Annotated in this window: 102 protein-coding genes, 5 tRNA genes and 2 pseudogenes (2 of these 109 running past the window's edge); 53 read left to right on the forward strand and 56 right to left on the reverse strand. The window is 26.3% G+C overall.

Features of this window, described 5'->3' with window-relative positions; translation table 11 throughout:
• Positions 1-256, reverse strand: the 5' end (the start) of a protein-coding gene (locus H0H62_RS01085; RefSeq protein WP_185860907.1) for an anthranilate synthase component II. The gene continues 323 nt to the left of window position 1, outside the view; 256 of the gene's 579 nt are visible here — the first part of the coding sequence; it begins with the start codon at positions 254-256; its stop codon lies off the left edge, out of view.
• Between the two features lie 6 nt (positions 257-262).
• The gene (locus tag H0H62_RS01090; protein WP_185860908.1) at positions 263-1678 is read right to left on the reverse strand and encodes an anthranilate synthase component I family protein; all 1416 of its coding nucleotides are present in this window, start codon (positions 1676-1678) and stop codon (positions 263-265) included.
• 205 nt (positions 1679-1883) lie between these two features.
• Here H0H62_RS01090 and H0H62_RS01095 point away from each other — a divergent pair, with 205 nt between their 5' ends.
• The 10 genes from H0H62_RS01095 to H0H62_RS01140 are packed head-to-tail and all read left to right on the forward strand — an operon-like array spanning position 1884 to position 13428.
• On the forward strand, positions 1884-3680 hold the full coding sequence (locus H0H62_RS01095) for a putative porin (RefSeq protein ID WP_185860909.1): 1797 nt from the start codon (positions 1884-1886) through the stop codon (positions 3678-3680).
• 54 nt (positions 3681-3734) lie between these two features.
• The gene (locus H0H62_RS01100; protein ID WP_185860910.1) at positions 3735-4451 is read left to right on the forward strand and encodes a glycoside hydrolase family 73 protein; all 717 of its coding nucleotides are present in this window, start codon (positions 3735-3737) and stop codon (positions 4449-4451) included.
• Between the two features lie 12 nt (positions 4452-4463).
• On the forward strand, positions 4464-4859 hold the full coding sequence (gene gcvH / locus H0H62_RS01105) for a glycine cleavage system protein GcvH (protein ID WP_185860911.1): 396 nt from the start codon (positions 4464-4466) through the stop codon (positions 4857-4859).
• Positions 4860-4873: 14 nt separating this feature from the next.
• Positions 4874-7120 carry a heavy metal translocating P-type ATPase gene (locus tag H0H62_RS01110; RefSeq protein ID WP_185860912.1) on the forward strand — a complete coding sequence of 749 codons (2247 nt, stop codon included), beginning with the start codon at positions 4874-4876 and terminating at the stop codon, positions 7118-7120.
• Between the two features lie 14 nt (positions 7121-7134).
• Positions 7135-7275 carry a cbb3-type cytochrome oxidase assembly protein CcoS gene (gene ccoS, locus H0H62_RS01115; RefSeq protein WP_185860913.1) on the forward strand — a complete coding sequence of 47 codons (141 nt, stop codon included), beginning with the start codon at positions 7135-7137 and terminating at the stop codon, positions 7273-7275.
• Between the two features lie 18 nt (positions 7276-7293).
• Positions 7294-9483 (forward strand): cytochrome-c oxidase, cbb3-type subunit I, encoded by a 2190-nt coding sequence (ccoN, locus tag H0H62_RS01120; RefSeq protein WP_185860914.1) that lies wholly within the window; start codon positions 7294-7296, stop codon positions 9481-9483.
• Positions 9484-9504: 21 nt separating this feature from the next.
• Positions 9505-9705 carry a cytochrome oxidase gene (locus H0H62_RS01125; protein ID WP_185860915.1) on the forward strand — a complete coding sequence of 67 codons (201 nt, stop codon included), beginning with the start codon at positions 9505-9507 and terminating at the stop codon, positions 9703-9705.
• Positions 9695-10597 (forward strand): cbb3-type cytochrome c oxidase N-terminal domain-containing protein, encoded by a 903-nt coding sequence (locus H0H62_RS01130; RefSeq protein ID WP_185860916.1) that lies wholly within the window; start codon positions 9695-9697, stop codon positions 10595-10597. Before H0H62_RS01125 ends, H0H62_RS01130 begins: the two co-directional genes overlap by 11 nt.
• Before the next feature lie 59 nt (positions 10598-10656).
• On the forward strand, positions 10657-11103 hold the full coding sequence (locus tag H0H62_RS01135; protein WP_185860917.1) for a FixH family protein: 447 nt from the start codon (positions 10657-10659) through the stop codon (positions 11101-11103).
• Positions 11104-11154: 51 nt separating this feature from the next.
• A complete protein-coding gene (locus H0H62_RS01140; RefSeq protein ID WP_185860918.1) occupies positions 11155-13428 on the forward strand; it encodes an NADP-dependent malic enzyme in 2274 nt (757 codons plus the stop codon).
• Here H0H62_RS01140 and murI read toward each other — a convergent pair.
• The 7 genes from murI to H0H62_RS01175 all read right to left on the reverse strand — a co-directional run bounded on the left by murI (position 13415) and on the right by H0H62_RS01175 (position 18605).
• Positions 13415-14233, reverse strand: a complete 819-nt coding sequence (murI, locus tag H0H62_RS01145; protein WP_185860919.1) for a glutamate racemase — start codon at positions 14231-14233, stop codon at positions 13415-13417. The genes H0H62_RS01140 and murI overlap by 14 nt on opposite strands.
• A 245-nt stretch (positions 14234-14478) precedes the next feature.
• The gene (gene rpsT, locus H0H62_RS01150) at positions 14479-14721 is read right to left on the reverse strand and encodes a 30S ribosomal protein S20 (protein WP_185860999.1); all 243 of its coding nucleotides are present in this window, start codon (positions 14719-14721) and stop codon (positions 14479-14481) included.
• A 16-nt stretch (positions 14722-14737) separates the two neighbouring features.
• Positions 14738-14809, reverse strand: a tRNA-Glu gene (locus H0H62_RS01155).
• A gap of 359 nt (positions 14810-15168) precedes the next feature.
• Positions 15169-16422 carry a 3-phosphoshikimate 1-carboxyvinyltransferase gene (locus H0H62_RS01160; protein WP_185860920.1) on the reverse strand — a complete coding sequence of 418 codons (1254 nt, stop codon included), beginning with the start codon at positions 16420-16422 and terminating at the stop codon, positions 15169-15171.
• A 3-nt stretch (positions 16423-16425) separates the two neighbouring features.
• On the reverse strand, positions 16426-16755 hold the full coding sequence (locus tag H0H62_RS01165; protein ID WP_185860921.1) for a nucleotide pyrophosphohydrolase: 330 nt from the start codon (positions 16753-16755) through the stop codon (positions 16426-16428).
• 3 nt (positions 16756-16758) lie between these two features.
• Positions 16759-17733: a transketolase family protein gene (locus tag H0H62_RS01170; protein ID WP_185860922.1), complete on the reverse strand. Its 975-nt coding sequence runs from the start codon at positions 17731-17733 to the stop codon at positions 16759-16761.
• Positions 17734-17747: 14 nt separating this feature from the next.
• Entirely contained in the window at positions 17748-18605 is an 858-nt protein-coding gene (locus tag H0H62_RS01175) for a transketolase (RefSeq protein ID WP_185860923.1), read from the reverse strand.
• Between the two features lie 85 nt (positions 18606-18690).
• On the opposite strand from H0H62_RS01175, the gene smpB reads away from it, so the two are divergent.
• A complete protein-coding gene (gene smpB / locus H0H62_RS01180; protein WP_185860924.1) occupies positions 18691-19143 on the forward strand; it encodes an SsrA-binding protein SmpB in 453 nt (150 codons plus the stop codon).
• Positions 19144-19205: 62 nt separating this feature from the next.
• Positions 19206-20390, forward strand: coding sequence for an OmpA family protein (locus H0H62_RS01185; protein ID WP_185860925.1), 1185 nt, complete (start codon positions 19206-19208; stop codon positions 20388-20390).
• Between the two features lie 45 nt (positions 20391-20435).
• On the opposite strand, the gene tatC is transcribed toward H0H62_RS01185, so the two are convergent.
• Positions 20436-21242, reverse strand: coding sequence for a twin-arginine translocase subunit TatC (tatC, locus tag H0H62_RS01190; RefSeq protein WP_185860926.1), 807 nt, complete (start codon positions 21240-21242; stop codon positions 20436-20438).
• Between the two features lie 71 nt (positions 21243-21313).
• Here tatC and H0H62_RS01195 point away from each other — a divergent pair, with 71 nt between their 5' ends.
• Positions 21314-22324, forward strand: coding sequence for a redox-regulated ATPase YchF (locus H0H62_RS01195; RefSeq protein WP_185860927.1), 1011 nt, complete (start codon positions 21314-21316; stop codon positions 22322-22324).
• Here H0H62_RS01195 and H0H62_RS01200 read toward each other — a convergent pair.
• Together H0H62_RS01200 and dapF are read right to left on the reverse strand one after the other, a co-directional pair.
• Positions 22318-23403 (reverse strand): zinc-binding metallopeptidase family protein, encoded by a 1086-nt coding sequence (locus H0H62_RS01200; RefSeq protein ID WP_185860928.1) that lies wholly within the window; start codon positions 23401-23403, stop codon positions 22318-22320. The genes H0H62_RS01195 and H0H62_RS01200 overlap by 7 nt on opposite strands.
• Before the next feature lie 43 nt (positions 23404-23446).
• The gene (gene dapF / locus H0H62_RS01205; protein WP_185861000.1) at positions 23447-24253 is read right to left on the reverse strand and encodes a diaminopimelate epimerase; all 807 of its coding nucleotides are present in this window, start codon (positions 24251-24253) and stop codon (positions 23447-23449) included.
• Positions 24254-24338: 85 nt separating this feature from the next.
• Here dapF and H0H62_RS01210 point away from each other — a divergent pair, with 85 nt between their 5' ends.
• Positions 24339-25844 (forward strand): Do family serine endopeptidase, encoded by a 1506-nt coding sequence (locus H0H62_RS01210; RefSeq protein ID WP_185860929.1) that lies wholly within the window; start codon positions 24339-24341, stop codon positions 25842-25844.
• Here the strand turns inward: H0H62_RS01210 and H0H62_RS01215 are convergent.
• Positions 25841-26929, reverse strand: coding sequence for an LptF/LptG family permease (locus H0H62_RS01215; protein WP_185860930.1), 1089 nt, complete (start codon positions 26927-26929; stop codon positions 25841-25843). The two genes, H0H62_RS01210 and H0H62_RS01215, sit on opposite strands and share 4 nt — an antisense overlap.
• A 1-nt stretch (position 26930) precedes the next feature.
• Positions 26931-28061 carry a tRNA guanosine(34) transglycosylase Tgt gene (gene tgt, locus H0H62_RS01220; RefSeq protein ID WP_185860931.1) on the reverse strand — a complete coding sequence of 377 codons (1131 nt, stop codon included), beginning with the start codon at positions 28059-28061 and terminating at the stop codon, positions 26931-26933.
• 76 nt (positions 28062-28137) lie between these two features.
• Here tgt and rsmH point away from each other — a divergent pair, with 76 nt between their 5' ends.
• From rsmH to hisS, 13 genes and pseudogenes are all read left to right on the forward strand, one after another.
• Complete coding sequence (gene rsmH, locus H0H62_RS01225; protein ID WP_185860932.1) at positions 28138-29040, forward strand: 16S rRNA (cytosine(1402)-N(4))-methyltransferase RsmH; 903 nt, start codon at positions 28138-28140, stop codon at positions 29038-29040.
• An 18-nt stretch (positions 29041-29058) separates the two neighbouring features.
• Positions 29059-29400 (forward strand): FtsL-like putative cell division protein, encoded by a 342-nt coding sequence (locus tag H0H62_RS01230; protein WP_185860933.1) that lies wholly within the window; start codon positions 29059-29061, stop codon positions 29398-29400.
• Complete coding sequence (locus H0H62_RS01235; RefSeq protein WP_185860934.1) at positions 29400-31367, forward strand: penicillin-binding protein; 1968 nt, start codon at positions 29400-29402, stop codon at positions 31365-31367. The genes H0H62_RS01230 and H0H62_RS01235 overlap by 1 nt, the downstream gene beginning before the upstream one ends.
• Complete coding sequence (locus H0H62_RS01240; RefSeq protein ID WP_185860935.1) at positions 31364-32833, forward strand: UDP-N-acetylmuramoyl-L-alanyl-D-glutamate--2,6-diaminopimelate ligase; 1470 nt, start codon at positions 31364-31366, stop codon at positions 32831-32833. The genes H0H62_RS01235 and H0H62_RS01240 overlap by 4 nt, the downstream gene beginning before the upstream one ends.
• A 1-nt stretch (position 32834) precedes the next feature.
• Entirely contained in the window at positions 32835-34037 is a 1203-nt protein-coding gene (mraY, locus tag H0H62_RS01245; RefSeq protein ID WP_185860936.1) for a phospho-N-acetylmuramoyl-pentapeptide-transferase, read from the forward strand.
• Positions 34038-34055: 18 nt separating this feature from the next.
• Positions 34056-35416 (forward strand): annotated as a pseudogene (murD, locus tag H0H62_RS01250) (UDP-N-acetylmuramoyl-L-alanine--D-glutamate ligase).
• On the forward strand, positions 35403-36608 hold the full coding sequence (locus tag H0H62_RS01255; protein WP_185860937.1) for an FtsW/RodA/SpoVE family cell cycle protein: 1206 nt from the start codon (positions 35403-35405) through the stop codon (positions 36606-36608). Before murD ends, H0H62_RS01255 begins: the two are co-directional and overlap by 14 nt.
• Positions 36598-37704: an undecaprenyldiphospho-muramoylpentapeptide beta-N-acetylglucosaminyltransferase gene (gene murG, locus H0H62_RS01260; protein ID WP_185860938.1), complete on the forward strand. Its 1107-nt coding sequence runs from the start codon at positions 36598-36600 to the stop codon at positions 37702-37704. The genes H0H62_RS01255 and murG overlap by 11 nt, the downstream gene beginning before the upstream one ends.
• Entirely contained in the window at positions 37701-39092 is a 1392-nt protein-coding gene (gene murC, locus H0H62_RS01265) for a UDP-N-acetylmuramate--L-alanine ligase (RefSeq protein WP_185860939.1), read from the forward strand. Before murG ends, murC begins: the two co-directional genes overlap by 4 nt.
• 43 nt (positions 39093-39135) lie before the next feature.
• Positions 39136-39810, forward strand: a complete 675-nt coding sequence (locus H0H62_RS01270) for a cell division protein FtsQ/DivIB (RefSeq protein ID WP_238784140.1) — start codon at positions 39136-39138, stop codon at positions 39808-39810.
• Between the two features lie 4 nt (positions 39811-39814).
• A complete protein-coding gene (gene ftsA / locus H0H62_RS01275) occupies positions 39815-41170 on the forward strand; it encodes a cell division protein FtsA (RefSeq protein WP_185860941.1) in 1356 nt (451 codons plus the stop codon).
• A gap of 11 nt (positions 41171-41181) precedes the next feature.
• Entirely contained in the window at positions 41182-42531 is a 1350-nt protein-coding gene (ftsZ, locus tag H0H62_RS01280) for a cell division protein FtsZ (RefSeq protein ID WP_185860942.1), read from the forward strand.
• An 11-nt stretch (positions 42532-42542) separates the two neighbouring features.
• Positions 42543-43952: a histidine--tRNA ligase gene (gene hisS / locus H0H62_RS01285; RefSeq protein WP_185860943.1), complete on the forward strand. Its 1410-nt coding sequence runs from the start codon at positions 42543-42545 to the stop codon at positions 43950-43952.
• Here the strand turns inward: hisS and pnuC are convergent.
• Together pnuC and H0H62_RS01295 are read right to left on the reverse strand one after the other, a co-directional pair.
• Complete coding sequence (pnuC, locus tag H0H62_RS01290; RefSeq protein WP_317168399.1) at positions 43947-44579, reverse strand: nicotinamide riboside transporter PnuC; 633 nt, start codon at positions 44577-44579, stop codon at positions 43947-43949. The genes hisS and pnuC overlap by 6 nt on opposite strands.
• Positions 44580-44585: 6 nt before the next feature.
• Entirely contained in the window at positions 44586-45224 is a 639-nt protein-coding gene (locus H0H62_RS01295) for a 4'-phosphopantetheinyl transferase family protein (RefSeq protein ID WP_185860944.1), read from the reverse strand.
• A gap of 70 nt (positions 45225-45294) precedes the next feature.
• Here H0H62_RS01295 and H0H62_RS01300 point away from each other — a divergent pair, with 70 nt between their 5' ends.
• Positions 45295-46305 carry an Mrp/NBP35 family ATP-binding protein gene (locus H0H62_RS01300; protein WP_185860945.1) on the forward strand — a complete coding sequence of 337 codons (1011 nt, stop codon included), beginning with the start codon at positions 45295-45297 and terminating at the stop codon, positions 46303-46305.
• Between the two features lie 6 nt (positions 46306-46311).
• Here the strand turns inward: H0H62_RS01300 and H0H62_RS01305 are convergent, their stop codons facing one another.
• Both H0H62_RS01305 and murB read right to left on the reverse strand, forming a co-directional pair.
• Positions 46312-47115: a purine-nucleoside phosphorylase gene (locus H0H62_RS01305; protein WP_185860946.1), complete on the reverse strand. Its 804-nt coding sequence runs from the start codon at positions 47113-47115 to the stop codon at positions 46312-46314.
• Between the two features lie 115 nt (positions 47116-47230).
• On the reverse strand, positions 47231-48247 hold the full coding sequence (gene murB, locus H0H62_RS01310) for a UDP-N-acetylmuramate dehydrogenase (RefSeq protein ID WP_185860947.1): 1017 nt from the start codon (positions 48245-48247) through the stop codon (positions 47231-47233).
• 102 nt (positions 48248-48349) lie between these two features.
• Between murB and H0H62_RS01315 the strand changes: the two genes are divergently transcribed.
• The gene (locus H0H62_RS01315) at positions 48350-48613 is read left to right on the forward strand and encodes a YtxH domain-containing protein (RefSeq protein WP_185860948.1); all 264 of its coding nucleotides are present in this window, start codon (positions 48350-48352) and stop codon (positions 48611-48613) included.
• A gap of 364 nt (positions 48614-48977) precedes the next feature.
• Entirely contained in the window at positions 48978-49739 is a 762-nt protein-coding gene (gene rlmB, locus H0H62_RS01320) for a 23S rRNA (guanosine(2251)-2'-O)-methyltransferase RlmB (protein WP_185860949.1), read from the forward strand.
• On the opposite strand, the gene pheS is transcribed toward rlmB, so the two are convergent.
• Together pheS and H0H62_RS01330 are read right to left on the reverse strand one after the other, a co-directional pair.
• Entirely contained in the window at positions 49723-50709 is a 987-nt protein-coding gene (gene pheS / locus H0H62_RS01325) for a phenylalanine--tRNA ligase subunit alpha (RefSeq protein WP_185860950.1), read from the reverse strand. The two genes, rlmB and pheS, sit on opposite strands and share 17 nt — an antisense overlap.
• Positions 50710-50715: 6 nt before the next feature.
• Complete coding sequence (locus H0H62_RS01330) at positions 50716-51078, reverse strand: hypothetical protein (RefSeq protein ID WP_185860951.1); 363 nt, start codon at positions 51076-51078, stop codon at positions 50716-50718.
• 27 nt (positions 51079-51105) lie between these two features.
• On the opposite strand from H0H62_RS01330, the gene H0H62_RS01335 reads away from it, so the two are divergent.
• Both H0H62_RS01335 and H0H62_RS01340 read left to right on the forward strand, forming a co-directional pair.
• Positions 51106-51615, forward strand: a complete 510-nt coding sequence (locus H0H62_RS01335; RefSeq protein ID WP_185860952.1) for a CvpA family protein — start codon at positions 51106-51108, stop codon at positions 51613-51615.
• Positions 51605-52597: a LuxE/PaaK family acyltransferase gene (locus tag H0H62_RS01340; protein ID WP_185860953.1), complete on the forward strand. Its 993-nt coding sequence runs from the start codon at positions 51605-51607 to the stop codon at positions 52595-52597. Before H0H62_RS01335 ends, H0H62_RS01340 begins: the two co-directional genes overlap by 11 nt.
• On the opposite strand, the gene H0H62_RS01345 is transcribed toward H0H62_RS01340, so the two are convergent.
• The 3 genes from H0H62_RS01345 to der all read right to left on the reverse strand — a co-directional run bounded on the left by H0H62_RS01345 (position 52594) and on the right by der (position 56940).
• Positions 52594-54897, reverse strand: a complete 2304-nt coding sequence (locus H0H62_RS01345) for an inorganic phosphate transporter (RefSeq protein ID WP_185861002.1) — start codon at positions 54895-54897, stop codon at positions 52594-52596. The two genes, H0H62_RS01340 and H0H62_RS01345, sit on opposite strands and share 4 nt — an antisense overlap.
• Before the next feature lie 80 nt (positions 54898-54977).
• Complete coding sequence (gene ruvA, locus H0H62_RS01350; protein ID WP_185860954.1) at positions 54978-55580, reverse strand: Holliday junction branch migration protein RuvA; 603 nt, start codon at positions 55578-55580, stop codon at positions 54978-54980.
• A 31-nt stretch (positions 55581-55611) separates the two neighbouring features.
• Positions 55612-56940, reverse strand: a complete 1329-nt coding sequence (der, locus tag H0H62_RS01355) for a ribosome biogenesis GTPase Der (protein ID WP_185860955.1) — start codon at positions 56938-56940, stop codon at positions 55612-55614.
• A 93-nt stretch (positions 56941-57033) separates the two neighbouring features.
• Here der and trmD point away from each other — a divergent pair, with 93 nt between their 5' ends.
• On the forward strand, positions 57034-57702 hold the full coding sequence (gene trmD, locus H0H62_RS01360; RefSeq protein WP_185860956.1) for a tRNA (guanosine(37)-N1)-methyltransferase TrmD: 669 nt from the start codon (positions 57034-57036) through the stop codon (positions 57700-57702).
• Here trmD and argH read toward each other — a convergent pair.
• Positions 57680-59068 (reverse strand): argininosuccinate lyase, encoded by a 1389-nt coding sequence (gene argH / locus H0H62_RS01365; RefSeq protein WP_185860957.1) that lies wholly within the window; start codon positions 59066-59068, stop codon positions 57680-57682. The two genes, trmD and argH, sit on opposite strands and share 23 nt — an antisense overlap.
• 81 nt (positions 59069-59149) lie before the next feature.
• On the opposite strand from argH, the gene gyrB reads away from it, so the two are divergent.
• Genes gyrB through truB form a run of 3 tightly spaced genes read left to right on the forward strand, consistent with a single transcriptional unit; the run spans position 59150 to position 62620 of the window.
• Complete coding sequence (gyrB, locus tag H0H62_RS01370; RefSeq protein ID WP_185860958.1) at positions 59150-61075, forward strand: DNA topoisomerase (ATP-hydrolyzing) subunit B; 1926 nt, start codon at positions 59150-59152, stop codon at positions 61073-61075.
• Positions 61076-61121: 46 nt separating this feature from the next.
• Positions 61122-61913 (forward strand): undecaprenyl-diphosphate phosphatase, encoded by a 792-nt coding sequence (locus tag H0H62_RS01375; RefSeq protein WP_185860959.1) that lies wholly within the window; start codon positions 61122-61124, stop codon positions 61911-61913.
• Positions 61914-61921: 8 nt separating this feature from the next.
• The gene (gene truB / locus H0H62_RS01380) at positions 61922-62620 is read left to right on the forward strand and encodes a tRNA pseudouridine(55) synthase TruB (protein ID WP_317168400.1); all 699 of its coding nucleotides are present in this window, start codon (positions 61922-61924) and stop codon (positions 62618-62620) included.
• Here truB and rpsP read toward each other — a convergent pair.
• Complete coding sequence (rpsP, locus tag H0H62_RS01385; protein ID WP_185860961.1) at positions 62617-62955, reverse strand: 30S ribosomal protein S16; 339 nt, start codon at positions 62953-62955, stop codon at positions 62617-62619. The genes truB and rpsP overlap by 4 nt on opposite strands.
• A gap of 125 nt (positions 62956-63080) precedes the next feature.
• Between rpsP and H0H62_RS01390 the strand changes: the two genes are divergently transcribed.
• From H0H62_RS01390 to H0H62_RS01405, 4 genes are all read left to right on the forward strand, one after another.
• Positions 63081-63151, forward strand: a tRNA-Gln gene (locus tag H0H62_RS01390).
• Between the two features lie 57 nt (positions 63152-63208).
• Positions 63209-64612 carry a dicarboxylate/amino acid:cation symporter gene (locus tag H0H62_RS01395; protein WP_185861003.1) on the forward strand — a complete coding sequence of 468 codons (1404 nt, stop codon included), beginning with the start codon at positions 63209-63211 and terminating at the stop codon, positions 64610-64612.
• A gap of 7 nt (positions 64613-64619) precedes the next feature.
• Positions 64620-65684 carry a diphosphomevalonate/mevalonate 3,5-bisphosphate decarboxylase family protein gene (locus H0H62_RS01400; protein WP_185860962.1) on the forward strand — a complete coding sequence of 355 codons (1065 nt, stop codon included), beginning with the start codon at positions 64620-64622 and terminating at the stop codon, positions 65682-65684.
• 29 nt (positions 65685-65713) lie between these two features.
• Positions 65714-65788, forward strand: a tRNA-His gene (locus tag H0H62_RS01405).
• 8 nt (positions 65789-65796) lie between these two features.
• On the opposite strand, the gene H0H62_RS01410 is transcribed toward H0H62_RS01405, so the two are convergent.
• Entirely contained in the window at positions 65797-66984 is a 1188-nt protein-coding gene (locus H0H62_RS01410) for a pyridoxal phosphate-dependent aminotransferase (protein WP_185860963.1), read from the reverse strand.
• An 85-nt stretch (positions 66985-67069) separates the two neighbouring features.
• On the opposite strand from H0H62_RS01410, the gene rsmG reads away from it, so the two are divergent.
• The gene (gene rsmG, locus H0H62_RS01415; RefSeq protein WP_185860964.1) at positions 67070-67690 is read left to right on the forward strand and encodes a 16S rRNA (guanine(527)-N(7))-methyltransferase RsmG; all 621 of its coding nucleotides are present in this window, start codon (positions 67070-67072) and stop codon (positions 67688-67690) included.
• 21 nt (positions 67691-67711) lie between these two features.
• Positions 67712-68677, forward strand: coding sequence for an amidohydrolase family protein (locus H0H62_RS01420; protein ID WP_185860965.1), 966 nt, complete (start codon positions 67712-67714; stop codon positions 68675-68677).
• Between the two features lies 1 nt (position 68678).
• On the opposite strand, the gene lysS is transcribed toward H0H62_RS01420, so the two are convergent.
• Positions 68679-70193 (reverse strand): lysine--tRNA ligase, encoded by a 1515-nt coding sequence (gene lysS / locus H0H62_RS01425; RefSeq protein WP_185860966.1) that lies wholly within the window; start codon positions 70191-70193, stop codon positions 68679-68681.
• 69 nt (positions 70194-70262) lie between these two features.
• Here lysS and lipB point away from each other — a divergent pair, with 69 nt between their 5' ends.
• Positions 70263-70982, forward strand: a complete 720-nt coding sequence (gene lipB / locus H0H62_RS01430) for a lipoyl(octanoyl) transferase LipB (protein WP_185860967.1) — start codon at positions 70263-70265, stop codon at positions 70980-70982.
• Here lipB and mtaB read toward each other — a convergent pair.
• The 10 genes from mtaB to H0H62_RS01480 all read right to left on the reverse strand — a co-directional run bounded on the left by mtaB (position 70979) and on the right by H0H62_RS01480 (position 81609).
• A complete protein-coding gene (gene mtaB / locus H0H62_RS01435; protein ID WP_185860968.1) occupies positions 70979-72298 on the reverse strand; it encodes a tRNA (N(6)-L-threonylcarbamoyladenosine(37)-C(2))-methylthiotransferase MtaB in 1320 nt (439 codons plus the stop codon). The genes lipB and mtaB overlap by 4 nt on opposite strands.
• Positions 72299-72358: 60 nt before the next feature.
• Positions 72359-72991: a peroxiredoxin gene (locus tag H0H62_RS01440; protein WP_185860969.1), complete on the reverse strand. Its 633-nt coding sequence runs from the start codon at positions 72989-72991 to the stop codon at positions 72359-72361.
• A 75-nt stretch (positions 72992-73066) separates the two neighbouring features.
• Complete coding sequence (dnaG, locus tag H0H62_RS01445; RefSeq protein ID WP_185860970.1) at positions 73067-74908, reverse strand: DNA primase; 1842 nt, start codon at positions 74906-74908, stop codon at positions 73067-73069.
• A gap of 8 nt (positions 74909-74916) precedes the next feature.
• Positions 74917-75570, reverse strand: a complete 654-nt coding sequence (rpe, locus tag H0H62_RS01450; protein ID WP_185860971.1) for a ribulose-phosphate 3-epimerase — start codon at positions 75568-75570, stop codon at positions 74917-74919.
• A 7-nt stretch (positions 75571-75577) separates the two neighbouring features.
• A complete protein-coding gene (locus H0H62_RS01455) occupies positions 75578-76378 on the reverse strand; it encodes an enoyl-ACP reductase FabI (RefSeq protein ID WP_185860972.1) in 801 nt (266 codons plus the stop codon).
• Positions 76379-76396: 18 nt separating this feature from the next.
• Positions 76397-77653 (reverse strand): methionine adenosyltransferase, encoded by a 1257-nt coding sequence (gene metK / locus H0H62_RS01460; RefSeq protein ID WP_185860973.1) that lies wholly within the window; start codon positions 77651-77653, stop codon positions 76397-76399.
• A gap of 33 nt (positions 77654-77686) precedes the next feature.
• Complete coding sequence (locus H0H62_RS01465) at positions 77687-78760, reverse strand: bifunctional 3-deoxy-7-phosphoheptulonate synthase/chorismate mutase type II (RefSeq protein WP_185860974.1); 1074 nt, start codon at positions 78758-78760, stop codon at positions 77687-77689.
• Positions 78761-78770: 10 nt separating this feature from the next.
• Positions 78771-79625, reverse strand: a complete 855-nt coding sequence (locus H0H62_RS01470) for a prephenate dehydrogenase (protein WP_185860975.1) — start codon at positions 79623-79625, stop codon at positions 78771-78773.
• Entirely contained in the window at positions 79622-80767 is a 1146-nt protein-coding gene (locus tag H0H62_RS01475; protein WP_185860976.1) for a pyridoxal phosphate-dependent aminotransferase, read from the reverse strand. Before H0H62_RS01475 ends, H0H62_RS01470 begins: the two co-directional genes overlap by 4 nt.
• A 5-nt stretch (positions 80768-80772) precedes the next feature.
• On the reverse strand, positions 80773-81609 hold the full coding sequence (locus H0H62_RS01480; protein ID WP_185861004.1) for a prephenate dehydratase: 837 nt from the start codon (positions 81607-81609) through the stop codon (positions 80773-80775).
• A gap of 176 nt (positions 81610-81785) precedes the next feature.
• Here H0H62_RS01480 and H0H62_RS01485 point away from each other — a divergent pair, with 176 nt between their 5' ends.
• Positions 81786-83126, forward strand: a complete 1341-nt coding sequence (locus H0H62_RS01485) for an Nramp family divalent metal transporter (RefSeq protein WP_185860977.1) — start codon at positions 81786-81788, stop codon at positions 83124-83126.
• Here H0H62_RS01485 and rplI read toward each other — a convergent pair.
• The 5 genes from rplI to mnmE form a co-directional block, all read right to left on the reverse strand.
• Positions 83097-83564 (reverse strand): 50S ribosomal protein L9, encoded by a 468-nt coding sequence (gene rplI, locus H0H62_RS01490; RefSeq protein WP_185860978.1) that lies wholly within the window; start codon positions 83562-83564, stop codon positions 83097-83099. The two genes, H0H62_RS01485 and rplI, sit on opposite strands and share 30 nt — an antisense overlap.
• 1 nt (position 83565) lies before the next feature.
• A complete protein-coding gene (gene rpsR / locus H0H62_RS01495) occupies positions 83566-83874 on the reverse strand; it encodes a 30S ribosomal protein S18 (RefSeq protein ID WP_185860979.1) in 309 nt (102 codons plus the stop codon).
• A complete protein-coding gene (gene rpsF, locus H0H62_RS01500; RefSeq protein WP_185860980.1) occupies positions 83871-84221 on the reverse strand; it encodes a 30S ribosomal protein S6 in 351 nt (116 codons plus the stop codon). The genes rpsR and rpsF overlap by 4 nt, the downstream gene beginning before the upstream one ends.
• 61 nt (positions 84222-84282) lie before the next feature.
• On the reverse strand, positions 84283-85797 hold the full coding sequence (gene gltX / locus H0H62_RS01505) for a glutamate--tRNA ligase (protein WP_185860981.1): 1515 nt from the start codon (positions 85795-85797) through the stop codon (positions 84283-84285).
• Between the two features lie 17 nt (positions 85798-85814).
• Complete coding sequence (gene mnmE, locus H0H62_RS01510; RefSeq protein WP_185860456.1) at positions 85815-87206, reverse strand: tRNA uridine-5-carboxymethylaminomethyl(34) synthesis GTPase MnmE; 1392 nt, start codon at positions 87204-87206, stop codon at positions 85815-85817.
• Between the two features lie 73 nt (positions 87207-87279).
• Here mnmE and H0H62_RS01515 point away from each other — a divergent pair, with 73 nt between their 5' ends.
• The 5 genes from H0H62_RS01515 to H0H62_RS01535 all read left to right on the forward strand — a co-directional run bounded on the left by H0H62_RS01515 (position 87280) and on the right by H0H62_RS01535 (position 94057).
• Positions 87280-88185: a N5-glutamine methyltransferase family protein gene (locus tag H0H62_RS01515; RefSeq protein WP_185860457.1), complete on the forward strand. Its 906-nt coding sequence runs from the start codon at positions 87280-87282 to the stop codon at positions 88183-88185.
• Positions 88186-88199: 14 nt separating this feature from the next.
• Positions 88200-90200: an NAD-dependent DNA ligase LigA gene (gene ligA / locus H0H62_RS01520; RefSeq protein ID WP_185860458.1), complete on the forward strand. Its 2001-nt coding sequence runs from the start codon at positions 88200-88202 to the stop codon at positions 90198-90200.
• Between the two features lie 121 nt (positions 90201-90321).
• Positions 90322-92724, forward strand: a complete 2403-nt coding sequence (gene lon, locus H0H62_RS01525) for an endopeptidase La (RefSeq protein WP_185860459.1) — start codon at positions 90322-90324, stop codon at positions 92722-92724.
• Between the two features lie 3 nt (positions 92725-92727).
• Positions 92728-93969 (forward strand): diaminopimelate decarboxylase, encoded by a 1242-nt coding sequence (lysA, locus tag H0H62_RS01530; RefSeq protein ID WP_185860460.1) that lies wholly within the window; start codon positions 92728-92730, stop codon positions 93967-93969.
• Positions 93970-93972: 3 nt separating this feature from the next.
• Positions 93973-94057 (forward strand) — tRNA-Ser (locus H0H62_RS01535).
• A gap of 9 nt (positions 94058-94066) precedes the next feature.
• Here the strand turns inward: H0H62_RS01535 and metG are convergent.
• Entirely contained in the window at positions 94067-95743 is a 1677-nt protein-coding gene (gene metG / locus H0H62_RS01540; protein ID WP_185860461.1) for a methionine--tRNA ligase, read from the reverse strand.
• A 25-nt stretch (positions 95744-95768) separates the two neighbouring features.
• Between metG and H0H62_RS01545 the strand changes: the two genes are divergently transcribed.
• Positions 95769-96677, forward strand: coding sequence for a 5'-3' exonuclease (locus H0H62_RS01545; RefSeq protein ID WP_185860462.1), 909 nt, complete (start codon positions 95769-95771; stop codon positions 96675-96677).
• A 2-nt stretch (positions 96678-96679) separates the two neighbouring features.
• Here H0H62_RS01545 and nadD read toward each other — a convergent pair.
• Together nadD and H0H62_RS01555 are read right to left on the reverse strand one after the other, a co-directional pair.
• A pseudogene (gene nadD / locus H0H62_RS01550) lies at positions 96680-97260 on the reverse strand (nicotinate (nicotinamide) nucleotide adenylyltransferase).
• A gap of 76 nt (positions 97261-97336) precedes the next feature.
• Positions 97337-98467, reverse strand: coding sequence for a porin (locus H0H62_RS01555; protein WP_185860463.1), 1131 nt, complete (start codon positions 98465-98467; stop codon positions 97337-97339).
• A 119-nt stretch (positions 98468-98586) separates the two neighbouring features.
• On the opposite strand from H0H62_RS01555, the gene H0H62_RS01560 reads away from it, so the two are divergent.
• Genes H0H62_RS01560 through ribB form a run of 3 tightly spaced genes read left to right on the forward strand, consistent with a single transcriptional unit; the run spans position 98587 to position 102294 of the window.
• The gene (locus H0H62_RS01560; protein ID WP_185860464.1) at positions 98587-100473 is read left to right on the forward strand and encodes a DNA translocase FtsK 4TM domain-containing protein; all 1887 of its coding nucleotides are present in this window, start codon (positions 98587-98589) and stop codon (positions 100471-100473) included.
• 19 nt (positions 100474-100492) lie between these two features.
• Complete coding sequence (locus H0H62_RS01565) at positions 100493-101653, forward strand: LptF/LptG family permease (protein ID WP_185860465.1); 1161 nt, start codon at positions 100493-100495, stop codon at positions 101651-101653.
• A gap of 20 nt (positions 101654-101673) precedes the next feature.
• Positions 101674-102294 carry a 3,4-dihydroxy-2-butanone-4-phosphate synthase gene (gene ribB, locus H0H62_RS01570; RefSeq protein WP_185860466.1) on the forward strand — a complete coding sequence of 207 codons (621 nt, stop codon included), beginning with the start codon at positions 101674-101676 and terminating at the stop codon, positions 102292-102294.
• Between the two features lie 10 nt (positions 102295-102304).
• Here ribB and H0H62_RS01575 read toward each other — a convergent pair.
• The 11 genes from H0H62_RS01575 to dnaE all read right to left on the reverse strand — a co-directional run.
• Positions 102305-102378: transfer RNA gene (locus H0H62_RS01575), tRNA-Asp, on the reverse strand.
• A gap of 5 nt (positions 102379-102383) precedes the next feature.
• Complete coding sequence (gene trxA / locus H0H62_RS01580) at positions 102384-102710, reverse strand: thioredoxin (RefSeq protein WP_185860467.1); 327 nt, start codon at positions 102708-102710, stop codon at positions 102384-102386.
• 49 nt (positions 102711-102759) lie between these two features.
• Complete coding sequence (locus H0H62_RS01585; protein WP_185860468.1) at positions 102760-103839, reverse strand: M20 family metallo-hydrolase; 1080 nt, start codon at positions 103837-103839, stop codon at positions 102760-102762.
• On the reverse strand, positions 103830-104612 hold the full coding sequence (argB, locus tag H0H62_RS01590) for an acetylglutamate kinase (protein ID WP_185860469.1): 783 nt from the start codon (positions 104610-104612) through the stop codon (positions 103830-103832). Before argB ends, H0H62_RS01585 begins: the two co-directional genes overlap by 10 nt.
• On the reverse strand, positions 104609-105565 hold the full coding sequence (locus H0H62_RS01595; RefSeq protein ID WP_185860470.1) for an N-acetylornithine carbamoyltransferase: 957 nt from the start codon (positions 105563-105565) through the stop codon (positions 104609-104611). The genes argB and H0H62_RS01595 overlap by 4 nt, the downstream gene beginning before the upstream one ends.
• Before the next feature lie 14 nt (positions 105566-105579).
• Entirely contained in the window at positions 105580-108807 is a 3228-nt protein-coding gene (carB, locus tag H0H62_RS01600; RefSeq protein WP_185860471.1) for a carbamoyl-phosphate synthase (glutamine-hydrolyzing) large subunit, read from the reverse strand.
• Positions 108808-108834: 27 nt separating this feature from the next.
• Entirely contained in the window at positions 108835-109932 is a 1098-nt protein-coding gene (gene carA / locus H0H62_RS01605; protein WP_185861005.1) for a glutamine-hydrolyzing carbamoyl-phosphate synthase small subunit, read from the reverse strand.
• A complete protein-coding gene (locus tag H0H62_RS01610; RefSeq protein ID WP_185860472.1) occupies positions 109922-111067 on the reverse strand; it encodes an aspartate aminotransferase family protein in 1146 nt (381 codons plus the stop codon). Before H0H62_RS01610 ends, carA begins: the two co-directional genes overlap by 11 nt.
• A gap of 2 nt (positions 111068-111069) precedes the next feature.
• Positions 111070-112050, reverse strand: a complete 981-nt coding sequence (gene argC / locus H0H62_RS01615) for an N-acetyl-gamma-glutamyl-phosphate reductase (protein ID WP_185860473.1) — start codon at positions 112048-112050, stop codon at positions 111070-111072.
• The gene (locus tag H0H62_RS01620) at positions 112050-113813 is read right to left on the reverse strand and encodes an argininosuccinate synthase domain-containing protein (protein ID WP_185860474.1); all 1764 of its coding nucleotides are present in this window, start codon (positions 113811-113813) and stop codon (positions 112050-112052) included. The genes argC and H0H62_RS01620 overlap by 1 nt, the downstream gene beginning before the upstream one ends.
• Before the next feature lie 178 nt (positions 113814-113991).
• On the reverse strand, positions 113992-115343 hold the 3' end of the coding sequence (dnaE, locus tag H0H62_RS01625; protein ID WP_185860475.1) for a DNA polymerase III subunit alpha. 2956 nt of this gene lie beyond the right edge of the window; the window shows 1352 of its 4308 coding nt (coding positions 2957-4308); its start codon lies beyond the right edge, outside the window; it ends in the stop codon at positions 113992-113994.

Raw genomic sequence — 115343 nt, forward strand, 5'->3', positions numbered from 1 at the left:
CTTGTAAACCTAAACAAACTCCCAAAATACTTTTAGTAGAAGCAAAAGTTTTCACTAAAGGTTTTAAAATATGCGCTTCATCAGGTATTCCAGGTCCTGGAGAAAGAATAATTTTATTATATTTTTTTACATCCGTAAGTTTAATTTCGTTATTTCTAGAGACTTGTATAGGATTTTTGGTTAATTTTTTTACAGCATGTACGAGATTATAAGTAAAAGAGTCATAATTATCCAAAATTAGTATTTTATTCATCATAATACTTCATATATTTTTAGCTAATTCTATAGCTTTAAATAAGGCCATCAACTTATTATTTACCTCTTCTAATTCTTTTTTTTCTTTAGAATCAGAAACGATACCTGCTCCAGCTTGAAAGAACAGAGTATTATTTTTACTTATAAAAGAACGAATCACTATGGCAGTATTAATACAAGAATTATTGAATCCAAAAAAACCAATAGCTCCTCCATATACCCCTCTATTTTGATTTTCAATTTTATCAATCAATTCCATAGCTTTATATTTAGGTGTTCCAGAAAGAGTTCCCGCAGGAAAAGTATCACCAAATACTTTTATAATTGATGTATTTTCTTCTACTTTTCCAGATACTTTAGAAACCATATGTAATACATGAGAAAAAATTTGAATTTCTTTAAATACTTCTACTTTTACGTTGGAAGAATTTTTACTCAGATCATTTCTAGCTAAATCTACTAACATAACATGTTCTGCATTTTCTTTTAAATTATTTGTAAGATATTTGGATAATTTTTTATCCTTCTCTTTATCTCCTGATCTTTGTATAGTCCCTGCTATTGGATTTATATAAGCTTTTTGGTTATTAATGATGAGTTGTGATTCTGGAGAAGAACCAAATAATTTATAGCTTCCATAATCGAAATAAAAAAGATATGGAGAAGGATTTATAAATCGCAAAGTACGATATACATTAAATTCATCTCCTTTAAATTTTTGTTGAAATTGACGAGATAATACAATTTGAAAAACATCTCCACGTAAACAGGCTTTTATTCCAAGAGATACCATTTTTTTATACTCTACATCTGTTACATTTGAGTAACGATTCCCAATAGATTTAAATGGAAAAGATGAAAAATTTTTCTTTTGAATCAATTCTATCAATTGATTTATGTAAGTTTTTTTTTCAATATTATAAAATTGATGTTCAATTACATATATTTCATGATGAAAATGATGGAATACAATCAAGTTTTTGTAAAAACCAAATCGGATCTTAGGAAGATTATATATTTCTTTAATTGGAGCGTGAAATTGAATATTTTCAAAATATTGAATACTATCATAAGATATATATCCATATAAACCTGAGTAATAATGAGAAATGCTTTTATTTTCATTTTTAAATTTTTGAAAAAAATCCTCTATGAAAATTTTTATATCTAATTTATCATTTATAAAAATATGTTTATGAACACAATTAGGATATGATATTCGTAATACATTTTGATCTAAAATAAGTTCAGAAACTGGATTTAGACAAAGAATGGAAGAATTATTTTTGGAAATTTTATAATCAGAAAATTCTAATAACAATGTATTAGGAAAAATATCTCTTAGTTTTAAATATAATTCTATTGGTGTAGTACTATCCGCCAAAATTTTTTTCTGAATAGTTCTAAAATTAAATTTAAACATGTATTATGGCATTTTGATATATATATATGATAAAAAAAAGGCTGTCATAAAGACAAGCCTAAAAAATATTGTTTATACAATATTTACTTTAATTGAAGAATCTCATTTTCATTCTAGATAAAGATAGAAATGACACTCAAATATAAATAAATTTTTTCTATTTGTGAAAATAAATTACAAATAGTCCAATTTATAATTCGATTATATGACAATAATCCTTTTGACTTTCTTCCTTTTTGTATCTCCTAATATGGGAGAAAAAAAAACAGAAAATGTGGAATTTTATCATCCTACTTATCAGGATTACAAATTTTGGACAGAAGAAAATAATCTAAAAAAATTTTTTTTAGAAAAATCTTTTTCCATAAAAAAATATTATTCTCATAATTTCTTTAAAAATGATAATATTGGGTATTTTTTAAATAAAAATCTGTTTATTCCTAATAAATACGAAACATATATACGAGAAAATTTTAACGAAAACATGCCTAAAAGAATATTTTTTTTTAAGGATCCTTTTTTTTATCGTGAAAAAATTCAATATTTTGATGTTAAAACTCCTATTACAGAAATTTTTTATATAAATAATTTTTTCGAAAAAGAAAAAACATTAGGTGGTTTTTTTTCTCAAAATTTTAATGAAAAAATTAATTATTCCATAGAATATAGAAACTCTAATTTAAAAAATGAACTTGACTTAAAAAAAAGTAAAGATTTAGCATTAGCGACCTTTAATTATCAAGATAAAAAAAATAATTACAATTATAAATTATGGGGACATTATATTTATCAAAAATTTTATATAAAAGAAAAAGAAGAATTTCCAAAATGGAATATTAGAAATTATGAAAACATTTTTTTTTATCATAAAAAATTAATTCATAGAAGATTTTATATAAATTTTGTTAAAAAAATTTATTCTATACAAGAAAAAAATAGATCATTATTTTTGAAAACTTATATGGAATATGAAAAATATTCTAAAGGTCATTTATATCAAAATTTACAAAAGAAAATCAATCATTATTATTTAAGAAATGGTTTATTTTTAATTTTTAATCAAAAAAAAATCAATATAGAAGTAGGATCTATTTTTGATAGAATACATTATCAATTATTAAATAACATATTTTTTAATAAAAATAAAAATATCAATAGTTTATCAATACAAACAAAAGTCCATTATCCTATTAATAATGTTTTCGAATTTTATTCAAATGGAAAATGGATTATAGAAAATAATAATATTAAAAAATCTCATATTCAGGCTAATATTGTGTTAAATACATTTTTAATTTCCAAATTTCGCTTTTTCACTCAATTTAGAATTAATGAAAATAATAATGGTATTTACAATAATTTTATTCCTATTCATGTTTTAAAAAATAATCAAGATTTTTATAAAAATGAACAAGAAAATATATTTTTTTTTAACAGAGAAAAAGTTCTAAATTTTTATTTAAGTTCTTATGAAAAAAAATATTGTATTTTTTTTTATATATCTAGATTGAATCATTCTTATCAAGATGATAAAGAAATAGAAAAATTTTTATATCGTAAATATATCCACTTATATGGATTTAAAATCGAAACGACACATGATATATGGAAGTTTCAATTAAATAATATTTTATTATATCAAAAATATAATTCTGATCCATTAATTTTTTCTATTCCAAATTTTTTATATAGAAGTACAATATTTTATAAAAATAATTACTTTCATAAAGCGTTATTTATACAAACAGGTTTTTCTTTTCATTATTTAAGTAAATTTGATCACCAAAAAATTTATTATCCTTTTAATTTTAAAACTTTTTTTAAAGAAAAAGAATGTATAAAAAATAAAATTGGAGGAATTCCTTTTGTTGATTATTTCTTTAATTTTAAAATATATAGAACTATATTTTACTTCAACATTCAAAATATAGGATTTTATGACATTTATAATCCTAATAAATTATTTATTAAAACAGGTTTTTTATGGAATCTTTTTACTTAATTATAAAAATTAATTTGTAAAAAAACGTAATTTTATTTGTAAAAAATTCATAAAATGAATAAGTTTTTTTATTTTATATTATTCTTTTTAATGTCTTTGTTTTCTTTTTCACAAGATAGGAATGGGATAAATGGGAAAGATATAGAAATTGAAAATGTAATTAAATATGTTAAAACATATGCTGTTTTTGCTATTGAAGAAATGGAAAAATTTGGAATTCCGGCTAGTATTAAATTGGGGCAAGGTATTTTAGAATCTTCTAGTGGAACTAGCTATTTATCTAAAGCTACGAATAATCATTTTGGAATTAAATGTGGAAAAAATTGGATGGGTGATGTTTATTTTTATGATGATGATAATCCGAAAGAGTGTTTTCGAAAATATAATTCTGTGCAAGAATCTTTTCATGATCATTCTAAATTTTTACAACAACCACGTTATTCGAAATTATTTCAATTAAAAAAAGATGATTATCAAGCTTGGGCTGTAGAACTAAAAAAAGCCGGTTATGCTACTTCTTTAAATTATGCCAATTTGTTAATTGATCAAATCAACAAATATTATTTATGGAAGTTTGATAAAACTCCTTCTTTTAGTATAGAAAAAAGAATTAATCAATATTTGAATGATATGAATGATATAATGAAAAAAAATAAAAATAAAGATTCTTTTTTTATAAAATTTAGTAAAAAATTACGTTTTTTTTATAAAATTTTTATTTTAATCAAACAAAAATTTAATCATGTAAAAATTAATCATTTTTTGAATTAAAATTTATTGAATATGAATCCTAATAATTTAAGGTATAGTAAAAATCATGAATGGATATGCATGCCTGATGACAAAAATAATGCTTATGTAGGTATTACTCATTTTGCTCAAAATGAGTTAGGAGATATTGTTTACTTAGATATAGAAGATTCTATAATAGGGGAAAAAATAAAAGCAGAGAATTCATTTGGAACAATAGAAGCGGTAAAAACAGTTTCAGATTTATTTATGCCTATTTCGGGTTATATTCTTGAAATTAATAATCAATTATTATCCAAACCAGAATTAATTAATAAAATTTCTTACTGCGAAGGATGGATTATAAGAATAAAAATTCTAGAATTTAAGGAATATGATAAATTAATGTCTTATACAGAATACCAAAAATATATACATAAATCTATGTAATCAGGATATAAAATATGAAAAAACAGAAAATTTTTGATTTTCTTGATGATGAAAAGATTGCAGATAAAATAATTGATTTTAAACATAAAAACATTACCACAGTTCGTTTTTTAATTCCTTCTATTCACTGTAGCTCTTGTGTTTTGATTTTGGAAAGTTTATCTAAAATACATCATAACATTTTTAATTCTACTGTTGATTTTACTAGTAAACAAGTCCGGATTACTTTTGATCATATTGCTTTAAAAATAAGTGATATAGCTGAGTTTCTTTCTCGAATGGGGTATAAACCATCTGTCAATTTTGAATCAATAGAAAACAAAAAAAATAATCCAAATTTATTTGGAAGAAAATTGATAGGAAAACTAGCTATTTCTTTTTTTTGTTTTGGAAATATTATGCTTTTGGCAATTCCAGAATATGTTGGGGCTAAACAAGATATATGGTTTTTGGAAAATCGTAATTTTTTTCGCTATCTCATGGTCATTTTATCTTTACCTGTAGTAATGTTTTCTTTTATTGATCATATAAAATATGCTGTATTAGGATTAAAAAAACATGTTTTGAATATGAATGTTCCAATTTCTATTGGAATATTAGTTCTGTTTTTATGGAGTTGTTATGAAGTTTTCTTTGATTTAGGTTCTGGGTATTTTGATAGCCTTTCTAGCTTTTCATTATTTCTCCTTATGAGCAAAATCTTTCAAATACACACACATAATAAAATTTTATCTTTTGATAAAAATTATAAATCTTTTTATCCAGTTTTAATAACAAAAATACATAATAATGAAAAGAAAGAAAAAATTTTTCTTTCTCTTTTAAAAAAAGGAGATATGATTTTAATAAGAAATGAGGAAATTGTACCTGCTGATTCTGTATTAATAAAAGGGAATGCAGTATTAGATAATAGTTTTATTACAGGAGAATCCTATTTGATTAATAAAAAAATGGGAGAAAGAATATACGCTGGTTCTAAACAAAAAGGAGAAGCTATTATTATAAAAGTGATAAAAAATGTAGATCATAGTTACTTAAGTTTATTATGGAATAAAAGTAAATCTAATCAGTCTCGTCATAAAAAATTATTTGATTTGAATTCAATATCTACTAAATTTAGTCAATATTTTACTCCTGTTATTTTGATAATTTCAATCATAACTGGAATATATTGGTCTTTTAGTAATGATGTTTCAAAAATTTTTCAGACAGTTTTTTCCGTTTTGATTATTACTTGTCCTTGTGCTTTAGTCCTTTCTACTCCATTAATTTTTGGAAATATTATACGTTTTTTTTCCAAAAAGGGTTTTTATGTAAAAGATATTTTCACAATGGAAAAAATTTCTTTAGCCAAAACTTTAATTTTTGATAAAACGGGAACTATAACTGATCTAAATAAAGAAAAAATTTTTTTTGTAGGAAATATGAAAAATGAAGAAAAAAAAATTATAGCTTCTTTATTAAAAAACTCAAGTCATCCTTTAAGTCAAAAAATATTATCAGAATTATCTGTAAAAAATTTTTATTTGATAAAAAATTTTAAAGAAATTATAGGGAAAGGATTAGAAGGGGTCATTAAAAATATACCAGTTAAAATCGGTTCTGCAAAATATTTGGAAATTAAAAATAAAATGATGAATGAAAACGATATTAATCAAACAACAGTTTTTATTTCTATTAATAATAAGTTTGTAGGTTATTTTCTATTTAGAAATTTCTATCGTGAAGGAATAGAAAAAATGTTTCAAAATTTAAAAAAATATAAAATTATTATTCTTTCTGGAGATCATAATAATTTAGAAGAAAAGTATTTGAAATCGATTTTACCAAAATCAAGTAAAGTTTATTTTAATCAAAGTCCAGAAGATAAACTAAATTATGTTAAAAAATTACAAAGAAAAGGAGAAAGAATTATAATGTTTGGAGATGGAATTAATGATTGTGCGGCTTTAAATCAAAGTGAAGTAGGAATTTCTGTATCCGAAAATACAACGAGTTTTTTTCCAAGTTGTGACGCTTTTATGCAATCCAATTGTTTGAATAAAATTTTTTTATTTTTAAAAATATCCAAAGTATCTTCAAAATTAGTCTTGATTAATTTTATGATTAGTTTGTTTTATAATAGTATAGGTATTTTTTTTGCAATAACCGGGAATTTAAAACCTTTTATAGCTGCTATTTTAATGCCTTTGAGTTCTTTTTCCGTTATTTTTTTTTCTGTTATATCTACTTGGATTATTTCACGAAAATTAATATTTTAGTTTATTTTTTAATTATGGATATATTAATTATTATGATATTATCTAGTATTTCTTTAGGAGCATTTTTTCTCATATTTTTTTTAATTTGTCTTTATTCTGGACAATTTGATGATTATGAATCTCCTAGTGTTAGAATTTTAATTGATGATTTTTGAAAAAAATTGAATGTTCTGATGACATTAAAAACATATTATTATAATAACAGTATTGTTAAAGCTTTTTTATATGCTACAATATTTTGGGCCCTTATTGGATTTTTAGCTGGATTATTTATAGCTCTATTATTATTTTTTCCTGAAGTTCCTGAACTTATTTTTGGTAATAACCTGAAGGATTCTCAAGGAATAATGGGGTTTGGAAGATGGAGAATGTTACATACAAGTACTACTGTTTTTGCTTTTGTAGGAAATGTTATTTTTACAGGTTATTATTATGCTTTACAACGTATATTAAGAACAAGAATTTTTAGTGATATTCTCAGTTGGATTCATTTTTGGGGATGGCAAATATTTATTATTTCTACTTGGATAACTTTTTTATTAGGAATTAATACAAGTAAAGAATATGCTGAACATGAATGGCCTATAGATATAGGAGTATTTTTTATTTGGATTATTTACGGAATAAATATGATTGGCAGTATTATGAAAAGAAAAATTAAACATTTATATGTTAGTGTTTGGTTTTTATTAGGAACATGGGTTGCTGTAGGGATGTTGCATGTATTTAACAATTTGGAATTACCTATATCTCTTTTATCTTTTAAAAGTTATTCTATATATGCTGGAGTACAAGATGCTTTGATGCAATGGTGGTATGGACACAATGCTGTAGCATTTATTTTAACCACCCCCATATTAGGATTAATGTATTATTTTGTTCCAAAAGCATCTAATCAACCCATTTTTTCTTATAAACTTTCTATTATACATTTTTGGTCATTAATATTTATATACATTTGGGCTGGGCCTCATCATTTAATGTATACATCTCTTCCTAATTGGGCTCAAATGTTGGGGACTATTTTTTCAATTATGCTGATTGCTCCTTCATGGGGAGGAATGTTAAACGGATTGCTCACTTTAAGAGGGGCTTGGGATCAAATGAAAACAAATCCTATTTTGAAGTTTTTTGTAGTTGGAATTACTTGTTATGGAATGGCAACTTTTGAAGGACCTATGTTAGCGACTAAAACTCTAAATTCTATAGGACATTTTACAGATTGGGTAATAGCTCATGTTCATCTGGGGACTTTGGGTTGGAATGGTTTTATGGCTTTTGGAATTATATATTGGTTGATTCAAAAAATATGGAATACAAAATTGTATTCTACATTATTAGCTAATATTCATTTTTGGTTAGGTGTTTTTGGTATTATATTATACATTTTTCCCTTGTATTTTGGATCTATTTTACAATCTATTATGTGGAAAAAATTTAATCCTGATGGAACATTAGCTTATAAAAATTTCTTAGATTCTGTTTTATCTATTCTTCCATTTTATAAAATGAGATTTATCGGTGGAATTATTTATTTTTTAGGTTTTGTTCTAATGATTTATAATATTATTAAAACAATTCAAAAAGGTAATTCATTAGATAATGAGGAATTTAAATGCGATCCATTTTATGAAAGAGTAAAAGATAAAGGAGAAACATTTCACGGTTGGTTAGAAAGAAAACCAATACAATTGACAATTCTTTCTTTTATAGTAGTAGCTATTGGAGGTTTTATTGAAATTATACCTACTTTAGTGATTAAATCTAATGTTCCTACTATTCATAATGTTAAACCTTATAAAGCCTTAGAATTAGAAGGTAGGGATTTATTTGTTAGAGAAGGATGTAATGCATGTCATAGTGCTCAAATTCGTCCATTTAGAGATGAAGTTGTCCGTTATGGAGAGTATTCTAAAGCTGGAGAATTTGTGTATGATCATCCATTTCTTTGGGGATCTAAACGAACTGGCCCAGATTTAGCTAGAGAAGGAGGAAAAAATCCTAATTCCTGGCATTTTAATCATATGTATAATCCTCGTTCTACCTCTCCTGGATCGATTATGCCAAGATATCCTTGGTTAATTTATAATAAATTGGATAGATCTAATACAGAAAAAAAAATGAAAGCAATGATAAAATTAGGAGTTCCATATACTTGGGAATATATAAAAAATATAAATAAGGATATGGATCGTCAAGCAAATAAAATTGTATACGATATTTATGAAGAATATCCAAGTTTAAAAAAAGAAATAGATCAACAAAGAAAAATCGAAAAAAAACAATTTATTCCATTAGAAAAAAGAGAAATTATAGCTCTGATTGCATACTTACAGCGATTAGGTACAGATATAAAATCTTAATGGATATAAGAAAAAAAGTTCATGATAAGTTTTTTTAAACAATATTTTACAGAAGAAAAAAATATCGGTATTTTTCAAACTGTTATGTTAATTTTATTTTTTTTAGCATTTTTTTTTATAATATTTTTTGTGTTTTCAAAATCTAAAAAGTTTTATCATAAAATAAGTTTAATTCCTTTAGAATTAGAAAAAGAAAAAAAAAGGAAAGGTTATGAGATCTAAAATTCCTTCTTTTATTATGATACCCTCCCTATTATCTGTTATAACATTCATGTTTTATGTATTTTGTGTAAGTTATAATCACATATCTTATTTAGTTCATCCTATTACTATATTTTTTTTTATTATAATTACGGCATTATTGTATGTTTTGGAATCTATTAATCATTTAATTTTTATAAAAAAATTACAATTTTTGTCAAAAGAAGAAAAAAAAAAGATTTTGGAAGAAAATGAAGGGAATTATTTTTATAGATTTTACAGATTTATATTTTACGAATCTAAAAAAATGAATTATGATGGAGTTAAAAAAATAGATCATGGATTTGATGGAATCATAGAATTAGATAATAAATTACCTATGTGGTGGGTCCATCTTTTTTATATTACAATTGTTTTTTCCGCAATTTATTTTTTTTCTTATTTATTAATAGATTTTTCCGATCCTTATAAAGAATATAATATCGCTTATAAAAATCAATTAAAAGAAATTGAAATTTTTGAAAAAAATACTCCACAAGTAACTGTAGAAAATGCATTTTTTAAGAAGGGGTTAATCAATAGTGGAAAAATTCTTTTTGAGGAAAATTGTGCTACTTGTCATAAATCGGATGGAAGTGGAAATATAGGTCCCAATTTAACAGATGATTATTGGATCAATGTAAAAGAAAAAGATTTATTTAAAAATATATTTTCTGTAATATGGAATGGAAGTGATAATAATCCAACTATGCGTGCTTTTGGAAAATCAGGAGAAATTAAAGGAAATGATATTGAAAAAATATCTAGTTATGTTTATTTTATCAATAAACAATCTAAAAAACCTTTAACAGGTAAAGTTCCTCAAGGGGTAAGAATAACAAATAAAATGGAATCAGAAATAAATTATACCTGATTTTTATATCAGTTAAGTAATCTATTTTTTTGATTCAAAAAATATTTAAAGTTTAAGTTATGAAAATTAAATTCAGTTGGGATATTGGAATCGTGTTATCTTTAGTTTTTTTTATAATTTTTATTACTTACATTGCTTTCTTTTTTCCACATGTAGGAAGTCAACTTGTATCAGATAGATATTATGAAGAAGAAATCAAATATCAAGAAATTATAAATGAAAAAAAAAATGTATTAGAACTTCCTATAAAAATAAAAATTTTTATTCTCTATTCTGGAATAGAGATAATCTTTCCTCCTGTTAATAATGATATTTATGGCTTTTTTACTTTATTTAGATCTTCTTCTCAAGATTTAGATTTTACGCAATCTTTCAAAATATTGAAATCTTCAAAAAAAATATTATTTATTCCTAAAAAAATTTTAAGAAAAGGATATTATAAACTTATAATCAGATGGAAAACAGATAAAAAATTTTTTTTTGAAAAAGATATTTTTTGGCATTAAAAATGATAAAATTTTTTATCTGTTTTCCAAATTTTAATATTATAAAATATAATGAGAAAAAATATAAGTAATCTTCGTGAAGAATCTTTAAATTATCATAGTCAGTTTCCTTCTGGAAAAATACAAATCACTCCTACAAAGAAATATAACAGTCAAAGAGATTTATCACTTGCTTATTCTCCAGGAGTTGCTGAACCTTGTAAGGAAATTGCTCGTTCTTCTATAGAAGTATATAAATACACATCTAAAGGAAATCTTGTTGCAGTGATTACTAATGGATCTGCTGTATTAGGTCTTGGTGATATTGGAGCATTAGCCTCTAAACCAGTAATGGAAGGAAAAGCTCTTTTATTTAAAATATTTTCCGGTATTGATGTTTTTGATATAGAAATAGACGAATCTGATCCAGAAAAATTTATAGAAACAGTAAAAGCGATTGCCCCTACTTTTGGAGGAATTAACCTAGAGGATATAAAAGCTCCAGAAGCTTTTGAAATAGAAAGAAGATTGAAAAAAGAATTGAATATTCCTGTCATGCATGATGATCAACATGGAACGGCTATTATTTCTGGAGCGGCACTAATTAACGCTATTACTTATGTAGATAAAAAAATTTATGATATTAAAATGGTAATTAATGGAGCTGGAGCTGCAGCTATTTCTTGTGCAAGAACATATAAACAACTTGGAGTTAAACCTGAAAATATTCTTATGTTTGATAGCAAGGGACTATTACATATTTCAAGAAAAGATTTAAATAAAGAAAAAAAAGAATTCTCCGTCAATACTTATCCAATAAAAAAACTGGAACAGGCTATTCATAATGTAGATGTTTTCATCGGTTTATCTGTAGGTGGAGTATTAACACCGAATATGTTAAAAAGTATGGCTAAAAATCCAATTGTATTTGCGATGGCTAATCCTGATCCAGAAATCAATTATAATTTGGCTATCAAAGTACGTCCAGATGTTATTATGGCTACAGGGAGAAGTGATTTCCCTAATCAGGTGAATAATGTATTAGGATTTCCTTATATATTCAGAGGAGCATTAGATGTTCATGCTAATGTGATCAATGATGAAATGAAACTCGCAGCAGTACATGCCATAGCTTCTTTAGCAAAAGAACCTGTTCCAGAACAGGTAAATATTGTTTATAATAAAAAAAACCTTTCTTTTGGAAAAGAGTATATCATTCCAAAACCTTTTGATAATCGTTTAATTACTAGAGTAGCTCCTGCTGTAGCAAAAGCGGCCATGGATTCCGGAGTAGCAAAGAATCCTATTTTAGATTGGAAAATCTATAAAGAAAAATTACTTGATAGAATGGGATATGAAAGTAAAATGCTTCGAATGATTCAAAATAGAGCACGAACAAATCCTAAAAAAGTTGTTTTTTGCAATGGGGAAGAATATGATATTCTTAAGTCTGTTCAAATTCTTCACGAAGAAGGAATTATTTCTCTTCCCATAGTTCTAGGAAATGAGGATCGTATTAAACATTTAATACATGAAAATAATTTAGATGTTGAATTAAAAATTATAGACCCAGAAAAAGAAGAAAATCAAGTAGAATGCTTTGCCAAAATACTTTGGAAAAGAAGGAATAGAAAAGGTTTAACTTTATATGATTCTAAAATTCGTATGCGGACTAATGATCATTTTGGAGCTATGATGGTAGATCAAGGGAAAGCAGACGCCGTGATTACTGGATATTCTAGAAGTTTTTCATTAAGTTTACGTCCTATGTTAGAAGTTATAGGTAAAGATAATTTTGTTCATAAAACGGCAGGAATGATGATTTTATTAACAAAACGAGGTCCTTTATTTTTAGCAGATACAGCTGTAATTCCAGATCCAACAAGTGAAGAATTAGCTAGAATAGCTCTAATGGCTTCTCATGTAGTTAAAGGTTTTGATATTGAACCACGTATAGCTATGTTATCTTTTCAGAATTTTTCATCTAATTCAAAAACATCTTATAAAGTTTCTCAAACGGTGGCCTTTTTACATAAAAAATACCCAAATTTGATAGTAGATGGAGAAATACAACCTGATTTTGCTCTGAATGAATTTTTATTATCTAAAAAATTTCCTTTCTCTAAACTTGTGAAAAAAAGAGCAAATATTTTTATTTTTCCCAATTTAGAATCAGGAAATTTGACTTATAAGTTTATTAGAGGATTAGGAGAGGTACAGACTATAGGTCCTATAATGTTAGGAATGCGTAAACCTGCACATGTTATGCAGATGCAATCTAGCATAGAAGAAATAGTTAATTTAGCTACTTTATCTGTAATAGATGCACAAATTAGGCAAAATTAAAAATATGCGTTTTAAAAAATACTTTTTCACCAAAAAGAATTCGTACTTTTTTTTCAAAAAAAAAGGGAATAGAATTAGACGTATAAAAAATAGGAAATCTATTCCAGGTGTAGGGAGTATGTAAACATAATAATTCTTTTTCATTTAATTTTTCTTTTATTTCTTTCACTACTATTTTTTGTATATCAATTAAATGAACTTTCCCATGATAAAAATCTTCTATTTCTTTTTTTAAGAATAGATAATGAGTACAAGCCAATAATATTGCATCTATTGATTTTAAATGATTTAAATAATTTTTTATAATAGGATTTATTTTTCTCATTTTCCAACCATTTTCTATAATGGGAGCTAATAAAGGAGCAGATATTTGAATGACATCTAAATGACGATAGTATTTTTTTATTTTTTTTGGATAAAAGTTTGAATGTATAGTAGCAGGTGTAGCGATAATTCCTATTTTTTTATAGGAAAGAAAAATTGTACTTTTTACTACAGGATCGATGACATTGAATATTAACATTTTTTTATAAAATTTTTTTTGGATAAAATCTAAAGCATTAGATGCGATAGAATTGCATGCTATAACTAAAGCTTTACAATTTTTTTTATAAAGAAACGAAGCAATTTTTATAGAATTTTTAACAATAAAATCTTTAGATTTTTCCCCGTAAGGCATATTTTTTGTATCACCAAAATAAATAAAATACTCATTGGGCATCTGTATTTTCATTTCTTTAGCGATAAGAAGTCCGCCGATTCCAGAATCCAATATTCCTATTGGAGATAATGAACTTATTTTCATTTCCAAATGAAATTAAAGGAAAAATAAATTATAAAAGATAATACAGATAAAAAAAAATGAAAAAACATTAATAATAATTGATAAAAACTTAACAAAGTATAATAAAAAATACGATTTTTATTTTATAATATTTTTTCCCCCCATAAACATAAAATATATATCATTATCATAATTAAAATAACTATCAATAAAAAAGCAATAAAATAATGAAATTTTAGTAAAAACTTCATAAATCATTAATTTCATTAAGAGATGAGAGATAATTTTTGACTCAATTTTTTCTTTAATCTAGCAGCTTTATTAACATGTATAATATTTTTTTTTGCTAACTTATCTATCATAGAAATAACAATAGAATATTGTTTTTTATTTTTATCTGTTAATAATTTTTTTATAGCTGTCTTAGTACTTTTATATACGTATTTGTTACGTAAACGTTTAATATGATTTTGTCTTATTTTTTTTAAAGAAGATAAATGATTTGCCATACATAAAGAATAATTATAGCCCATAGGGGAATCGAACCCCTCTTTCCAGGATGAAAACCTGACGTCCTAACCAATAGACGAATGGGCCTTTAATCAAAAAATTAAAAACACAAATTAAATTTTTTTTATATTTAATACAAGTATTTTATTTATATTTGATAATCTCTTTTTTGTATTTATTTTTAATAAAAAAAGTTTATTATAAATTATAAAATTATTTTATTTCTATTTTATTATAAATATGGAGGAAATACTAAATATGGAATAACTTTTTTTATTAAAAAGGATTTTTTTACACAAGAACATATAAAAAATAAATCATGTAGGAATGGTAATACATATTACCAATAAATAATAACATATTTTTTATTCACGCATCTACATATAATGGAGTAATTATATCAAACAATACTGGAATCATAGATTTATGATAGTAAGAATAATTCTTTATTTTTCATAATAATTCATTAAAAAACCTAAAGACTCTAAGTCCTTCCAAAAATTAGGATATGATTTTTCTACTACGTTTGGATTTTCTATTTGAATAAAATCTGAACATAATCCAAATGGAGTAAAAGACATTGCCATTCTATGATCTTGATAAGTTTTAATTCTAATAAAAGAATCAATTTTTTTTTTATAAAAATCTGTTATTTCTAAACAAGAATCCGTAATTTTTGTGATCACTCCAAATTTTAAAAGCTCTTCTTTTAATGCTTTCAATCTATCTGTTTCTTTAATTTTCAATGTTTCTAATCCTTTAAAACTACATTTTATGCCAATAGCCGCACAAGTAATAACTATAGTTTGAGCAAGATCTGGTGTTTTATTTAAATCTAATTCAATAAATTTTGGGTATAAAAAATTCAATTTTTTCTTTAATATTATGATATTTTTATCAAAAATGGTAGAGATTCCAAAATATTTATCATATATATAAGAAATTTTTTTATCACCTTGTAAACTATCATTGCTATATGAACGTAAAATAATATGACTTTTATTTGCAATAGTAGCCATAGAATAATAGTAAGAAGCAGAGCTCCAATCTGATTCAACATAAAAACATTTTTTCCCCTTATTCTTAACTGGATAAATATGGATATTTCTTTTTTTCCAATCAGCTTTGATTCCAGCTAGAGTCAGTAAATCAAAAGTCATTTTTATATAGGGAAGAGATGTAATGTTTCCTTTTAGAAAAATTTTTAAACCCATTTTCAATTGACTAGCTATTAACATAAGAGAACTTATATACTGACTACTAATTTTTGCATTCATATTTATTTCTCCTCCTAATATTTTTTTACCAAAAATTTGTATTGGAGGAAATCCTTCTTTTTCTAAATAATCAATTTTAGACCCTAGCCCTCTTAGAGCTTCTACAAGTATAGAAATAGGTCTTTCTTTCATTCTATCTGATCCTGTTAATATTACTTTTTTTCCTTCTTGTATAGAAAAATAAGAAATTAAAAAACGCATAGCTGTTCCAGCATGATGAATATCTAACATATTAGAAGTACTTAGTAAACTGTTTTTTAATACTTCTGTATCTTCACAATTAGAAAGATTTTCAATATGAATATCATCTTTATAAAGAGCTTTTAAAATTAAAAGACGGTTAGATATACTTTTAGATCCCGTTATAGATACAGTCCCATATAAGGAACTCCTATTTTTATAAATCTTAATGTAAGAAGACATATTTTATTTTAATTTTTTATTTTGATGATGTCTATCATGATCTCTAATTTCCTTTTTTTTTAATTTTCTATAAAAGGATTTTTCCAAATCAATTCCAGTCTGATTTGCTAGACAAACTATAATAAATAATACATCTGATAATTCTTCTCCAAGATCTTCATCTTTTTTACAATTTTTTTTTTTCGATTGTTCTCCATAATTTCTAGCAATAATCCTAGAAACTTCACCTACTTCTTCAGATAAAAGAATTGTGTTAGTTAACACATCAAAATAACGAATTCCATGATTGACTATCCAATTATGAACTAAGTTTTGTAAACTTTTTATTTTCAAAATTTATCGTTTATTTTTATTATTCAAAACAAATTGTACATGATTTATAATAGAATCACGATTAATATTATATTTTTTTAAAAGTTCCATAGGTTTTCCACTTTCTCCAAAAGTATCGTTAACAGCTACTAAACTTTGAATAACAGACTGTTGTTTATTATGAGTAGTCAATACTCTAGCAATACTTTCTCCTAACCCACCCCAATAATTGTGTTCTTCTGCAGTAACAATACATTTTGTTTTATTAATAGACTTTAAAATAGTATTGTTATCTAATGGCTTAATTGTGTGAATATTAATGACTTCACATTCTATACCTTTTTTTTCGTATAAAATTCTAGAGGCTTCTAAAGATTCCCATACCAAATGGCCTGTACTAATAATAGTAACATCTTTCCCCTCCGTTAATACTAATGCTTTTCCTATTTCAAATGTCTTATTTTTATCTGTAAAATTAGCTACAGCAGGACGACCAAAACGTAAATATACTGGCCCTAAGTAATTCGATATAGCTAAAGTAGCTGCATAAGTCTGATTATAATCACAAGTATTAATCACGGTCATTCCGGGTAACATTTTCATCATTCCTATATCTTCCAAACTTTGATGTGTTGCTCCATCTTCTCCTAGAGTTAATCCAGAATGAGAAGCACATATTTTAACATTTTTGTAAGAATATGCAATAGATTGACGTATTTGATCGTAAACACGAGATGTCGCAAAATTAGCAAATGTTCCAGCAAATGGAATGTATTCTCCAATGCTCAATCCAGCTGCTATACCTATCATATTAGCTTCTGCTATTCCTATTTGGAAAAATCTTTCAGGAAATTCTTTAGAAAACTTATCCATAAATAAAGATGTTGTAAGATCGGCACATAATGCTACCACTTTATGATTTGTACTCCCCAAAAAAGTTAAAGCTTCCCCAAAGCCTGCTCTAGTTTCTTTTAGCCCTTTATTTTCATATTGTTTCATAAAAAAAATATATATTATATTGGATAGTCTCCTAAAGGAGTTTCAGGAAGTTGCTCTAAAGCTTTTTTTAATTCATCTTCATTAGGGGCCTTTCCATGCCATGCATTATTTCCAACCATAAAATCTACACCGTACCCCATTTTTGTATATAATATGATTAAAACAGGTTTTCCTTTTCTAGTTTCATTCTTGGCTTTTTTTAAAATATGAATTACTTTTTCAATATTATTTCCTTCTAATTCTTCTATAACTTTCCAATCGAATGACTCAAATTTTTTTTTTAAATTTCCTAGAGGTAATACTTCATCTGTAGTTCCATCTATTTGTTGTCCATTATAATCTATAGTAGCTATATAATTATCAATTTTTCTAGAACCTGCATATAAAACTGCTTCCCAAATTTGTCCTTCATTTAATTCTCCATCTCCATGTAAACTGTAAATAATACTACTATATTCTTTACTAAGTTTTTTTGATAAAGCCGCACCAATGGATACTGACATACCTTGTCCTAAAGAGCCAGAAGAAATTCGTATTCCTGGGAGTCCTTCATGTGCAGTTGGATGTCCTTGTAAACGAGAATGTAACTTCCTAAAAGTAGATAATTCTTTAATTGAAAAAAAGCCAGAACGAGCTAATATACTATAATAAACAGGAGATATATGTCCATTAGATAAGAAAAAAAGATCTTCCCCTTTCCCATTCATATAAAATTTTTTAGAATTATAATGCATGATTTTTTGATATAAAGCAACAAAATATTCTGTACATCCCAAAGATCCACCAGGATGTCCAGATTTAGCGTCATTTACCATCCGTAAAATATCTCTTCTTACTTGAATACACAAATCGTTTAAATAACGTACATTCATTTTTTTCAATTTTTGTTTGTATATTTTTTATATTTTTCAATTTTTTTTACAAAAGTAATAATTAATTATGTAATATTATATAATTATGAGCATTCTAATAAATAGAAAAGCAAGATTTAAATATCATTTTTTAGAATATTATATCGCTGGTATACAATTGTTTGGAACAGAAGTTAAATCAATAAGAGAAAATAAGGCCAATATCATGGATAGTTTTTGTCAAATAAAAAATGGAGAATTATATTCTATCAATATGTATGTGGCTGAATATAAATTTGGAACTACTTGGAATCATTCAAGTAGAAGAGAAAGAAAATTGTTATTGAAAAAACAAGAATTAATAAAATTATATAAAAAATTAAAAAATTCTGGTTTAACTTTAATTCCCATAGAATTATTTTTTAATGATAAAGGATACATAAAAATGAGAATAGTTTTGGCTAAAGGGAAAAAAATATATGATAAACGTGAAGCTTTGCGCAAAAAAGATTTTTTTAGAGAAATCAAACAATCTTTCAAATTTAAAAATCGTGTTTAATTTATTTATTTTTGAAATCAAATATTTATATATTTGTTTAGATTTAAAGAAATTATAGTTTTATGAAAAACGTCAATTTTTTTATTGTTGCTTTATTTGCTTTCTTTTCGTCTGTCTTTTCCCAAGATTCGAAAGAAAAATGGTTTATTCGGATAGGAGCACATGATATTAATTATTATCCTATAAGGTCGCCTTTTAAAGATTTTTTTATGAAAAAAAATAATAATTTTAATCCCGTTATTTCTAGTATAGAACTAGAACATAATATAAAAAAACATATAGGGTTGTATTTAGATGCTTCATTAGGAATGGTAGATAATCCAAGATGGAAAGTGGGAAATAGTTTTTTTATGAAATTTAGTCATGGGGTTCATTTATATATTTTACCTCATTACAAGTTTGATCCTTATTTAAGATTAGGAGGTGGTTATCATAAGTATAATAATTATCTTAACAAAGAGTTGAGAATTTCAGAGACCCAATATTTTAAAACGAATAAAAAGAACTTTTTTCTATTAGATGGAGGTTTAGGTTTAAATTTATGGTTGGTTTCTAATTTTGGAATTAATTTACAAAGCACTTATAATCATGTGTTTGCTAAACAATCCAATGATTTTTTAAATTTTTGGAAACATAATGTAGGATTAATATTTCGTTTTGGAAATTTAAAAATCAATCATGATCATACCAAAATTGTAGCAGAAACAGATCAAGATAATTCTTTTGTTCCTGTTGAAAAAGAAGAAGAAAAAAAAAATAAAATTTGTTGTAAAGAAGACTCAGATGATGATGGAATTTTAGATAAGGAAGATTTATGCCCAAATCAATTTGGATTTAGGAAATTTAAGGGGTGTCCTGATACAGATTTAGATAATATTCCAGATTATGAAGATAAATGTCCTAATAAATTTGGAAAAAAAGAAAATAAAGGATGTCCTGATGTAGTTTTTAGTCCAATTTTATTTTATTTGAGTAAATATTCATTATCTCCTCATTATTTAAGGATTATTAATGAAATTGCTGAAATCATGATAAATAGTCTTCCGGATTATAAATTTTATATAAATGGATACACAGATTCTCATGGAAAATCCCATTTTAATAAAATTTTATCTATAAAAAGAGCAAATTCCGTATTTGAAGCTTTAGTTTCTAGAGGTGTTGATCCTTCTAGGATAGAAGTGAGAGGATTAGGAATAGAAAAGAAAAAAGGACGACGTGTTGAAATCATAATACGAAAGTCATAACAACCAAAAAATAAAAAAGCCTCTTATTTTATTTAAGAGGCTTTTTTATTTTTTGGTTGGATTGTTATGTGTATGAAAAGAAATATATATACTTACTTGATAAAGTATGAAAATAGGAATCAATACTATAATTGTACTTAAAATATCTCCAGGTGTTATAGCAGAAGCTATAACTAACATAATCAAAAAAGCATGTTTTCTGTATTTTTTTAAAAAAATATAAGATATTAATCCCATTTTAGTAAGAAAAAATATAAAAAATGGAAATAAAAAAATAAGACCCATAGAAAACACTGAATGTACAATTAAATAAATATAATCTGATAAATCAAATATGTTTTTTGGTACATTACTTATTATAAAAGAATGTCCAAAATGAATCAAAAATGGACATAATATAAAATAACCGAAAAAAATTCCTGATAAAAATAAAAAAGTAACCATAATCAGTATACATAGAGTATTTTTTTTTTCTTTCTCCGAAAGAGCTGGTTTTATAAATTTCCAAAATTCATAAAAAAGATAAGGAAAAGATAAGATAACTCCTCCTATGAAGCAAGTCCATACATAAATATTAAATTGTCCAAATATTTGTCTATTCTGTATCTCTAAATTTTTAGATAAAAAAGAAACGGATTTAAAATGTTCCCCTAAAAAGGAATTAGCTAATTTATAAAATATACGGTAAGTAATGAAATCTGTTTTTGCTGGGCCAAAAATAATACGATCAAATATTATATTTTTATTATTCATTAAAACAATCATTGCAATGATTATTGCGCAAAAACAATGAATTATATGTTTTCTTAATTCCTCAATATGTTTCCAAAACGGCATTTTATTTTCCTTCATAAAAATTATATTTTATAAAATAATACTTCTTTACAAGATAAATTGTAATTTGTGTGTTAAATTTCATATAAATGAAATGTGGAATTATAGGTCTCCCAAATACAGGAAAATCAACATTTTTTAATCTAATTTCTAATTCTAAAGCTTTATCAAAAAATTTTCCTTTTTGTACTATAGAACCTAATTATGGAATTACAAAAGTTCCAGATGAGAGACTGTATAAACTAAAAACAATCATTAATCCGATGAAAATAATTCCATCTGAAATAAAAATAGTAGATATAGCTGGATTAATTAAAGGATCCCATAGAGGAGAAGGTTTAGGAAATAAATTTTTATCTCATATTCGTGAAATCAATGTAATTATACACATGATACGTTTCTTTCATGAGATAAATATTATTCATGTAGAAGGAAGTATAAATCCTATTAGAGATAAAGAAATTATTGATACGGAATTACAATTAAAAGATTTAGAAACGATAGAAAAAAGATTAGAAAAAGTAACTAAAAAAAATAAAACCAATAAATATACAGATATACTGAAAAAAATTTTTTCTTTTTTAAGAAAAGGGAAAAATATTAGAATGTATCCATTTAAATATGATGAAAAAGAACATATAAAAGATTTACAGTTACTAACTATTAAACCTGTTATTTATGTCTGTAACATAGATGATAAGTTGAATCCTAAAACTAATTTATATATAGAAAAAATGAAAAAAATAGTAGAAACAGAAAATTCTACTTTAATAACTTTATCATTGAAAAAAAATAATCTAGGAATAGATCAAGTACTTAAAAACACTTATAAATTATTAAACTTACAAAGTTTTTTTACGGTAGGAAAACAAGAAATTCGATCTTGGTCAATTCCAAACCCATGCACTGCTTATGAAGCATCTTCAGTTATTCATACAGATTTTAAAAAAAAATTTATTAAAGCAAAAGTTATTCATTATGATGATTTTATAAAATATGAATCTGAAGAAAATGTAAAAAAAGCAGGAAAAGTATTATTAGCAGGAAAAAATTATTTTATTAAAGATGGAGATATTGTTGACTTTCGGTTAAATCAATGAAAAATTGATTTATTATTATTAATTGTTTGTAAAGTTTCAAAAATTAATAATACAGCTTGTTCTACATCTTTTTTATGAACCATTTCTACTGTGGTATGCATATATTTAAGAGGGATAGAAATTAAACCAGATAATACCCCCTTATTGGAATAAGCAAAAGCATCTGTATCTGTTCCTGTATATCTAGATGATACTAAACGTTGAAAATGTATTTTTCTATTTTTGGCAGTAGAAATAATTAATTCTCTAACATTTTTATGTATTGAAGGAGCATATCCAATGACAGGACCTAATCCGCATTTAACATCCCCTTGTATTTTTTTATCAATCATAGGACCATAAGTATCATGAGTTACATCTGTTACAATAACTACATTAGGTTGTATAGTTTTAGATATCATTTTAGCTCCTTTTAATCCCACTTCTTCTTGAACTGAATTTACTATATATAATCCAAATTTTAAATCAATCCCATTTTCTATTATCATTTTTGCTACTTCTGCTATAATAAAACCTCCTATTTTATTATCTAATGCTCTAGATACAAAATAATTGTGATTCATAATAAAAAACTTATCAGGATAAGTTATTATACAACCTACATGAACCCCCATATTCATTGCTTCCGCTTTATTGGAAACCCCAATATCTACAAATATATTATCTATATTTGGAGATTTTTCTTCTGAAGATTTTCTTGTATGAATAGCAGGCCATCCAAATACTCCATGAACTAATCCTTTTTCCGTATGAATAATTACTATTTTTGATGGAGCAATTTGGTGATCGGATCCTCCATTACGAGAGACATATATGATTCCTTCTTCTGTGATATAATTAACGCACCATGATATTTCATCAACATGAGCTTCAATAATTAATTTATATGGAGAATTAGGATTAATAATTCCTACTGCTGTCCCATATAAATCGGTTTGAATTTTTTCTACATAAGAACTAATATGATTGATCCATATTTTTTGTCCTTCACTCTCATCTCCTGTTGGAGAAAATTCATTTAAATATTTTTCAAGAAATTTAATAGAATCACTATTAATTGAATATAAATAATTATTCATTTGTTCTATTTATTTAAAACATTAAACTAATCTTTCTAACTTTCTAAACAAGAATGGATCCTTTAAATATAAATTTAACATTTCCGGTTAAGGTAATATTTTTATATTCATTTTTTGTTTTTGTCAATGTAACCCATAATTTACCTCCAAGAGTTTGAACTAAAATTTCTCCAACTTTTATTTTATTTGTTTCACATGAAGCAATAACAGAGGCAACGACTCCAGTTCCACAAGATAAAGTTTCGTCTTCTACTCCTCTTTCATAAGTACGTACTTGTAGCGTATTATTTTCAAGTATTTTAACAAAATTAACATTGACTCCTTTTTCTAAATAAGGATTTTTAAATCTGATTTTCTTTCCTTCTTTATACACATTTTTTTCTTTTATATCTTCCACAAAAAGAATATGATGTGGAGATCCTGTATTTAAAAAAACGTATTTTGAATGAAGTTTTATTGTGTTTTTATTTACATTAAGTAAATTGATAGAAATTAAATCCTTATTATTATTCCTTATAATAAAACCATCATGATACCCATCTATAGCTCGAAAATGAATTTTATTTTTTTTATATATTCCTAATTGATTAGCAAAAGAAATAGCACATCTTCCCCCATTTCCACACATCGTACTTTCTTTCCCATCTGAATTATAATATTTCATATAAAAATCACTTTTATATTCATCATCATTATCATTTTGAATCAAAACAATTCCATCCGCCCCAATCCCAAAATGTCTATCACACAATTTATTGAATAAAAAAGGATCTTCTATATTTTGTTGTCTAGAATCTATAAGTATAAAATCATTTCCCGTACCTTGATATTTATAAAATTTCAATTCCATAATAACGAAGTTAATATTATTTTTTTGAACTATAAAATTATTAATTTCCATATATTTGTTTGTATTGAATCACTAATTTGAAATTATGAAGAAAATAGTTTTTTATATTGCATTAAGCAGTATTATGAGTTCAATAATAACTATTGCTGCATATAAACAATACGCTAAAGAAGAGTCTTTCCTTTTTCCATATACATCATCTTTAGCAAAAACAAAATGGCCCTCATCAAATTCTTCATCATTGGTTAGTACGACTGGATTTCCAGATTTTACTAGAGTTGTATCAAAAACGATACATACAGTAGTCAATGTTAAAAATTATTCAAAAAAATATAATAATCAATTTGATCCATTTGATTTCTTTTTTGGGTTTCCTGATGATTTTGGAAATAGTAGAGGAAGAAAACCTCAAAAAAATGATATTCCTGGACTTCATGGATCTGGGGTAATCATATCACCTGATGGATATATTGTAACTAATAATCATGTAATAAAAGATGCAGAAAAAATAGAAATTACTTTGAGTGATCAAAGAACTTTTAAAGCTAAATTAATAGGAACAGATTCTAGTACCGATATAGCTTTATTAAAAATTAATGAAAAAAATTTACCTTTCATTTATTTTTCAGATTCTAATAAAGTACAAGTAGGAGAATGGGTCCTAGCGATAGGAAACCCTTTTGATTTAAATTCTACTGTAACAGCTGGTATCATAAGTGCAAAAAATAGAAGTTTGGGAATATTGAGAGGAGAAACACAATCAGCCATTGAATCTTTTTTTCAAACAGATGCAGCTGTCAATCCTGGAAATAGTGGGGGGGCTTTAATCAATACAAATGGAGAATTAATTGGAATTAACACTGCCATTTCTTCAGCTTCAGGAAATTTTATAGGATATAGTTTTGCCGCCCCTTCTAACTTAGTAGCAAAAGTTATACAAGATATAAAAAAATATGGGACCGTACAACGTGCATATTTAGGAGTGAAAGGAATGGATCTTTCTAAAACAGAATATTTAAAAGCTTATAATCAAGAAACACATCAAAATATAAAATCACAACAAGGTTTTTTAATAGGAGAAGTTTTTGAAAAAAGTGGAGCGGCAGATGCCGGACTTAAAAAAGGGGATATCATAAAAAGCATAGATGAAAAACCTATACAAAATGTTGCAGATTTGTCATTTATTGTGGGGATCAAATATCCAGGAGATAAAGTAAAAGTAAATATTATACGAAACAGACAGAAAAAAACTTTTAACGTTATTTTAAAAGATTTACAAGGAAGAACCAAAATAAGAACTAAGGAGGAAATCCCCCCATCTGAATTATTAGGAGCAATATTTGAACCGCTTAGTCAAGAATATAAAAGAGATTTTGGAATTGATTATGGTATTAGAATAAGAGAGATAAGAACAGGGAGGTTAAACGCTATAGGATTGGAAGAAGGAGATATTATTTTATCTATTAATGGTAAAAAAATGAAAAAACCTAATGATGTTGATCGAGTTTTAAAAAAATACTCAGGAGATGTTACCATTAAATCTATGAAACAAAATGGACAAGTATACATAGCAGGATTTGAAATAAATTAATGATTTATACATCTATTCCAATAAAAAAATAACGTAATTATTCCATAAATAATGTTAGGAAGCCAAACAGCTAAATAAGAAGGAATATAATCTTTATTAGAATATATTTTCGTAATTTCTATAAAAAAGATATAAAAAAAAGCTAAAGCCATTCCTATAATCATATTATAAGCAATTTCTCCTTTTTTTCTTTTCGTTGATATGGATAATCCCAAAATGGTAAATATTAAAGTAGAAAATGGGGAACTTGTTCTTTGATAATATTCATTTAAATGCATATTCATATTTTTTTTATTTTCTTCTGCATCAATAAATTTTTTCAATTCATGAATATTCATAGTTTCTGCTATATATTCTTCTGGTAAAAGTTGTTCTGGAGTTATAGGAAATTTTTTAATCTTATAATCTCCTATAAAAAAAAAATCATGATTTTTTTTTATTATAGTTTCTTTATAATCAAACAGAATATATATTCTATGTTTTTTAGACCAAAAAATGGTTCTAGATTTTAGAATATATATTAACTTTTTTCCATAAAATTTTTGATAAACACATTCTTTTCCTATATTCTCTTTTTTTGAAAAATTTCGAATAAAAATGTATTCATTTTTTGAAATTTTAGCACTTATTGTTTTATTTTTTTCATATTTATTTTTATATCTTGGACTTAACATATATTGATAATGAAATTGATTTTTTTTTTTGTTAGCCACAGGTAAAAAATAATAATTTATTATTAAAGCTACAATTCCTATTATAATAGCTGATAATAAGTAAGGGATAGTCAATCTTCTAAAACTAATTCCACTTGATAGAATAGCTGTAATTTCTGAATTATGTGTTAATTTAGATGTGAAAAAAATAACAGATAAAAAAACGGAGATAGGAGAAAAAGTATTAATTAACCATATGGACCAAAAAGGGTAATAAAAAATTAAGGCCTCTTTAATTGATCCTTTATTATTTTCTAAACGGTGCATCCGTTGTGATATGTCTATAACCACAGATAGGAATTGTAACGAGATAGTAATAAAGAGAAAAGTTACAATGAAATTTCGAATAATATAACGGTCAATAATTTTCATATTATAAACGTTGTTGTAACAAAGGAATCATCGATTTTTTCCAAGAAATAAATTCATTGTGCATGATATGAATTTTTGCTTCTTTAATAAGATGAAAATAAAAAGAAAGATTATGAATAGAAGCTATTTCTTTTGCTAAATTATCTTTAGATAAAAAAAGATGTCTTACGTAAGATTTACTATACAATTGATCTACATAAGAATTTCCAAATTCATCTAAACAGGAATAATCTTTTTCCCATTTCTTATTTTTTATATTCATAATTCCTTTCCATGTAAATAGCATTCCATGACGTCCGTTTCTTGTAGGAATAACACAATCGAACATGTCTATTCCAAGAGAAATTCCTTCTAAAATATCTACAGGATACCCAACTCCCATTAAATATCTAGGTTTTTCTTTAGGTAATAGGTCTGTTAATAAATCAGTAATACTATGTGTTTGTTCTTTTTCTTCTCCTAAACTTAATCCACCTATGGCATATCCTTCCACATTTAATAATAAGGAGATCTCTTCTGCAGAATATTTTCTTAGATCCTTATAAATGCTTCCTTGTACAATAGGAAAGAAACTTTGTTTGTAATTATATATCTCTGGGTTTTTTTGTAAATAATCGTAACATTTTTTTAACCAACGATGTGTTTTTTTTATAGATTTATTTGCTTCTGTATGAGTACAAGGAAAAGGAGGACAATCGTCAAAAGCCATAATAATGTCGCTACCTATAAAACGTTGAATTTTCATAGATTTTTCAGGATAAAAAAAATGAAAGGATCCATTTATAATAGATTTAAATACAACTCCATTTTCAGTCATTCTATTTAATTTTTTCATAGAAAAAATTTGAAACCCTCCACTATCCGTTAATATAGATTCCTTCCAATTTAAAAAGGAATGAATTCCTCCGGCTTTGTATAATACTTCAATCCCGGGTTGAAAATGTAAATGATAAGTGTTTCCAATAATTATTTTATAATACATTTTATAAAGTTCATGTATTGGAACAGATTTAACATAACCTTTTGAAGCTACAGGCATAAAAAATGGTGTTTCTATTTTTCCATGGTCTGTTTCTAAAATTCCTATTCTCGCTTTGGAAAAGATGTCCGTTTTAATTAAATCAAATTTCATTTTAAAAATTTTAAAATTTAAACGATATATAAAACATATAGTTATAAAACATAATTTCGTTTCATATAAATAAAAAATGAATTTAAAACATCAATACCATCATAAACCAGTTCTTGTTAAAGAAAGTATAGAAAATTTAATTACAGATCAAAACGGTATTTATGTAGACGTCACATTTGGTGGGGGAGGACATTCTTATGCAATTCTAAAAAAATTAAATAAAAAAGCCATTTTGATATCATTGGATCAAGATAAGGAATCCATAAAAAAAAATTTTATTAAAGATAAACGTTTTCATCTATTTCATAATAATTTTATTCACATACGTAATATTTTAAATCGGAGTCATATTGATAAAGTATCAGGAATATTAGTCGATTTAGGAATTTCATCTTTGCAAATAGATAATCCTATAAGAGGCTTTTCTAATAGATTCAATTGTGTTTTAGATATGAGAATGAATCAGGAATCTTTTTATTCTGCGCAAAATGTTCTAAATGAATGTTCAAAACAAGAGTTATTTCATATATTTTATGAATATGGAGAATTTAAAAATGCAAAAAAAATTGCAGAAAAAATATTCAAAAAACGTTCTAAAAAAAACATTTTGACTACTTTGGATTTAATTCATATTTTTTTTATGAAAGGATCTTTCAAAAAAAGAAAAAAATTTCTCGCTAGACTTTTTCAGTCTATACGAATAGAAGTCAATAATGAAATAAATATTTTAAAGGATTTTTTATTAGAATCTTCTAGAATTCTCTTACCAGGAGGAAGAATAGCTGTTATTTCATATCATTCTGTAGAAGATAGAATCATTAAATATTTTTTTAAAAGGGGAATTATAGTGAATAAAATTCATTTTAAAACTCTCCCATTCAAAATGATACATAAAAAGGTAATTAAACCTAGTTTTCAAGAAATCGTAAATAATCCACGATCTAGAAGTGCAAGATTAAGAATAGCAGAAAAGACTTAAAAATAATAATATAATAAAATGAAAACAAATATACAAGATATCCTGAAAGGAAAATTTTTAGTTAAAGAAGATGCTTATCGTAGTTGGTATTTTATTGTTTTTATAACTGTCTTATCTTTAATGAGTATTACCAGTTCACATATAATGGATCGAAAAATTCGGGAAATTACTAAAATTAGTGAAGAAATAAAGGAATTAAAATCTGAATATGCAGATATACATAGTAAATGTATGAAAATGCAATTAGCCTCTTTTATAAGAAAAAAATTAATTAATGGATTAAAACATTTAAAATCTCCTCCATACGAATTAGTCATAGAATACAAAAAAAACACGGGGAGAACACAAGATAATAAATAATGAAACAAAAAAGATATATTTTATTATACAAATCCTATTTAATTGGTTTTTTATTCATATTTATTGCAGCATTAATTATTTTCAATTTATTCTATATTCAAAATTATTCAGAAGGATATAAAAAATATGTTCTAAAAAAAACAATTAGAACCAATTTAATTAAGGCTAAACGTGGAAATATTTATGCGTCAGATAGTAGTCTTTTAGCCATGTCTGTCATAAGATATGATATTCACATTGATTTTAGATCTATATCTGAAAAATTATTTAAAGAAAATATTTATTCTTTATGTAATTCTTTAGAAACTTTATTTAAAAAACAAAAATTTTTTTTCTATAAAAAGTTTCAATACGAAAAAAAAAGGGGAAATAGATATTTTTTGTTAGCAAAAAATTTAGATTATCCACATTTTAAAAAATTACGAAATTTTCCCATTTTCAATAAGGGACAAATACGAGGCGGTTTTATCGTAGAAAAAAAAATATGTAGAATTCATACATTGGAAAACATTGGAAAACGAACATTAGGATATGATGATCATAGAGGAAAAGCAGGATTAGAAGGGGCTTTTAGCAAATATTTAAAAGGAAAAGATGGAAAAAGATTAGAACAACGTATTAGTTTTAAAATATGGAAACCGTTAAAATCAGAAAATGAGATTTATCCAGAAGATGGAAAAGACGTTTATTCCACTATAGATATATATTTACAAGATATAGCTTATCATGCCTTACTTCAAGAATTATCCATTTCTCAAGCAGATCATGGATGTGTGATTTTGATGGATGTAAAAAGTGGAGAAATTCCTGCTATGATTAATCTGGAAAAAACAAAAAAAAATACTTATGAAGATTTAAGAAATTTTGCAGTATGGGAAGGAAGTGAACCTGGTTCCACTTTTAAAACTATGTCTATTCTTGCGGCTTTAGAAGATAAAAAAATAGATATGGATATGATTGTCAATACTAAAGGAGGAGTCATGAAATTAAAAGGAAAAAAGATACGGGATAGTCATTATAATGGATATGTTGAAATAAACCCTAAGCAAATTTTAGAATTATCTTCAAACGTGGGCATAGCAAAAATTATTTATGAAAATTATAAAGAAAATCCGGATAAATTTATAAAACACTTATGTAAATGGAAATTGGATAGAAAAATAGGAATAGATATTCCGGGGGAAAGCATGCCTTTTATTCCAAAACCTGGAACAAAAAATTGGAGTAGTATCACCTTGCCATGGATGACTTTTGGATATAACATTACACTAACTCCTTTACAAATACTAACTTTTTACAATGCTATTGCAAACCAGGGAAAAATGATTAAACCTCTATTCATAAGAGAAATAAAACATCATGGAAAAATTATTAAAAAATATACGAACCCTATCGTAATGAATCCTTATATAGCCAAAAAATCTTCTTTAATTAAAATTCAAAATATGTTAGAAGGAGTCGTAAAAAATGGAACTGCTAAAAAATATTATAATACAGAATACCCTTATGCTGGAAAAACGGGAACAACACAATTAAATTATTGGATAAAAGGAAAACCATTATATTATAATAGTTCTTTTGTAGGATATTTTCCAGCTAAAAATCCAAAATATTCTTGTATTGTAGTCATTTCAAAACCAGAAAAAGGATACTACGGAATTGAGGTAGCTGTTCCTGTATTTAACCGAATCGCTAAATCTATTTATCCTAGAATTGGAAGAAAAATATTAAATAAAAAAAATAAAATAAATTTACTAAATAAAATTATAGAATCAAAAATTTTTTTTCTTAATCAAAGAATAATGCCTAATGTAGTATCTATTCCTGGAAAAGAAATCATACCTATATTAGAAAATAAAGGATTTCACATACAATATGAAGGAATAGGAAAAGTGATGACTCAATCTATTCAACCGGGAAAAAAATTGAAAAAAAATCAAATTATATTTTTAAAATTAGAAGAATGAAAAAACTATTAAAAGATGTTATAAAAAAAGTACACGTGTTAAAAATAATAGGAAAAAATACTTCTAAGTTTATCGAAGGAATTTCTATAGATTCAAGAATAGTAAAACAAAATATGATTTTTGTAGCCAGAAAAGGAAAAAAAACAGATGGGCACCAATTTATTATAGAAGCTATCCAAAAAGGCGCTAATACTATAATTTGTGAAAAAAGTTTTTTTCACAATCATAAACATATCACTTATATATTGGTTCCAGATTCTATGGAAGCTTTAGGGATTATATCATCTAATTTTTATGATCATCCTACAAAAAAAATTAAATTAATAGGAATTACCGGAACAAATGGAAAAACATCTATAGCTACGATCCTTCATCAGTTATTTTATAAAATGGGAGAAAAAAATATTCTTATTTCTACTATAGGTATAAAAATATTATCTATTAAATATCCTACTACACATACAACTCCAAATATCATTGAAATTAATAAATATTTAAATATTTCAATACAAAAAGGCTGTAAATATGCTTTTATGGAAGTAAGTTCACATGGGATTCATCAAAAAAGAATATCAGGATTATTATTTCAAGGAGGAGTTTTTACGAATATTACACATGATCATTTAGATTATCATAGATCTTTTAATCATTATTTATTTGCTAAAAGACTTTTTTTTGAAAATTTATCTAAAAAAGCTTTCGCATTAATTAATTCCGATGATGAAAATTCGTATAAAATAATCCAAAAAATTTCAGCTAAAACCTATTTATATGGTTTAAAAAAAAATGCAAATTTTCAAATTAAAATTTTGAAAGAAAATATTAATGGAAATTTATTATTAATTGATGGTCATCAAATTTTTACCCATTTGATAGGAAGATTTAATATTTATAATCTATTAGCTAGTTATGCTACAGCTATTTTATTAGGGGTCAATAAAAATGACATTTTGAAAAAAATAAAATATATTAAACCCATAAAAGGGCGTTTTGAGCAATTTATATCAAATTCCGGGATTCATATTATTGTAGATTATGCCCATAATCCAGATGGATTAAAATCTATTTTAAATACTATTAAAATAATAAAAAAAAACAATGAAAAATTAATTTGTGTCATAGGTTGTGGAGGAAACAGGGATATAAAAAAACGTTCTTTAATGGGTAAAATTGTTTATGAAAGATGTGATGTGTCGATTTTTACATCCGATAATCCTAGATATGAGGATATGAATAAAATATTGAATGATATGAAAAATTTTAAATCATATCTAAAAAAAAAATCTATTTTAACCTTTGTAAGACGATATGAAGCTATTAAAACTGCAATTCAAATTTCCAAAAAAGAAGATATTATTCTAATAGCTGGAAAAGGACATGAAACGTATCAAGAAATTAAAGGAATACGTTATTCTTTTAATGATATGAAAATTGCTAAAAATTTATTAAAAACTTACGATAAGTAAGATGATTAATTATTTTAAATACTTAATTTTTATCTTTTTTTCTATAAATATAAATTCTGTTTTTTACAGAGCTATTATAGCTTTTTTTTTATCGTTTAGTATAGCTTTTATTTTGTATCAAAAAATTATATATTGGAATCAAAAAAATAGTATTATAGGAGAAAAAATACGAGATCTTGGACTTTTTGGTCAAAAAAAAAAAGAAGGAATTCCTACTATGGGAGGTCTTGTTATTATATTTTCTACGTTAATTCCTACAATATTTTTTTCTACATTGAATAATGTATATGTATTAATGTTGATAATGACTACATTGTATATGGGGTCTATTGGATTTATAGATGATTATATTAAAATTAAACATAATAAAAAAGGACTTAGTATTATGGGTAAAATATTAAGTCAAATTTTATTAGGAATTTTAATTGGAATTACTATGTATTTTAACACAAACATTTCTATTCAAAAACAAAAAATAAAATCAAAAAATTTACACTTTTTGAAAGAAAAAGAAGATGGATTTAATACCTCTATTCCCTTTTTTTATTCCATATATCATAATAATAAATTTAACTACGCTTCTCTTTTGAGTTGGTGTAATAAAGAATGGAAAAAATATACATGGATTGTTTTCATTCCTATTGTTATTATAATTATTACGTTTTTCTCCAATGGAGCTAATTTAACTGATGGAATAGACGGATTAACAGCTGGAATTTCTTCTATCATTTTTTCTACCTTATCTTTATTATCTATAATTTCCAGTAATAAAACATATTCCTCTTATTTTCATTTTATATATATTCCACATATAGAAGAAATAATCATTTTTTCTTTTTCTTTTTTAGGGACTTTAATAAGTTTTCTTTGGTATAATACTTATCCAGCTCAAATTTTTATGGGGGACACTGGAAGTTTAACTATAGGAGGAGTTATTGCAACATTAGCCATTATCAATAGAAAAGAATGTATATTACCTATTTTGTGTGGAATTTTTTTTATAGAAAATATTTCTGTTATCATACAAGTATTGTATTTTAAATATACTAAAAAAAAATATGGCATAGGAAAAAGAATTTTTCTCATGGCTCCTTTACATCATCATTTTCAAAAATTAGGGTATCATGAAAATAAGATTTTTAATCGTTTTATTATTATACAAATAATACTCTCTATGTTAGTGTTTATTTTATTAATTATATAAAAAAAATAAAACCAAGTCATGAAAAAAAAATTTATAGTTGTATTAGGTGGAGGAGAAAGCGGGGTAGGAGCAGCTTTATTAGCTAAAAAAAATGGATTAAAAATATTTTTATCGGATTGTGGAATTATTCTAAGTAAATACAAAAAAATATTAATAAAAAATAGAATTCCTTTTGAAGAAAAAGGACATACAGAAAATATAATCATTCAAAACGCTATTAAAGTGATAAAAAGTCCTGGAATTTCGAGTAATAATCCTTTAATAAAAAAAATTAATTTTTTGGGAATTCCTATACAATCTGAATTAGAATTCGGAAAAAGTTATCTTAATAATTCTTATGTTATCGGAATTACAGGAAGTAATGGGAAAACAACAACCTCTTCTATTATTTATAATATACTTAAAAAAAAAGGAATAAATGTAGGAATAGCAGGAAATATTGGACATAGTTTTTCTAAAGATGTTATAAAAAAAAAGATGTTTACATATTAGAAATGAGTAGTTTTCAATTAGATGATTGTTTCAATTTTCGTTCAAATATTGCAGTATTATTAAATATAACAAGAGATCATTTAAATAGATATGATAATATAGAGAATTACATTGATTCCAAATTTAGAATAGCAATTTTTCAAAAAAAAGAAGATATTTTCATTTATAATCATGATGATCCTATTATAAGATATGGTTTAAAAAAATATCCTATTGTATCTCATTGTATTCCTTTTTCTATAAAGGAAGAATTACATATAGGCGCTTATATAAAAAATAACAAAATATTTATTCGAAACAAAAAAAATAAAGAGATAGATTTTTTAAATGTAAAAGATATTCCTTTAATAGGAGATCATAATCTATATAATATTATGTCTTCATTAATTGTATCCGAAATATTAAACGTAAAAAAAGAATCAATAATTTCCATTCTATTAAAATTGAAATCTATAGAACATCGTATGGAAAAAATTATGAATATAAATGGAGTGCAATTCATTAATGATTCTAAAGCCACTAATGTAAATGCAGTTTTTTATGCATTAAAAAGTATGAATGCCCCTATTATATGGATAGCAGGAGGAGAAGATAAAGGAAATAATTATGGAGAATTAATTCCTTTAGTTAAAAAAAAAGTAAAAGCTATAATTTGCTTAGGAAAAACAAATGAAAAAATTATAAATTTTTTTAAAAATATCATTGATATTATTTTGGAAACAAAAAATATTAGAAAAGCTGTTTACATGGCTTATGTATTATCTTCTCATGGAGATAATATTTTATTATCTCCCGCTTGTTCTAGTTTTGATCTGTTTAAAGATTATAAGGAAAGAGGAAATAAATTTAAACAAGAAGTAAGAAAACTGATTTATGAAAATTTCTGAAAAAATAGATTTTTTTTTAAATAGATATATAAAAGGCGATAGATATTTATGGGCTTTTATATCTTTGTTAGCTATTTTTTCCTTTTTACCAGTTTATTCTGCTAGTACAAACCTAGTGACTACATATGGAGGGACAAATACAGTTTTTAGTTATTTATTAAAACATGCTATTTTTTTATTAGTTGGATTTTGTATCCTTTTTTTTACTCAATTTATAGACTATAAATATTTTTATCGAATGTCTATTCTTTCCATGCCTATAATATTCATTTTATTAATTTTTACAATGAATCAAAGGAAAGAATTAGATGGAGTAAATGCTTCTCGTTGGTTACATATTCCTATTATAAATATATCTTTTCAAACTTCCAGTATCGCGGGTTTAGTTCTTTTCATTTATTGTTCCAGATATTTAGCTAAAAAAGCTAAAAAAAAGAAAGAAAAAATAAATTTTATAAATTCTTTTTTTCCCTTGTTGTTTCCAATATTTTTTATCATTGGATTGATTTTTCCTGCTAATGGCTCGACGGCTAGTATTGTTTTTATATCCGTTTTAATTCTACTTTTTATAGGTGGATATCCATTCACAAGTGTTATAGGAGTTCTTTTAATGGGCATTTTATTTGCGGGAATATATATTTACTCTGTAATAAAATGGGGAACCCCTATTCATAGGGTTTATACATGGAAAAGTCGTATAGAAAAATTTTTTGATCATGAATCTGAAGAAAATTATCAAATGAAACAATCGAAAACGGCTATCGTTTTAGGAAATAAATTTGGTCGTGGGCCTGGAAAAAGTGTTTTAAAGGCGTTCCTCCCTCAATCTTCTTCAGATTTTATATATGCTATTATAATAGAAGAATATGGATCTATTGGGGGTGTTATCCTTTTATTTATTTATATACTAATTTTAATAAGAATTATGATAATAGCTACAAAAGTGCAAAATTATTTTTGTTCTTTGTTGGTAATTTCTGTAGGGTACCCTATTATAAATCAAGCACTTATAAATATGGGAATTGCTGTTGGTTTATTTCCAGTAACAGGACAAACTTTGCCATTGATTAGTGCTGGAGGGACTTCTATGTGGGTTACTTTTTTTAGTTTTGGCATTATATTAAGTATCAGCCGAATGATATATAAAAATTCAACTGAATCTACAGAAATGATAACTTATCATGAACCATAATATTTCACCTAGAATAATTATTGGAAGTGGAGGAACTGGAGGTCATATCTATCCTGGAATCGCTATTGCTAATGAACTAAAAAAAAGAATTCCAAAAACAGACATTTTATTTATTGGATCTAATAATCATATGGAAATACAAGAAATTCCAAGATTTGGATATTCTATGGAAAAGATTTGTCTTTCAGGTGGAAAAGATAAATTTTTTTCTATATCAGGTTTTATTTTATCTATACAACTAATATATAGCTTTTTTTTAGCAAATAAAATTATTCAAAAATTTTCTCCAGATATAGTTATTGGAACAGGTGGATTTGTAAGTTTTCCTACCTTATATGCTGCAAAAAAAAATAAAATACCTATTTTAATTCAAGAACAGAATTCTTTTCCTGGATTGACTAATAGAATATTTTCTCGTTACGCAAATAAAATATGCATTGGTTATGATAAAGCAAAAAAATATTTTCCAAAAGAAAAAACGATCATCACTGGAAATCCAGTCAGATCTGAAATATTACAATTACCCAGTAAAAAAAAAGCTTGTATGAATTTAGGATTACAAGTTACAAAACCTATTATTTTGTCTATAGGAGGGAGTCAAGGATCTAATAGTATGAATAACGCTTGGAGAAAAGGATTAAAAAAGATAATAGAATTGGATATGCAACTTATTTGGCAAGTAGGAAAATTAGATCTTCATAAGATTAAAAAAAATAAAATGTCTCATCATTCGAATATCATTTTTATGGAATTTATTGAAAATATACCGATATGTTATGCTGCGGCAGATATCATTGTATCTAGAGCTGGAGCTTTAACTATATCAGAAATATGTTTAATAGGAAAACCATATATATTAATTCCTTTTCCTTGGTCTTCAAATGATCACCAAAATAAAAATGCTAAAATATTAGAAGAAAAAGAAGCAGCTTTAATTATAAAAAATGAGGAAGTAGAGCAAAAATTAGTTAATTCTGTTATACAATTAGTGAATAATTCTATAATGAAAAAAAAAATGAGTAAAAATATATTAGAATTAGGAAAACCTAAAGCAACAAACGATGTTGTAAACGAGATTTTACAAATTATTTTATGAACTTAAACCAAATTGATTTTTTTTATTTTATAGGAATAGGAGGAATGGGGATGAGTTCTCTCGCTAGATACTTCCATTCTATAGGGAAAACTGTTTATGGTCATGATCGAAATGAAACCTTTTTAACAAAAAAATTAGAAAAAGAAGGGATATCCATCAATTATCATGATACTATCGAATTTTTGCCAAAATGGGTGTTATCTAAACAATGTTTAATTGTGTACACTCCAGCCATTCCTAGTCATCATAAACAATGGATATATTTAAAAAAATATGGGAAAAATATAAAAAAACGTTCTCAAGTATTATCTTTAATTATAGAAAATGATATTTGTATAGCTATAGGAGGAACACATGGAAAAACAACTACTTGTATTTTGTTAGGACACATTTTATATAGTATAGGAATGAATATTACTGCTTTTTTAGGAGGAATTTCTGAAAATTATCAATCGAATTTAATATTGAATAATGTATTGAATGGAAAAAAAATTTTTTTAGTAGAAGCAGACGAATTTGACCATTCTTTTTTATATTTATCTCCTAATATAGCATGTATAACGTCTTTTGATCAAGATCATGTAGACACTTATCCAAGAAAAGATGCCTTAAAAAAGGCTTATATAACTTTTTCAAATAGAGTAAAAAAACCATATAAAAAAATATTTCTTTGCCAAGAAGAATCTTTTCAATCAAATAACGCTATATATTTTTCTGTGTTAAAAAAAGAAAATTATTATTCCAATCATCTTTATGTAAAAGAAAATAAATGGTATTTTGATTTTCATACTCCTACAGAAATATGGAAATCTTTACCTTTACCTATTCCAGGTCAACATAATTTAAAAAATGTGACTGCAGCATTAGCTATATCTGATTATCTAAAAATTCCTAAGGAAGAAATCAGAAAAGCTTTATTTCTATTTAAAGGGATTAAAAGAAGATATTCCATTCACTATCAATCTTCAAAAAAAATATATATAGATGATTACGCACATCATCCTACAGAAATTAACGCTTTTATCAGTACTGTTAGAATATGTTTTCCAAATAAAAAAATATTGGGTATTTTTCAACCTCATTTATTTAGTAGAACTAAATTTTTTGAAAAATCTTTTGCAAAAAGTTTAGAACATCTTGATATTTTAATTTTATTGGATATTTATCCAGCTAGAGAATTTCCTATAAATGGGATTAATTCTAATAATTTATTAAAAAAGATACAAATGAGTTCTAAAGAAATATCTACTATGTCCAAAGTTTTAAAAAAAATTGAAAAAAAACATTTTGATATTATTTTGACAATGGGAGCTGGGGATATAGAGACCTTAATTATTCCTATAAAAGAATGGTTGTATAAACGATATGGAGAAATAAATGAAAAATAATAAAACATTCTTTATCATTATTTTATTATTATATATGATTTGTATGATTTCACTTTTTTATTTTTCTCAAAAAACACATCGAAACAGAACTCTAAAAAAATTTAATATTGTTATTGATTCCTTATTTAAAAATCATTTTGTAAATGATAAAATTATTAAAAATATTCTATTTTCTAAAACAGAAAAAATTGAAAAAAAAATCGGTCAATTATGTATATTGAAAATGGAAAAAAAATTAAATAATTATCCTTTTATAAAAAGATCTGAAGTATTTCTTAGTGTAGATGGGACTATGAATATTAAAATTTGGCAAAAAGAACCCGTTTTAAGAATAAAAAATGGAAATAAAGAATATTATCTTACTAAAGATGCGGAAAATTTAGAACTTTCTTCTTTTTTTTCATCAAAAGTCATTTTAGCAAAAGGCCCTTTTTCAAAAAAGGAACAAAAATGTTTAACAAATTTAGTTAAATTCATAAACTCCGATAAATTATTAAAAAACCAAATTATTAGCATAAAAAAAAATAATAAAAATTCATTTGTTTTAATTCCAAAAATAGGGAATCATCATATTATATTAGGAAATATAAAGGATTTTAAAAAAAAATTGAATAAATTAAAAGCATTTTATAAGCAGTACCTAAATAAAATAGATATAAATCGATATAAAAGTATCGATTTACAATATAAAGACCAAATAGTCGCAAAAAAAAGATAAGTCTATGGAATATCAAGAGATAGCTATAGGTCTTGATGTGGGAACCACGAAGATTGTAGCTATGGTGGGAAGGAGAAATGAATATAATAAAATTGAGATCTTAGGCATAGGTAAATCTAAAAGTATAGGTGTGCATAGAGGGGTTGTTAATAATATAACTCAAACAATTGAAGCTATTCGTGAAGCAGTATCTGAAGCCGAACATAGTTCGGGATTAAAAATAAAAGAAGTTATTGTTGGAATAGCAGGACAACATATTAGAAGTCTACAACATAATGATTATATTACTAGATTGGATTTTGAAAATGTCATCAGTCAGAAAGACATACAAAAATTAATAGATCAAGTTCATAAACTTATTATGCAACCAGGAGAAGAAATCATTCATGTTCTTCCACAAGAATATAAAGTTGATAGTCAAGCAGAAATAGGAGAACCGATAGGAATGTATGGAAGTCGTTTAGAAGCTAATTTTCACGTTGTAGTGGGACAAATATCTTCTATACGAAATATTGGGAGATGTGTAAAAGCTGCAGGCTTGAATTTAGCTGGAATGACCTTAGAACCTTTAGCTTCAGCTGAAGCTGTATTAAGCACCGAAGAAAGAGAAGCTGGCGTTGCATTAGTGGATATAGGAGGAGGAACGACGGACATTGCTATATTTAAAGATAATATTATCCGTCATACTGCCGTAATCCCTTTTGGAGGAAATGTCATTACTGAAAATATAAAAACAGATTGTTTGATTATTGAACGCCAAGCAGAATTACTCAAAATAAAATTTGGATCGGCATGGCCAGGAGAAAATAAGGAAACAGAAATTGTTTGTATTCCTGGATTAAGAGGTCGTGATCCTAAAGAAATTTCTTTAAAACACCTTTCACAAATTATTCATATACGAGTATGTGAAATTTTGGAACAAGTAAATATAGAAATAAAAAATTATGGAAATGAAGAACAAAAGAAAAGACTTATTGCTGGATTAGTCATGACAGGTGGAGGTTCTCAGCTTCAACATATTCGTCCATTAACAGAATATGTAACTGGGATGGACGTTCGTATAGGTTATTCCAATGAACACATTGCAGGAGGAGAAAACGGTATTATAAGTAATCCAGAATATGCTACGTCTATAGGATTAGTAATTAAAGGACTTGGGGATAAAAAAAAATATCTTTGTAACACTGCGGATACGGGACATAAACATGATGAAAATTCTGAATTTATTTCTACAAAATATTATAATAAAAATCGTAGATTAAATTATGAGGAAGATCATAAAAAGAAAAAAAATAAAACAAAATCTTTTCTTGAAATTTGGGCAGATAAGTTCCGTAAAATATTGAATGATACAGAATAATAAACCATGAAATGAAAAAAGAAGATTTTATACAAAAAAAAGAAAACGCTCAATTGGAATTTCCAAAAAATCGTTCAGCTTCTATAAAAGTAATTGGAGTGGGAGGAGGAGGAAGTAATGCTTTAAGTCATATGTTTGAACAAGGAATTACAGGTGTTGATTTTATAGCATGTAATACGGATGCACAAGCATTAAATAATAATCCAGTTCCTATAAAAATTCAATTAGGAGCTTCGATTACAGAAGGGCTTGGTGCTGGAGCCGATCCAGAAGTTGGAGAAAAGGCTGCATTAGAAAGTTTAGAGGAAATAAAAAGTATTTTAGATTCTAACACAAAAATGACCTTTATTACAGCAGGAATGGGAGGTGGAACGGGAACTGGGGCCGCTCCAATTATTGCAGGGATTTCTAAAGAAAAAGGAATTCTTACTGTAGGAATCGTTACGATTCCATTTCATTTTGAAGGAAAAATGAGATTAGAACAAGCTCAAAAAGGAATAGAAGCATTAAGAAAAAATGTGGATTCTCTCATTGTGATTAATAATGATAAATTGAGAGAATTATATGGAAATTTAGGATTTAAAGCAGGCTTTTCAAAGGCAGATGAAGTTTTAACTACTGCAGCTAAAGGTATTGCTGAAGTCATCACTCATCATTATAAACAAAATATAGATTTAAGAGATACAAGAACCGTTTTAAAAGAAAGTGGAACCGCTGTTATGGGTTCTGCTATTGCTGTTGGAGAAAATAGAGCCAAGGAAGCTGTTGTACAGGCTTTAGATTCTCCATTATTAAATGATAATAAGATTACGGGAGCTAAAAATGTTCTTCTTCTTATTGTTTCAGGGAAAATAGAAATTACTATAGACGAAATAGGAATTATCAGTGATTATATACAAGCTGAGGCAGGGAACAACGCTAATATTATTATGGGACTAGGAGAAGACGAAAGTTTTGAAGAAAGTATTTCAGTTACTATAGTGGCTACGGGGTTTCCTACGGAAATACAACGGGCTATTAATCACGAAGAAAAAAAAATATTTCATAGGTTAGAAGAACCTTATGAACAAAGATTAAACAAAATGGAGGAAATCCATTCTTATTCTAAACGGATTGATCCTTTTTTTTCAAAAACTTATTCACAATCAAATCATTTAGAAAAATTTTGTTATAAAAATAAAAAAGATGATGTTTTATCGAAAAAAAAACAAAATATTTTTGATCAGTCTATCAATTCAAATTTTTTTACAGAAAAAAAACATAAAAAATATATGCTAGAAGATAATTTTGATCTTCCTATTTCATACAATGAAAAATTATTCAAAAATAGTTTTCGTAAAAAAGAAAATAATACAAATTAAGAGTTCAATTGATGTTTCCTAATATCCCCAAAGGAACCAGAGATTTTTCATCCATTGAGATGAGAAAACGAAATTTTTTAATTCAAACGATTCGAAAACAATTTGAACTTTTTGGTTTTGTTTCTATAGAAACTCCCTCTATTGAAAATATTTCTACTCTTATTGGAAAATATGGAGAAGAAGGAGATTCCTTAATTTTTAAATTGCTACATTCAGGTGATTTTTTAAAAAATAGAATTTTAAATTTTTTAAAAAAAATCAATCATGATGAAAAAACGGATGAAAAAACGGTTATAAAATATATTACTGAATATATGTCTAATAAAGCTCTTAGATATGATTTAACGGTTCCTTTTGTTCGTTATGTAGTGATGCATAAAAATAAAATCGTTTTTCCTTTTAAAAGATACCAAATACAACCTGTATGGCGTGCAGATAAACCTCAAAAAGGAAGATGGAGAGAATTTTATCAATGTGATGCGGATATGATATCATTCTCTTGGTCTTTATGGGAAGAAATAGAATTAATTCAACTTTGTGACGAAATTTTTACCAAATTAAATTTTCCTATCGTTATCTATATTAATCATAGAGATATATTAGTAGGATTATTTGAAATGGCTGGAATAGAAAATAATTTATGGAACGATTTTACTATATCTTTAGATAAATGGAATAAAATTGGACGAAATTTAGTCAAAAAAGAAATGCTTGACAAAGGAATTTCATCTTTATCATTTGATAAAGTGGCATGTTTTTTTGATATGACAGAAAATTTCTGCAATAAAAAAAAACATTTAACTATAGCCTTACAAAATTCTGAAAAAGGAAAAAAAGGAATACGAGATTTAAGTTTTATTTATAAGAATATAAATAATATTTCTTTACAAAAGACAAAATTGGAATGGAATCTTTCTTTAGCCAGAGGAATGAATTATTATACAGGTACAATATTCGAAATTGTTCCATTAAACAATCGGAGTTTTATTTCTATTGGAGGAGGAGGTAGGTATGATAAATTAGCTAATTTATTTGGAATGAACAATATTTATGGAGTAGGAATTTCTTTAGGTTTGGATAGAATTTATTTAGCAATGGAGCAAGAAAATTTATTTCAAACTATTTCTAGTTCCCCTTTAAAAGTTTTGTTTATTCATTTCGGAAATGAAGAAGTTTTATATGCATACAAAATAATAAAATTTTTTAGAAAGGAAGGAATTTCTGCTCAATTATATCCTAATGCGGAGAAAATAAGAAAACAATTTAGATATGCGAATGATAATAATATTCCATTTGTTATTAGTATAGGAAAAAATGAAATCAATCAAAATAAAATCAAGATGAAAGATCTTCAAAAAAAAACAGAAAAAGAATATGATAACATAGACGAGGTTATGAATCAATTAACGAAAAAATTATGATACAATTTTATTTAGGGCTTTTTTCTTCCAAATAATAAATCCAACTACAGCCAGGATGACAAGAATGATAAATAAAATCCCCGTCAATACAAAACCCTTAAAAAAATAAATAGGGACGGAAATTCCGTTTCCCACTATCCAAAATATCCAATTTTCTACTTTTTTCATGGCCATTTGATACATACCAGAAAAATAAATCCCCGTTGTCAGTATATCCATCCAATCAAAATTAGATTGCAGTTTTCCATAAAAAAAATAAACGATCATACTGAAAATACAAGTGAATATAAATAAAATAGAGGTATAAAAATAATCTTTTTTATTGCAAAAAGTAATAGGTATTTTTCGATCTTTTTCCTTTTTATATCTCCATGCATACCATCCATAAAAACTCATCAATGTGTAATACAAATTAAGAATAAAATTTCCATAAAGAGAACTCTTAAAAGTTAAATAACTATATATAATAGTGCTAATTATTCCTATTGGATATCCCCATGCATTATTTTTTTGAACAAAAAAAACACTAAATATTGTAAATGATACAGCCGTAATTTCCAAAATTATGTAAAAAAAACTATTATGATAATAGGGGGATAAAAGGAGATCTATCCAATCATTCATCATATTCATTTATTTATCATCTATAATGTAAACTAAGTAATGTTCTTCTATTTTTCTATAGAAAGCATAAAATCGCTTACTATAGTATTTTTTAAGTATCCAGCATGATACATAAGAATCCTTTTGAATACAAAAAGGAGAAACTTTATAATGATCTAAAAAACTGTAAAAAATTCCTCCTTCTAGTTTATATAAACTTTCTTTAATTCCCCATATAATATGCAAATAATCTTCTTCATAATTTTTAGGAATAAAAATAGATTCATCATCCCTAATAAATTTTTTCTTTATTCTTATTATTTTCTTGTCTTTTCGTAATTTTTCTATATCAATTCCTATATGATAAGAACTTATAGCTATGGCTATTTTTTCAAAAGAATGACTTAAAGAAATATATTTTCCTTCAGGAAAAAGAAAAGGTTTTCTTTTTTCATTATAAAAAATATTTATTTTTATGCCTATATATTTCAAAACATAACGAATACTTAAAAATTCTATTTTTCGTTTTTCTGATAATGATAAAAAAAATACCTTCTCTTTATCTGATAGAAAAAGTTTTCTTAAAAACATAGTTTCTAAAAAATGTTTCCATCTAAAAACTATGATAATCGTATGAAAGGGACGAAATTTATAGGTATAGAAATTCATTATATTTTTATAATATATTTAAATCTAGCCATTTTTTTGTACTATTGTGAATATTATATATGATGTATGTATGAAAAAAAAAATTGAAAAAGCGTTAGAAAATGTTATTATAATTGATAATAAAAATATTATTGAATCTGGTTGGGTCAGAAAGATAGATTTCATAAATAATGAAATAAAAATATATTTGAGTTTATCCAATCCATCTATGCATATAAGAAACAAACTTATAAAAGATATTACACATTCTATAAAAAATAAAAATATTTTAGAGACAATACATATAAAAATAGAAATCAAATCAGATACAAAAATAAAACCTGAAATAAAAAATATAATTGCTATAGCTTCTGGAAAAGGAGGAGTAGGAAAATCTACAATAGCTACAAATATTGCTGTTTCTTTAGTTCAAATGGGGTTTCATGTTGGATTATTGGATGCGGATATTTATGGTCCTTCTATTCCATTAATGTTTAATCTTGAAGAAGATTCCGTAAATTTACAACAAAAAAATGGAATTATGAATCCTATTATGAGTTATGGGGTAAAAATTCTATCTATAGGTTTTTTTTCAAAATATGGAGAGGCTATTGTTTGGAGAGGCCCCATGGTAACCAAAGTTTTGAGACAATTTATGCATGAAACTAATTGGGGAAAATTAGATTTCTTAATTGTAGATTTACCACCAGGAACAGGGGATATTCATTTATCTCTTTTGCAAGAGATTCCATTAAAAGGGATTGTTATAGTAAGTACATCTCAAAAGATAGCTTTGTCGGATGTGAATCGATCTGTGGGAATGTTTCGGATTAGATCGATTTATGTCCCTATACTTGGAATTATAGAAAATATGTCTTATGTTCTTTCAAAAGGAACTAAAGAAAAATGCTATTTTTTTGGAAAAAATGGAGTAAGAGATTTTTCCAAAGAAATGAATCTTTTTTTTCTTGGAGAAATTCCTATGTTACAAAACATACGAGAATATTCAGATTTAGGAATTCCTGTAATTTTAAAAAACGAGAATGTTAGAAATATTTTTATAAAAATTGCAAAAAATATCATCAACCAATTGCAGAAATAAATTATTTTATAAACAAAATTTGATAAATTCTTTTAATATTAATATTAGGATAGATATAGATTTTTCTGTTTCTTGATTAAATGGGTTTAAAACATTTATTTCATCGGAATTATGTTTATTTTTAGTTTTTTCATATAAACCCATAACAATGGACATAGCAAAGACTCGTAAATTCATACATTTAGCTGTTATGACATCTGTTACCATATTCGTTCCTACACTATCCCCCCCCATAGATCGGATCATTGCATATTCTGCATAGGTTTTATAATTAGGATAAGGACAAGCAACATATACTCCTTTCTGAATAATGATATTATGATTCATAGCAATATTTTCTGCAATTTCTATCATTTTTGGATCATATGGTTCTGTGATTTCAAAAAATCTATTTTTTATAAATTCTTTTATATCAGGATTTTCAGGAAAAAAATTAATATGATCCTTAACAAACATTACATCACCCATTTTGTAATTTGGATTTACTCCACCAGAAATATTAATCAATATTAATTTATTTATTCCTATATTTTTACACAATACAATTGTTAAATTATTTTTTCTATTTTCTTCATGTTCTATTAAAAATACTACATTTTTATCTTCGATTTTACCAAATAAAAATTTTCCATATAAATTTTTTTTTGAAAAAAGGGGGATGTCTTCATAAAAAATGCATATAGGATTTTTTATCTCCTCTATCAGTTTATCGAACTGACTTCCTAATAATAAAATTCCAAAATCAGGTTTTTCTTTTATTTTGTTTTGTATGTATTGTTTTGATTCTTCTAAAGTTATAGTCATTGACATAAATTCAAGTTTTTATCAAATTACACGAACAGAACACTCCAATAAATAAAAAGTAAAAAATAAAATAAAGGGAAATTATTTCATTATTTATTTTTGTCATTTGATTCATTTTGATTTATTGTATGACATTTACTTCTCTGGATAAAGGAATACCGAACTTTTTTTTTATATTTTTTGTTATTTTTTCTGAAAAAGAATATATCTCCATTCCAGTCGCTTTTCCATAGTTTACTAAAATGACAGGTTTTTTTTTATATATTCCTACATTTCCAATTTTTTTTTCTTTCCATCCTATATTTTCAATTAATGAATTAGCAGATAATTTTATTTTATGATTAGAAATTCTATAACCTGTAATAGTGGGGTATTGATGTTTTAGTTTTTTAAAATTCAATACCCCGACTATGGGATTAGTAAAAAAACTACCAGCATTTCCAATTTTTTTTGGATTTGGAATTTTTCTTTGTCTAATATTAAAAATAGCTTTCCTTAAATTGTGAATAGTAGGCGTTTTAATATTCATATTTTCTAATTCTTTTTGAATTTCCACATAAGATGTATTTAATTGTTTATATTTCTTTCTTAAAAGAAAAAAAACAGATAGAATCAGAAATTTATTTTTATAATGTTTAAAAAAAGAATAACGATATTGTAATTTACATTCTTCACGTGTAAATTCTCTTATTTTTCTATTATCTATTTCATATGCTTCTACTTTTATTAAAGTGTCTTTTACTTCTACTCCATATGCTCCAATATTTTGAATGGGGGCAGCTCCAACTGTCCCAGGAATAAATGATAAATTTTCTAACCCACTCAATCCTTTTTGGATTGTCCAGTTTACAAATTCATTCCAATTCTCTCCAGCATAAGCTTTAACAATGGCTTGATTCTCATTTTCTTTGATCACTTTTTTTCCTTTTATTCCCATTTTTATTACTAGTCCCGGATAATAATTTTTTAAAAATAAAATATTACTTCCATTTCCTAAAAAAAGTTTTGATATATATGGATATATATCAAAACTTTTTTGAAAGTCTTCTATACTTTTCACTTCTACAAAAAAACGAGCATAAACATTTATTCCAAATGTATTGAATTTTTTTAGAGAAAAATTTTTTTTAATTAACATGTTAAAAATATTTCATAAATGCGTAAATACAATTTTGTACGTAAATATTGTATGATTAAATTTATCCGAAGTAAAAATAAAAATATAAAATTGTTATTCTTTATGAAAAAAGGAGGAAGTTTTTTTTGGGGAGTTATTTTAGGAACAATGGCAGGTTTAATAGTAGGAATGATATTAACTCCAAAAAAAGAGGAAAAAATAAAAAATATATTAGAAAAAAAAACAGAAGAATTAAGAGATAATTTACAGGAAATTGGTAAAAAAATCGGAAAAAGAGTACATAAGATTAAATCAGACTTTAAATCTAAGTGGAAAAAAAATAAAATAGAAAAAATGGATCAAGTAGAAGATGAATTAGGAACTTAAAACTTCATAAGTTTTTCATTGTTTTCAAATGTTCATTTTTATTAAAAATTTTATACATAAAAAATGGTGTCTTTTTAAAAATGAAGTCATTAAAATATTGATTTCTATCATGACAGAGATTTTTATTAATTTTTTATTATTGATATTTTGCATTATTATTTTTTTTTTAATTAGCCTTTCTTTGTGTTTTTTTCTTTCTTTTTATTTTGGAAATTATATTATAGGATTTGGCATTATAACTATTTTATATTTTTTAATTTTTATTATCATATTTTATTTTGGAAGAGATATTACACGATTTATTATCAAGAGTTTATTGAATAAATCTTTTATTAAAATCTTTGATAATAAAAAATAATGTATTATGAAAAAATTAGAAATCGTTTACGGAATACATCCATTGATAGAAGCGATTATAGCTAAAAAAACTATTAAAAAGCTTTTTTTTAAAAAAGGGTTGAAACAAATATCAAATGCGTACAAAAAATTAATAAATCTTTCCAAAAAAGAGCATATTCCAGTTCAAATTGTTTCGAAAAAACAATTTTTTCAACTGAAAAATAAAAATCATCAAGGAGTTTTTGCTATTCTTTCTCCTATAGAAACTTATCATATAGAAGATTTGCTTCCTATATTTTATGAAAAAGGGAAAAATCCACTTTTGATCATTCTAGATAGAATTACAGATGTAAGAAATTTTGGATCTATAATACGTACTTCTGCATGCGCAGGAGTAGATGCTATCATTATTCCAAAAAAAGATACAGCAATGATTGGATCTGATTCTATCAAAACTTCTTCAGGTGCTTTATTTAAAGTTCCAATATGTAAAGAAGAAAATATATTGAACACAATAGAATTTTTAACGAACTCGGGATTAAAAATTGTCTCTGCTACAGAAAAATCCAATATATATTGGTACAATATTGATTTTTCAGGTCCAACTGCTTTAATACTAGGAAATGAAGAAAAAGGAATTTCTTCAAAATATTTAAAAATTTCCTACGAAAAAGCAAAAATACCAACAATAAAAGGAGTTTCCTCTTTAAACGTTTCTGTAGCTTGTGGGGTTATTTTATATGAAATTTTCAGACAAAGAAAATATAAATCTAAAACTCACTTTTAAATTGTTTTAAAAAACGAATATCATTATTAAAATAAATTCGAATATCTTTCATTTGATAAATTATTAGAGATAAACGTTCAATTCCCAATCCAAAAGCAAATCCAGAATAAATTTCTGAATCAATATTTACATTTTTCAAAACTTTTGGATCTATCATTCCACAACCCATGATTTCTAGCCATCCACTATTACAATATATATCTACTTCAGCACTAGGCTCTGTAAAAGGAAAATAAGAAGGACGAAATCTAATCTTTACTTCTCCAAAAAAAGAACTGATTAAATAATGGATCGTTTGTTTTAAATCAGAAAAAGAAACTTTTTTGTCTATATAAAATCCTTCCGCTTGATGAAACATGAAATTGGAACAGGAAGAAATGGTTTCATTCCTATATACTTTTCCGATAGACAATACACGAAAAGGAGGGCTATGTTTTTTCATATACCGTATTTGTACAGAAGAAGTGTGTGTACGTAACAAAATCTCTTGATTTTTTTTGCACAAAAAAAATGTATCTTGCATATCTCTAGATGGATGATAAATAGGAATATTTAAGGCTGTAAAATTATGCCAATCATCTTCTATTTCAGGGCCATCTACATAAATGAATCCTATCCTTGTTAAAAGGGTTATTATTCTCTCTTTTATAAGAGATATAGGATGTCTTGAACCTATTTCTATAGATTCACCCGGTATAGTAGGATCGAATTTTAGTATTTTTTCATTTTGAAAATCATTTTTTAACTTAAAAATCTTTATTTTATTTTTAACTTCTTTTTTTAACTCATTAATAATTTTTCCATAAGTTTTTCTTTCATGAATAGAAGTTTGTTTTAATTCTTTAAATAAAATTGTTAAAATTCCCTTTTTTTTCCCTAAAAATTGAATTCTGAATGTTTCTGAGTCATTATATGTTTTAATGTGAAAACATTTGATTTTTTCTTTTGCTTGATCTATTTTTTTATCCATATATATTTATTCAAGAATATTTTCTTCATTCATATAACGAATAATAGCTTTTTTAATTAAAAATAATTGTTCTTTCTGATTAAAAGGAATTTTATTTTTCAATATATAATGGGGCCATCCTTCTTTATCTCTTCCCGTAAACAAATAATAACCAAAAGGTTCCAATATTCTACATATTGCAATATGTAGAATATTGATTTTATCTTCTTTATTAAAGAATATATCTTTTCCTTTCCCTAATTCTTGAATTCCTATTAGGTAAATAATTCCAATGAGATCAATTTGTCCTTCTATATAAAAATTGTTTTGTATATATGATATGACCTTATTCCAATTGATATGAAATTGTTGCATAAATGTTTTTTCCATTTTATTTAGTATATTAAAAAAATAGTTATGTTAGATATAATTATTATAATTATAATTTTATATGGTGGATATCATGGATATAAAAAAGGATTAATTTCTCAATTATTCATATTTATGATATTTTTTATGTTGATTCTCAAAGGATTTTATATTTTCTCTTTTGTTAAAGAAATCTTAAAAGAAGTCAATATAGTAAGCAAAAAATCCTATCAATTTATAATTTATTCTATAATAATTTCTCTTTTTTCTATTATTGTTATAGCTTTTATAACTAAAAAAATTATAGAATTTATAATGATAATCACATGGATGAAACCTATAGATAGATTAGGGGGTGGAATATTAGGTATGATTAAATGTTTTTTTTGTCTTTCAATATGTATTCTTTTACTAAAAGAAGCTAATAAAAAAATACATCTCTTTTCTTATAATTTTTTACAAAATTCCTTTGAAAAAGAATTTCAATTTCTTTTATATCAAAAAGGATCTTTATTGAATAAATTGAAAGAGTTATATTTTAAATTTTATGAATTTTAAAAAAAAAATTTTTTCTATTTTATCAAAAAAAGAATTTGATAATTTGACATGGGATATATTCCATTATCAAATTAAAAATAATGAAATTTATAAAAATTATCTTAAATCCTTAGATATTAATCCATTTGAAATCAAAAATATATCTAAAATTCCTTTTTTACCTATTTCTTTTTTTAAAACGCATCGTATTTTGAGTACTAATATAACGGATTGTTACGATATCATTTTTACCAGCAGTGGAACTGATGGTCTCAGAAGTAAACATTATGTCCAAAATTTGAGTATTTATATTGATAGTATTAAAAAAGGTTTTGAATTTTTTTATGGGCCGATAGAAAAATTTAAGTTTTTAGGATTTTTTCCCACAAATAGGAAAGACTCTTCTTTAATTTATATGATAAAATATTTGATACAAAAAACTAAAAAAAATGGAAGTTATTTTGTCCCTTATACTTCTTATAAAGATCCCCATCTTATTCCCAATAAAAAGGATAAAAATATTTTTATTTTTGGACTTAGCTTTTCTTTATTAGATTTTATAGAAAAATATAATCATATTAAAAAAAATGAATATAGAAACAAAGTTATAATTATGGAAACAGGTGGGATGAAAGGAAGAAGAAAAGAAATCATTAGAGAAGAATTACACAATAATTTAAAAAAATTTTTTTGTGTAAAGGAAATTCATTCGGAATATGGGATGACAGAATTGCTTTCTCAAGCATATGCCAAAAAAAACGGAATATTTCAATGTCCTCCTTGGATGAAAATATATATCAGAGATCCTGAAGATCCTTTTATACATGTAGAAAACAATAAAATAGGAGGAATTGATATTATCGATTTATCAAATTATTTATCTTGTCCTTTTATTTCTACCCAAGATTTGGGGAAAAAAATCAATGATAATGAATTCGAAGTATTAGGAAGAATGGATTTTTCAGACATGCGAGGATGTAATCTAATGACACCCATTTTCTAGTAAGCTAAAAAAGATGCGTCTTTTTTGGATGAAATATGGGGTAATGCATCGTGATACAATAAAATGAGATATTCTATACTTTCCGTTATTTTTTTTGATTGTAAAAGAAGATCCAACATCAAAAATGTATTTTTTGTTCCATATTTATTATGTATAATCCCCATAACCTGTTGATTCATTTGCTCTTCAATTATTTTTATAATATCATTTTGTATAGTACAAGGAAATTTAATCCCCTTACAATTTTTATCAATTATTATTCTTTTTATGATGTTTAAATGTTTCATCATAAGATGCTCAAGTGTTAGCAAATTATTTTTTTGTTGATATTTTAAAGGTTTATGACTATTTATGACATGAAATAATGTATGATTCGTAATAATGTCTAAAGATTCAACGATTTCTTTAGTTTTGTTGTTTATATGTAGATAAAGGATTCCAGAAATCGGTTCGTGTTTCTTCGTTTTTCTAATAACTTTAATCAAAGAGTTATGTATTTTCGTAAAATTTTCTTTTACTTTTAAAAAATTATTTCGACTCTTTTGAAGAATTACTAAATTTTCTTTAGTAATTCCTTCTATGCTATTTTTGTAAATATTCTCAATATATTCAAATATTGGTTTTAGAATATCTAAGGTATTGCTTAAAGTGATCTCTAAAGTTAGATTTACTATCCCAAAAAACGGTTTTTTTTCCATTTTTATCCCTTTCATTTTATTATAGTTTTTATAACTTCTGTAAAAAAGAAATAAAATAAAAAAAATAAGAAAGGATAGAGCCCACGCTTTAAAAAAGTATAAAAAAACAGCTATGAATCCCGCCATAATAAAAGCAATGAACCCGGTTAAAAACCATCCTCTTATGACTTTTAATACCCCTGAAACTCTATACACTGCACTTTCTCTGTCCCATGCTCTATCTGAAAGAGAAGTCCCCATAGATACCATAAAAGTAACAAAAGTGGTAGACAATGGCAGTTTTTGAACTGTGGCTATAGATATCAATATGCTGGATATAGTTAAATTAGCAGAAGCTCTAACCAGGTCAAAAGCTATATTTTTTTCTTTTTGTATTTTTTTTGGTTTAAAGTTTTTTTCTATTTTAACTAGAAATCTTTTTGGAAATAATTTAAAAAAATTATTTCCAAAATATAAAAAAAATCGAACAATTCCTCTAGAAAAAGGATTGGATAAAAATTTTTCTGGTCCTTCATTTTGTCTACTTAAATTAAGTTCTGTACTTGTGATGTTTTTGGTTTTTTTGGAGAACCAAAGAGTGAATATCATAATCATTCCTGCAAAAATTAAAACAGAAGATGGGACCTGTACATTTCCAGATAAACTTTTCATATTGAATTTTTCAGCAGGAGGACTTCCCGATTCTTTCCATATTTTATAAGACTGTATACTGGCTATAGGAATACCAATAAAATTGACTAAATCATTTCCAGCAAAAGCCATAGCTAAAGAAAAAGTCCCATATAATACGACAAATTTTAATATATTATATCCTAAAGAAACAAATATCTTTGATATAAGAGTCCATGTTGAAAATAATGTAAGTAAAAAAATAAAAAAATTATGATGAATCCATTTTATGAAATATTGAATGAACAAGGAAAATTCTGTTTGATTTTCATCAATAATTCCTTGTAAAGTACTATGCAACCCTCTTACAATAAGAAAATAAGTCATACTGCTCAATGAAATTGCACTCCATATTACCCCTACATATTTTAATCTACTTTCATATTCAAAACTAAATAAAGAACGAATGAAATAGTGAATAAAAGCACCGGAAGTAAAAGAAATAATAATAGATAAAAAAATTCCAATACTAATGGTGAATGTTTTTTCTGCTTTAATATATAGAGTTAAATGATGTAAGGGTTCATTATTAAGTGGAGAAATCATTTTTATCATGGTAATGCTGAAAGCCGCACCTAATAAACAAAAAACCATAGAGACTGTAGTAGACGTGGGGTATCCTAAAGTGTTAAAAATATCCAATAAAATAATATCGGATATCATAACCGATAAAAAAATAAAAATAATATCTGAAAAATAAAAATAAGAAGGATCAAAAACCCCTTTTCTTGCTACTTCCATCATTCCACTAGACAAAAGAGCTCCTAATAAAATACCTAAGCTAGCAAAAGTCATGATAGTTTGACGAGAAGAAACTTTAGATCCAATAGCAGAATTTAGAAAATTAACGGCATCATTAATCAAGCCTACAATAAGATCAAATATGGATAATAAAAAAAGAACCACTATAATTGAGGGATAAAAAAAATTCATAATAATAGGTATTATTGAATTCACAAAAAAAAATTTGTATTAAGATTTGTTTTTATAAAAAGTAAATAATTTTTATGATTTTATAATTTTTTCAAAGATTCTTTAATAAGATTTTCTACAGATAATTCTGTATTTTTATCCAAAATATCATCCAAAACTTTTTTAGACTCTTGAGGAGAAAAACCAAGCACACTCAAAGCACTTAAAGCTTCTTTTTTTATTAAATAAGGTGTATTTTCCAATAATTTTACGTTTTTTTCTTTTTTAGTAATAATTTCTTTAATAATTTTATCTTTTAGTTCAATAATAATTCTTTTAGCTATTTTTAAACCAATTCCTTTAACTTTATTAAATACTTTAACATCTTCTTGAGATATAGATTTTTCTATTTCATATGGAGTTAGAGAAGATAGTAACATGATAGCAGAACTAGGGCCTATTCCGTTTACAGATATTAAATAAGAAAATATTTTTCTTTCTTTTTTATCAAAAAAACCATACAAAACATGTTGATTTTCTTTTATGAACAGATAAGTATGTATGTAAACATCTTTTCCTTCTTTTTCAAATAAAGAAGAATAGGTATATGAGGATATATAAAGATGATATCCTACTCCATGACAATCTATTATTAAATAAGATTGATTTTTTTCTACTAACTTTCCTATTAAATGTGTTATCACGATATTATCAATAGATAATAACTTTTATAAGTTATTTTTTTCTAAAAAAAATTTGTATAGGGACACCTATAAAATCAAAGTAAAAACGAATTTTATTTTCAATAAATCTTTTATAAGATTCTTTTATATTTTTAGGAAAATTAGAAAAAAAAATAAATTTTGGAGTGCATGAAGGCAACTGAGTACAATACTTTATAGTTATGAATTTATTTTTTTTATTAGGAGTTGGAGGATTTTTTTTAAAAATTGGTAACATAATTTTATTTAAAATATTCGTTTTTAATCTATTTTTACGGGTTTTTAGAACTTTATAAGCAGTGGGAATAATATTGTGTATTCCATCTTTATTTTTAGCGGATATAAAAAGAATGGGAACATTATAAAATGGAGAAATTTTTTTTCTTATAAAAAATTCGTAATTTTTTTGTGTATCATAATTTGGTTTATGATGAAATAAATCCCATTTATTAATAAGAATTATAACCCCTTTGTTATTTTTTTCCACTAATCTAAAAATATTCATATCCTGTTTTTCCCATCCACAAACTGCATCTACCATTAAAAAACAAACATCCGCATATTCTATTGATTTAAACGTTCTCATAGTAGAATAAAATTCAATGTTATCTTTTATTTTGGATTTTTTTCTGATTCCAGGTGTATCTACTAAAATACATTCATATTTATTATATAACACGTCTAGACTATCCCTGGTTGTCCCCGAAATATTTGTCACAATATGATGATTTGTATTTAGAAAAGAGTTAATTAAAGTTGATTTTCCTACATTTGGACGTCCTACTATTGAAAAACGAGGAAGAAATTCGTCTTCCAATATTTTTTTCTTTTGTTTTAAAAAAAATTCCGTTTTTAAAATTTCTATTAATTTATCTAGTAATTCTCCTGTTCCACTCCCATTTTTAGCTGATATATAGTAATATTTTTCAAATCCTAAACGGAAAAAATCTGTATCAGAATACATAGATTTTCCGTTATCTACTTTATTCACTACTAATAAAATTATTTTTTTATATTTTCTTAAAATTTTAGAAAATTCTATATCCGCATCTAATATTCCTATTTTTATATCTACTAAAAATAAAATTACATCAGATTCTTTAATAGCTGTACAAATTTGGTTTTTTATTTCTTTTTCCAGTACATCATTTTTTGAAACTGAAAAACCACCAGTATCTACTACAGAAAATTTTACGCCATTCCATTCTGAATCTCCATAAATACGATCTCTTGTTACTCCACTTGTAACATGAACAACAGCTTTTCTTCTTCCTACAAGACGATTAAATAAAGTTGATTTTCCTACATTAGGACGTCCTACTATAGATACGATATAATTCATTTTTAATAAATTATTCACATCACAAAGGTAAAATTTTTTTATTAGTTTCATTCTTAGATTATTAGTCAAAGTGTATATTAACAAAAAAATAATGTGTTACGTATAGATATTGTTAGTATAGTACCTGAAATTTTTCATAGTCCTTTTTCAAATTCCATTATTAAAAAGGCTATGAATAAAGGAATAATTGATATTTATGTTCATGATTTACGTAAATATGGTTTAGGGAAAAGAAAAAATGTGGATGATTATCCTTATGGAGGTGGATCAGGTATGGTAATTAGAATAGAGCCCGTATATCAATGTTTTTCAAAACTTTTATCAGAAAGAGATTATGATGAAAAAATTTTTATGAGTCCTGATGGAAAGTTATTTTCACAAAAATATGCTCAAGATTTAATTGACAAGAAAAATATTATCATTCTTTGTGGACGTTATAAAGGAATTGATCAAAGAATCAGGGAGAACTTAATCTCTAAAGAAATTTCTATTGGAAATTATATTTTATCTGGAGGAGAATTAGCTGCTGCTGTTGTTGTAGAATCTATGGTTAGATTGTTACCTGGAGTAATACAAAATAAAGATTCCATTCTAACAGATTCTTTCCAAAAAAAATACTTTATAGCACCTCCTATTTACACTAGGCCCGTTATTTATAAAGGATGGGCTGTCCCAAAAATACTTTTATCTGGACATCATAAGAAGATAAAGGATTGGTTAGATAAAAAATCTATAAAATTCAAACAAAAATCGGATTTTTAGAGGATCCATAAAAATGGATTTTTTTATAAATTAAACGTTTTATAACTTCATCAAGTTTATCAAACTTAAATTCTTTAATTACATCTTCCATCAAATTTCTAATTTTAGAATTGCACAAATTTCCTATACTTCCTTCATGAGAATAACATCCCTTAGTAAAGGGTTTGAAACATCCATTTTGTATATCTAAACCTACTTTTTGATAAGCTTTTCTGAAAGAAAATCCTTTTTCAATAACTAATTTGTTCACGACCTCAACACTAAACAAGTATTGATATTTATCATCTAAAAGAATATCCTTTTTTACTATGATATGATTCAACATATATTGAAACATAGAAAAACATTTTTTTATTTCTTCAAAAATAGGAATAAATCTTTCTTTAATAATTTGAAAATCTCTATGATATCCGGAACATAAATTAGAAGAAATCAAAGAAATTTCATTAGGTAACGAGGTCATTCTATTACATTTTGCTCTTATAATTTCAAAAACATCTGGATTCTTCTTGTGAGGCATAATGCTAGACCCGGTAGTAAGATGATCAGGAAAACTAATAAAATTAAAATTTTGACTTAAGTATAAGCAAATATCTTGTGCCATTTTACCTAAAGTTCTTGCCAAAGAAGAAATAGATTCTGAAACAATTCTTTCCATTTTTCCACGTCCCATTTGAGCATATACTACATTATAATTTAAATTTTCGAAACCCAATAAATCAGTTGTCATTTTTCTATTTAAAGGTAAAGAAGATCCATAACCTGCGGCGGACCCTAAAGGATTTTTGTTTACGATACGATATGCGGTCTGCATTAAGAGTAAATCATCTATTAACCCTTCTGCATATGCAGCAAACCAAAGACCAAAAGAAGAAGGCATCGCTATTTGATAATGAGTATAACCAGGCATTAATATATTTTTATGTTGTTCACTTAATTTTAATAATAAATCAAAAAAAGAATAAGTCATGTATACGATTTCCTTGATTTCTGTACGAACAAAAAGTTTTAAATCTACCAAAATTTGATCATTTCTGGATCTACCACTATGTATTTTTTTTCCTACTTCTCCTAAACGATTGGTTAGTAAAAATTCTATTTGAGAATGAATATCTTCTATCCCTTCATTAATCTTAAAATTATTCTTTAAAATTTCGTTAAGATAAATGTTACGCAATTCCTGAATTAAAATTTTTAAATCTTTTTTATTTAATAATCCTATACTTTTTAACATAATAATATGAGCTATGGTTCCTATAACATCATGTGGAGCCAAAAGTAAATCTATTTTTGAGTCCTTACTTGAAGTAAAATTTTCTATTTCTTTACTAAAACTAAAATTCTTTTTTTTTTCCCAAATTTTCACGGAATAATATTTTTTCTATCTTTGATTAATTATAAGATAAAACTATAAATTTTATGTAAAAAAATAAAATTATAATGGGTTATGAATAAAAAACATAATACAATAAAAGATTATACAGCAGATAGTATTCAATCTCTTGAAGGGATTGAACATATTAGACTCAGACCCTCTATGTATATTGGAGACGTTGGGATTAGAGGGTTACATCATTTAGTTTACGAAGTGATAGATAATTCTGTAGATGAAGCTTTAGCAGGATTTTGCAATAAAATATGGGTAACAATTCATAAAAATGGATTTATCACTGTACTTGACAATGGTCGTGGTATTCCAATAGAAATTCATAAAAAAGAAGGAATATCGGCTCTAGAAGTTGTTATGACAAAAATTGGTGCAGGTGGTAAATTTGATAAAAATTCTTATAAAGTTTCTGGAGGATTACATGGAGTCGGAATTTCTTGTGTTAATGCTCTGTCTCAAAAACTTATAGTTACAATTTATAGAAACGGAAAAATTTATCAACAAGAGTATTTTCAAGGAAAAGCCCTTAATCCTGTAAAATTTTTAGGAAAAACAAATATGCAAGGAACAAAAATTTATTATCTTGCTGATCATTCTATTTTCAATTCCATTATATATAATTATGAAATTTTATCGAATCGATTGAAAGAATTATCTTTTTTAAATAAAGGTTTGTACTTATTTTTGAAAGACGAAAGAGAGAATATAAAAGAACATTTTTTTTCTAAAAATGGATTAAAAGAATATCTCCCAATTTTAGATAAAAATCATGAATCTTTAACCAAAAATATCCTTTTTATTGAAGGAGAGAAAGATAATACGGTTGTCGAAATTGCAATGCAATACAACACTTCTTTTAAAGAAAAAATTTATTCTTATGTGAATAATATCAATACTTATGAAGGAGGAACTCATATTTCAGGTTTCCGAAGAGCATTAACAAGAACGTTTAAAAAATATGTAGATGGATATGGCATTTTATCTAATAAAATAGAATTCACTGGAGATGATTTTAGAGAAGGAATTACAGCTATTATATCTGTTAGAGTAATGGAACCCCAATTTGAAGGACAAACTAAAACCAAATTAAGTAATCACGAAGTAGGAGGTATTGTGGAAAAAATTATGGGAGAAGCGTTGTATAGTTATTTAGAAGAACACCCTAGTGATAGAAAAAAAATTATTGATAAAATAATATTAGCAGCTAAAGCACGTCAAGCAGCTAAGAAAGCTCGTGAATTAATAATACAGAAAAAAAATCCTATAAATAGTGTTTTACCTGGAAAATTAGCGGATTGTTCTTTCAATAATCCAGAAAATTGTGAAATTTATTTAGTAGAAGGAGATTCTGCTGGAGGGACGGCTAAACAAGGAAGAGATAGGAATTTTCAAGCAATTTTACCCTTGCGAGGGAAAATACTAAATGTTGAAAAAGCTATGCAATATAAAATATTTGAAAATGAGGAAATAAAAAATATATTTACTTCTTTAGGAGTTTCTATTGGAACAGAAGAAGATCAAAAAATTTTAAATATAAAAAAACTTAGATATAATAAAGTCATTATTATGACAGATGCAGATATAGATGGAAGTCATATTTCTACTTTAATTTTAACATTATTCTTTCGTTATATGAAACCCTTAATAGAAAAAGGACACATTTATATTGCTACACCTCCACTTTATTTCATTCGAAAAGGAAATCATTATCAATATGCTTGGAATGATAAAGAAAGAGAAAATATTATCCATAAATTAGGAGGAAGAAAATCTATCAATATACAACGCTATAAAGGCTTAGGAGAAATGAATGCAGAACAACTTTGGGAAACAACAATGAATCCAAAAAAAAGAACTTTACGTAAAGTGAATATAGACGATTATTCAGAAGCAGACAAAATATTCTCCATTCTTATGGGAGATGAAGTTCCCCCACGAAGAAATTTTATAGAACAAAATGCAATACATGCAAAAATTGATGTTTAGTTTTTTGAATTGATTGAGAGAGTAAAATCTATTAATTAATATCGTTATGAATTATATTCAATCGATCCTATTAGGAATTCTTGAAGGAATTACAGAATTTTTTCCTATTTCTTCTACAGGACACATGATTATTGCGGCTTCCATAATGGGAATTCTAGAAAATAGAATAACAAATTTATTTCTTATTTCTGTTCAATTTGGAGCCGTTTTATCTGTAATTTTTTTATATAGAAACAAGTTTTTTTTTCAAAAATTAGATTTTTATCTCAAAGTATTCATAGCTAGTTTTCCTGTATGTATTTTTGGTTTTTTATTGAACAAAATAACCAATTTTTTTTTAGATAAACCACTTATAGTCGCTTTATCTCTTTTGATAGGAGGATTAGTAATTTTGAAAGTAGAAATTGTTTATGAAAAAAATTTTCATAATAGAAAAAATAGTATTACTTATTTGAAAGCTTTTATTATTGGATTATTTCAATGTATGGCTTTAATACCAGGAGTATCTAGAAGCGCAACTAACATTGTTGCTTGTATGTTACAAAATGTGAATAGAAAAAAAACTATTGAATTTTCTTTTTTTTTATCTATCCCTGTCATTGGAATTGCTACATGTAAAAAATTATTTGACTATTATTTTCAATTAAATTCTTTTACATTTAAAGATATAGAATTATTATTATTAGGAAACATCGCGTCTTTTATCGCTGGAATGATATCTATCAAATGTTTCATAAAATATTTAAATAATTTTAAATTATTCGGATACTATAGAATTTTTTTAGGAACTTTTTTTCTTATTATACATTATTTAATAAAACCGATTGTAAAATTTTGAATATAAATTTGTCAGAATTTAAAAATGGGAAAATATTGTTAGTAGATAAACCATGGGGATGGACTTCTTTTGATATTGTTAAAAAAATAAAAAATTCTATTCTTACTGCTACTACAAAAAAAGAAAATTTAAAAATTGGGCATGCAGGAACTTTAGATCCTTTTGCAACAGGTTTATTAATTGTCCTCACAGGAAAATATACTAAAAAAGTAAATGAGATTCAAAATTATAAAAAAATTTATACAGGTATTATAAAATTAGGCTGTGAAACCTTATCTTTTGATTCAGAAACAAAAGAACAGAATTTTTCTTCCGTTTCACATATTACTCCTCAATTGATTAAAAAAATATCTAAAAAATTTTTGGGAGAAATAGATCAATATCCTCCATATTTTTCTGCGTTAAAAACAAAAGGAAAAAGATTCTATGAATATGCTCGAAAAGGGCTAAAAATTATTATAAAATCTAGACGTGTTAAAATTTATAAATTTCATATCCTAAAAATAGGAATTCCCTATATAAAATTTTTCATAGAATGCGGAAAAGGAACTTATATTCGATCTATCGCCCAAGAATTTGGTAAAGCGCTTCGAAGCGGAGCTTATATCCTTTCATTAAGAAGAGAACGGATAGGAAATTTTTCCATGAATTATTCTTCTCTAGAATTAAATTTTTCAAAAGAATTTACATGTTACTTGCTCGATTAAATTTTATATTTTTTGTACCATGAATGAAACCTTTTTTGGTGCTCTTCATTAGTGAATACTCCTTTTTTTACTCCTTCTAACAAATGTTTGTTCAATAATACACCTGTTTTAGAAAAAATAGATTTTACCGTATTGGTAGGTTGTGCTCCTTTCATTAACCAGGATACAGAATTTTGCATTTTTAATACAGTTGAAGGAGGATCCGTATGAGGATTATAAGTTCCTAGTTTTTCAATAAATTTTCCATTTCTAGGGGATCGAGAATCAGCTACAACTATATGATAAATAGGTCTATGTTTTTTTCCAATTCTTTTTAACCGAATTTTTACGGACATAATTTTATTAATTTATATTATATCTGAACCGTTTTATGGTCTTTTACTTTTATAGTAAAGTAACCCAAATTTAGATATAATTATCATGTTTTTGAAAAAAAATGGTATATATTTACATTTTTTATAGACCCGTTGTGTAACGGTAGCACAGCAGATTTTGGTTCTGTTAGTTGGGGTTCGAGTCCCTACGGGTCTGTTACCTTGCCATATCTATTGTTTTAATTTATTTTGATTGGATTCTTTAGAGAATAAAATGAGTATTGGAATGAAAATAAAAAAAGAAAAAGTTTTATTAATAGCTTTTTTAAGTGTTTTAGCATATGTCTTTATTCATTTATCAAAATCCTTATTAGGATTGGATAATTTTACTCTTTGCATATTAAGATATTTCGTGATATCTATTTTCATATTGTATTCTTTTATGAAGAAAGATTTAACTACTTGGATCTTATTATCCATTATAATAGGAATCGAAATGGGATTAGATATGCCAAAAATTGCTGTGGAACTAAGATTTTTATCTCAAATATTTTTGAGATTAATAAAGACTATCATTGCTCCAATATTGTTTTCCACTTTAGTCGTTGGAATAGCAAGTCATTCTAATATTAAACAATTAGGGAGCATGGGATGGAAATCCCTACTATATTTTGAAGTCGTGACAACTTTAGCTTTATTTATTGGTCTGATTGCAATTAATGTATCTCAGGCTGGAGTAGGCATTGTGATCCCTTTAGGAATTACGGAACAACAATTACCGAAAGTAGAAAGTAGGACTTGGCAAGATACAATTCTTCATGTATTTCCGGAAAATTTTATAAAATCCATATATCATGGAGATGTATTACCAATTGTGGTATTTTCTGTTATATTTGGTATATCCATGGTTTTTTTAGAAGAAAAAAAACGTAGTCCTATATTACTGTTTGCAGAGAGTCTTTCAGAAATTATGTTTAAATTTACTAAAATTATCATGTATTTTGCTCCTATAGGAGTGGGATCCGCCATTGCTTATACAGTAGGACACATGGGGTTGGATATTTTATATAATTTATTTCAGCTGTTATTAACTCTTTATATTGCTTTATTAATTTTTTTGATAGTTGTTTTACTTCCTATTCTTTTTTGGATTAAAGTTCCTTTAAAAGGTTTTGTCAAAGCATTAACTGAACCTGTATCACTGGCGTTTGCGACTACGAGTTCCGAATCCGCCTTGCCTTTACTTATGGAAAATTTAGAAAAATTAGGTGTTCCCAAAAAAATTATAGCTTTTGTGATTCCTACAGGTTATAGCTTTAACTTAGATGGAACTACTCTTTATTTATCTTTAGCAACTGTTTTTGTCGCTCAAGCATCTGGTATTCCTTTAAGTTTTAGTCAACAAATATTTATAGGACTAACGTTAATTTTAACGAGTAAAGGAGTTGCTGGAGTTCCTAGAGCATCTTTAGTAATTCTTTTAGCTACTGTGGCATCTTTTGGGTTACCGACTTGGCCTATATTAGCTATTATAGGGATAGATGAATTAATGGATATGGCTAGAACTACCGTAAATGTTATAGGAAATGGATTAGCTAGTTGTGTAATTGCTCGTTCTGAAGGAGAATTGGATGATAAAAAAATGTTTGATTATATCAAAAGTGAAAATGATTTGTAATTGAATTTTGAAAACAAATTTTTTTTTCTATAAAAAAAAATATTCTATAGATCCGAATGGAATAGTAATATGCAAAAGTTATTCCAATATTGCTTTAATTAAATATTGGGGAAAACATAATAATAAAATTCAAATACCGTTGAATTCATCTATTAGTTTTTCTTTAGGAAAAGTGTACACGGTTACACGATTAATTTATAAAGAGAAAAAAAAAATGAATTTATCTGTAAGAGTATTTTTTTCAGGAAAAGAAAAAACTAGTTTTCTTCCAAAAATTTTAGAATTTTTTCACAGAATTTCATTTTATTGTTCCTATTTACGGTATTTTAATTTTATTATAGAAACCTATAATACTTTTCCACATAGTAGTGGAATAGCTTCTTCTGCTTCTTCCATGAGTTCTTTAGCATTATGTATCATGAAAATAGAAAAAAAATTAGTATACTCTTTAAAAGAAGATTTTTTTTTAAGAAAAGCTTCTTTTCTAGCAAGATTAGGTTCTGGAAGTGCTTGCAGATCTATTTATCCTGGACTAGTTGTTTGGGGATGTCATCAATCCATAAAAGGAAGTAACAATCTTTATGCTATACCATATCCATATGAAGTACATTCCATTTTTACAAAAATAGAAGATACTATTTTAATCATAGATGATAAACCTAAAAAAATTTTGAGTACAAAAGGACATAAATTGATGAATCATAACCCTTATGCTAGAGAGAGATTTAAATGTGCTAATAAAAATATGAATAGACTTATATCTATATTAAAAATAGGAGATTTTCAAGAATTTGGAGAATTAATAGAACATGAAGCTTTGACTCTTCATGCCATGATCATGACCTCTCGTCCCTATTTTTTATGTATGAAACCAAATACTCTGAACGTTATTCAGACGGTATGGGATTTTAGAAAAAATAGCAAAAAAAATGTTTATTTTACACTAGATGCAGGTGCCAATGTTCATCTTTTATATCCTATTCAAGAAAAAACATCCATACTAAAATGGATATATAGTGATTTATTTTCTTATTGTAAAAAAATTATAGAAAGTTTTTGTTTATCGAATTAATTATCTTTATTTTTTATTTTGTATTTTTGGTGGACGTAGCTCAGTTGGTTTAGAGCATCAGATTGTGGTTCTGAGGGTCGCCGGTTCGAATCCGGTCGTTCACCCAAATTTTTTAATTCAATACCTTTTTTATTCTTGTAAAAGCTTCTATGATTTTATCTTCTGATGAAGCGTAAGAAATACGTAAACATTCATTATCACCAAAAGCACTCCCACTCACGGTAGCTACTTGAGTTTTTTCAAGTAAAAATTCAGAAAATTCATCTGAATTTTGAATCATTTTTTTATGTAATTTTTGTCCAAAAAAATATGAAATTTTTGGAAAAATATAAAAAGCTCCATTCGGTTGATAAAATTGAAATCCATTAATTTCTTTTATTATATCTAAAACTAAATTTCTTCTTTTTTCAAACTCTTTAATCATATATTCTATTTTATTGGGATGAGCTTCTAATGCCGTAATAGCAGCTATCTGTGCAATAGAATTCGGACAAGAAGTCATCTGACCTTGTATTTTATCACAAGATTGAGCAATCCATTCTGGAGCTCCAATATATCCAATTCTCCAACCTGTCATTGAAAAAGCTTTAGATAATCCATTCACTGTGATAACTTGATGATAGATATCAGGAAATACAGCAATACTAGTATGTTTTTCTGAGTAACAAATATGTTCATAAATTTCATCAGAAAGGATCATGATTTCTGGATATTTTTTAAAAATATCCACTAAATTTTTTAGTTCTTCATAAGAATAAACACTTCCGGTAGGATTACAAGGAGAACTAAAAATAAATAATTTTGTTTTCGATGTAATTGCTTTTTCTAGTTGTTCTGGAGAAATCTTAAAATTATTCTTCATCATTGTTGGAATGATAACAGGATAAGATTCACAAATATTTACCATTTGTAAATAACTAACCCAATAAGGAGCAGGAATAATAACTTCATCGTCTTTATTCAACAAAGAGAATAGAACATTCATTATAGCTTGTTTTGCTCCGGTAGAAACTACAATTTGAGAAGGAGTGTATTTTAAACAATTATCACGGTAGAATTTTTCACATATGACTTTTTTAAGTTCTAAATATCCGGATACGGGAGTATAATAATGATACCCTTCATCTATAGCTTTTTTTGCAGCGGATAAAACAAAATTAGGAGGGAAAAAATCGGGTTCTCCTAAACTCAAATTTATAACGTCATAACCTTTATTTTTTAATTCTCTAGCTTTAGCTGACATAGCTATAGTTTGTGAATAAGAGATATTCTGTAAACGATTGGATAATCTATTTTTCATAAATATTTATGATTGATTGTAATTATTTTATTGAAATGATTACAAATCTAAATAAATTTGATTATAAGTTTATTTATCCTTGAATATGGAATTAATTAAAAAATATTTTCCAAATCTATTAGATCAACAAATTTATAGATTATCTTTTTTAAAAAATTTATATGCATATTGGAATACATATGTCAATTTAGTTTCTAGAAAAACATTTCACGATTTTTATCTACAACACGTCCTTTCTTGTTTAGGAATAGCTAAAGTATTTTATTTTTATCCTGGATCATGTGTTATGGATTTAGGAACAGGAGGAGGATTCCCTGGAATTCCTTTATCCATAATTTTTCCTAATACCAAATTTATCTTAGTAGATTCTACGAGAAAAAAAATTAAAATTATAGAACAAATCATATATCATCTTCATTTAAAAAATGTAAATCCTATTTGGATACGTGCAGATAAATTAGAGAAAAAATTTGATTTTGTGGTTACTAGAGCTGTAAATAAAATAGATATCATCCATAATTGGATAAAAGATAAATTTAAATACAAATCTAATTCTAGAATTAAAAATGGAGCTTTATATCTAAAAGGAGGAGATCTTTATGATGAATTAAAAAAATTTCCTCATGCAATAGAATATCCTTTAAATCATTATTTTGAAGAACCATTTTTTAGAACTAAAAAAGTAATTTGGATTTCCAACATTTAATAGAATAGAAACTGATTAAAAATGAATCCTAAAAAAATTTTTGTAGAAAAAGTGAAACAAAAAGGTGGATGGGTTAATGCTCATGCTCATTTAGATAGAGCTTATACTCTCACAAAAAAAAATTTCAAATATTCTTATTCCCCCCTTAAAAAAAAATGGTATCTGGTTGATGAAATGAAACGTTTAGCTACAGAAGAGGATATTTATATTCGTATGGAAAAAGCTTTAGAATATTTTTTAATGCAAGGGACACAAGCTTTATGTTCTTTTATTGATGTAGATGAAATTATTGAAGATCGTGCCTTGAAAGCTGCTAAAAAATTGAAAAATAATTATGGAAATTCTATTCATATTTGTTTTGCTAATCAAGTTCTGAAAGGGGTATTGAATAAACAGTCAAAATATTGGTTCGATCAATCAATAGAATTTGTGGATATTATTGGTGGATTACCCGCTACAGATTATGGAAAAGAAGATGAACATATAGATATTTTATTACAAATAGCTAAAAAAAAAGGAAAAATTGTGCATGTACATGTAGATCAATTTAATACTAGTGAGGAAAAAGAAACTGAAAAATTAGCAAAAAAAACGATTGAACATGGAATGCAAGGAAAAGTAGTAGCTATACATAGTATTTCTTTAGCCGCACATGCTAGAAATTATCGTTTTAAAATATACAAATTGATGAAACAAGCGGATTTAATGGTAATATCTTGTCCCATTGCTTGGATTGATCATACCAGAAGTGAGCGTTTAACTCCTAGCCATAATTCTATCACTCCAGTGGATGAGATGGTTCCTGAAGGAATTATAGTGGGGTTTGGGACAGATAACATTTGTGACATATATAAACCTTTTTCTGATGGAAATTTATGGATAGAATTACGAGTTATGTTGGAAGCTTGTCATTATTATGATATAGATAATTTGGTAAAAATTGCTACAATAAATGGATTAAAAGTATTAGGATTGAAAGAAAAGTAATTTATTTTTTTCCTTTTTTTTCTGGACGCATTTGTGGAAAAAGTAAAACTTCTTGAATCGATTTTTTTTTAGTAAGTAACATAACTAAACGATCTATTCCAATTCCAATCCCTGCAGTAGGAGGCATACCGAATTCTAAAGCGCGTATAAAATCTTGATCAATAGATTCGTCTATCGTTTTTTTTTCGGCAAACTTTACTTGTTCTCGTAAACGATCAAGTTGATCAATAGGATCATTAAGTTCTGAATAAGCATTCGCAATTTCTTGCCCATTTATAATAAGTTCAAAACGTTCTGATAAATTTTTTTTATAACGGTGTCTTTTAGTTAGAGGACTCATTTCTATAGGATAATCAATAATAAAAGTAGGATTGATATAATTTTTTTCACATTTTTCTTCAAAAATATTTTCAATCAGTTTAGCTTTACTCATTTTTATATTTTCTTCTATATGCAATTTTTTACAAACTTTTCTTAACTCTTCCTCTCCCATTTCTTTAAGATCAAATCCTGTATATTTTTTAATCGAATCCAATATAGATATACGAAGAAAAGGAGTTTGAAAACTAATATGATTATCTTCTTTTTTTTGAAATTTATTACATATGCATTTTATCAATTTTTCTGTAAAATTCATCATCCAGTAATAATCTTTATAAGCTACATAAAGTTCTAATACAGTAAATTCTGGATTATGAATACGATCCATCCCCTCATTTCTGAAATTTCTAGAAAATTCATATACCCCGTGAAATCCCCCAATAATCAGTCTTTTTAAATAAAGTTCATTAGCTATACGTAAATATAATGGAATTCCTAGTGTATTATGATACGTTTCAAAAGGACGAGCAATAGCTCCTCCAGGAATAGATTGTAGAATAGGGGTCTCTACTTCTAGATATCCTTTATCATCCAAAAAATTTCTAATTTTTTGGATGATACGAGTACGTTTTAAAAAAATTTCTTTCACATGATCATTTACAATAAGATCGACATAACGCATACGATAACGTTGTTCCGTATTGGAAAAAGCATCATATATTTTTTTATTTTTATCCATTTTTACTTGTGGTAAAGGGCTGATAGATTTGGATAATAAAGTGAATTGATGAACATTTATGGTTATTTCATCCATTTTTGTCTTAAATAAAATTCCTTTTACTCCAATAATATCTCCTATATCTATAAGTTTTTTTAAAAAAATATTGTAAGCATCCTCTTTTTTTATTTGATCATAAGATAATAATAAATGATCCTGAGTAAAATATATTTGCATACATCCCGTGTGATCTTTTATCTCTCCGAAAGAAGCTTTTCCTAAAATTCGCAAACGCATTAACCGTCCAGCTATGCTTATAGTTTCTTTTTCTGCAAAATTTTTTTGTATATTACGAATAGTGGTGGTAACAATATATTCTTCTGATGGATAAGGATTAATTCCCAATTGTTTCAGTTGATCTAATTTTTTTCTTCGTATAATTTGTTGTTCTGATAAATTTGTGTGGATGTCCCCCATACGAAACGAACGAATTGAATAAAACGAAGGTACATTTGTTTTTCTTATTATATAAATTTTTCAAAAATTATGAAAAAAAAAATACTTTTTTTCGAAGATTTAGGACAAAAAGAATATCAAGAGACTTTGAAATATCAGACAAGATTATTTTATGATATTATACAAAACAAAGTTAATAATATTCCTTCTAAAAAAGCAGGATATTTTCTATTTGTAGAGCATCCTCATGTATATACTATAGGGAAAAATGGGAAAAAAGATAAACATTTGTTGGTTTCATCAGATTTTTTAAAAAAAAAAAATATTTCTGTTTATCAAACAGATAGAGGAGGGGATATCACTTATCATGGTCCTGGACAGTTGATAGGATATCCTATTTTAAATATGGATTATTTTTTTACGGATATTCATAAATATCTTCGTCTTTTAGAAGAAGTTATTATCCATTTTTTATGGAAAAATTATGAAATTAAGGGAGAACGAAAAGAAGGAAAAACAGGGGTTTGGTTTCATGTTAAAAACGGAAAATCTAGAAAAATATGTGCAATAGGAATACGAATGAGTCGTTGGGTGACTATGCATGGATTTGCTTTAAATATAAATACAGATTTACAATATTTCAATCATATTATTCCTTGTGGAATAGATAATCAAGAAGTAACTTCTTTAAAAAAAGAATTGAAAAAGAATGATATCTCTTTTCAAGAGGTAAAAAGTATGGTAAAAAAATCTTTTCAAGAAATTTTTGATGTAAAATTCTTCAACGTTCCTAAAAAATTGTGTTTTTAATTTATTGGTTCGGCGATCATAATTCCATCCTTATCTATTTCTGTGATTAATACATCTTGTAATGTATTTTCATATATAAAAGAATTGTATGAATTTAATGGCATCTTAGTTCGAATATAATTTTCTGTATATCCATATAAATATTCTTTATTGTGATAATTTTTTTCGAATAATACAGTTTTTTTAGTGTTAATTTGCTTTTTACAAAAAAAGCGATATTTTTTCTTTGAAAGGACTCTCAAAACTTTATTCCGTTTCCATTGTATTTTTTTATATACATTTTCCTGTATTGTACTAGATTTTGTATTTGGTCTAGTAGAATAAGTAAATATGTGCAAAGATGAAATTTCTAATTCATTCAAAAAATGATAAGTTTCCAAAAAATGTTTATGTGTTTCTCCAGGAAACCCAACAATAAGATCTGAACCTATATAAGCATCTGGCATTAAATACCGAATTTTTTTTACTTTTTCTTGATAAAGTTCTCGCCTGTAACGTCTATGCATTTTTTCTAAAATATCATTACTTCCAGACTGTAAAGGAATATGAAAATGAGGGACAAAATGTTTACTTTGATGCAAAAACTCAATACATTCATTTTTAAGTAAATTAGGCTCTATAGAAGATAAACGTATTCTTCCTTTTTCTTGTATTTTATCTATAGCTTGTATTAAATCAAAAAATGTATATAACCGTTTATTTTTTCCGTATATATTTTTTCCATAGTCACCTATATTGACACCTGTTAATACGATCTCTTTGACTCCTTTATTAAAAAGAAATCTAATATTTTTCAATATATTTTCTATACTATCAGAACGAGAGGGCCCTCTTGATACAGGAATGATGCAATAACTGCACTTATAATCACATCCATCCTGTATTTTTAAAAAGGAACGAGTTCGATCTCCAACGGAAAACGATGGAAAATAAGTTTTTTTAGAAATAATCTTTGCATAATATTTTTTTCTCAAATCTCTATTAATATAATCTATGATTTGAAATTTTTCTTCATAGCCTAATACGAGATCTACTCCAATAATAGAAGACACTTTTTTAGGATTTCGTTGAGCATAACATCCTATTGCTACAATAAAAGATTTTGAATTTTTATTCATAGCAGAACGTACAATATGCTGAAATTCAATTTCAGCATTTTTTGTTACAGAACAACTATTGATCACATAAATATCTGCATAACTTTTGAAAGAAACATGTTGATAATATAAGTTAGAAAACTTTCTTGCTATGGTAGAGGTTTCTGCGTAATTTAGTTTACACCCCATAGTATAAAATGCTACTTTTTTTTTCAACATTTATTTTCTTTTAATCTGATAGGATGATAGGATCAGTATCATATAATGTTTAAACCCAATCTAAGATGAAAAATAATCTTCAATTCCACTATGACTAGCTTTTATAGCTTTTTTTCCTTTTATCCAATTTGCGGGGCATACTTCTCCACTTTTTTCATAATATTGAAGAGCATCTATCATACGAATAGCTTCATGTACATTTCTACCTAAAGGAAAATCATTAATTAAAAGATGTCTTATTATTCCTCCTTTATCTATTAAAAATAATCCTCTATAAGCAATAAGTTCTCCCGTAGCTTTCAATTCTTTATTATCATTATTGCAAATCCAATCTCCAGACAAGACTCCATAGTTATGAGATATGGTCTTATTGATATCAGAAACAATAGGGTAAGTTACCCCATGTATTCCCCCTTTTTTTTTTGGCATCTGCAACCAAGCCCAATGAGATTGTTCTGTATCCGTAGAAACAGCAATAATTTGTACATTTCTCATTTCAAAATCCTTAATTTGTTCTTGAAAAGCATATATTTCTGTAGGACAGACAAAAGTAAAATCTTTAGGATAAAAGAAAAGCAAAACATACCTACTTCCTTTAAATTGTTCTAAAGTAAAATTTTGGACAATATTTTTTCCATTTAATACCGCATTAGCCGTAAAATTAGGCGCTTTTTTTGAAATTAATGTATTCATTTTTTGCGTGTTTATATGCACGAATTTACCAAAACTTAAAAGAAGAAAAAAATAAATTTTTTAATATAAAATAAATTATACATATCTATGTAATTTTTTATGAAGTTCATTTTTTATATTTGTTAAATGCATAATTTTCCTTATAAGAACTTTTTTATCCTCATCCTTTGCAATATAATTCTGATAATGTATAATTTCTTTTTGAATCAATTTAGAAATATACAAAGATTTATATCTCAATAAAATATCACTAATATATTGATTCATGTGATCCTCCTGGGAGGTTACTTGTATTCCTTTTCTATCCCATTTTGATAATGAATAATATTTTATATTTTTTTTATAAAAAAATTTTGATAAATGTGTTTTTTTGTTTTTTAAACAAATTTTATCAAATATTTTTTGATTTTTATTCAAAGAAAAACGTAAGTTCCAACATTTAAAAACATGCAATATTTCTTCTAAAACCGTAATATTGTGTTCTTTTTTTTTTATGATCTGATTTCCATGATTTAAAATCAATTGAATTAATTCTTCTTCAAGAACAAGAATCGTATTTTTTTTTTTGTAAAAAAACATTGAATCTTCCTTATTCTTAACTAGACTAAATTTCTGTGTATTTTTTTCATTTATTCTTTTCAATTCAGAAATAAGAACTTTTTTACGAATGTTTAATACTTTAGAAGCTTCTTGTAGGTATAATTCCTTTTGAAGGATATTGGATATTTTTGAAATACTATTCAAAATATTTTTAACCAAAAATGATTTTTTTATGGGATCATCTTTATGGAATCTTTCATATATTTTTTGTTTAAAGGAAACAAAATTGTAACTATTTTTTGCTACAAAATCTTTTAGTTTAGAAAAAGAATATTTTTTGGATATAAAATCTGGATCTTCTCCATTAGAAATAAATAATATGCGTAAATTTATTTCTTGTTCTAGCATCATATTAATCCCTCTTAAAGAGGCTTTAATTCCAGAACGATCTCCATCATAAAAAAGAACAATATTTTTTGTAAATCTTTTGATCAATAGAATTTGATCCATAGTAAGTGAAATCCCAGAAGAAGAAACTACATTTTTTATACCAGATTGATGTAAAGAAATAACATCTGTATATCCTTCCACTAAATAACAAAAATTTTCTTTAAGAATGTTTTTTTTAGCTTGAAATAAGCCATATAAAATTCTACTTTTTTGAAAAATATTGCTTTCTGATGAATTGATATACTTAGTGGAATATACAGAATCAATATTTCTACCTCCAAAACCTATAACCCTACCTGATAAATTATGTATTGGAAACATCACACGTTTACGGAAACAATCAAAAAAATGATTGTATTTTTTGAAAATAGTTAACCCAGATTTTTGGATCTCCCGTACTTTAAATCCTTGTTTTAATGCGGATACCGTAAGTATATTCCAAGAAATAGGGGCATAGCCTAATTCGAATTTTTGAATTATTTTTATATCAAAGCCCCTTTTTTGAATTAAATAATTCAATCCATTTTCCTGTCCTTCTTTGGTAGAATGTAATTGGTAAATAAAAAAACGTTTGGCATAATCTTGAATCAAGTATAATTTTTCATACTCTTCTTCCTCTTTATGTTTATATTTTTTATAATCATGAATCTTGATATCATATTTTTTAGCAAGAAAACGTAATGATTCCTCATAAGTAAAATGTTCATGTTCTATAAGAAAAGCGAGAACATTCCCTCCTTTTCCAGAACTAAAATCTTTCCATATTTTTTTGATAGGAGAAACTATAAGAGAAGGTGTTTTTTCATTAGAAAAAGGACTTAGTCCTCTATAATTAAACCCACTTTTTTTTAATTCGATAAAATCTCCAATAACATCTTCTATACAAGAAATAGAAAGTATTTTTTTTATAGTTTCTTTAGAAATCATAATAAAGTTTAATTTACTAATTTCATTCTATGAATAATTTCTTTTGGGTTAGAATCAGAAAAAATAGTAGTTCCTGCCACTAATATATCTGCTCCATTTTTGAATAATAAAGAAGAATTTTCTAAATTAATTCCTCCATCTACTTCTATGAGAGCAGAAGAATCTTTTTTTAAGATTAAATCTTTAGTATCTTCTAATTTTTGATATGTTTTATGAATAAATTTTTGTCCACTATAACCAGGATTCACACTCATCAATAAAACAAAATCTATATCATGAATAATATCTTGTAAAAGAAAAACTGGAGTATGTGGATTTACAGCTACACCTACCTTCATTCCATTCTTTTTAATATAATAAATTGTTCTGCTTAAATGAATACAAGCTTCATAATGAATATGTAAATGGTCGGCTCCACAAGCTTTCAACTGTTCTATATAGCGTTCTGGTTGTAATATCATTAAATGTACATCCATAGGCTTATGGGCATATTTTTTGACATATTTAGTAAACAAGAATCCAAAAGAAATATTAGAAACAAAAGAGGAATCCATTATATCAATATGAAACCAATCTGCCTCACTTTCATTCAGCATTTCTATATCACGATATAAAAAAGCTAAATTTGCTGAAAGTAAGGATGGAGCTACAATTTTTTTCATATTTTTTTTATGAAATCATAGCTTCATTAATTCCAGTATGAGAAAAACCTCCATCATGATATAAATTTTGCATGGTTACTTTTCTTGTTAAATCTGAAAAAAGTGTAACTATATAGTTAGCGCAATCTTGTGCGGAAGCGTTTCCTAACGGAGATATTTTTTCAGATAATATTAAAAGTTGATTAAAACCTTTAATGGCTTTTGCTGCTCGTGTTATACTAGGAGACTGTGATACAGTATTCACTCTTACTTTTTCTTTGATTCCCCAATAATAGCCAAAATTACGTGTAATACTTTCTAAATAGGATTTATAATCTGACATATCTCCATAATGTGGAAAACTTCGCTGAGAAGCAATATATGTTAGAGCTACAATAGAACCCCATTTATTCATCGCTTTTTTATTCCAAGCTGTTTGCATAATTTTATGATAAGACACAGCAGATATTTCCCATCCTTTTCTCAAAAATTCATAATTTAAAGAGGGATAAGTTAAACCCTTTCGTATATTTATAGACATAGCTATGGAATGCAATAAAAAGTCTATTTTTCCTCCAAAATGATCTAATGTTTTTTCAAATAAGACATTAAGATCTACTATGGAAGTAGCATCTGCTGGAATCACCATAGATTTTGTTTTATGAGATAACTCATAAATTTTCCCTATTCTTAAAGAAGCTGGCGTATTGGTTAAGACGAAAGACGCTTTTTCTTCATAAGCACGTTCTGCTACCTTCCAAGCAATAGAATATTCATCCAAGGCTCCAAATATAATTCCTTTTTTTCCTTTCAATAGATTATAAGACATAGTTAAAATATTTAACAACTAAAAATACCTATTTATTTGAAATAAATCCTTTATAATGGATAAATAGTCCAACTTTTCCCATGTAAAAAGTTCTACTTCTTGTTTTGTTTGATTCCCTTCTATATCCAAAAAAGACTTATACACTTTTTTTGGAGTTTTTCCCATATGTCCATACACAGATGTTTCCTCATACATTGGTTGACGCAATTTTAATCTTTTTTCTATAGCATAAGGACGTAAATCAAAAATTTTTTTGATATTCAACACTATGTTTTCATTATCTATTTTTGATTTACCATAGGTATTTACAAAAATTCCTATGGGTTCTGCAATGCCTGCTGCGTAAGATATTTGTATCAACAATTCATCTGAAATTCCTGCTGCCACCAAGTTCTTGGCTATATGTCTAGCGGCATAAGCTCCAGCCCTATCCATTTTAGATGGATCTTTTCCAGAAAAAGCTCCTCCTCCATGAGATCCTCTTCCTCCATAAGTGTCTACTATAATTTTCCTACCGGTAAGACCCGTATCCCCATGAGGTCCACCCGTGACAAATTTTCCTGTTGAATTGATGTAATATTTTGTTTTATCCGTAAATAATTTTTTTACATTTTTAATATTATTCATTACTCTTGGAATCAGAAGATTTTTAACATCATGAACTATGCGTTGATGCATTTTATCTTTTGTATCAAATTCATCATGTTGAGTTGAAATAATAATACTGTGAATATGCACTGGGACATTGGTATCAGAATATTCTAAAGTTACTTGGGATTTTGCATCTGGACGTAAATAAGTCATTTTTTTTCCTTCATTTCGAATAAATGAAAGTTCCCTTAATATATGATGTGATATTTCTAATGATAAAGGCATATAATTTTCCGATTCTTTCACTGCATAACCAAAAACAATACCTTGATCTCCAGATCCTTGTTCTTCTTTTTTTGATCTTTGAATTCCCTCTAATAGATCTAAAGATTGTTCTTGAATAGAAGAAAGAACTCCACAAGAATCGGCATTGAATCTGTATTCATTTTTAGTGTACCCTATTTTTCTAAGAATATTACGAGCTATTTTTTGAACATTAACCCAGGTCTTAGAATTGACTTCTCCAGCTAATATAATTTGTCCCGTGGTGACTAAAGTTTCTATAGCTACTTTTGCGTTTGGATCGTACGCTAAAAAATGATCTAATATAGAGTCAGATATTTGATCTGAAATCTTATCAGGATGACCTTCTGAAACAGATTCGCTGGTAAATAAATAAGCCATTTTTGGAACTAAGAAGTATTTTTATAAATGAAATTATCTAATTTGATTTTGAATTTTAATAGATTCTTGATGTAATAGTTTAAAAATTCCTTCAAGCAATTCTTCAGAAATTCCTAAATTTTTCCCAAAATTCATAGATTTATTCATAATATTTTTCCATCGATTGGGTTGCAAAATCGCAATATCTGAAGATTTCTTTAAAGCTCCTAATTTTTTGGAAATGTTCATTCTTTCTGCTAAAAGCGAAATAATATTTTCATCTAGTTCATCAATTAAAATCCTAAAAGAATCCAAATATCTTTTACTTTTTTGATCATATTTTTCTATACATGTTAATTTTTTTAACATTTCCAAAAGATTTTCAGGAGTGATTTGTTGTTTAGGATCGCTCCAAGCATGATCAGGATCACAATGACTTTCGATCATCAATCCTTCATATTGAAAATGATAAGCTTTTTTTGCTATATCCAAAATCCCTTCTTTATTTCCACAAATATGTGAAGGATCACATATTATAGGAATTCGAGGAAAAAGGCTCCTAAAATTTAATACAAGATTCCAATTAGGTTGATTACGATATTTTGAATTTTTGTAAGTATAGAAACCACGGTGTATTACTCCTAATTTTCTAATTCCTTTCCCCAATAAACGTTCTAAAGCTCCTGTCCATAATTCTAGATCAGGATGAATGGGATTTTTAACCAAAATGATTTTATTATTTTCTCCTTCCAAAGCATCCGCTATTTCTTGAATCGTAAAAGGACTAGCTGTACTTCTAGCTCCTATCCAAAGAATATCAATTCCAAAATCAATCGCTAATTTCACATGTTCTGCATTTGCTATTTCTGTAGCGACCATTAATCCCGTACTTTTTTTTACTTTATGAAGCCATTCCAATCCTTTTTTTCCAATTCCTTCAAAATTATTGGGTTTTGTTCTAGGTTTCCATATTCCTGCTCTAAATACTTTAATATAGGAAGAATTCAATCTATTGGCTGTTTCTAATATTTGTTGTTCACTTTCTGCACTACAAGGGCCAGATATAATGAAAGGGAGACTCCACTGATCAATCCAAGATCTGTCTATGCTATTACTTAATTTTTCCATCACAATACATTTAATTTACACATATTTTTTTATCTTTTATCTCGTTTGCTTTTTTTATATATTGATTTATTTTATTAAATTTTTTATCTATTAAATGATTACGAAATTTATTTAAATGATGGATATAAAAATCAATAGCTTGAATCATATTTTTTCTATTCGAAATAAAAATAGGTAACCATGTTTCAGGTTTACTTTTTGCTAAACGTGTAGTTGAATCTAATCCACTTCCCATCATATTATTAAAAATGTTGTCTTTATTTTTAAATTTTTTTAAAACTGTACTAGCTAAAGAAAAGGAAACTACATGAGGTAAATGAGATATATAAGCAATATATAAATCATGTTCTTTAGAGGTCATATAAATCATACGCATGTTCATAATAGAATATATTTTAATAGCGACAGATATTGCATCTGGAGCACTAAGTTCAGAATCACAAATAATGCATTGTTTTTTATAAAACAAACCAGAATTCGCTGAAATAGGTCCAGAATTTTCAATTCCTGCAATCGGATGTGTAGCTACAAATCTACTTCTTTTAGGATGAGAAGAAATCCTATTGCAAATATCATATTTAGTAGATCCAGTATCTAATATGACTGTATCCATTCTGATTTCATTCAGAATATTTGTAAGTATTTTTTCTATTCCATCTACGGGAATAGATAAAACAATTACTGAAGATTGCATAATGAGATCCTGTAAAGGAATTATTTCATCTACAATTCCAAGTTTTATAGCATGTAAAGCATTTTCTTTATTAGAATCTGTTCCTATAAATTTATCTCCAAAATTTGATTTTCTCAATCCTAACCCAATGGATCCACCAATCAATCCTAATCCTATTATTCCAATATTCATGAAAAAATTCTATTTTTCGCCTGTTCCAAAATTTTTACTGGACAACATATAGAAAACCTTACATATCCTTTTCCATTATGACCAAATACTCTCCCAGGTGTAACAAATATGTGATAAGTTTTAAAAAATTTATCTGACCATATCCAATCATTTTTGTCTGCATCAGTGATTTTTGCCCAAACAAATATTCCAGAACTTTTTTTTTCGTATTTTAAATTTAAATAATCGCATATTTCCCATATAATTTTTCTTCGTTTCATATATTCTATATTAAGGGATTCAAACCATTTAGCATCATGATTCATAGCTTCGATGGCTCCAATTTGTATGGGATAATACATCCCAGAATCCATTTGACTTTTTATTTTCAATATATTCTGAATAAATTCATTTTTACCTATTATCATTCCAACACGCCATCCAGGCATATTGTAACTTTTACTTAAGGAATTTAATTCCAATGCTATATCTTTAGCCCCTTTCACATTGAAAATACTTAAAGGACGTTCCTTATTTAATATCAAACTATAAGGATTATCATGAACGAGTAATACACGATTTTTTTTAGAAAATAGAACAATTTCTTCTAATTTTTCAAAAGAAATTGTTGCCCCCGTAGGCATGTGGGGGTAATTAATCCACATGATTTTTGCTTCTACTTTAGAGAGATTTTCTAATTTTGGAATCCAATTTCTATCCTCATAAAGATCATAATAAATAATTTTGGCTTCCAAAAGTTTTGATATAGAGGAGTAAGGAGGATATCCAGGATTAGGAATTAATACCTTATCCCCTTTATCTAAATAAGACATGCTGATATGCATAACTCCTTCTTTAGAACCCATTAATGGTAAAATTTCATTTTTAGGATCCACATCAACTTGATATACTTTTTTATACCAATTAGAAATGGCATTTCGTAATGGTTCTATTCCAATAGAACTTTGATAAGTATTAGCATGCTTTAATTCTGATGCTTTTTTCATTTTATGTAGAACCCCATATGGAGGAAGAAGATCAGGATTTCCAATTCCTAAATTAATTATTTTAACCCCATTTTTTTCAAGATTATGAATTTCCTTCATTTTTTCGGAAAAAAAGTATTCCGATATTTTATGCGTTCTTTTTGCTGTTACAATCATTATGATTAGGATCTAATTCTACCATTTTTATATTCTCCCATAATAGACAATTGATGAAGACAGGGAATTTTTTGTATTCGTTTTTTCATTTTTTCATAATCTTTTATATTGTTGAATATAACATCTACATAAAATGAATATTCCCAAGGTCTTTGTATAATAGGGATGGATTGTATTTTCGTCATGTTAATTCCAAGACTAGATATCAAACTCAATATCTGAGATAAACTACCAGTAGTATGCAATATTTTGAATATTAATGAAGCTTTATTAAAAAAATATTTTTCTGGTTTATAATAATTTTTAATAATGAAGAATCTAGTAAAATTACTTGTAATAGTTTGTATATTTTTGGAAATGATCTCTAATCCATATTCTTTAGCCGCATTTTCAGACGCTATTGCAGCTAAACCTTTTTTTTTGCATATAGAAATATATTTAGCAGCAGCAGCTGTATCGTAATATTCGGATATTTTGATATCAGGATGTGTATTTATAAATAATTCACATTGTAAAATAGCCATAGGATGAGAATATATCTCCTTAATATTTTCTATACTTTGTCCGGGGTAAGCCATGATATGATGTTGTATCGGCATATACACCTCTCCCACTATTTTTAAATTATATTCAGATAAAAGACTGTAATTCGTCAATATCGTTCCCGCTATGCTATTTTCTATAGCCATTACCCCGATATCTACATCAGATTTTGCCACTGAAATAGCCAATTCCCTAAAAGAAGAACATTCCATTAACTTATAATTACATCCTTCAAAATAGCTGGAAACAGCTGCATGATGAAAACATCCCTTAACCCCTTGTATTGCTATTTTTTTCATGAACCCAAAAAAAGATTGAATCACTATCAATCCAGCGGAAAAAATTTGAAGCAAATATAAAAAATTATTCCATTTTATACAATTTTTATATTTTAAAAATGATAAAATATAAATTGACTACAATACAAAAAGATTAAAACGGTTAACTTTATGTTTTCGTATTCTACTATTTCATTATGCAAAAGAAAAAATCTTCTATAGGATGGAGGAAAAAAAACAAACACCCTTCTCTTTCGGAAGTTTTTTCTTCCATTTCTGTTCCTAAACAGAAAGGAATATGGAAAAAACTTTTTGCTTTTACTGGGCCAGGATTATTAATTTCTGTAGGATATATGGATCCAGGCAATTGGGCAACAGATATTGTTGGAGGCTCAAAATTTGGTTATATGCTTTTATCCGTCATTTTTATATCCAATTTTTTTGCCATGATTTTGCAACATTTAGCTTTAAAATTAGGAATTGTTTGTGAGAGAGATTTAGCACAGGCTTGTAGAGATCATTATACGCCCTTGATTAATTTTATCCTATGGATTTTATGTGAAATCGCTATTTCTGCTTGTGATTTAGCTGAAATCATTGGTTCTGTGTTAGCCTTAAAATTGCTTTTTGGGATTCCTATTACATGGGGTGTATTAATTACAGTTATAGATGTTTTAATTATTTTATTTTTCCAATATAAAGGGTTTAGATATATTGAAAGTGTAGTAGCTGCTTTAATTTTTACAATTTTAATTTGTTTTAGTTTTGAAATTATTAGTTCAAAACCTGAAATTTTTTCCATATTAAAAGGAATTGTACCTGATCCTGAAATTATACAAAATTCGCATTCATTCTATATATCTATAGGAATATTAGGAGCTACGGTAATGCCTCATAATCTTTATCTTCACTCAAGTATCATACAAACCCGAGATTATCCACGTACTATTGAAGGAAAGAAAATGGCTATCAAATATGCGACGATAGACAGTACCTTATCTTTATCCTTAGCATTTTTTATCAATGCAGCTATATTGATTATATCTGCAGCCACTTTTCATAAAGCTGGACATACAGAAGTTGCAGATATTATGGACGCACACAAGCTTTTAACTCCTATACTAGGTTCTAGTCTGGCAGGAGTTTTTTTTGCATTAGCTCTACTAGCATCAGGCCAAAATTCAACATTAACTGGAACTCTATCTGGACAAATAGTTATGGAAGGTTTTCTTAATATAAAATTGAAACCTTGGATTCGAAGATTAATCACGAGGCTTATAGCTATTGTTCCAGCTATGATTGTCTCTATTGTTTATGGAGAAAAAGGAACAACTGAATTATTAATAATTAGTCAAATCATTTTATCAGTACAATTAAGTTTTGCTATTGTTCCATTAGTTAATTTTACAGGAGATTATGAAAAAATGGGACCATTTGTAAATGGACCTATTTTAAAAATATCAGCTTGGGTTATTACCATTATCATTGTATTTCTAAATTTATTTTTATTATATGATTCTTTCTGGGGAAGAAGATAATACTTCAAAATTTAACGTAAACTCGCGTTTCTGATGTAAGCGTATACGTGCCTGATGTTTCCCTATTGTTTTAATTACTTTATTTCCAGGTATTCTAATAAATTTTTTATCTATAGAAATTCCTTCTTTATTCAACACTTTCATCAGGTATTGATTATTAATAGACCCGAAAAGTTTTCCTCCTTTCCCCACCTTAACTGGTATTTTAATGGTTAATTTTCTTAATTTATCTTCTATTTCTTTCGATTTTTCAATTAAAAAACTTTCTTTTTTAGAACGCTGTTTCAAGATTTCATGAGTATTTTTTATAGTTCCAGGTAATGCTAAAACAGCATATCCTTTAGGTATTAGATAATTTCTAGCATAACCAGGTTTTACATCTAATTCATCATATTGAAATCCTAAATTTTCTATGTCTTTGTTTAGAAGAATTTTCATTTTATCTTAAATCATCTGTCACAAAAGGTAAAAGGCCAATATGCCTACATCTCTTAATAGCCGCATTTAATTTATTTTGATTTTTTTGTAAAGTTCCTGTGATACGACGTGGCAATATTTTTCCTTGCGCATTCAGAAATTTTATTAAAAATGTAGGATCTTTATAATCTATATATTTTATATTTTGTTGTTCAAAAAAGCAATATTTTTTTTCTACTTTTGTTTCTATTTTAATAGGAGATAAATATCTTAATTCATTATCTACATCTACTACTTTTTTTGTATGTTTATGGGTATCCTCTAATGTCATAATTTGTCATCTTTTTTTAAAAATTTTTTTCTTCTTTTTTCAGCATATTCCATTCCATATTTATTTAATTTTACAGTTAAAAAACGTAAAATTCGCTCATCTTGTCTTAATTTTAATTCTAAATCCGAAACTAAATCAGTATTTAACAAAAATTCAAATAAGTGATAACAACCACTTTGTTTTTTTTGAATGGAATAAGCTAGTTTTTTTAATCCCCAATGTTCCTGATGAACGATTTTTCCTTTTTTTTGTATGATATGATTTTCATATTCTTTTGCTGTTTCTTTTGCTTGATCATCAGATAATATAGGAGTTATTATTATAATATTTTCATAATGTTGAAGCATTGAATTATTTTTTTATCGAAAATGTAAATCTATATTTTTATGTTCTTTTTTCAAAAATATTCTAAATTTTTTTTTTTATTTTATTGATCAGTTTTTCGATACGTTGTATACTTTCTTTTTTTCCTAACATTTCAAAAATTATGAAAAGATCAACTCCTTTTAAAGCCCCCACTAAAGCTAAACGAAATAATTGCATAATATGTTGATTTTTTGTTTTTTGAAACACAAATTTCAAATTTGTATACGTAAATTTATTTGTATGAAATAACAATATTTTGGCCTTTTCTAATTTAAAAATGGTATTTTCATGACAAATTTTATTTAAAAAATTAGTATCATAAGAACTAGGAGGGATAAAAAAATAAAAAGAATGTTCCCATATTTCATGAATAAAATGAATTCTATCCATTGTTAAATGGATTACTTTCCATAAATAATCTTTTTTGCATAAAATAGAACGTGTTTTAATTTCTTCGAAAAGAAATGAAAATATTTCTTCCTTTTTTTTATTTAAATATTTTTTATTGAACCAATTCGCTTTTTTTATATCAAAATAAACACCAGATTTGTTTATTTTTTCTAAAGAAAATAAATTGATTAATTCTTGTAAAGAGAAAATTTCTCTTTTGACTCCAGGATTCCATCCTAATAAAGATAACATATTTACAAATGCTTCCGGAAAATAACCTAATTCCCTATATCCAGGAATGATAATTTTTTCTTTTGGAATTTCCCATTGTATAGGATATATAGGGAAATTTAAACTATTTGTATTTCTTTTACTAATTTTTCCTTTTCCATTATTTTTTAAAATTAAAGGCAAATGTGCAAAAATAGGTGGGGACCAACCCAAAGCCCTATATAACAATACATGCAAAGACATAGATGGAAGCCATTCTTCTCCTCTAATCACATGAGTAATTTTCATTAAATAATCATCTATGGTATTAGCTAAATGATAAGTAGCAATTCCATTCGATTTTAACAAAATTTTATCGTCTAAGTGATCTGTATTCACAATTATATCGCCATGTATGACATCATGCATTTTCAATTTTTCTCCAGGTTCTATTTTAAATCGAATCACATAAGAACAAGATCGCAATTTATCATGTAATTGTTCTTTCGTCATAGTTAAAGAATTATTAAGTTCCATTCGAATTCTAAAATTATAAGAAAAAGTTAAACCATGATGATTATATTCTTTTCTTTTTTTCTCAATATCTTGACCTGTGTCAAAAGCATAATAAGCATACCCTTTTTTTAACAATTGGTTTATATACATACGATAAATTTCACCCCTTTTAGATTGATAATAAGGAGAATAAGGGCCTCCATACCCGACCCCTTCATCAGGTTCTATGTGGCACCATTTTAATGTTTCCAAAATATACGATTCAGAATTATCAACAAATCTTTTTCGATCAGTATCTTCTATTCTAAGGATGAATGTTCCGCCATGTTTTTTAGCAAAAAGATAATTATATAATGCCGTTCTAATTCCTCCTAAATGAAGTGGGCCTGTAGGACTAGGAGCAAAACGAACTCTTACAGCTCTTACAGAATGTAGTAACATAAATTTATAATTTTATCTTATTTTCCAATGCAAAATTTTGAAAAAATATTTTTTAGTACATCTTCACTTGTGATTTCTCCTGTTATCTCTCCTAAATACCGTAACGCCTCTTTAATATTTATTGATACTAAATCTACTGAAAATCCTTTATTAAAAGTATGAGACGCAAATGATAATTCTCTTAATGAACGTTTCAAAGCTTCATAATGTCTGTATTGTGTCACCAATATTTTTTTGTTTTTTAATTGATTCAAAAATAAAGAACTTAAAGCATTTAGGACCCTTTTTACTTCATGATAATTTTTTGCAGAAATTTCAAAAAAATAAGGAATCTTTGACTTTAAATTTTCAAAATTATGAAAAGAAGATATATCTGATTTATTCGCTATGAAAAAAATATTTTTTAATGGATATTTTTTGTTCATTGTTTGAATATCATTAATAATTTTTTTTTCCTCTTTGTTAGAAGAGTCAAAAATATATAATATGACTTGAGCCTCTTCTATTTTTTTCATGGTTTTTTCCACTCCCATAATTTCTATAGGATCTTTGGTTTTTCTAATTCCTGCTGTATCCAAAAAATGAAAAAGAATTCCATTTAAAATGATTTCTCCTTCCACACAATCTCTAGTTGTTCCTTCTATATGGGATATAATGGAACGGTCTTCCTGAATCACCTGATTAAAAAAAGTAGATTTTCCCACATTTGGTTCTCCAATAATGACCACATAAATTCCTTTTTTTATAGCATTTCCTAACGAAAAAGATTCAATTAAATCTTTTAAAGTCATTTTTAATTCTTGTAAAAAAGAAAATAGTTCTGATCTATTAGCAAAAATCACATTTTCTTCAGAAAAATCTAATTCCAATTCTAGTAAAGATGCAAAATCCAATAATTTTTTTCTCAAATCCTTAATAGTGTGAGATAATGTTCCTTTAATCTGTTGTAAAGATATGTCATGACAAATTTTATTTTCCGATATGATCAAATCAGCTATAGCTTCAGCTTGCGATAAATCTACTTTTTTATTTATAAAAGCACGAAATGTAAACTCTCCAGGACGTGCCAAACGTATTCCTATTCTAATGAGCAATTGTAAAATCTGTTGTTGAATATAATAAGATCCATGACAAGAAATCTCTATCATATTCTCTCCTGTATAAGAAAAAGGAGATTTAAAAATAGAAATTAAAACTTGATCTAAGAAACTATTATTTTCTGCTACAATATATCCCAAATGAATAGTATGTGTAGATTGGTTTTTTAATTTTTTTCCAGGTTTAATAGAAATAAAAATATTTTCAACAATAGATATGGAATTTTTTCCAGAAATACGAATAACAGAAATAGCACTAAAACCAACAGGAGTTGCTAAAGCAACAATGGGATCATCATCTAAACCTAACATAAAAAAAAACAAAAATTATATTATCATAAAATAAGTATTTTTTTTAAAATTCGCATTATTTTAATTTCGTCATATGGAATCTTTTTACAAATTTTACCGTGTTTTTCAAAACACTCTTAAAGATTTATATCCAGAATATAAGGAGTTAGAAACTATCTTTTTTTTACTTACTACCCATATTTTTCAATGTGATAAAACGACTATTTTATTACGATTAAGTAGAAAAGAAAAAATCAATTTTTTTACTTACGATAAATTAATAAAAAAATTATGGGAATTAAAAAAAAATAGACCTATACAATATGTAATTGGAGAAACCTACTTTTTTGGAATGAAATTTACAGTTAATGAAAAAGTATTCATTCCAAGACCAGAAACAGAAGAACTTGTATACTGGATCCTACAGGATCATAAAGATTTCAATCATGATCATCCAGTACAAGTATTTGATATTGGAACAGGAAGTGGATGCATTAGTATTACTTTAAAAAAGAAAAAACCTGAAATTGTACACGTTCATGCTATTGATTCTGATCCAGAGGCTATTAACATAGCTCGTAAAAATGCAAAATTACATCATGTTAAAATTTCATTAAAAAATGTGGACATATTGAAATATGGAATGTACATGCCTCCAAAAATAAGTAAAAATGTTGTTAACATTATCGTTAGTAATCCACCTTATGTCAGACTATCTGAAAAAAAACTACTACATCCAAACATTGTTCAATATGAACCTTCTCAAGCTTTATTTGTTCCTGACGAGGACCCTTTGATTTTTTACAAAAAAATTTCTTTTTGGATCAAAAAAAGACTAACTGGAATTGTTTATGTTTATTTTGAAATAAACCAATTTATTTATTTAGATATTATTGATTTTTTAAAAACAAAAGGGTTTCTAAATATAGAAATAAAAAGAGATTTTCAAGGATTTTTCAGAATGGTTCGTGCAGTTTATTACGCAAACCAAAATAATTAAATAAAAAAAACAATATGGATAACAAAATAGAACAAAAAATATCTAAACTTAGAAAAGAGTTATTGAAATATAATGATCAATATTATAATTCTGGATATTCCGAAATATCAGACTTACATTTTGATAAAAAATTAAAAGAATTATCTTTTTTAGAGAATAAATATCCTGAATTCCATGATCCTACTTCTCCTACAATGAAAATAGGAGCAAAAGTCCCTAAAACAGAATCTACTGTTTATCATAAATATAAAATGTACTCTATTCAAAATACCTATTCTAAAAAAGAATTGATGATTTGGAATACAAAAATCAGTAAATCAATTCATTCTTTATCTTTCGTATGTGAACCAAAATATGATGGAGTATCTATTAATTTAATTTATAAAAACGGATTTTTAACAAATGCGATGACTCGTGGGGATGGAGAAAAAGGAGAAGATGTCACAAAAAATATAAAAACGATAAAATATATTCCTTTCAAATTAAAAGGAAACAACTATCCTACGTATCTTGAGATACGTGGAGAAATTTTTTTTCCTATAAAGGATTTTATAGAAATCAATAAAAAACGCATAAAAAATGGACTCCCCCCTTATGCAAATCCAAGAAATACGGCTAGTGGAACACTGAAAATTCGTGATCATAAAAAAGTACGTAAAAGAAATTTATTTTGTATAGCATTTCATGTTATAGGAAAGAATTTACCTTTTGATACACAATATGAAGCTATAAAATACATCAAATATTGGGGATTTAAAGTTCCGGAAACAGCACGGTTTTGTAAAAATATAAAAGAAGTCTTCCATTTTATAGACGTTTGGAAGATCGGTCAAAATAAACTATCTTATCAAACTGACGGAATAGTTATTAAAGTCAATGAATATCATAAACAAACCCTTTTAGGATTTACCAATAAATATCCACGTTGGGCAATAGCCTACAAGTTTAGACAAAAATTGCATGAAACTAAATTATTAAATATTACGTTTCAAGTGGGACGTACGGGAATCATTACTCCTGTAGCCAATGTCGTTCCTATTTTCATTTCTGGAACCACAATACAAAGAGTAGCACTTTATAATGATAATTTTATAAAAAAAATGGGAATTCATTATGGAGATTCACTTTTATTAGAAAAAGGGGGGAATATCATTCCAAAAGTGACAAAAATAAATATTAAAAAAAGATTGAATCAAACCTCCCCTGTATTTTTCTTAAAAAAATGTCCGTCATGTAATAGCATTTTAACAAAAAAGAATGAATTATTTTACTGTACTAATCAAAACTGTTTTTCTAAAACAACAGAAAAAATAAGACATTTTGTAAATGTTATGAACATCAAAAAAATTGGAAAAAAAATAATATATAAACTATACAAAAAAGGTTTTTTATATAGTTTATATGATTTATATAAATTAAAAAAAAAAGAACTACTTCAAATTAATGGAGTCCAAGAGAAATTGGCATGTAGCATTTTAAATAATATAGAAAAATCAAAAGAAAAGCCCTATTACAGAGTATTATTTGCCTTAGGGATCCGTTATGTAGGAGAATATATTTCAAAAACATTAACAGACAATTTTTTGGATATCAATTCTTTAATGAATGCAAATTACAATCATTTAATTTCTGTTCCTAGCATAGGAAAAAAGATCGCAAAAAGCATCATTGCTTATTTTTCAATTACGGAACATCAACACATAGTTAAAATGCTTATGAAATATGGATTCCATATTTCAAAATGTCCTATGATGAAAAAATATTCCTTAATTGAAGGAAAATCTTTTGTATTTACAGGGAAATTATCTTGTATGACCCGTAATGAAGCTAAAAATATAGTAGAATGTTTAGGTGGAAAAGCATATAATACTGTAAATAATAAAATTCATTTTATAGTGGTTGGAAAAAATTTTGGTTCAAAATTAAAAAAAAGTATGAAAAAAAATAACGTAAAAATTTTGACCGAAAATATTTTTTTGGATATGCTGAAAAAATCAAAAAAAAATAATTTTTAATGTTTTGAACGATTATCAGGAATTAATTTAAGTCCGTATAGATGGTTTTGTTTTTCATATAGAAAACAGTATATTTAGTTGATGAGTTAATCCATCATTTAAGTCCGAAATCTATTTTTTTATGTTATTAAAAAATATATTTACAGAATCTGGATTCGAGTCTGAAGCTGAGTTTATACCCTTAATGAGTCAAGATGAAGAAGATCAGTTACTTAAAGACGATATTCCTGAACAATTATGTATCTTAACAGTAAGAAATATGGTTTTGTATTCTGGTATTGTTTTTCCAATTATAGCAGGAAAAAGTGGATCCATACAATTGTTACAAGATGCTTATGGATTAGATAAAACAGTTGGAGTATTAACACAAAAAAATTCTGGAATCGAAAATCTTAGTGAAAAAGATTTGTATTCTATTGGAACGGTTGCTAAAATATTGAAATTATTGAAAATGCCTGATGGAAATACCACCGTAATTTTACAAGGGAAAAGAAGATTTAAAGTCAATCGTTTTATTCAAAATGATCCATATTTTAAAGCAGAAATTATAGCGTTAGAAGAAAATAAACCTTCCTGTAAGGATAAAGAATACCTTGCTTTAGTCGAATCTATAAAGGAAATAGCTATAAAAATTATTCAAGATAATCCAAATATTCCATCAGAAGCGAGCATTGCTATTCGTAATATAGAAAGTCCTTCTTTTTTAATCAATTTTGTAGCAGCTAATATGAATTTAGCTACTAGAGATAAACAAAAATTATTAGAATACGATGATTTGAAAAAAAGAGCAATGGAAACATTGCGTTTTCTAAACGTAGAACATCAACAAATTAAATTAAAAAACGATATTCAATCCCGTGTTCGTAGTGATATGGATCAGCAACAGAGAGAATATTTTTTGCATCAGCAAATTAAAGCCATACAAGAAGAACTAGGGGATATTTCTTATGAAAAAGAGATAGATGAAATGCGTGCTAAAGCTTCCAGAAAAAAATGGCCTAAGGAAGCAAAAAAACAATTTGATAGAGAACTGCTAAAAATGCAAAGAACGAATCCTCAAATGCCAGAATATACGGTACAGAGAAATTATCTGGAATTAATGATTGATCTTCCTTGGGGAAGATACTCAAAAGATAATTTTGATTTAGAATATGCACAAAAAATATTAGATAGAGATCACTATGGGCTAGAAAAAGTAAAAGAGCGTATTATAGAATATTTAGCAGTATTAAAATTAAGGGGAGATATGCGTTCTCCTATTCTATGTTTTTACGGTCCACCTGGAGTTGGAAAAACTTCTTTAGGTAGATCTATAGCAACCGCATTAAAAAGAAAATACGTTCGTATTTCTTTGGGAGGTTTGCATGATGAATCAGAAATACGGGGACATAGAAGAACTTATATAGGAGCTATGCCTGGGAGGCTATTACAATCTATTCGAAAGGTAGGAACTTCAAATCCCGTTTTTGTCATAGACGAAATAGATAAAATGGGACTAGGAACAAATGGGGATCCTTCTTCTGCTATGTTGGAAGTTTTAGATCCGGAACAAAATACCTCGTTTTACGATAATTTTTTAGAAATGGGTTATGATTTATCAAAAGTATTATTTATTGCCACAGCAAATTCACTTTCCCATATTCAACCAGCTTTAATAGATAGAATGGAAGTCATAGAAATGAATGGGTATACTGTAGAAGAAAAAACGCAAATTGTAAAAAAACACATATTACCCAAACAATTGAAAGAAAATGGATTAAAAAAATCAGATTTAGGACTTGGCACGAAACAAATAGAAAAAGTTATTGAAAGTTATACCAGAGAATCTGGATTGAGAACTTTGGAGAAACATATTGCGAAATTAGCACGTTATGTAGCTAAACATATTGCTATGAATAAGAAATATGTTAAACTTTTGAATGTTGAAAAAATAGAAAGTATTCTAGGTATACCCAATGATCCAGATCGTTATGAAGAAAATAATATTCCAGGTGTAGTAACTGGTTTAGCTTGGACCCATTTTGGGGGAGATATTTTATATATTGAATCCAGTTTATCGAAAGGGAAAGGCCATTTAAGTATTACTGGCAATTTAGGAGAGGTAATGAAAGAATCTGCGACAATTGCTTTACAATACATTAAAGCTCATTATAAAGAATTTAAAATAGATCCTATAATGTTTGAAGAAAAAAATGTACATGTTCATGTTCCTGAAGGAGCAGTTCCTAAAGATGGGCCATCTGCGGGAATAACAATGTTAACATCTTTAGTCTCAAGTTTTACTAAAAGAAAATTAAGACCTCATTTAGCTATGACAGGAGAAATTACTCTAAGAGGAAAGGTCCTTCCTGTTGGTGGAATTAAAGAAAAAATTTTAGCGGCTAAACGTGCTAATATTAAAGAAATTATTCTTTCACAAGATAATAAAAAAGATGTAGAAGAAATTAAAACCGAACATTTAAAAGGATTAACCTTTGATTATGTTAAAAATATGAATGATGTAATTCATTTATCTTTATTGTAAATTATGATGCATGAATTAGAAAATAATAGCTATCCAGTTCATAGAGAATACTTGATACAATTAGCAAAAAAATATGGCACTCCACTTTACGTATACGATTCTTGCAAAATAAAAAAACAATATATGAAGATGAAAAATGCTTTTACTGGTATTGAAAATTTAATTATTAATTATGCCTGTAAAGCTAATACGAATATAAATATATTAAAATTTTTGCAAAACTTGGGAAGTGGATTAGATACCGTGTCTATTCAGGAAGTAGAACTAGGATTAAAAGCAGGGTTTCATCCTAAAAGAATTATATTCACACCTAATTGTGTTTCTATTCAAGAAATAAAAAAGGCTGTTGATTTCGGAGTTAGAATCAATCTAGATAATCTATCCATTTTAGAACAATTTGGAGGATATTATCCTGATTATGCTATAGGAATAAGAATTAACCCACATATTATGGCAGGAGGGAATTATAAAATTTCAGTCGGTCATATTGATTCTAAATTTGGTATTTCTTACTACCAAATTCCTCATATGAAAAGAATATTAAAGAATACCGGACTTAAAATAGAAGGATTTCATATGCATACAGGATCTGATATATTAGATATACAAGCTTTTTTATCCGGAGCAAAAGTTTTATTTAAAATAGCTATAGATTTTCCAAATCTTGATTATATTGATTTTGGAAGTGGGTTTAAAGTTCCATACACAAAAAATGATATAAAAACGGATCTAACTTCTTTAAGTTCTTCTATGACAGAAGAAGTTGATAATTTTTGTAAAAATTATGGAAGTAAAATTACTTTCATATTTGAACCAGGTAAATTTATAGTTAGTGAATCTGGATATTTTTTAGTTAGCGTAAATGTCATTAAACATACTACTTCTACTGTATTTGCTGGAGTTGATTCAGGATTTAATCATTTTCTTCGTCCTATGTTTTACGATGCTTATCATTGTATTGAAAATATTTCTAATCCCAACGGAAGGTTTCGTTTTTACACAGTGGTGGGATATATTTGTGAATCAGATACTTTTGGGTTAAATAGAAAAGTTAAAGAAATCCGTGAAGGAGACATTTTATGCATTAAAAATGCGGGGGCTTACTGTTTTTCTATGTCTTCTAATTATAATTCTCGTTATAGACCTTCTGAAGTTATGATTTTTAAGGGGAAAGATTTTATCATAAGAAGAAGAGAAACGATGCAAGACCTTATTAGAAACATAGTGTACATACAACACATGTAGTATGGAGAGATGGCAGAGTGGTTAATTGCGGCGGTCTTGAAAACCGTTGAGGGGATCACCTCCGGGGGTTCGAATCCCTCTCTCTCCGCATAACGTATCATAACGATTTTTTAAGTTTTTTCATCTGTTTTTCAATGCTTTCGTTGGTTATTTTTTTAAATAAAAATGAGGGATCGCCTAATACATGTCCTGGACATAAAATTTCTTCTATCTTTTTTATTTTTTTCCAAAAAAAAGTTTTCAAACGAAGCATATATAATAATTTTTTTGCTGTATGTGGAAGAAAAGGCTCCGCTAATTGAGCTAACATCCCAACAATTTGTATCGATACATAAAGTATAGTATTGACACGTTTTTCTTTTTTTTTATTCCAAGGTTCTTCTTCTGTTAAATATTTGTTTCCTAGTCTAGCTAAATTCATAAAACATGTTAAGGATTCTCTAAATTGATAGGATTCAATTAAATTTCCTATATATTCTGGATAATGTTTAATTTTGTATAAAATGTTTTTATCCTTTATAGATAACATTTCAGGATGAGGGACAATGCCTTTATTATACTTTTGGATTAAAGTTAGACTTCTATTTACAAAATTTCCTAATATAGCAACCAATTCAGTATTATTTTTTCTTTGAAAATCTTTCCAATGAAAATTATTATCTTTTTTTTCAGGCATATTAGCTATGAGAATATAACGAAGTGTATCCTGTTGATTTGGAAAATCTTTTAAATATTCATGAACCCATACTGCCCAATTTTTAGAAGTCGATATTTTTTTATTTTCTAAATGAAGGAATTCATTAGCCAATATTTGATCTGGAAGGATATATCCACTATTATATGCTTTTAGTACAACTGGAAAAATAATGCAGTGAAAAACAATATTATCTTTTCCTATAAACTGAATTAATTTGGTACTTTCATCTTTCCAATAAGGGACCCAATCTCTTTTTCTTTGTTTAGCCCACTCTATGGTAGCAGAGATATATCCTATAGGAGCCTCAAACCACACATACATAACTTTTCCTTTCTCTTTCGGAACAGGAACTCCCCAATTCAAATCTCTTGTGATAGCACGAGGTTTTAATCCTTGATATAACCAAGATTTTGCTTGTCCATATACATTTACTTTCCAATCTTTTTTATGATGAATTAAAATCCATTTTTCCAAGAATGTTTGATATTGATTTAAAGGGAAATACCAATGTTTAGTTTTTTTTAAAACGGGAAAACTTCCACTTATAGTTGATTTTGGATATATTAAATCTTCAGGGACTAGCGAACTTCCACAATTTTCGCATTGATCGCCATAAGCCTCTTTATTTTTGCAATGGGGGCATGTCCCAGATATATACCTATCCGCTAAAAATTGTTTAGCTTCTTTATCATAATATTGTTCAGACGCTTTTTCGAAAATCTTTTTTTTTTCATGAAGTTTTTTAAAAAAAGAAGTAGAAATTTCGCAATGAATTTTTGTAGAGGTTCTAGAATAGTAATCAAACTCTATTCCAAAATTATTAAAAGAATCTTTAATCATGTAATGATACTTATTCACTATTTCTTGAGGAGTTTTTTTTTCTTTTTTAGCTTGTATTGCAATAGGGACTCCATGTTCATCCGATCCACATATAAAAATAACATCTATTTTTTTTCGTCTAAGATAACGAACAAAAATATCTGCAGGTAAATAAACTCCAGCCAAATGTCCTATATGAATTGGTCCATTTGCATAAGGTAAAGCAGCAGTTACTGTATATTTATTTGATTTTTTCATAATATAATAGTATAAAAATTGGTATATGAATAATAATAAAAAATTATTTTTAATTGACGCATATCCCCTCATTTATCAGAGTTATTATGCCTACATACATAATCCTCTTTACACTTCTAAAGGACTCAATACTTCGCCTATCATAAATTTCACATATTTTTTAATGAACATATTAAATAATGAAAAGCCATCCTATATGGCAACTATTTTTGATACTAATAAAGGAATTTCTTTTAGGAAGAAAGAATATGACAAGTATAAAGTACATAGAAAAAAAACCCCGGAAACTATTTGCATAGCTCTTCCTTATATTATAAAAATTTTAAAAACCTTTAAAATTTCTTTTTTTTATGCTCCTAACGGATATGAGGCCGATGATTTTATCGGAACAATAGCTAAAAAAGCAGAAAATAAAGGATATATTATTTATATAATCACTTTGGATAAAGATTTTTTTCAATTAATAACAGAAAATATTAAAGTTTATATACCACCTTTTAAAGGAAATACAAGAAAAATATTGGGAATAGAAGAAATAAAAATAAAATTTGGGGTAAATGATCCAAAACAAGTTATAGATTTATGGAGTATGATGGGAGATCCTTCTGATAATATACCAGGATTACCAGGAGTTGGAATAAAAAATGCCATAAAATTTATTCAAAAATATGGAAGTATTGAAAAATTATTAAATTCAACTCATGATCTTAACGGAAAAATTAAAAAAAATATTGAAGAAAATAAAGATTTAGGTCTTTTATCGAAAAAATTAATTACTATCGTTACTAATATTCCCTTTTTTTCTTTTCATGAAGAAAAATTTTATGTAAAAAAACCAAATTGGGATTCCATAAAAAAAATATTTGGAGAACTTGAGTTTATAAGATTATTAAAAAAAGCTTATAAATATTTTAAATTTAAAACGAAAGAATAATTTTACTTTTTTATATAAAATTTATATTTTTTCATATAACCCCAAACTTCTGCATGAAGCATAGATTTCATGTTTTTTCCTTCTTGAATGGATTTTCGAATAAAAGAAGAAGATATTTCAATAATTGGAGCTTTCAAAAAAATTATATTATCCTTTTTATATTTAAAAACAGAATCGGAAAAAGATCCAATTCTAGGATAAACCAAAATATCATATTTATTTAAAATAATTTTATAATTTTTCCATTTTATTAAAGAATAAAATGAATCTTTTCCCAAAAGAATAGAAAACTGATTCCTAGGATATTTTTTTTCTATATTGTAAAGTGTATGAATTGTATAAGAAGGAAAATATCCATATTCAATATCCAAAACACTCATTTTTTCATAATCATAGACAGCTCTTTTAACCATTTCGATTCTATGTTCATAATCTAAAAGATTCTTTTTTTTTTTAATGGATTTTGTGGAGAAACCACAAACCAAACATAATCTATATCTAAAAATTCTATTATATGATTAGCAATAATTGTATGTCCTAAATGAATAGGATTAAATGATCCGAAATAAAGTCCTATATTCATACTGTCATACTGATTAATAAAATAATCAAAAATATCGAGAATACATGTCGTCTCTCGATATTTTGATGATGATTTTTTAAATCATTTTAATACGATAACTTAATCCTAAAACAAGAAAATGATTATTCTGATTTTCTTTTTTTATTGTATCTAAAATATAATTTATTATTTGGTTTTGATACACTAAATGAAAACTAAGATCATCACTTTTTATGATAGGAAGAAATTCTATCCCTCCATAATAAGAATATGCTTTTTTAAACAATTTATTTTCTCCCAAAACATCATTTATTCCTTTTTTAGAGGTTCCGATTTCATATACTCCTTTAGCAATTAAATTCCATTTTGGAATAAAGTTGTATTTCAATTTCACTAAATAAGTTTCATATTTCACAGAAGCAGTATGCTTATAATCATTATTACATGATCGTAAAATTTTTGTTATATTCCCATTTTTTTCTATATCTTCATCGCTAAATATATAGTCTGCTTCTATGGTAAAAGGGTTACAATTTAGTTTGCTACCCAAAGCTAATAATTTCCAAAATTTTTTATTCTCATTTTCTTGAAAAATAGAATAAGACCATCTATTTTGAATAGATTTATTATGATTTGATAAACTCCAATTCCAATTTACAGAATATCCCATAGGATGATTCACATTTTGAACCATTTGAACCATATTTTCTTTGTTGTTTTTCATTCCATTAAGAATTTGAAATTGTAATTCATGATCTTTTATAGGAAGATAAATAAAACTTAATCCAATAGAATTATTCCTATTTTTGTGTACATGCGAATAACGGTATACGTGTTCATACAAACTATTAGCATATTCCATACTACCAAAAGAAAAAGGTTGTTTTCCAAACAATAAATAAAGTTGATCGTTCCACTTATATTTTAAATAAGCTAAATCCAGAATTTCAGAATTTTCTATTTTTTTAAACTGTTTTGCAAAACGATAACTTATTTTATCATTCACTTTTCCTATTCCTTCCAAATTTAAATAGTCTTCAGAAAAATGAGACCCTTCAGAAAATTCTTTCTTTACTATAGAATTAATATTATTAGAAAAATCTAAAAATATGTTAAAATGAGAATTTTCATTTGTTGTTTCTTTTTCTTTTATGATTTCTGCATAACTATGAAAAGGACAAAAAAATCCTAAAAAAAGAATAAGGAAAATAATTTTTATTTTTTTCATTTTTTTAATTTTATTATTCAATCATAATATAATAAATTTTACAGTATAAAAAACTTTTTTAAACCAAAACAAATAGTTAAAAAAAGACTAAATTTTTCCATACTATAACTATAAAAAAAATGGATAAAGATCAAGTTAAAAAAAAAGAAAAAAGAAATGAAAAAAAAACTCTTAAAACCATTATTGGATTTTTTTTATTAGGGAATAGTTTTTTTTTGTTTTTAAGTTTTTTTTCATTTCTTTTTCATTGGAAAAATGATCAAAGTCAACTCGAAAAACTTTTCGATAAAGAAATCATAGCAGAAAATTTACTTGGAAAAATGGGGGCTATCATATCTCACTATTTTATTTATTGTGGAATAGGAGTTAGTGCTTTTTTTATTCCTATATTTCTGTTTTTTACCGGTTTAAAAATTCTTTTTATTAGTATTATTAGTAGAAAAAAACTGTTAAATAATTTTTACAAATCCACAACATATCAATTTCTATTTTTTAGCGTATGGCTTCCTATCACTTTTTATGTTATTATTCCTAATAAAGGAATATTCAGTGGTATTTTTGGATTTGAAATAGGAAATTACTTGATTCATTTATTTGGAAAAGTAGGATTATATATGCTTATTTTTACGAGTATCATTTTTTATTTTATCATCATTTTTCGTATCAGTACTCCGACTATAAAAAATGGAATAAAAAAAAAAAGACAAAATATTAAAAAAGAAAAAGATACAAAATTACCATCGTGTAATTTTTTAAATACAAAAATTATCAATAATCCAGAAATGGATTCTTTTTTTAGTAAAGAGAAAAACATTCTTCATTCTATTTTTTCTAAAAAAAAGGAAAATTTTTCATCCACTGATTTGAAAATAGATTTGGAATCTAATAAAAAAAAAATAATTCAAATCCTGAACTATTATAATATAGAAATATATGAAATAAAAGCTAGGATAGGACCTACTATAACTTTATATGAAATATATCCTAAAGTGGGAACACGTATTTCAAAAATAAAGAACTTAAAAAATGAGATTGCCTTAAATTTATCCGCTATATCCATAAGAATCATAGCACCTATACCTGGAAAAGGATCTATTGGAATAGAAATCCCCAATTCTAAGCGTTCCTCCGTTTATATGAAAGATATTCTACTTTCAGAAGAAAGCAACAAAAAAAGTCATAAAATGGAACTTCCCATTTCTTTAGGAAAAACAGTATTTAATGAAATTTTTATTGTAGATTTAGCAAGAATGCCCCATTTACTTATAGCAGGATCAACAGGACAGGGAAAATCCGTAGGATTAAATATTATAATTATTTTTCTATTATATAAAAAAAATCCAAAAGATATAAAGTTTATTTTGATTGATCCAAAAAAAGTAGAATTATCAATATATAAAAATATTTCAAAATCTTATTTTGCTACACTTCCGAAGTCAATTGAACCCATTATTACAGATTTACATGAAGTAAAAAATATATTAAATTCTTTATGTAAAGAAATGGATCAAAGATATGCTATTTTAGAAAAACATAAGGTTAGAAATATTAAAGAATATAATAATGTAAAATACAATAAATTACCTTATATCATATTAATTATTGATGAGTTTGCCGATTTAAATATAAATAATCAAAAAAAACAAATAGAAACATATATAACCAGGTTAGCACAGCTAGCTCGCGCTGTAGGAATTCATTTGATTATAGCAACACAACGTCCCTCCGTAGATGTAATTACAGGACTAATTAAATCTAATTTTACTGCAAGAATTGCATTTAGAGTAAGTTCTAAAATAGATTCTAGAACTATATTAGATTGCACAGGTGCTGAACAATTAATAGGAAAAGGAGATATGTTATTTTCTAATAGAAATGAATTGATCCGATTACAATGTCCATTCATGGAATTATCAGATCTAAAAAAAATTGTTGATTTATATGGAAATCATAATAAAAAAAATGAGTACTTTTTTTTGCCAGAACCGGATAAATCAATGAATTAGTTTTTAATTAAAATTTATCATGATAATAAAAAAACTTGATTTATACATGATCCGTTTATTCATTCCTCCTTTTCTCATTATTTATTCTACAATATTTATCATTTTTATGATTCAATTTTTTTGGAGTCAAATAGATGAACTAACAGGTAAAAACATTAGTATTTTCATTATATTAAAATTTATATTATATTTTGGAATATCTATTCTTCCATTAGTTACCCCCATTGCCATATTATTGACTTCTATCATAATATTTGGTAATTTTTCAGAAAATCAAGAATTGATCGCTGTAAAATCTTCTGGAATATCTCTTTTCCGTGTCATGATTCCTATTTTAGGAATAACCATTATTTTATCCATTGTCTTGTATTTATTTTCAGATTTTATTATTCCAAAAGCAAAAATAAAAGCTAAAAAATTAGGGTATCAAATATCGTTAACTTCTCCGTCTTTAAAATTGAAGGAAGGAGTTTTCGTAAATCTATTCCCAAATTTTTTCATAAAAATAGATAGAAAATCAAGTAATAGTAATTACTTACATGACATATTTATTTTTTTTTATGGAAATAATTCACTTATCAATACTATTATTTCTAAAAAAGGGGTTTTAATCCCCAATCAAAAGGATGAATATTTTCAATTGAAATTAATGAATGGAGTTTTATATAGTGAAAATTTTAATGAATCAAAAAAAGAACAATACTCTTATAAAATTGTAGAATTTGATACTTTAATTAAAAATTTTAAAATCCCTTCAGAATCAAAAATAAAAAACTTAAATGACTATGATTTCTATCAAACTTTAAATACAAAAAATATTATCAAAAAAATTAATTTTTTAAAGAAAAAAGATTATATCAATATATACGAAAATAAAATATACTTATTCAAACTGCAATTAGAATTGCAAAAAAAATTTACATTTCCAGTAACATGTATTATAATGTTTCTAACTGGAGCGCCATTAGGTGCTATTATTAGAAAAGGAGGAATCGGTTATCCAACTATGATAGCACTGATTATATTCATCATTTATTATACTTTACTAACCATCACTCAAAATAAAGTAGAAAAAGCTGAAATATGTCCATGGGTAGGAGCTTGGATCCCAAATTTTATTTTTTTTCCGGTAAGTATATGGATGACTTATAAAACTGTTATGGATGATTTTTATATATAATATAATTAAATAAAATAGATATGCTTCAAAATTTGAGTGGTATTGAAGAGGCCATACAAGATATCAAAAATGGAAAAATTATTATTGTGGTTGATGATAAAAATCGTGAAAATGAAGGAGATTTTATAGTAGCTGCTGAAAAAATAACTCCTAAAATTGTGAATTTTCTCATAACTCATGGAAGAGGATTAGTTTGTGTTTCCTTGACAGAAGAAAAATGCGATCAATTAGAACTCCAAATGATGGTAAAAAATAGCACAGACCCTATAAAAACTGCTTTCACAGTATCTGTAGATTTACGAGGAAATGGCGTAAGTACTGGAATTTCTGTTTCAGATAGAGCTAAAACTATTTTTGCCCTAGTTCATGAAGTAAAACCAGAAGTATTCAACAAACCAGGACATATATTTCCTCTACGCGCAAAACAAGGAGGTGTGTTAGAAAGACCTGGACATACAGAGGCAGCTATTGATCTAACTAAAATGGCCGGATGTACTCCTGGAGGAGTATTAGTAGAAATACTAAACCAAAATGGATCTATGGCACGTTTACCACAATTGATTCAGATTTCCAAAAAATTTCATATGAAAATTATCTTCATAGAAGACCTTATTAAACATAAAATAAAACATAAAAAATAATGAATAAATGCGGTCTGGACGGGATTTGAACCCGCGACCCCATGCGTGACAGGCATGTATTCTAACCAACTGAACTACCAGACCCAAAACTATGAAATCATTAAAGCATCTAATTTTTTTCTTATATCTTCTTTAGAAAGAATTCCAATATGGATATCTTTTTTTTCCCCATTTTTAAAAAAAATCATAGTAGGAATACTACGTATACCATATTTAGAAGAGGTAATTGGATTATGATCTACATTTAACTTCAAAACTGATACTTTTTCGTGATATTCAGAAAAAATTTCTTCTAATAAAACAGATAAAGCTCTACATGGAGCACACCATGGGGCCCAAAAATCTACCAGAATAGGTTTTTCTGATTTTTTAAAAATTAATTTTTCAAAAGTATCATCGTTTATTTCTTGTAACATACTTTTAACATTTAAAAAACATAACAAATTTACCTTTTTTGTTTTAAATTCAAAAGTGATAATTTTTCAACAAACAAATATAAATATCTATTCCTTCCATGATTTCTGAAATCAAAACGTATTCATTAGGTGTATGAGAACGTACGCTATCTCCTACTCCCATTTTAATAGTAGAAAAAGGCATGATGCTTTGATCTGAAAGAGTAGGCGATCCATAAGTGTTTCTTCCTATAAATTTAGCCTTCAAAACAATAGGATGCATAGGATCTATAAAAGATGAATTTAAATGTGAAGAACGGGGTTTCATTTTAGAATGAATTTTTTTTTGTATTATATCAATCAATTCCTCATTTTTATATAATTCATTAGTTCTGATATCTATGACAAAAGAACAAATATCAGGGATAACATTATGTTGTATTCCTCCTTGTATTTGAGTCACATTTAAAGTAGTAAAACCTAGCAAGTCCGATTTTCTATCAAAAGAAAAGCTTTTCAAGAGTTCAATATCTCTTGTAGCAAGATAAATAGCATTGATTCCTGTATTTCTTGCAGAATGTCCTGTCTTTCCTTCAGCTATACAATCTAATATTATTAATCCTTTTTCAGCAATAGCTACTTGCATTTGTGTTGGTTCCCCCACAATTCCTAAATCTACAAAACCAAATTCAGGTAAAATGGATCTTAAACCTGAATAACCAGATATTTCTTCTTCCCCAGTAATAGAAAGGATTAATCTATAAGGCAATTCCGATAAATTACTTAAATATATAAAAGTAGATATCAATGAAACGACAGAAGCTCCTGCATCATTACTTCCTAATCCAAAAAGTTTATCTTCTTGTTTGATAGCAGTAAAAGGATCAGTTTTCCAATTTTTTCCTGGTTTTACTGTATCATGATGAGAATTTAATAATATGGTTTGTATATCTTCTTTTTTAGGATAATTATTATTTTCAGTCCATATATTATTAAATTTTCTTTTTACATGAAATCCATATTTATGGATATAATCCTGTATCAAAAAAGAGACCTTATTTTCTTGTTCAGATATAGAAGGGGTATTTATAATCTGTATTAGAAGTTGTATAGCTTCTTCCTTTAAAACTTGTAAACTGACTACAGACATAGTCTAGTCTTATTATCAACATCATTTAAATGGTTAGGGAGCCCTATACTAACCTTAGTAACTCCATTTTTCAATGCAAAAAAAGCATTTTCTAACTTAGGAATCATGCCATTTGTTATGGTATGATTTTGTTTCATTTTTTGAAATAAATTTTCATTTATTATTTTAAAATAAGATTCAGAATCCAGCACATTTCGTAAAACCCCTTTTTTTTCAAAACAAAAATGTAACTCTACTTCACAATCTTCTTCCTTAGCTAAAGACATAGCTATATAAGCAGCTATTGTATCTGCATTTGTGTTTAGTAGACTTCCTGTTCCATTATGTGTAATGGAACATAATACAGGAATGATATTATTTTCTAATAAAAATTTTATTAAATATGTATTAATACTTTTTACATTAATATCTCCTACATATCCATAATCAATATTTGTCATTTTACGTAAATATGATTTAATGCAATTTCCATCTGCTCCACACAAGCCTAAAGCATTACAACGATAAGATTGTAACATCGCTACTATATTTTTATTTATTATTCCTGCATAACTCATAACAACTATATCCAAAGTTTCTTTATCTGTTATTCTTCTTCCTTGTATCATTTTTGGGAAAACCCCCATTTTTTTTGAAATAAAATCTGCTTTTATTCCTCCTCCATGAATCAATATTTTATATCCTTGTAGTTTACAAAAAGCTTTTAAAGAATTATGAAGATATTTCCCATCATTAATCAAATGACCTCCAATTTTGACTATATGGATCTTCATGATAAAGATTGTAACATTTTTAGAAAAATTATTTGCGAAGCGTAAATTCTATTTTCCGCTTGTTGCAATACAATGGAATATTTACTGTCTAAAACAGCATCTTCTACAACTACATTTCTTCTTACAGGTAAACAATGCATAAATTTCGCTTGATTGGTTAATTTCATTTTATTATCAGTAATCATCCAATCAGAACTTTTACAAAGTATTTTTCCATAATATAAATAACTGCTCCAATTTTTAGCATAAATAAAATCGGCATTTATAAATGCTTCATTTTGATTATGTGTCGTATAAGCTCCATTATAAAATCTATCATGTATATTGTATCCTTCTGGACACGTAATCGTAAAATCTATTTGTTTTATTTTTGATATCCATTGAGAAAAAGAATTCGCTACGGAATGGGGTAATGATTTTACATGAGGGGCCCAACTTAATACTACTTTACATCTTTTTTTAAAAAAAGATGTAAATTCTGCAATAGTCATAACATCTGCCAAAGACTGTAAAGGATGCAAAGTTGCACTTTCCATATTAACGACTGGAACTCTGGAATAATTTAATATTTTATTAAAAATAATTTCTTTATAATCATAATCTCTATCTGATAGATTTGGAAAAGTTCTTACTGCAAGAATATCACAATACAGACTCATAACAGAAATAGCCTCTTTAAGATGTTCTTGTGTTAGATTCATGACACTTCCATCATTCATTTCAATTGTCCAAGAGTCCCTATGAACATCTAAGAACCAAGTATTACATCCTAAGTTAAAAGCTGCTTTTTGACAACTAATTCTTGTACGTAAACTAGGATTAAAAAAAACCAATCCGATTGTTTTGTTTTTTCCAATATGATGAAAATCATATGGATTTTTTTTCAAAAGAAGAGCGTCTTTAATGAGATCATGTACATCGATAACATCTTCTACGCTAAAAAATTTTTTCATAAACTTATTTACATTCAATATTCATTCCAAGCTTTTATAAATAATTGATCCATAGATAAATTACAAAATGCTTGTATAAAAGCTTTTGCTAAACGTGCATTAGTGAGTAGAGGAATATTAAAATCTACGGCATAACGTCGAATAAGATAATCATTGTTCAACTCTGATTTACTGAGATTCTTTGGAATATTAATAATAAGATCCAATTTTCTATTTTTTATTAACTCAAGAACATTTGAATATTTTTTGACATTAGGCCAATAAACTTTTATTGAAGGAATTCCATTATGGGAGAAAAAACTATTGGTTCCTTCTGTAGCAAACAATATATATCCTTTTTTATGCAAAAGTTTTATAACTTCTAAAAGATCTAATTTAGATTCAATGGGACCTCCAGATATCAATATATTTTTTTTTGGAATAGTATAACCTACAGAAAGCATAGATTTTAAAAGAGCTTCATCAAAAGAATTTCCTAAACATCCCACTTCTCCTGTGGATGCCATATCTACTCCCAAAACAGGATCTGCATCTTGCAAACGGGAAAAAGAAAATTGAGAAGCTTTTATTCCTAAGAAATTTGTAATAAAGAAATTAGGTTCTATTTTCTTTTTCTTTTTTCCAAGAATAACTTGAGTGGCTAATTCAATCATATTAAAACGAGATACTTTTGATACAAAAGGAAAGCTTCTGGAAGCTCTTAAATTGCATTCAATTACTTTTACTTCATTATTTTTGGATAAAAATTGTATATTAAAAGGACCAGATATGTTAAAATATTTGGATATTTTTTCAGATATGCGAATAATTTCTTTTAATGTAGATAAATATAGATTATGTGGAGGATATACCAATGTTGCATCTCCTGAATGTACACCTGCAAATTCTACGTGTTCTGATATAGCATAATACAAAATTTCTCCATTTTGGGAAACAGCATCTAATTCAATTTCTTTAGCATTTATAATAAATTCTGTAATAATTAATGGATATTCAGAAGATATAGATACTTTTTCACGAAGATAATGCTGCAGTTCCTCTTGATTAGAAATAACATTCATATCCGCTCCAGAAAGTACGTAAGAAGGTCTAACCAATATCGGAAAATCTACTTCTTTTATAAATTGAAAAATAGCATAAAAATCGGATAATTCTTTCCATTTAGGTTGTCTAATTTTTAAATAATCCATAGTATTAGAAAATTTATATCTATTCTCCACTTTGTCTATGGAAATAGGAGAGGTCCCTAAAATTTTTACCTTTTTTTCATAAAGTTTTAAAACTAAATTATTAGGAATTTGTCCTCCCATAGATACAATTGTCCCTTTAGGTTTTTCTAATTCAATAATATCTAATACGCGTTCTAAAGTAAGCTCTTCAAAATATAATCTATCACATACATCAAAATCAGTGCTGACAGTTTCTGGATTATAATTTATCATTATAGATCTATAAGATTCCTTATGAATGGTATTTAATGCATTGACACAACACCAATCGAATTCTACACTACTTCCAATTCTATAAACACCAGATCCTAATGTAATGACAGATTTTCCATCTTTCTCATAAATAATATCATGTTGAATCGCGTGATATGTTAAATACAAATAATTTGTACGTGCCGGATATTCAGATGCTAAAGTATCAATTTGTCTTACATATGGAACTATGTTTTTTACTTTTCTATGTTCTCTTATTTTTTTTTCTAAATTAGAAATATTGTAATTTTTATTTTTTTTAAAAAAAATACTAGCTATTTGTATATCAGAAAAACCTTCTTTTTTGGCTTTTCGTAATAATTCTTCCGGAAGATCTATTAAATTATCAAAAAGATCTATCTTTTTTTTTGTTTGAAAAATATTATCAAGTTGATATAAAAACCATGGGTCTATCTTTGTCAAAGAATGTATTTCATTTATAGAAATCCCTTTTTCTAAAGCCTCTTCTAAAAAGAAAATTCTTTGATCTGTAGGTTTTTTGAGATTTTCTTTCAGAAATCGAATAGATTTAAATTTTTTTTTATTTATAATATTAATGAATCCTTGCATCCCTATATCTAACATACGAATTCCTTTTTGTAAAGATTCTTCAAAAGAACCTCCAATTGCCATAACTTCTCCTACACTTTTCATACTACTTCCAATCCTATTAGAAACACCATAAAATTTCTTTAAATCCCATCTAGGAATTTTACATACTACATAATCTAATGCAGGTTCAAAAAAAGCAGAAGTATTTTTTGTCACAGAATTTTTTAATTCATGTAATCCATATCCTAAAGATAACTTAGCGGCAACAAAAGCTAATGGATAACCTGTTGCTTTAGAAGCAAGAGCACTTGAACGAGAAAGACGTGCATTGACTTCAATAACACGATAATCTTCTGAACTAGGATCTAACGCAAACTGAACGTTACATTCTCCTACTATATGAAAATCTTTAGCGATATGTATCGCCAATTCTCTTAAACTATAATATTCAGAATTTGTTAAAGTTTGTGACGGTGCCACAACAATACTTTCTCCTGTGTGAATTCCTATAGGATCAAAATTTTCCATATTACATACAGAAATGCAATTATCATATTGATCTCTAACTATTTCATATTCAATTTCTTTCCACCCTTCTAAATATTCTTCTACAATAATTTGAGAAGAATAAGAAAAAGCTTTACTTACTATCTTTTTTAAATCATTAACATTTTTAGCCAAACCACTTCCTAAACCTCCAAGGGTATAAGCTGATCTAATAATAATAGGAAATCCTATTTCTAAAGAATAGGAAATTGCATCATCCATAGAATGAACAACAAAACTTTTTGCCGTTTTTATGTTAATATGAGTTAACCTATTCCTAAATAAGTTTCTATCTTCACTGTGAATAATAGATTCAACAGAAGTTCCTAAAACTTGAATTTTATATTGTTCTATAATCCCTTCTTTAAAAAGTTGAATTCCACAATTCAATGCAGTCTGTCCACCAAAAGATAATAAAATTCCTTTTGGTTTTTCCTTATCTATAACACGTTTAATAAAAAATAAAGTCAAAGGAAGAAAATAAACTTTATCAGCAACTTCTTTCGAAGTTTGAACTGTGGCAATATTTGGGTTAATCAATATAGTATAAATTCCTTCCTCTTTAAGGGCTTTTAATGCTTGTGTTCCAGAATAATCAAATTCACCAGCTTCTCCTATTTTTAATGCACCTGATCCCAGGATGAGTACTTTATCTATTTTCATACTAGATAGTTTGGAAAGATTCTTTAATTAATTATTTATTTGGTTAATTGAATCTATAAAAAAATCGAATAAAAATTCGGTGTCTTTAGGCCCACTTGAAGCTTCTGGATGAAATTGTACTGAAAAAAAAGGTTTATCATTATGAATGATCCCTTCGCAAGTATTATCATTTAAATTTTTAAAAAAAATTTTCCATTTTTTAGAAATATTTTTTGCATCCAAAACATATCCATGGTTTTGTGATGTGATAAAACTTTTTCCTGTTTTTAATGATAAAACTGGTTGATTATGACTTCTATGTGCATATTTCAGTTTATAAGTATCTCCTCCTGCCGCTATCCCTAAAAGTTGATTTCCCAAACATATACCAAATATAGGTTGTTTTTTTTTCATAGCTATACGAAGATAATCGATCGGTTTTTTATAAACTTTAGGATTTCCAGGTCCATTAGAAAGAACCAATCCATCATATTCTTCTTTTGTAAAATCATAATCCCATGGAACTCTGATAATAGAACAATCTCTTCGTAAGAGACAACGTAATATATTATTCTTTAACCCAAAATCGACAAGTAATATTTTATATTTTCCATTTCCATATAAAATTTTTTCGTGTATAGATACTTTTTCAGACAAATTATCCTGATTCGGATCATAAAAAGGAAGGTCTTCATTTTCCATTAAAATTTTACCTAACAAAGATCCTCCTCCTTTTCTCAGTTTTTTTGCAATAAATCTAGTATCTACACCATATAATCCAGGAATTCCATTTTCATATAACCAATTTGATAGGGATTGATTCATATTCCAATGATACGGACGATTAGAATAATAAGAAATAATAAGTCCGGATACTTGAATTTTATCAGATTCATAAAATTCATAAATAGATTCTTCACTAAAAGTAGAAGATGGAACTCCATAAGTTCCTATTATAGGATAAGTATAAGTCAATATTTGACCTTTGTAAGAGGGGTCTGTTATACTTTCGATATAACCGGTCATTGCCGTATTAAATACAACTTCTCCAGAAGAGGATTTTGGTGCTCCAAAATGATACCCTTCATACCGAGTCCCATCTTCCAATACAAGTATCGCTTTTTTTATTATTTTATTATTTTCCATTTTTTGATCTATATAAGGCATTCTTTAACTTTTTTAGGAATAATTTTATATGATGTTCATTAACATTTAATGGAGGGAGCAATCGTAAAACATATGGATCATTAGATGTTCCAACAAATACTTTTTCTTTGTAAATCAAAATATTTTTCAAATCCTGAATGGGAAAATAAAATTCTAACCCTATCATCAATCCTCTTCCCCTAATTTCTTTAATTTCAGGAATGGTACGCAATTCTTGTAACAAGATTTTTCCCATTTTTTTTGCATTTTCAATTAAACTTTCTTTTTGAATAATTTCTAATACAGCAATCCCAGCTGTACAAGACAAATGATTCCCTCCGAAAGTTGTTCCTAACATTCCATAATATGGTTTAAATTTAGGATGTATGAGCACTCCTCCTATAGGAACCCCGTTCCCCATACCTTTAGCGACAGTAATTAAGTCCGGTTTTATAGAATACAATTGGTGTGAAAAAAAAGATCCTGTTCTTCCATATCCACTTTGTACCTCATCTATAATCAATATTATATTGTATTTTTTGCAAAAACTTGCGATTTTATGAAAAAAATCTAAACCGGGATCTCTAATTCCAGATAGACCTTGTATTCCTTCCGTAATAACAGCACAAATATCTTTATTTTTTAATTCTTTTTCTAAAGAATAAAAATCTTTATAATTTACGAATATGGTTTCATGTTGAGTATTAAAAGGGGATATCAATTTGTAGTTATCCGTTACCGATAAACTTCCACTTGTTCTTCCATGAAAAGAACCTTTAAAAGCAATAACTTTTTTTTTACCTGTATGAAAAGAAGCTATTTTCAATGCATTTTCATTGGATTCTGTACCAGAATTACATATAAATAATGAATAATCTTTATATCCTGAAATATTTCCAAGCAGATCAGCTAATTTTTTTTTTTGAGAAATATAAACGCTATTAGAATAATAGGTGATTTTATGAATTTGTTCTATTAAAGCTTTCACATAATATGGATGCGAGTGTCCAATGGAAATTACAGCATGTCCTCCATAAAAATCTAAATACATATTTCCTTGTACATCAAAAATATAAGATCCTTTACTTTTACTCAATTCTATATCTAGAATAGGATAAACGTCAAATAATTTCATTTTTAGAAACGAACGGATTTTAATTTTAAACCACAAGTTTCATCTAAATCAAACATAATATTCATATTTTGTATGGCTTGACCAGAAGCTCCTTTTATGAGATTATCTATGATGCTTATAACAATCAGTTGATTTTTATCTTTCATAAGATGTAAAATACATTTATTGGTATTGATCACTTGTTTAATATCAATATTAATATCAGAAATTTTTACAAATGGATGATTTTTATAATATTCTTCATATATTTTTTGATTTTTTTCCAAAGAAAGAACAGAATGAGTATATAAAGTAGTTATAATTCCTCTAGTAAAATTACCTCTGTAAGGTACAAAATAAATTTTAGAATAAAAATCGTTTTGTACTTGATGAATAGTTTGTTCAATTTCCTGCAAATGCTTATGTTGAAAAATTTTATAAGCAGAAACATTATTATTTCTCCAACTAAAATGATTAGTATCATTCAGTTTTCTTCCAGATCCTGTAGAACCTGTTATAGCACTAATATGAATATCTTTTTTCAATAATTTATTTTTAGCTAACGGTAAAATAGCTAAAAGAATAGCTGTAGCAAAACATCCAGGATTGGCTATGTTATTAGATTTATTTATTGTTTTTTTTTGTAATTCTGGTAATCCATAGACAAAATTTCTATTGTTAAAAATAGATTGAATCTTCATTCTGAAATCTTGACTCAAATCAATTACTTTTATATTTTCTGATATATGACTCAATTCTTTTCTAGATTGTCCATGTCCAGAACAAAGAAATACAATATCTATTTTTTTACTTAAATCACGGGTAAACTTTATATTTTTCATTTCTATTTCTCCTAATAAATCTTGATGGACTAAATGAATCAATTCTCCTGTATGACTTTTACTAACTATATTTTTAATACTAATTTTTGGATGATTAATCATCAATCTAATCAATTCTCCAGCAGTGTATCCAGCTCCTCCTATAATGCCTATTTCAATCATTATTCTTTTTTATTTAAATTGTGATATATTTTCATTTGATTGCTCAAAATTTTTGTAAAACCCTTAACATCTTCTGCCGTCCAAGCATAATTCATTTCTCCATATTTAGCTATATTAGAATTAGAAAATGTCATTAAATCAAATTTAGATTCTATTCCTACTAAGTGAAATCTATAAGGATAAAGAATAATATCTACAGTCCCTGTTAATCTTTCTTGTGTGCTTTTTAAAAATTTTTCTATATCACGCATAACAGGATCTAAATATTGAGCTTCATGAAGTAACATGCCATACCAATTGGATAGTTGTTCTTTCCAATAAAGTTGCCATTTCGTAAGGATATGTTTTTCCAATAAATGATGAGCTTTTATAATAATAATTGCAGCGGAAGCTTCAAACGCTACTCTTCCTTTAATACCCAAAATAGTATCTCCTATATGAATTCCTCTTCCTATAGCAAATTTTGAAGCTATATTTTCAATTTTTATTATGTTTTTTATCGCTTTTCCTTTTTCTTTATTTACACTAACTAATTCCCCCTTTTCAAATTCTAATTTTAAGTTCTCACTTTTTTTTTTCCTTAATTTTGTTGGATAAGCTTCTTCCGGAAAATCGTGAGAAGAAGTAAGAGTTTCCTTTCCTCCTATACTAGTCCCCCAAATTCCTTTATTGATAGAATATTTAGCTTGATCCCAACAAATAGAGACCCCTTTATTTTTTAAATATTCAATTTCTTCTTTTCTAGAAACTTTCATATCTCTTATAGGAGATAAAGTTATTTTTTCTGGACAAATAATTTGAAAGGCTATATCAAATCTAATTTGATCGTTCCCTGCTCCTGTACTTCCATGAGCAATTGCTTTTGCTTGAATAAAAGTCGCATATTGTGCTATTTTAATAGCCTGAAAAATTCTTTCAGAACTTACTGAAAGTGGATAAGTATTATTTTTAAGAATGTTTCCGAATATAAGATACTTTATACAATTTTGATAGTATTCTTCTATAGCATCAATAGTTTTGTGCGATTTAGATCCAATACTTAAAGCTCTTTTTTCTATTTTATATAATTCATCTTTATTAAACCCTCCTGTATTAATAATAACTGTATGAACTTCATATTTTTCCTGTATTAAATATTTCAAACAATAAGAGGTATCTAACCCGCCACTATAAGCTAAAACTATTCTATCTCCAGTAGATAAATAATTTATATTTTGTTTATATTTATGATTTTTATTATTTGGATTGTATAAAAGGCCTGTACATAAACACATTTTTCTTTGATTTTTGGTTAATATATCAAAGTTTGCACAACTTTTGCATCCTTTCCAAAACTCTTCTGAATGAGTCAATTCACTAAACGATACAGGTTTAAAACCCAATTCTGTATTTATTTTAATAACTGGATTACTTGTAGTAATACTAAAAATTTTAGAATTTGGAAATTTTTTTTTGGAAAGTTTAAAAATTTCAATTTTAATAATTTTAGCCAATCCTTGTTTTCGAAATTCAGGAAAAACAATTAAACCGGAATTTACGACAAACTCTTCATTCTGAAAAGTTTCAAGGTAGCTAAATCCCGCTAATTTTTCATCACAAAAAGCAATCACCGCATTTCCATGAATCATTTTTAATTTAATATACTCTGGATCTTTTTTTGCGATTCCAGTCCCCCTAATTTTTGCTGATTCCTTAATTTTTTGGCAAATTAAGAAAACATATTTCGTATCCTCTTCATGAGATACTCTAACTTTTATTTTCATCTTTCTTTGTAAGACCCCACTAAGATAACAACTAAGAAAAAAAATAAATACATTGTACCGATTGGTAGTAGCATAAATAATCCTTCATATATTTTACTTTTCTGTGAAAAAATACAACTTTCATAAAGTCTTTTCAATTCATTTTAATCTTTATACTTGATAAGTTTTAATTTTTTTTTTAATTGAAACAAAAATCTAATCCTTTTATTTTTTCTAATTTTTTTAAAAAAATTGGATTAACATTAATTTCATATTTTGTAGATTCAAAATCTAAAAAAACTTGATTTTCTTTATCATAAAGAATTATATTCAATTTTTTATTTCCCATTTGTTGAGAAAAAAGTTTTTCTATATCATTAATAAATACATTATTTAAACTGTTTATATTGATTTTTATTGTCAATTTCTGAACTAATTTTTTTAAAACGTTTTGTAAATTTTCTATATATAAAATATTGATTTTATATTTTTTATATTTTGATTGTTCAATAGAAAAACATAAATACAACGGATTATTGTGAATTAAAAGAGATTCATATTTTAAATATTGTTGGCCATAAATTCTAAATTCTTTAGAAGAATTATAATCTTCTAATAAAAAAATACCATATTTAATTCCATTTTTTATATATGTTTTTTTTTCTATTTTTGATAAAATCCCACATATATACATTTTTTTTCCTATAAGTAGAGATTTCTTTTCATTTAATTGTTCTAATGAAATATTTGTGAAATATTTCATTTCATAATAAAAATCATCTAAAGGGTGTGCAGAAGCATAAACACCTAACACTTCTTTTTCTTTGGATAATTTATATATATTACTCCATAAATCACATTTCATAACAATAGGTTCGTCTACTTTTACTTTATTTTTTATTTTTTGTTTTTGTAACTTAGATCCAAATCTAATAATTTTTTCTAAAGTACTTAACTTATCGTCAGATCCAATATAAAAATATTGTTCTCTATCAATATGAAAACGATCTAAAGATCCGGATAAAATTAAACTCTCTAAAGTTTTTTTATTCACCACACGTAAGTCTATTCTTTTAACAAGATTCAAAATAGAGGTATAGAATCCGTTCTTTTTTCTTTCTTGAAGAAGAATTTTTACAGCATTTTTTCCAACTCCTTTTATTCCCGCGAGACCAAATCTAATACAATTCCAATCAGTCACTTTAAAAAAAGAATGACTTTCATTTATATCTGGACTTATTACAGATATATTCATTTTTTTACATTCCTCTATGAAAAAAGTAAGCTGTTTAATATTATCCATATTATTACTTAATACAGAAGCCATATATTCACATGGAAAATGTGCTTTTAAATAAGCAGTTTGAAAGGCAATATAGGCATAACATGTAGCATGAGATTTATTAAAAGCATAACAAGAAAAATATTCCCAATCTTTCCATATTTTTTCTAATATGTTTTTAGAATAACCTTTTTTCATAGCTTTATTGAGAAATAAATTTCTCATTTTATTGAGTTTTTCTTTTTGTTTTTTTCCCATAGCTATTCTAA

Origin of the sequence: Blattabacterium cuenoti (genome assembly GCF_014251695.1) — a bacterium.
Taxonomy (GTDB): Bacteria; Bacteroidota; Bacteroidia; order Flavobacteriales; family Blattabacteriaceae; genus Blattabacterium; species Blattabacterium cuenoti_T.

What these genes read in the sequence shown, in the direction of transcription:
- H0H62_RS01090 (WP_185860908.1), bottom strand. Translation starts at nt 1,678, where the DNA reads ATGTTTAAATTTAATTTTAGAACTATTCAGAAAAAAATTTTGGCGGAT.
- H0H62_RS01095 (WP_185860909.1), top strand. Translation starts at nt 1,884, where the DNA reads ATGACAATAATCCTTTTGACTTTCTTCCTTTTTGTATCTCCTAATATG.
- H0H62_RS01100 (WP_185860910.1), top strand. Translation starts at nt 3,735, where the DNA reads ATGAATAAGTTTTTTTATTTTATATTATTCTTTTTAATGTCTTTGTTT.
- gcvH (WP_185860911.1), top strand. Translation starts at nt 4,464, where the DNA reads ATGAATCCTAATAATTTAAGGTATAGTAAAAATCATGAATGGATATGC.
- H0H62_RS01110 (WP_185860912.1), top strand. Translation starts at nt 4,874, where the DNA reads ATGAAAAAACAGAAAATTTTTGATTTTCTTGATGATGAAAAGATTGCA.
- ccoS (WP_185860913.1), top strand. Translation starts at nt 7,135, where the DNA reads ATGGATATATTAATTATTATGATATTATCTAGTATTTCTTTAGGAGCA.
- ccoN (WP_185860914.1), top strand. Translation starts at nt 7,294, where the DNA reads ATGACATTAAAAACATATTATTATAATAACAGTATTGTTAAAGCTTTT.
- H0H62_RS01125 (WP_185860915.1), top strand. Translation starts at nt 9,505, where the DNA reads ATGATAAGTTTTTTTAAACAATATTTTACAGAAGAAAAAAATATCGGT.
- H0H62_RS01130 (WP_185860916.1), top strand. Translation starts at nt 9,695, where the DNA reads ATGAGATCTAAAATTCCTTCTTTTATTATGATACCCTCCCTATTATCT.
- H0H62_RS01135 (WP_185860917.1), top strand. Translation starts at nt 10,657, where the DNA reads ATGAAAATTAAATTCAGTTGGGATATTGGAATCGTGTTATCTTTAGTT.
- H0H62_RS01140 (WP_185860918.1), top strand. Translation starts at nt 11,155, where the DNA reads ATGAGAAAAAATATAAGTAATCTTCGTGAAGAATCTTTAAATTATCAT.
- murI (WP_185860919.1), bottom strand. Translation starts at nt 14,233, where the DNA reads ATGAAAATAAGTTCATTATCTCCAATAGGAATATTGGATTCTGGAATC.
- rpsT (WP_185860999.1), bottom strand. Translation starts at nt 14,721, where the DNA reads ATGGCAAATCATTTATCTTCTTTAAAAAAAATAAGACAAAATCATATT.
- H0H62_RS01160 (WP_185860920.1), bottom strand. Translation starts at nt 16,422, where the DNA reads ATGTCTTCTTACATTAAGATTTATAAAAATAGGAGTTCCTTATATGGG.
- H0H62_RS01170 (WP_185860922.1), bottom strand. Translation starts at nt 17,733, where the DNA reads ATGAAACAATATGAAAATAAAGGGCTAAAAGAAACTAGAGCAGGCTTT.
- H0H62_RS01175 (WP_185860923.1), bottom strand. Translation starts at nt 18,605, where the DNA reads ATGAATGTACGTTATTTAAACGATTTGTGTATTCAAGTAAGAAGAGAT.
- smpB (WP_185860924.1), top strand. Translation starts at nt 18,691, where the DNA reads ATGAGCATTCTAATAAATAGAAAAGCAAGATTTAAATATCATTTTTTA.
- H0H62_RS01185 (WP_185860925.1), top strand. Translation starts at nt 19,206, where the DNA reads ATGAAAAACGTCAATTTTTTTATTGTTGCTTTATTTGCTTTCTTTTCG.
- tatC (WP_185860926.1), bottom strand. Translation starts at nt 21,242, where the DNA reads ATGAAGGAAAATAAAATGCCGTTTTGGAAACATATTGAGGAATTAAGA.
- H0H62_RS01195 (WP_185860927.1), top strand. Translation starts at nt 21,314, where the DNA reads ATGAAATGTGGAATTATAGGTCTCCCAAATACAGGAAAATCAACATTT.
- H0H62_RS01200 (WP_185860928.1), bottom strand. Translation starts at nt 23,403, where the DNA reads ATGAATAATTATTTATATTCAATTAATAGTGATTCTATTAAATTTCTT.
- dapF (WP_185861000.1), bottom strand. Translation starts at nt 24,253, where the DNA reads ATGGAATTGAAATTTTATAAATATCAAGGTACGGGAAATGATTTTATA.
- H0H62_RS01210 (WP_185860929.1), top strand. Translation starts at nt 24,339, where the DNA reads ATGAAGAAAATAGTTTTTTATATTGCATTAAGCAGTATTATGAGTTCA.
- H0H62_RS01215 (WP_185860930.1), bottom strand. Translation starts at nt 26,929, where the DNA reads ATGAAAATTATTGACCGTTATATTATTCGAAATTTCATTGTAACTTTT.
- tgt (WP_185860931.1), bottom strand. Translation starts at nt 28,061, where the DNA reads ATGAAATTTGATTTAATTAAAACGGACATCTTTTCCAAAGCGAGAATA.
- rsmH (WP_185860932.1), top strand. Translation starts at nt 28,138, where the DNA reads ATGAATTTAAAACATCAATACCATCATAAACCAGTTCTTGTTAAAGAA.
- H0H62_RS01230 (WP_185860933.1), top strand. Translation starts at nt 29,059, where the DNA reads ATGAAAACAAATATACAAGATATCCTGAAAGGAAAATTTTTAGTTAAA.
- H0H62_RS01235 (WP_185860934.1), top strand. Translation starts at nt 29,400, where the DNA reads ATGAAACAAAAAAGATATATTTTATTATACAAATCCTATTTAATTGGT.
- H0H62_RS01240 (WP_185860935.1), top strand. Translation starts at nt 31,364, where the DNA reads ATGAAAAAACTATTAAAAGATGTTATAAAAAAAGTACACGTGTTAAAA.
- mraY (WP_185860936.1), top strand. Translation starts at nt 32,835, where the DNA reads ATGATTAATTATTTTAAATACTTAATTTTTATCTTTTTTTCTATAAAT.
- H0H62_RS01255 (WP_185860937.1), top strand. Translation starts at nt 35,403, where the DNA reads ATGAAAATTTCTGAAAAAATAGATTTTTTTTTAAATAGATATATAAAA.
- murG (WP_185860938.1), top strand. Translation starts at nt 36,598, where the DNA reads ATGAACCATAATATTTCACCTAGAATAATTATTGGAAGTGGAGGAACT.
- murC (WP_185860939.1), top strand. Translation starts at nt 37,701, where the DNA reads ATGAACTTAAACCAAATTGATTTTTTTTATTTTATAGGAATAGGAGGA.
- H0H62_RS01270 (WP_238784140.1), top strand. Translation starts at nt 39,136, where the DNA reads ATGATTTCACTTTTTTATTTTTCTCAAAAAACACATCGAAACAGAACT.
- ftsA (WP_185860941.1), top strand. Translation starts at nt 39,815, where the DNA reads ATGGAATATCAAGAGATAGCTATAGGTCTTGATGTGGGAACCACGAAG.
- ftsZ (WP_185860942.1), top strand. Translation starts at nt 41,182, where the DNA reads ATGAAAAAAGAAGATTTTATACAAAAAAAAGAAAACGCTCAATTGGAA.
- hisS (WP_185860943.1), top strand. Translation starts at nt 42,543, where the DNA reads ATGTTTCCTAATATCCCCAAAGGAACCAGAGATTTTTCATCCATTGAG.
- pnuC (WP_317168399.1), bottom strand. Translation starts at nt 44,579, where the DNA reads ATGATGAATGATTGGATAGATCTCCTTTTATCCCCCTATTATCATAAT.
- H0H62_RS01295 (WP_185860944.1), bottom strand. Translation starts at nt 45,224, where the DNA reads ATGAATTTCTATACCTATAAATTTCGTCCCTTTCATACGATTATCATA.
- H0H62_RS01300 (WP_185860945.1), top strand. Translation starts at nt 45,295, where the DNA reads ATGAAAAAAAAAATTGAAAAAGCGTTAGAAAATGTTATTATAATTGAT.
- H0H62_RS01305 (WP_185860946.1), bottom strand. Translation starts at nt 47,115, where the DNA reads ATGTCAATGACTATAACTTTAGAAGAATCAAAACAATACATACAAAAC.
- murB (WP_185860947.1), bottom strand. Translation starts at nt 48,247, where the DNA reads ATGTTAATTAAAAAAAATTTTTCTCTAAAAAAATTCAATACATTTGGA.
- H0H62_RS01315 (WP_185860948.1), top strand. Translation starts at nt 48,350, where the DNA reads ATGAAAAAAGGAGGAAGTTTTTTTTGGGGAGTTATTTTAGGAACAATG.
- rlmB (WP_185860949.1), top strand. Translation starts at nt 48,978, where the DNA reads ATGAAAAAATTAGAAATCGTTTACGGAATACATCCATTGATAGAAGCG.
- pheS (WP_185860950.1), bottom strand. Translation starts at nt 50,709, where the DNA reads ATGGATAAAAAAATAGATCAAGCAAAAGAAAAAATCAAATGTTTTCAC.
- H0H62_RS01330 (WP_185860951.1), bottom strand. Translation starts at nt 51,078, where the DNA reads ATGGAAAAAACATTTATGCAACAATTTCATATCAATTGGAATAAGGTC.
- H0H62_RS01335 (WP_185860952.1), top strand. Translation starts at nt 51,106, where the DNA reads ATGTTAGATATAATTATTATAATTATAATTTTATATGGTGGATATCAT.
- H0H62_RS01340 (WP_185860953.1), top strand. Translation starts at nt 51,605, where the DNA reads ATGAATTTTAAAAAAAAAATTTTTTCTATTTTATCAAAAAAAGAATTT.
- H0H62_RS01345 (WP_185861002.1), bottom strand. Translation starts at nt 54,897, where the DNA reads ATGAATTTTTTTTATCCCTCAATTATAGTGGTTCTTTTTTTATTATCC.
- der (WP_185860955.1), bottom strand. Translation starts at nt 56,940, where the DNA reads ATGAATTATATCGTATCTATAGTAGGACGTCCTAATGTAGGAAAATCA.
- gyrB (WP_185860958.1), top strand. Translation starts at nt 59,150, where the DNA reads ATGAATAAAAAACATAATACAATAAAAGATTATACAGCAGATAGTATT.
- H0H62_RS01375 (WP_185860959.1), top strand. Translation starts at nt 61,122, where the DNA reads ATGAATTATATTCAATCGATCCTATTAGGAATTCTTGAAGGAATTACA.
- rpsP (WP_185860961.1), bottom strand. Translation starts at nt 62,955, where the DNA reads ATGTCCGTAAAAATTCGGTTAAAAAGAATTGGAAAAAAACATAGACCT.
- H0H62_RS01395 (WP_185861003.1), top strand. Translation starts at nt 63,209, where the DNA reads ATGAGTATTGGAATGAAAATAAAAAAAGAAAAAGTTTTATTAATAGCT.
- H0H62_RS01410 (WP_185860963.1), bottom strand. Translation starts at nt 66,984, where the DNA reads ATGAAAAATAGATTATCCAATCGTTTACAGAATATCTCTTATTCACAA.
- rsmG (WP_185860964.1), top strand. Translation starts at nt 67,070, where the DNA reads ATGGAATTAATTAAAAAATATTTTCCAAATCTATTAGATCAACAAATT.
- H0H62_RS01420 (WP_185860965.1), top strand. Translation starts at nt 67,712, where the DNA reads ATGAATCCTAAAAAAATTTTTGTAGAAAAAGTGAAACAAAAAGGTGGA.
- lysS (WP_185860966.1), bottom strand. Translation starts at nt 70,193, where the DNA reads ATGGGGGACATCCACACAAATTTATCAGAACAACAAATTATACGAAGA.
- lipB (WP_185860967.1), top strand. Translation starts at nt 70,263, where the DNA reads ATGAAAAAAAAAATACTTTTTTTCGAAGATTTAGGACAAAAAGAATAT.
- mtaB (WP_185860968.1), bottom strand. Translation starts at nt 72,298, where the DNA reads ATGTTGAAAAAAAAAGTAGCATTTTATACTATGGGGTGTAAACTAAAT.
- H0H62_RS01440 (WP_185860969.1), bottom strand. Translation starts at nt 72,991, where the DNA reads ATGAATACATTAATTTCAAAAAAAGCGCCTAATTTTACGGCTAATGCG.
- dnaG (WP_185860970.1), bottom strand. Translation starts at nt 74,908, where the DNA reads ATGATTTCTAAAGAAACTATAAAAAAAATACTTTCTATTTCTTGTATA.
- rpe (WP_185860971.1), bottom strand. Translation starts at nt 75,570, where the DNA reads ATGAAAAAAATTGTAGCTCCATCCTTACTTTCAGCAAATTTAGCTTTT.
- H0H62_RS01455 (WP_185860972.1), bottom strand. Translation starts at nt 76,378, where the DNA reads ATGTCTTATAATCTATTGAAAGGAAAAAAAGGAATTATATTTGGAGCC.
- metK (WP_185860973.1), bottom strand. Translation starts at nt 77,653, where the DNA reads ATGGCTTATTTATTTACCAGCGAATCTGTTTCAGAAGGTCATCCTGAT.
- H0H62_RS01465 (WP_185860974.1), bottom strand. Translation starts at nt 78,760, where the DNA reads ATGGAAAAATTAAGTAATAGCATAGACAGATCTTGGATTGATCAGTGG.
- H0H62_RS01470 (WP_185860975.1), bottom strand. Translation starts at nt 79,625, where the DNA reads ATGAATATTGGAATAATAGGATTAGGATTGATTGGTGGATCCATTGGG.
- H0H62_RS01475 (WP_185860976.1), bottom strand. Translation starts at nt 80,767, where the DNA reads ATGATTGTAACAGCAAAAAGAACGCATAAAATATCGGAATACTTTTTT.
- H0H62_RS01480 (WP_185861004.1), bottom strand. Translation starts at nt 81,609, where the DNA reads ATGAAAAAAATAGCAATACAAGGGGTTAAGGGATGTTTTCATCATGCA.
- H0H62_RS01485 (WP_185860977.1), top strand. Translation starts at nt 81,786, where the DNA reads ATGCAAAAGAAAAAATCTTCTATAGGATGGAGGAAAAAAAACAAACAC.
- rplI (WP_185860978.1), bottom strand. Translation starts at nt 83,564, where the DNA reads ATGAAAATTCTTCTAAACAAAGACATAGAAAATTTAGGATTTCAATAT.
- rpsR (WP_185860979.1), bottom strand. Translation starts at nt 83,874, where the DNA reads ATGACATTAGAGGATACCCATAAACATACAAAAAAAGTAGTAGATGTA.
- rpsF (WP_185860980.1), bottom strand. Translation starts at nt 84,221, where the DNA reads ATGCTTCAACATTATGAAAATATTATAATAATAACTCCTATATTATCT.
- gltX (WP_185860981.1), bottom strand. Translation starts at nt 85,797, where the DNA reads ATGTTACTACATTCTGTAAGAGCTGTAAGAGTTCGTTTTGCTCCTAGT.
- mnmE (WP_185860456.1), bottom strand. Translation starts at nt 87,206, where the DNA reads ATGTTAGGTTTAGATGATGATCCCATTGTTGCTTTAGCAACTCCTGTT.
- H0H62_RS01515 (WP_185860457.1), top strand. Translation starts at nt 87,280, where the DNA reads ATGGAATCTTTTTACAAATTTTACCGTGTTTTTCAAAACACTCTTAAA.
- ligA (WP_185860458.1), top strand. Translation starts at nt 88,200, where the DNA reads ATGGATAACAAAATAGAACAAAAAATATCTAAACTTAGAAAAGAGTTA.
- lon (WP_185860459.1), top strand. Translation starts at nt 90,322, where the DNA reads ATGTTATTAAAAAATATATTTACAGAATCTGGATTCGAGTCTGAAGCT.
- lysA (WP_185860460.1), top strand. Translation starts at nt 92,728, where the DNA reads ATGATGCATGAATTAGAAAATAATAGCTATCCAGTTCATAGAGAATAC.
- metG (WP_185860461.1), bottom strand. Translation starts at nt 95,743, where the DNA reads ATGAAAAAATCAAATAAATATACAGTAACTGCTGCTTTACCTTATGCA.
- H0H62_RS01545 (WP_185860462.1), top strand. Translation starts at nt 95,769, where the DNA reads ATGAATAATAATAAAAAATTATTTTTAATTGACGCATATCCCCTCATT.
- H0H62_RS01555 (WP_185860463.1), bottom strand. Translation starts at nt 98,467, where the DNA reads ATGAAAAAAATAAAAATTATTTTCCTTATTCTTTTTTTAGGATTTTTT.
- H0H62_RS01560 (WP_185860464.1), top strand. Translation starts at nt 98,587, where the DNA reads ATGGATAAAGATCAAGTTAAAAAAAAAGAAAAAAGAAATGAAAAAAAA.
- H0H62_RS01565 (WP_185860465.1), top strand. Translation starts at nt 100,493, where the DNA reads ATGATAATAAAAAAACTTGATTTATACATGATCCGTTTATTCATTCCT.
- ribB (WP_185860466.1), top strand. Translation starts at nt 101,674, where the DNA reads ATGCTTCAAAATTTGAGTGGTATTGAAGAGGCCATACAAGATATCAAA.
- trxA (WP_185860467.1), bottom strand. Translation starts at nt 102,710, where the DNA reads ATGTTACAAGAAATAAACGATGATACTTTTGAAAAATTAATTTTTAAA.
- H0H62_RS01585 (WP_185860468.1), bottom strand. Translation starts at nt 103,839, where the DNA reads ATGTCTGTAGTCAGTTTACAAGTTTTAAAGGAAGAAGCTATACAACTT.
- argB (WP_185860469.1), bottom strand. Translation starts at nt 104,612, where the DNA reads ATGAAGATCCATATAGTCAAAATTGGAGGTCATTTGATTAATGATGGG.
- H0H62_RS01595 (WP_185860470.1), bottom strand. Translation starts at nt 105,565, where the DNA reads ATGAAAAAATTTTTTAGCGTAGAAGATGTTATCGATGTACATGATCTC.
- carB (WP_185860471.1), bottom strand. Translation starts at nt 108,807, where the DNA reads ATGAAAATAGATAAAGTACTCATCCTGGGATCAGGTGCATTAAAAATA.
- carA (WP_185861005.1), bottom strand. Translation starts at nt 109,932, where the DNA reads ATGGAAAATAATAAAATAATAAAAAAAGCGATACTTGTATTGGAAGAT.
- H0H62_RS01610 (WP_185860472.1), bottom strand. Translation starts at nt 111,067, where the DNA reads ATGAAATTATTTGACGTTTATCCTATTCTAGATATAGAATTGAGTAAA.
- argC (WP_185860473.1), bottom strand. Translation starts at nt 112,050, where the DNA reads ATGATTGAAATAGGCATTATAGGAGGAGCTGGATACACTGCTGGAGAA.
- H0H62_RS01620 (WP_185860474.1), bottom strand. Translation starts at nt 113,813, where the DNA reads ATGAAAATAAAAGTTAGAGTATCTCATGAAGAGGATACGAAATATGTT.